The organism is Streptomyces sp. NPDC058665 (assembly GCF_042714995.1).
Classification (GTDB): domain Bacteria; phylum Actinomycetota; class Actinomycetes; order Streptomycetales; family Streptomycetaceae; genus Streptomyces.
This window is the reverse complement of sequence record NZ_JBHXRX010000035.1, coordinates 1-94,767: the sequence shown is the minus strand read 5'-3', so window position 1 is coordinate 94,767 and position 94,767 is coordinate 1. Positions and strand designations below refer to the sequence as shown.

The 94,767-nt window shown below is 70.9% G+C and carries 76 protein-coding genes and 2 pseudogenes; 50 read left to right on the top strand and 28 right to left on the bottom strand.

The features are described from left to right. Window positions 1-40: 40 nt before the first annotated feature. Together coaE and ACFWV8_RS23190 are read left to right on the top strand one after the other, a co-directional pair. A complete protein-coding gene (gene coaE / locus ACFWV8_RS23195) occupies window positions 41-562 on the top strand; it encodes a dephospho-CoA kinase (RefSeq protein WP_384205618.1) in 522 nt (173 codons plus the stop codon). 107 nt (window positions 563-669) lie between these two features. Further along, the gene (locus ACFWV8_RS23190) at window positions 670-1,035 is read left to right on the top strand and encodes a tetratricopeptide repeat protein (RefSeq protein WP_384205598.1); all 366 of its coding nucleotides are present in this window, start codon (window positions 670-672) and stop codon (window positions 1,033-1,035) included. Here the strand turns inward: ACFWV8_RS23190 and ACFWV8_RS23185 are convergent. Next, window positions 1,004-1,354, bottom strand: coding sequence for a DUF6343 family protein (locus ACFWV8_RS23185; protein ID WP_384205593.1), 351 nt, complete (start codon window positions 1,352-1,354; stop codon window positions 1,004-1,006). The genes ACFWV8_RS23190 and ACFWV8_RS23185 overlap by 32 nt on opposite strands. Window positions 1,355-1,545: 191 nt before the next feature. Between ACFWV8_RS23185 and ACFWV8_RS23180 the strand changes: the two genes are divergently transcribed. The 4 genes from ACFWV8_RS23180 (at window position 1,546) to ACFWV8_RS23165 (ending at window position 6,853) form a co-directional block, all read left to right on the top strand. Further along, a complete protein-coding gene (locus ACFWV8_RS23180) occupies window positions 1,546-2,004 on the top strand; it encodes a DoxX family protein (RefSeq protein WP_384205588.1) in 459 nt (152 codons plus the stop codon). Between the two features lie 155 nt (window positions 2,005-2,159). Further along, on the top strand, window positions 2,160-5,105 hold the full coding sequence (locus ACFWV8_RS23175) for a DEAD/DEAH box helicase (protein WP_384205583.1): 2,946 nt from the start codon (window positions 2,160-2,162) through the stop codon (window positions 5,103-5,105). Then, window positions 5,102-6,355, top strand: coding sequence for an SWIM zinc finger family protein (locus ACFWV8_RS23170; protein ID WP_384205577.1), 1,254 nt, complete (start codon window positions 5,102-5,104; stop codon window positions 6,353-6,355). The genes ACFWV8_RS23175 and ACFWV8_RS23170 overlap by 4 nt, the downstream gene beginning before the upstream one ends. Before the next feature lie 45 nt (window positions 6,356-6,400). Continuing rightward, on the top strand, window positions 6,401-6,853 hold the full coding sequence (locus ACFWV8_RS23165; RefSeq protein ID WP_384205572.1) for a hypothetical protein: 453 nt from the start codon (window positions 6,401-6,403) through the stop codon (window positions 6,851-6,853). A gap of 53 nt (window positions 6,854-6,906) precedes the next feature. Here the strand turns inward: ACFWV8_RS23165 and ACFWV8_RS23160 are convergent, their stop codons facing one another. The 6 genes from ACFWV8_RS23160 to ACFWV8_RS23135 all read right to left on the bottom strand — a co-directional run bounded on the left by ACFWV8_RS23160 (window position 6,907) and on the right by ACFWV8_RS23135 (window position 13,024). Further along, window positions 6,907-9,297 carry an ATP-binding protein gene (locus ACFWV8_RS23160; RefSeq protein ID WP_384205566.1) on the bottom strand — a complete coding sequence of 797 codons (2,391 nt, stop codon included), beginning with the start codon at window positions 9,295-9,297 and terminating at the stop codon, window positions 6,907-6,909. Continuing rightward, entirely contained in the window at window positions 9,298-9,927 is a 630-nt protein-coding gene (locus ACFWV8_RS23155) for a DUF6879 family protein (protein WP_384205561.1), read from the bottom strand. It lies immediately after the preceding gene. Then, window positions 9,920-10,189 (bottom strand): hypothetical protein, encoded by a 270-nt coding sequence (locus ACFWV8_RS23150; RefSeq protein ID WP_384205557.1) that lies wholly within the window; start codon window positions 10,187-10,189, stop codon window positions 9,920-9,922. Before ACFWV8_RS23150 ends, ACFWV8_RS23155 begins: the two co-directional genes overlap by 8 nt. A 207-nt stretch (window positions 10,190-10,396) precedes the next feature. Next, window positions 10,397-11,569, bottom strand: coding sequence for a S1 family peptidase (locus ACFWV8_RS23145; RefSeq protein WP_384205552.1), 1,173 nt, complete (start codon window positions 11,567-11,569; stop codon window positions 10,397-10,399). A gap of 374 nt (window positions 11,570-11,943) precedes the next feature. Further along, a complete protein-coding gene (locus tag ACFWV8_RS23140) occupies window positions 11,944-12,477 on the bottom strand; it encodes a hypothetical protein (protein ID WP_384205544.1) in 534 nt (177 codons plus the stop codon). A gap of 52 nt (window positions 12,478-12,529) precedes the next feature. Further along, on the bottom strand, window positions 12,530-13,024 hold the full coding sequence (locus ACFWV8_RS23135) for a DUF3574 domain-containing protein (RefSeq protein WP_384205612.1): 495 nt from the start codon (window positions 13,022-13,024) through the stop codon (window positions 12,530-12,532). Between the two features lie 172 nt (window positions 13,025-13,196). On the opposite strand from ACFWV8_RS23135, the gene ACFWV8_RS23130 reads away from it, so the two are divergent. Both ACFWV8_RS23130 and ACFWV8_RS23125 read left to right on the top strand, forming a co-directional pair. After that, complete coding sequence (locus ACFWV8_RS23130; protein ID WP_384205539.1) at window positions 13,197-14,570, top strand: amidohydrolase; 1,374 nt, start codon at window positions 13,197-13,199, stop codon at window positions 14,568-14,570. Window positions 14,571-14,670: 100 nt separating this feature from the next. Continuing rightward, window positions 14,671-15,327 (top strand): uridine kinase, encoded by a 657-nt coding sequence (locus ACFWV8_RS23125; protein WP_384205533.1) that lies wholly within the window; start codon window positions 14,671-14,673, stop codon window positions 15,325-15,327. Window positions 15,328-15,522: 195 nt separating this feature from the next. Here ACFWV8_RS23125 and ACFWV8_RS23120 read toward each other — a convergent pair whose 3' ends face one another. The 4 genes from ACFWV8_RS23120 to ACFWV8_RS23105 form a co-directional block, all read right to left on the bottom strand. Continuing rightward, window positions 15,523-16,458, bottom strand: coding sequence for a carbohydrate kinase family protein (locus ACFWV8_RS23120; protein WP_384205525.1), 936 nt, complete (start codon window positions 16,456-16,458; stop codon window positions 15,523-15,525). A 7-nt stretch (window positions 16,459-16,465) separates the two neighbouring features. Then, complete coding sequence (locus ACFWV8_RS23115; RefSeq protein WP_384205520.1) at window positions 16,466-17,374, bottom strand: pseudouridine-5'-phosphate glycosidase; 909 nt, start codon at window positions 17,372-17,374, stop codon at window positions 16,466-16,468. Window positions 17,375-17,472: 98 nt separating this feature from the next. Continuing rightward, window positions 17,473-18,015, bottom strand: coding sequence for a methylated-DNA--[protein]-cysteine S-methyltransferase (locus ACFWV8_RS23110; RefSeq protein ID WP_329389063.1), 543 nt, complete (start codon window positions 18,013-18,015; stop codon window positions 17,473-17,475). A 58-nt stretch (window positions 18,016-18,073) separates the two neighbouring features. Beyond that, the gene (locus tag ACFWV8_RS23105) at window positions 18,074-18,982 is read right to left on the bottom strand and encodes a glycerophosphodiester phosphodiesterase (RefSeq protein ID WP_384205512.1); all 909 of its coding nucleotides are present in this window, start codon (window positions 18,980-18,982) and stop codon (window positions 18,074-18,076) included. 235 nt (window positions 18,983-19,217) lie between these two features. Between ACFWV8_RS23105 and ACFWV8_RS23100 the strand changes: the two genes are divergently transcribed. The 5 genes from ACFWV8_RS23100 to ACFWV8_RS23080 all read left to right on the top strand — a co-directional run bounded on the left by ACFWV8_RS23100 (window position 19,218) and on the right by ACFWV8_RS23080 (window position 26,648). Further along, window positions 19,218-20,138: an MHYT domain-containing protein gene (locus tag ACFWV8_RS23100; protein ID WP_384205507.1), complete on the top strand. Its 921-nt coding sequence runs from the start codon at window positions 19,218-19,220 to the stop codon at window positions 20,136-20,138. A gap of 40 nt (window positions 20,139-20,178) precedes the next feature. Continuing rightward, window positions 20,179-22,302 carry an excinuclease ABC subunit UvrB gene (gene uvrB / locus ACFWV8_RS23095; protein WP_384205502.1) on the top strand — a complete coding sequence of 708 codons (2,124 nt, stop codon included), beginning with the start codon at window positions 20,179-20,181 and terminating at the stop codon, window positions 22,300-22,302. 196 nt (window positions 22,303-22,498) lie between these two features. Continuing rightward, window positions 22,499-23,065 (top strand): TerD family protein, encoded by a 567-nt coding sequence (locus ACFWV8_RS23090; protein WP_329392495.1) that lies wholly within the window; start codon window positions 22,499-22,501, stop codon window positions 23,063-23,065. A gap of 228 nt (window positions 23,066-23,293) precedes the next feature. Then, a complete protein-coding gene (locus ACFWV8_RS23085; protein WP_384205497.1) occupies window positions 23,294-25,324 on the top strand; it encodes a TerD family protein in 2,031 nt (676 codons plus the stop codon). A 301-nt stretch (window positions 25,325-25,625) separates the two neighbouring features. Continuing rightward, window positions 25,626-26,648 carry a TerC family protein gene (locus ACFWV8_RS23080; RefSeq protein WP_384205495.1) on the top strand — a complete coding sequence of 341 codons (1,023 nt, stop codon included), beginning with the start codon at window positions 25,626-25,628 and terminating at the stop codon, window positions 26,646-26,648. Between the two features lie 88 nt (window positions 26,649-26,736). Here the strand turns inward: ACFWV8_RS23080 and ACFWV8_RS23075 are convergent, their stop codons facing one another. Both ACFWV8_RS23075 and ACFWV8_RS23070 read right to left on the bottom strand, forming a co-directional pair. Beyond that, window positions 26,737-27,393: an MBL fold metallo-hydrolase gene (locus ACFWV8_RS23075; RefSeq protein ID WP_329389075.1), complete on the bottom strand. Its 657-nt coding sequence runs from the start codon at window positions 27,391-27,393 to the stop codon at window positions 26,737-26,739. A gap of 10 nt (window positions 27,394-27,403) precedes the next feature. Continuing rightward, window positions 27,404-28,090, bottom strand: coding sequence for a maleylpyruvate isomerase family mycothiol-dependent enzyme (locus tag ACFWV8_RS23070; RefSeq protein ID WP_384205490.1), 687 nt, complete (start codon window positions 28,088-28,090; stop codon window positions 27,404-27,406). 228 nt (window positions 28,091-28,318) lie between these two features. On the opposite strand from ACFWV8_RS23070, the gene uvrA reads away from it, so the two are divergent. The 4 genes from uvrA to ACFWV8_RS23050 all read left to right on the top strand — a co-directional run bounded on the left by uvrA (window position 28,319) and on the right by ACFWV8_RS23050 (window position 38,108). Then, on the top strand, window positions 28,319-31,285 hold the full coding sequence (gene uvrA / locus ACFWV8_RS23065) for an excinuclease ABC subunit UvrA (RefSeq protein WP_384205487.1): 2,967 nt from the start codon (window positions 28,319-28,321) through the stop codon (window positions 31,283-31,285). A 99-nt stretch (window positions 31,286-31,384) separates the two neighbouring features. Beyond that, complete coding sequence (locus ACFWV8_RS23060; protein ID WP_384205483.1) at window positions 31,385-31,636, top strand: acyl carrier protein; 252 nt, start codon at window positions 31,385-31,387, stop codon at window positions 31,634-31,636. Between the two features lie 31 nt (window positions 31,637-31,667). Beyond that, a complete protein-coding gene (locus ACFWV8_RS23055) occupies window positions 31,668-33,308 on the top strand; it encodes an amino acid adenylation domain-containing protein (RefSeq protein WP_384205479.1) in 1,641 nt (546 codons plus the stop codon). 96 nt (window positions 33,309-33,404) lie between these two features. After that, window positions 33,405-38,108, top strand: coding sequence for an amino acid adenylation domain-containing protein (locus ACFWV8_RS23050; protein WP_384205475.1), 4,704 nt, complete (start codon window positions 33,405-33,407; stop codon window positions 38,106-38,108). Here ACFWV8_RS23050 and ACFWV8_RS23045 read toward each other — a convergent pair. After that, window positions 38,056-38,511 (bottom strand): annotated as a pseudogene (locus ACFWV8_RS23045) (carbohydrate kinase); the annotation flags it as partial. The gene ACFWV8_RS23050 and the pseudogene ACFWV8_RS23045 overlap by 53 nt on opposite strands. 188 nt (window positions 38,512-38,699) lie before the next feature. Between ACFWV8_RS23045 and ACFWV8_RS23040 the strand changes: the two are divergent. The 15 genes and pseudogenes from ACFWV8_RS23040 to ACFWV8_RS22970 all read left to right on the top strand — a co-directional run bounded on the left by ACFWV8_RS23040 (window position 38,700) and on the right by ACFWV8_RS22970 (window position 56,287). Then, window positions 38,700-39,128, top strand: coding sequence for a Rieske (2Fe-2S) protein (locus ACFWV8_RS23040; protein ID WP_384205470.1), 429 nt, complete (start codon window positions 38,700-38,702; stop codon window positions 39,126-39,128). Between the two features lie 84 nt (window positions 39,129-39,212). Continuing rightward, window positions 39,213-41,306, top strand: coding sequence for an excinuclease ABC subunit UvrC (uvrC, locus tag ACFWV8_RS23035; protein WP_384205467.1), 2,094 nt, complete (start codon window positions 39,213-39,215; stop codon window positions 41,304-41,306). Next, the gene (gene rapZ, locus ACFWV8_RS23030) at window positions 41,299-42,321 is read left to right on the top strand and encodes an RNase adapter RapZ (RefSeq protein ID WP_384205464.1); all 1,023 of its coding nucleotides are present in this window, start codon (window positions 41,299-41,301) and stop codon (window positions 42,319-42,321) included. The genes uvrC and rapZ overlap by 8 nt, the downstream gene beginning before the upstream one ends. Further along, complete coding sequence (yvcK, locus tag ACFWV8_RS23025) at window positions 42,318-43,352, top strand: uridine diphosphate-N-acetylglucosamine-binding protein YvcK (protein ID WP_329389093.1); 1,035 nt, start codon at window positions 42,318-42,320, stop codon at window positions 43,350-43,352. The genes rapZ and yvcK overlap by 4 nt, the downstream gene beginning before the upstream one ends. Next, window positions 43,343-44,332 (top strand): DNA-binding protein WhiA, encoded by a 990-nt coding sequence (whiA, locus tag ACFWV8_RS23020; protein ID WP_329389095.1) that lies wholly within the window; start codon window positions 43,343-43,345, stop codon window positions 44,330-44,332. Before yvcK ends, whiA begins: the two co-directional genes overlap by 10 nt. A gap of 164 nt (window positions 44,333-44,496) precedes the next feature. Next, window positions 44,497-46,692, top strand: a pseudogene (locus tag ACFWV8_RS23015) (M14 family metallopeptidase); the annotation flags it as partial. A 347-nt stretch (window positions 46,693-47,039) separates the two neighbouring features. After that, window positions 47,040-48,044: a type I glyceraldehyde-3-phosphate dehydrogenase gene (gap, locus tag ACFWV8_RS23010; protein WP_329389099.1), complete on the top strand. Its 1,005-nt coding sequence runs from the start codon at window positions 47,040-47,042 to the stop codon at window positions 48,042-48,044. Between the two features lie 160 nt (window positions 48,045-48,204). Next, complete coding sequence (locus tag ACFWV8_RS23005) at window positions 48,205-49,416, top strand: phosphoglycerate kinase (RefSeq protein ID WP_384205458.1); 1,212 nt, start codon at window positions 48,205-48,207, stop codon at window positions 49,414-49,416. 7 nt (window positions 49,417-49,423) lie between these two features. Then, window positions 49,424-50,224, top strand: a complete 801-nt coding sequence (gene tpiA / locus ACFWV8_RS23000) for a triose-phosphate isomerase (RefSeq protein WP_384205455.1) — start codon at window positions 49,424-49,426, stop codon at window positions 50,222-50,224. 136 nt (window positions 50,225-50,360) lie between these two features. Next, complete coding sequence (secG, locus tag ACFWV8_RS22995; RefSeq protein ID WP_329389106.1) at window positions 50,361-50,597, top strand: preprotein translocase subunit SecG; 237 nt, start codon at window positions 50,361-50,363, stop codon at window positions 50,595-50,597. A gap of 180 nt (window positions 50,598-50,777) precedes the next feature. Further along, window positions 50,778-51,113: an RNA polymerase-binding protein RbpA gene (locus tag ACFWV8_RS22990; RefSeq protein WP_329389108.1), complete on the top strand. Its 336-nt coding sequence runs from the start codon at window positions 50,778-50,780 to the stop codon at window positions 51,111-51,113. A 150-nt stretch (window positions 51,114-51,263) separates the two neighbouring features. Then, a complete protein-coding gene (locus tag ACFWV8_RS22985) occupies window positions 51,264-52,505 on the top strand; it encodes an MFS transporter (protein WP_384205604.1) in 1,242 nt (413 codons plus the stop codon). 89 nt (window positions 52,506-52,594) lie between these two features. Next, a complete protein-coding gene (pgi, locus tag ACFWV8_RS22980) occupies window positions 52,595-54,274 on the top strand; it encodes a glucose-6-phosphate isomerase (RefSeq protein WP_384205449.1) in 1,680 nt (559 codons plus the stop codon). Between the two features lie 4 nt (window positions 54,275-54,278). Then, window positions 54,279-54,779 carry a PH domain-containing protein gene (locus ACFWV8_RS22975; RefSeq protein WP_384205446.1) on the top strand — a complete coding sequence of 167 codons (501 nt, stop codon included), beginning with the start codon at window positions 54,279-54,281 and terminating at the stop codon, window positions 54,777-54,779. Beyond that, window positions 54,776-56,287 carry a PH domain-containing protein gene (locus ACFWV8_RS22970; protein ID WP_384205443.1) on the top strand — a complete coding sequence of 504 codons (1,512 nt, stop codon included), beginning with the start codon at window positions 54,776-54,778 and terminating at the stop codon, window positions 56,285-56,287. The genes ACFWV8_RS22975 and ACFWV8_RS22970 overlap by 4 nt, the downstream gene beginning before the upstream one ends. Window positions 56,288-56,450: 163 nt before the next feature. Here ACFWV8_RS22970 and ACFWV8_RS22965 read toward each other — a convergent pair whose 3' ends face one another. From ACFWV8_RS22965 to tkt, 10 genes are all read right to left on the bottom strand, one after another. Further along, complete coding sequence (locus tag ACFWV8_RS22965) at window positions 56,451-58,337, bottom strand: hypothetical protein (RefSeq protein ID WP_384205441.1); 1,887 nt, start codon at window positions 58,335-58,337, stop codon at window positions 56,451-56,453. Further along, entirely contained in the window at window positions 58,334-62,314 is a 3,981-nt protein-coding gene (locus tag ACFWV8_RS22960; protein ID WP_384205438.1) for a DUF5682 family protein, read from the bottom strand. Before ACFWV8_RS22960 ends, ACFWV8_RS22965 begins: the two co-directional genes overlap by 4 nt. Then, window positions 62,275-63,453 carry an AAA family ATPase gene (locus ACFWV8_RS22955; RefSeq protein WP_384205435.1) on the bottom strand — a complete coding sequence of 393 codons (1,179 nt, stop codon included), beginning with the start codon at window positions 63,451-63,453 and terminating at the stop codon, window positions 62,275-62,277. The genes ACFWV8_RS22960 and ACFWV8_RS22955 overlap by 40 nt, the downstream gene beginning before the upstream one ends. A gap of 103 nt (window positions 63,454-63,556) precedes the next feature. Next, window positions 63,557-68,734 carry a DNA-binding protein gene (locus tag ACFWV8_RS22950; RefSeq protein ID WP_384205430.1) on the bottom strand — a complete coding sequence of 1,726 codons (5,178 nt, stop codon included), beginning with the start codon at window positions 68,732-68,734 and terminating at the stop codon, window positions 63,557-63,559. Continuing rightward, window positions 68,731-69,597 (bottom strand): DUF4132 domain-containing protein, encoded by an 867-nt coding sequence (locus tag ACFWV8_RS22945; RefSeq protein ID WP_384205427.1) that lies wholly within the window; start codon window positions 69,595-69,597, stop codon window positions 68,731-68,733. Before ACFWV8_RS22945 ends, ACFWV8_RS22950 begins: the two co-directional genes overlap by 4 nt. A gap of 198 nt (window positions 69,598-69,795) precedes the next feature. Then, the gene (gene pgl / locus ACFWV8_RS22940; protein ID WP_329389126.1) at window positions 69,796-70,578 is read right to left on the bottom strand and encodes a 6-phosphogluconolactonase; all 783 of its coding nucleotides are present in this window, start codon (window positions 70,576-70,578) and stop codon (window positions 69,796-69,798) included. Beyond that, window positions 70,575-71,591, bottom strand: coding sequence for a glucose-6-phosphate dehydrogenase assembly protein OpcA (gene opcA, locus ACFWV8_RS22935; protein WP_384205423.1), 1,017 nt, complete (start codon window positions 71,589-71,591; stop codon window positions 70,575-70,577). The genes pgl and opcA overlap by 4 nt, the downstream gene beginning before the upstream one ends. After that, the gene (gene zwf, locus ACFWV8_RS22930) at window positions 71,588-73,120 is read right to left on the bottom strand and encodes a glucose-6-phosphate dehydrogenase (protein WP_329389130.1); all 1,533 of its coding nucleotides are present in this window, start codon (window positions 73,118-73,120) and stop codon (window positions 71,588-71,590) included. Before zwf ends, opcA begins: the two co-directional genes overlap by 4 nt. A gap of 4 nt (window positions 73,121-73,124) precedes the next feature. Continuing rightward, window positions 73,125-74,243 carry a transaldolase gene (gene tal, locus ACFWV8_RS22925; protein ID WP_329389132.1) on the bottom strand — a complete coding sequence of 373 codons (1,119 nt, stop codon included), beginning with the start codon at window positions 74,241-74,243 and terminating at the stop codon, window positions 73,125-73,127. 35 nt (window positions 74,244-74,278) lie between these two features. After that, window positions 74,279-76,357, bottom strand: a complete 2,079-nt coding sequence (gene tkt / locus ACFWV8_RS22920) for a transketolase (RefSeq protein WP_384205416.1) — start codon at window positions 76,355-76,357, stop codon at window positions 74,279-74,281. 336 nt (window positions 76,358-76,693) lie between these two features. Here tkt and ACFWV8_RS22915 point away from each other — a divergent pair, with 336 nt between their 5' ends. From ACFWV8_RS22915 to ACFWV8_RS22905, 3 genes are all read left to right on the top strand, one after another. Beyond that, complete coding sequence (locus tag ACFWV8_RS22915) at window positions 76,694-77,641, top strand: heme o synthase (protein WP_384205411.1); 948 nt, start codon at window positions 76,694-76,696, stop codon at window positions 77,639-77,641. A gap of 29 nt (window positions 77,642-77,670) precedes the next feature. After that, complete coding sequence (locus tag ACFWV8_RS22910) at window positions 77,671-78,045, top strand: hypothetical protein (RefSeq protein ID WP_329389137.1); 375 nt, start codon at window positions 77,671-77,673, stop codon at window positions 78,043-78,045. Window positions 78,046-78,152: 107 nt separating this feature from the next. Continuing rightward, on the top strand, window positions 78,153-79,268 hold the full coding sequence (locus tag ACFWV8_RS22905) for an amidohydrolase family protein (protein WP_384205407.1): 1,116 nt from the start codon (window positions 78,153-78,155) through the stop codon (window positions 79,266-79,268). A gap of 43 nt (window positions 79,269-79,311) precedes the next feature. Here ACFWV8_RS22905 and ACFWV8_RS22900 read toward each other — a convergent pair whose 3' ends face one another. From ACFWV8_RS22900 to ACFWV8_RS22890, 3 genes are all read right to left on the bottom strand, one after another. Then, window positions 79,312-80,289, bottom strand: a complete 978-nt coding sequence (locus ACFWV8_RS22900; RefSeq protein WP_384205404.1) for a heme A synthase — start codon at window positions 80,287-80,289, stop codon at window positions 79,312-79,314. Between the two features lie 66 nt (window positions 80,290-80,355). Continuing rightward, window positions 80,356-81,141, bottom strand: a complete 786-nt coding sequence (locus tag ACFWV8_RS22895) for an ABC transporter permease (protein ID WP_384205401.1) — start codon at window positions 81,139-81,141, stop codon at window positions 80,356-80,358. Further along, a complete protein-coding gene (locus tag ACFWV8_RS22890) occupies window positions 81,138-82,073 on the bottom strand; it encodes an ABC transporter ATP-binding protein (protein WP_384205398.1) in 936 nt (311 codons plus the stop codon). Before ACFWV8_RS22890 ends, ACFWV8_RS22895 begins: the two co-directional genes overlap by 4 nt. Window positions 82,074-82,243: 170 nt before the next feature. Between ACFWV8_RS22890 and ACFWV8_RS22885 the strand changes: the two genes are divergently transcribed. The 8 genes from ACFWV8_RS22885 to ACFWV8_RS22850 all read left to right on the top strand — a co-directional run bounded on the left by ACFWV8_RS22885 (window position 82,244) and on the right by ACFWV8_RS22850 (window position 88,895). Then, window positions 82,244-83,056 carry a helix-turn-helix transcriptional regulator gene (locus ACFWV8_RS22885; RefSeq protein ID WP_384205395.1) on the top strand — a complete coding sequence of 271 codons (813 nt, stop codon included), beginning with the start codon at window positions 82,244-82,246 and terminating at the stop codon, window positions 83,054-83,056. Next, on the top strand, window positions 83,053-84,474 hold the full coding sequence (gene sufB, locus ACFWV8_RS22880) for a Fe-S cluster assembly protein SufB (protein WP_329389150.1): 1,422 nt from the start codon (window positions 83,053-83,055) through the stop codon (window positions 84,472-84,474). Before ACFWV8_RS22885 ends, sufB begins: the two co-directional genes overlap by 4 nt. A 71-nt stretch (window positions 84,475-84,545) precedes the next feature. After that, window positions 84,546-85,724 carry a Fe-S cluster assembly protein SufD gene (gene sufD, locus ACFWV8_RS22875; RefSeq protein ID WP_329389152.1) on the top strand — a complete coding sequence of 393 codons (1,179 nt, stop codon included), beginning with the start codon at window positions 84,546-84,548 and terminating at the stop codon, window positions 85,722-85,724. Next, on the top strand, window positions 85,724-86,041 hold the full coding sequence (locus tag ACFWV8_RS22870; protein WP_329389154.1) for a bifunctional 3-phenylpropionate/cinnamic acid dioxygenase ferredoxin subunit: 318 nt from the start codon (window positions 85,724-85,726) through the stop codon (window positions 86,039-86,041). The genes sufD and ACFWV8_RS22870 overlap by 1 nt, the downstream gene beginning before the upstream one ends. Before the next feature lie 7 nt (window positions 86,042-86,048). Then, window positions 86,049-86,813 carry a Fe-S cluster assembly ATPase SufC gene (gene sufC, locus ACFWV8_RS22865; RefSeq protein WP_329389156.1) on the top strand — a complete coding sequence of 255 codons (765 nt, stop codon included), beginning with the start codon at window positions 86,049-86,051 and terminating at the stop codon, window positions 86,811-86,813. Further along, window positions 86,810-88,084, top strand: coding sequence for a cysteine desulfurase (locus ACFWV8_RS22860; RefSeq protein WP_384205383.1), 1,275 nt, complete (start codon window positions 86,810-86,812; stop codon window positions 88,082-88,084). The genes sufC and ACFWV8_RS22860 overlap by 4 nt, the downstream gene beginning before the upstream one ends. Before the next feature lie 11 nt (window positions 88,085-88,095). Beyond that, window positions 88,096-88,560 carry a Fe-S cluster assembly sulfur transfer protein SufU gene (gene sufU, locus ACFWV8_RS22855; protein WP_384205380.1) on the top strand — a complete coding sequence of 155 codons (465 nt, stop codon included), beginning with the start codon at window positions 88,096-88,098 and terminating at the stop codon, window positions 88,558-88,560. Beyond that, window positions 88,557-88,895, top strand: coding sequence for a metal-sulfur cluster assembly factor (locus ACFWV8_RS22850; protein WP_189108654.1), 339 nt, complete (start codon window positions 88,557-88,559; stop codon window positions 88,893-88,895). Before sufU ends, ACFWV8_RS22850 begins: the two co-directional genes overlap by 4 nt. Before the next feature lie 73 nt (window positions 88,896-88,968). Here ACFWV8_RS22850 and ACFWV8_RS22845 read toward each other — a convergent pair whose 3' ends face one another. Next, window positions 88,969-90,126 (bottom strand): hypothetical protein, encoded by a 1,158-nt coding sequence (locus ACFWV8_RS22845; protein WP_384205376.1) that lies wholly within the window; start codon window positions 90,124-90,126, stop codon window positions 88,969-88,971. 125 nt (window positions 90,127-90,251) lie between these two features. On the opposite strand from ACFWV8_RS22845, the gene ACFWV8_RS22840 reads away from it, so the two are divergent. The 7 genes from ACFWV8_RS22840 to ACFWV8_RS22810 all read left to right on the top strand — a co-directional run bounded on the left by ACFWV8_RS22840 (window position 90,252) and on the right by ACFWV8_RS22810 (window position 94,616). Continuing rightward, complete coding sequence (locus tag ACFWV8_RS22840) at window positions 90,252-90,578, top strand: DMT family transporter (RefSeq protein WP_384205373.1); 327 nt, start codon at window positions 90,252-90,254, stop codon at window positions 90,576-90,578. Then, window positions 90,578-91,165 carry a TetR/AcrR family transcriptional regulator gene (locus ACFWV8_RS22835; RefSeq protein WP_384205371.1) on the top strand — a complete coding sequence of 196 codons (588 nt, stop codon included), beginning with the start codon at window positions 90,578-90,580 and terminating at the stop codon, window positions 91,163-91,165. Before ACFWV8_RS22840 ends, ACFWV8_RS22835 begins: the two co-directional genes overlap by 1 nt. Window positions 91,166-91,174: 9 nt before the next feature. Beyond that, the gene (locus ACFWV8_RS22830) at window positions 91,175-91,432 is read left to right on the top strand and encodes a hypothetical protein (RefSeq protein WP_329389185.1); all 258 of its coding nucleotides are present in this window, start codon (window positions 91,175-91,177) and stop codon (window positions 91,430-91,432) included. Window positions 91,433-91,542: 110 nt separating this feature from the next. Continuing rightward, complete coding sequence (dapD, locus tag ACFWV8_RS22825) at window positions 91,543-92,532, top strand: 2,3,4,5-tetrahydropyridine-2,6-dicarboxylate N-succinyltransferase (protein ID WP_384205367.1); 990 nt, start codon at window positions 91,543-91,545, stop codon at window positions 92,530-92,532. 71 nt (window positions 92,533-92,603) lie between these two features. Next, complete coding sequence (locus ACFWV8_RS22820) at window positions 92,604-93,281, top strand: DUF4232 domain-containing protein (protein ID WP_384205364.1); 678 nt, start codon at window positions 92,604-92,606, stop codon at window positions 93,279-93,281. Between the two features lie 13 nt (window positions 93,282-93,294). Next, window positions 93,295-93,816 carry an SMI1/KNR4 family protein gene (locus ACFWV8_RS22815; RefSeq protein WP_384205361.1) on the top strand — a complete coding sequence of 174 codons (522 nt, stop codon included), beginning with the start codon at window positions 93,295-93,297 and terminating at the stop codon, window positions 93,814-93,816. Between the two features lie 71 nt (window positions 93,817-93,887). Beyond that, complete coding sequence (locus ACFWV8_RS22810; RefSeq protein WP_384205358.1) at window positions 93,888-94,616, top strand: antibiotic biosynthesis monooxygenase; 729 nt, start codon at window positions 93,888-93,890, stop codon at window positions 94,614-94,616. Window positions 94,617-94,767: the final 151 nt, after the last annotated feature.

The window sequence follows — 94,767 nt, the reverse complement described above, 5'->3', positions numbered from 1 at the left end:
TTTGCTGTTGCGGTGGGGGGGGGGGGGGTGGCGGGAGAAACTGCCCCCCCGGGGGGTGGCCCCCCGGGGCCCGCCGGCCCCCCACGCCGTTGTCGAAGCCTTCGGGCCCGGTGTCCTCACCGCCGACGGGAGGCTCGACCGGCCGAAGCTCGGCTCGCTCGTCTTCTCCGACAGCGACAGGCTCGCCAACCTGAACGGCATCGTCCATCCCCTGGTCCGCGAGCGTTCGGCGGAGCTGGAGAGCGCGGCGGGGGAGGACGACATCGTCGTCCACGACGTGCCGCTCCTCGTCGAGAACGGGCTGACCGGGCTCTTCGACCTGGTCGTGGTCGTGGACGCGTCCCCCGGGACACAACTGGACCGGCTCGTACGGCTCCGGGGCATGGCCGAGTCCGACGCCAGGTCGCGGATGGCGGCGCAGGCCACCCGAGAGCAGCGCATCGCGGCCGCCGATCTGGTGGTCGACAACGACGGGCCGCTGGAGAAGCTGGAGCCGCGGGTCCGCGAGGTCTGGGAACGGCTGGTCGAGCAAGTTACCGCCGACGCCCCCAGCGACCGCTGACGGGCCTCGCCGGCGGGCCCATCGACCGGTCCTCGCCCACCGAACCGTTTTGGAATACCGGCAACCTGTGCGACCTTGAACGCGCGACCGAGGGGAAGGATTCGACCGTGCCCGATAGCCCGGAGACCCACGTCATCGACTACCGCGCGGCCGAGCAGCTGCTCGCCGCACGCGACCCGCGCGGCGCGGTCAAGCTGCTGGACTCGGTGATCGCGGCGCACCCCGAGAACACGGCGGCCCGGCTGCTGCGCGCCCGCGCGTTCTTCGCCGCCGCCCAACTGCGTCCCGCCGAGCTGGAGTTCGAGCTGGTCCTGGAGCGTGAGCCGGACAACGCCTTCGCGCACTTCGCGCTGGCCCGTACCTATGAGCGGGCGGGCCGACCCGAGCACGCGACGAAGCACTTCAGGCTCGCGGCGGCGCTCGACCCGAACCCGGAGTATCTCAAGGCGGCGCGTTTCGACTCCGACGACTGACGTCGCTCCTGTCGCCGTCCTTCCGCCACTTCCAGGGCCTCTCGTAAGAGGTGCCGCCGCGCCGCCGGCTGTGGTCTTCGAACGGCGGCACGTCGCGGCTCGGCTGGTAGCGGGACCCCTGGCGCATATGACGGACGACCAGCACGAGGTCGGTGGCGACGATCAGCAGCAGCACCCCACAGGCGGCCGACCAGCCGGGCAGACCGGCGATCGCGAAGACGACCGTGCCCAAAGTGAACCAGCACAGGCCCCAGACACTCAGCCACCACCGCATCCGCAGCGCGCTGCGCGCGGTGACGGGTTCATTTCCGGTGCGCATGGCATCGCACCTCCTGTTGACGACGTACCCGGTCCGCGCCCGCCCCGTCGGAAAGTCCGTCGATCCGACCGCCCGGAGAACGATGAGTTCCGGGCGCGGCGGGTGTCTGCCTCTGTGAAAACACACCACGTGTTCAACGGAGGAGACCCCCAATGTCCGAGGCTACGACCACTCCAGTGCCGGATGCATCCATGCAGCTCACGCCGCCTTCCGCAGCCCGGTCCGCTTCCACGGTCGCTGCCGCCGGCGAGCCCCGGGCCGGGCTCTCGCGCCGTACGGACATCGCGGTCCGTACGCTCCAGATCGTCCTCGCGCTGTTCCTGGCGATCCCGAGCGCCGGGCCCAAGATCATCGGCCACTCGGTGGCGGCGGAGTCGTTCGACGAGATCGGCTTCGGCGACTGGTTCATGTATCTGACCGGTGGCCTTGAGCTGGCCGGCGCCGTCGCGCTGGTCGTTCCGATCCTCTCGGGAGCGTCCGCGATCGCGCTCGTCGGCCTGATGATCGGCGCCTTCATCACTCAGGTCACCGTCTTCGACGGTCAGAACGCGCTGACGCCGGTGATCCTTCTCGTCCTCTTCGCGGTGGTCGCGTGGGTGCGGCGGCAGAAGACCGTGGAACTCGTCGCCCTGGTGCGCTGGCGGGTCTGATCCATGGCCTCCCGCCGTCGCGTCTGAAGACCGCATCCTCGCGCCTTGGAGGATGCGGCCTTCAGGCATGACGGGGGGACTGTCAGACCCCCCGCCTAGACTCGCCGTAACGAGATCACGCAGGTGTGCGACCTGGGCGGAAGGAGTTGGTGACGATGGCGCGACACGCGCTGGACGAGACGCTTTCGCCTGTCCGTGCCGCCGACACGGACGCCGCGTCCTCCGCGACTTCACCGGCCCGCTGCGCGGTGGTCTTCCTTCCGGCGGGCCTGCCCCGTGAGGGGCGTGTCGCGTTCTGGGCCCCGGAGGGGGAGCCGCCCGCCGAGGACGGCTTCACCACGGGGGAGCTCACGGTCGTGGTCCCGGCCGGCCACGAGGATCCCACCGACGGAATCGGCTCGGGCGGTCCGTTCGCGGGCGTGCGGACCCGTGTCGTACGCGCCCTGCTCATGCCCGTCGCCGACGCCGTGCCCCTGCTGGTCCGCGCCCGCTCCGACGCCTCGGCCCATCCCTCGGCCGCCTGCTGGGGCGCCGCCGCCCTGCACGCACTCCACCTGGCGGCCCGTGGCCGGCTGCTGCCCGGCCTCACGGCCTCCGACCACGACGCCTGGCGCGCCGGCCCGCTCGACGCGGACGACATCGCCCAGTTGCGGGCCATCGCCGCCGCCATGCCGTACGAGGCACACGCCGTCCCGCTCCCCGGTCCGCTCCCCCTGCGGCTTCCCGAGCCGGAAGCGCTGGTACGGGCCTTCCTCGACGCGGTCGCGGACGCCCTGCCCCGTACGCCCGCCGCCGCGTTCGCCGCGGGCGCGCCCTTCGCCGCGCGGGCCGCGCAGCATCTGCCCCGCGCCCGCTCCTGGGCGGCCGAAGCGGCGGCGGGTATGGACGCCGGGGTGCGCGTATCGCTGCGCCTCGACCTGTCCGCGTACGAGCTGTTCGACTCCTCGTCCCCGCGGGAGACCCCGCAGGAGTCCGGCACCGAGCGGCGCGCCGGGGCCGCCCTCGTCCAGATCCACAGCCTCGCCGACCCGACGCTTGTTATGGACGCGGCCCAGCTCTGGGCGGGTGACGGCGACGATCTCTTCGGACCGCGCGCCCGGATCGACGCCCTGCTCGCGCTGCGCCGCGCCGCGCGCGTCTGGCCGCCGCTCGCGAGACTGCTGGAGCACGATGTCCCCGCCGTGCTGCCGCTCTCCGAGGACGAGCTGTACGAACTGCTCGGTCCGGGCGCCGCGAGTCTCGCCGCCGCCGGAGTGGCCGTCCACTGGCCGCGTGAGCTGGCGCGTACGCTCTCGGCCGCCGCCGTCGTACGTTCCGCGCCCGGCTCGGCCACCGACGGCACGCCCTTCTTCGACAGCACCGAACTGCTCAAGTTCAACTGGCAGTTGGCGCTCGACGGCGATCCGCTCAGCGAGGCGGAGATGGACGCGCTCGCCGAATCGCACCGGCCGATCGTGCGGCTGCGCGACCAGTGGGTGGTGATCGACCCCGACCTCGTGAGGAAGGCGCGCAAGCGGGAGCTGGGCCTGCTCGACCCGGTCGACGCGCTGGCCGTCGCCCTCACCGGCTCGGCCGAGGTCGACGGCGAGACGGTCGACGCCGTCCCGACCGGCGCGCTGGCGGTCCTGCGCGACCGGCTCGTGGCCGGCTCGGCGGCCGTCCCGCAGCCCGCCGCCCTGGACGCCACCCTGCGCGACTACCAGCTGCGGGGTCTCGCCTGGCTCGACCTGATGACGTCACTCGGTCTCGGCGGCTGTCTCGCCGACGACATGGGCCTCGGCAAGACGATCACCGTCATCGCGCTCCATCTGCACCGCGCACGGCCGGTTCCCACGCTCGTCGTCTGCCCCGCCTCCCTCCTCGGCAACTGGCAGCGGGAGATCACCCGCTTCGCGCCCGGCGTCCCCGTCCACCGTTTCCACGGCTCCGGCCGCACGCTCGACGGTGTGACGGACGGGTTCGTCCTCACCACGTACGGCACGATGCGCGGCAGCGCGCCCGAACTGGCCTCCCACACCTGGGGGATGGTCGTCGCCGACGAGGCCCAGCACGTCAAGAACCCGTTCTCCTCCACGGCCAAGGCCCTGCGCACGATCCCGTCGCCCGCCCGCGTCGCCCTGACCGGCACCCCGGTGGAGAACAACCTCTCCGAGCTGTGGGCCCTCCTCGACTGGACGACCCCCGGGCTCCTCGGCCCGCTCAAGTCCTTCCGCGCCCGCCACGCGCGCGTCGTGGAGAACGTGGAACACGCGGGGTCGGCGGGCACCACCGCGAGCGACGAGGCGGTGGAACGGCTCTCCCGGCTGGTCCGCCCCTTCCTGCTGCGCCGCAAGAAGTCCGACCCCGGCATCGTGCCCGAGCTGCCGCCCAAGACGGAGAGTGACCATCCGGTGCCGCTCACCCGCGAACAGGCCTCCCTCTACGAGGCCGTCGTCCGCGAGACGATGGGCGCCATCGAGAGCTCCGAAGGCATCGCCCGGCGCGGCCTCGTCATGAAGCTGCTCACCGCGCTCAAACAGATCTGCAACCATCCGGCGCAGTATCTGAAGGAGGACCGGGCCAGGCTCACCGGCCGCTCCGGGAAGCTCGCCCTGCTCGACGAACTGCTCGACACGATCCTGACCGAGGACGGCTCGGTCCTGGTCTTCACGCAGTACGTGTCGATGGCGCGGCTCCTCTCCGCGCATCTCGCCTCCCGCGCGATCCCGTCCCAACTCCTGCACGGCGGCACGCCCGTGGCGGAGCGCGAGCGGATGGTGGACCGGTTCCAGTCCGGCGAGGTGCCCGTCTTCCTGCTGTCGCTCAAGGCCGCGGGCACCGGCCTCAACCTCACCCGGGCCGGCCATGTCGTGCACTACGACCGCTGGTGGAATCCGGCCGTCGAGGAGCAGGCCACCGACCGTGCGTACCGCATCGGCCAGACCCGGCCCGTGCAGGTGCACCGGCTGATCGCGGAGGGCACGGTGGAGGACCGGATCGCCGAGATGCTCGACGCCAAGCGCGCCCTGGCCGACGCCGTCCTGGGCTCGGGCGAAGGAGCCCTCACCGAGCTGACCGACCGTGAACTGGCCGATCTGGTCTCGCTCCGGGGGCCGTCATGACCGCGCCGCGCGTCCCCCGGCACGACGACCGCCGCCGTACGTTCCCCGCCCTGCCGCGACGGCCCCGCGCGGCGGGCGAGGACGACTTCGCCACCAGCTGGTGGGGCAACGCCTGGGTGGAGTCCATGACGGACTCCGCGCTCGACCCGGCCCGGCTGCGCCGCGGGCGCGCCTACGCGGACGGCGGGCACGTGGACGCGATCACGGTCACCCCGGGACGGGTGATGGCGTACGTGCACGGCTCCCGGCCGCGCCCGTACCGTACGGAGATCCGCCTGCGCACCCTCGGCGACGCCGACTGGGAAAGCCTCCTCGACACCGCCGCCGCCCGCCCGGACCATATCGCCGCCCTTCTCGACAAGGACATGCCGCAGGCGCTGGCCGCCACCGCGGACCTGCTGCCCACCGCAGGGGATCTGACCCCCGACTGCTCCTGCCCCGACGACGGATTCCCGTGCAAGCACGCGGCGGCGCTCTGCTACCAGACGGCACGGCTGCTCGACGAGGACCCGTTCGTGCTGTTCCTGATGCGCGGGCGGGGTGAGCACGAGATCCTCGCCGACCTGACCCGCCGCAACGCCACCCGCTCCGCCGCCGAACGCGGCACGGCCGCACCGCCCATGCCCACGGTCGACGCGGCAGCGGCGGTGAGCCCCCACCCGCTGGGGACCCTGCCACCGCCCTTCCCGCTGCCCCCCAACCCGGGCCGCCCGCCGGTCTATCCGCACACACCCGGCGCCCCCGACCCCCTGGCGCTCGACCTGCTCGCCACGGAGGCGGCGGCCCGCGCGCACACGTTCCTCGCGACCGGTATCGACCCCGTCGCGGGCCTCACCCCCTGGCAGGACGCCGTCCGCCTGGCCGCCGCCCACCCGGGTTCCGGCCTCACCGCCTCCACCCGCGCCCTCTACCGCGACCTCGCGTCGGGCACCGACCACACCCCCATGGACCTGTCACGCGCCGTCGCGGCCTGGCGCCAGGGCGGCCTCGCGGGCCTGGCCGTCCTGGAAGACCCCTGGGACCCACCCGCCGGCCCGTTCGACCGGGCCCGCCCCGCCCTGATCGCGGCCGACTTCTCCCACTTCCGCCCCTGGCGCAACCGTCTCTCCGAGCGCTCGCTCCAACTCCGCTTCGGCCGCGACGGCCTCTGGTACGGCTACGAATCGGACCCCGACCAGGAAGACTGGTGGCCCCGCGGCACCCCGGACACGGACCCGGTGGGCGCACTGACAGCCCTGCTCGGACGGTGACCGTTAGACTCTTCTCCGTTACGGCCGACGGACCGAGGGGGCGCGGTGGAAGCCGAGTTGGTGGCACTGGCGGCGGCGGGAGCGACCGCCCTGGTGCAACAGATGGCAACGGAGGGCTGGACGGCGGCACGCGACCGGGTGGTGGCGTTCTTCGCGGACCGGAGCTCGGTCACCCCCGACTCGGTCGAGGAGGACCTGGAAACCGGCCGCGCCGAACTGGTCGCGGCCTACCGCGACGAGGACGAAGCCCTGATGGCCGACGTCCAGTCCGAGTGGCGCACCCGCCTGCGCCGCGCACTGGCGGCGGACCCGTCGGCGGCTGCCGAACTCCGCGCCCTGCTGGACGAGTTGACCCCCGCCACACCCACGACATACCAGACGATCGACGTCCACAACACGATCACGGGCGCCACGGTGCACGGCCCGGTCATCCAGACGGGCGCGATCGGCAGGATCGATCTCGGCGACAGGGGCGCGCACGGACGAGGCGGGCTCTGACGGATCGCCGTAGTTCGCCGCTGCGCCCGTGCGGCTCAGTCCTCAGATGCCCGCTAGCCGAGCCGCCGCTCCACACGCTCGCGCATCTCACACGCCCGAGGGTCGTGGTACGGCTCCAGGAGCCGGGCGCAATCGGCCCACAGCCCGTGCGCGGCCTGCGGGTCCTGATCCCGCAGAACGCCGGCGAGGCCGTCGAGGGCCACGGCTTCGTTCCACGCGTCGTCGAGTTCGCGGTGAGCCACCGCCGCTCTGCGGTAGAAGCCGGCAGCCTCCTCCGTACGGTCGAGGCGGTGACAGACCCCTCCGGCCCCTTGCCAGGCGCGTGCTTCACGGCTCCGGTCACCGAGCCGCCGGTGCAGCGTCGCCGACCGGTGGTAGGCGGTGAGTGCGTCACCGTAGTGGCCAAGAGCCTGCTCGGCGTCGCCAAGAGCGAGCAGCCAATTGCTCTCCAGCACATGGCTGCGCAGATCCAGTGCGATCCGCACAGCCTCCTGGGCGTCGCGAAGAGCCTCCTCGGGCTCGCCACGGTCGAGGCGAATCGAACTCAGAAGCCAGAGGGCGTTGCCCACGCTGCGGGTGTTCCCGTGACGGCGGTGGGCTGACAGCGCCCGCTGGGCACCGTCGAACGCATCCATGAGCCGTCCGGCCTGGTAGTGCACGAGGGCGAGGTTGGCGACGGAGACACTCTGCCAATGGGCCTGCCCCAACTCCCCGAAGACACGTGCCGCTTCGACAAGTCGTGCTGCGGCGGAATCCAGCCGGCGCTGACGGAGGTGAACGAGACCGAGGGCGTTGAGAGAGGAGGCTTCGCCGTCCCGGTCGCCCAACTCCCGCCGGATGGACAGTGCTTCTTCATGGCAGCTGACACTCTCGGCGAGTCGGTTGATCTTGGTGTATCCGAAGCCGTGGTTCTCAAGAAGCATGGCTGTCGCCGGCTGCTCGTTCAACCGTCGGGCAGCGGTCAGGCCGATCTCCCCGACGGCCAGCCAGTCCGTGGTGAGTGACGAAGGCGCTTTGGCATTCCACAGCACTGCGGCGAGTTGCCACGCGTACCGGTCCAGCCCCGCTTTCTCCGATGCTCTGACGGCGGGCAGGAAATTGGCGTTCTCGCGCTCGGCCCAATCCACTGCCTGGTCGTAGTCCGTGAAGGTGAACGGTGTTACGCCGGCATCCGGCGGACCGAGTGGGAGCCGGTCCTCGGCCGGCATGATCCAACCCTGGGCGGCGTCCGCGGTGTGCAGATACCAGTCGAGCGTGCGCCGAAGCGCTGCGGAGCGCCCCTCCGGTGACTCCTCCCGCTGGGCTTCGTCCCCAGCGTAGGCCCGGAGCAGATCGTGGAACTCGAACCGGTCCGGTGCCTTCTGCATCAGCAGATGCGCGCCCGCCAGCACGTCGAGCAATTGCCGCGTCCGTCGGACACTGAGTCCAGTCAGGGCCGCTGCGGCACCGATGCCGAACTCGGGACCCGGGTACAGGCCCAGCAGGCGGAACACACGTGCCGCATCCGGAGGAAGAGCTTGATAGGACCAGGCGAACACCGCGCGTACGGCCTCGGCCTCTTCTTCGTCCCCTGTGCTCAAGGCGTCCCACAGCGCTGATTCATCACGCAGATCACTGATCAGTTCCTGGAGCCGCATATGGGGACGGTCAGCGGCCCTTTCGGCCGCGATCCGTAGTGCCAGCGGAAGATGAGCGCACATCCGGGCGAGCTCGATGAGCTCGTCTTCGGGGTCGGTACGGAAGTCGGCAGTGACCTCACGCAGCAGAGCGACGGCTTCCTGCTCGGGGAGTGTGCCAAGGGTCAAGCGATACGCGCCGTCACGCACGGAGAGTCCGGACAGACGCCCTCGGCTGGTGACAACGGTCAGGCAGTTGGCGTTGCCGGGCAGCAGCGGACGGACCTGCGCGACCGTGGCCGCGTTGTCCAGGACGATGAGTACTTTGCGGTCGGCCAGGACAGAGCGGTAGAGCGCGGCTGCCGCCTGCGTGCTGTCCGGTACCGCGGCCGCGGGAAGACCGAGTGCGATCAGTAACTGGGGAAGCACGTCCCGTGCGGTGAGTGGCTCTCCCGCGTCGTAGCCTCGTAGATTCACGTAGAGATGGCCGTCGGAATATTGGTCCCGCAGGCGGTGCGCCCAGCGCAGAGCGAGCGAAGTCTTGCCGGCCCCGGCCGTCCCGGCGATCACGAAAACGGGGACCACGGAACGATCCCGTTCTCCGTGCAGAGTCGCGTCGAGCCGCTCAAGTTCGGCGGTGCGGTTGACGAAGTGCCTTATGTTGCCAGGCAGTTGACGAGGAGTCGGATATCGGGCGGTGCGCTCTCCGTCGCCGTGGTCATGAAAATGCACACCCCCACTGACCTGGCCGGCCTGCACCACGTCACGGGCGGAGCCCGACAGGTCGGAGTGGGTCCCGCCCGGATTCTCTCCGCCGCCGCTGTTCACTTACTCCGTCTTCACGACAGGCGCGGGCAGGTGCGCCACTCGCCGATCGACGTAAGAGACGATGTCCTCGCCTTCCTCGTACAACCCCCGGATGAATGCTTCCCAGTTTCCGATGAGACCGGGCTCCTGGAATCGCACCGCGCCGTCGAGCACGCCCGACTCCGTGTAGAGAACCTCGTAGAGCACCTGGCCCCCAAGAGAGACGACCTCGGGCAGCTGCTCCGCGATCTCCAGCGATCGCACCTTCTCCGCACCGACAACCCGGACGGGCATGCCGCCCGCCCCCTGTACCCGCAGTGCGTGCAACTCCCAGTGAAGATAGGGCGTCAGCGGCTCCTCCACGACCCGCACCCGATGGAAGACGCTGCCTCGTTCCCTGTCTTCCCGGGCGATCCTCTCCCACATGTCGCCCTTCGCCTTGAGGAGTTGGAGCGCCTCTTGCCACTCGCCCCGCTGGAAGGCGTCCCAACTGGGAGAGTTCTGCTCCTTGAAGCGCTGGCGGCGTTCGAACTTCCAGCCGCTCCGGCCGGTGATTTCGTGGTCGCGCCGCCGAAAGTCCTGTTGGTAAGCGCCAGTCGCGAGGATGTCTCCTCGCGTGCGACTGAGTGTGAGGGCGCTGCGATCAGGCATCGGCGATATCGGCCTTCGCTGCCCGGAGGATGCTTCCCGGGATGACGACCAGCCTTTCGTCGTGGGCGATCGTGGCGTCGGCAGGGAGGGACGGTCCGTAGACATCCGTCAGGTCGCGTCCGATAACCGCGATGTCGCCATTGTCCAGCTCCCAGATGTCGGGGCAGCCGTCCTTGTTCTCGGTGACCCCCAGTTCCTGCGGTGACTTCCCCAGCCGCCGGAGAAAGAGAGCCGACGGATCGGCCTCCCACGCACGGGACATGCCTGCCTCCAGATCGGCGCCGTCAGACGTTCACGGCAGGCAAGCTTACGGATGGTGGCGACGCGGTGCCATGCCGCAACCGGTCATCGAGTCCGGCCCAGGGCGGCGCCCATGAGTGACGGATCGCCGTCGCGGCGGGGGAATGGGCATCCCCCGCCGCGACAGTTGTGCCTGATGGCCGTGGCCCGCGTGGGGCCGGGGCCGGGGTCAGGCGGTGTGGAGCGTCAGGCCGTAGGTGCTGAGGATTTCGTTGATCGGCTGGAACCAGGTCTCGCCGCCGCCGCTGCAGTTGCCCCAGCCGCCGGACGTCACGCCCTGGGCCTGGTCGCCGCTGAGGAACGAGCCGCCCGAGTCGCCGCCCTCCGCGCAGACGCTGGTCTTGGTCATCTGGTGTACGGCGCCCTGGGCGTAGTTGACCGTCTCGTTCTTGCCGAGGACGTTGCCGCAGTGCCAGTGCGTCGTGGAGCCGGAGCGGCAGATCGAGGCGCCGATGGGGGCCGCGTTCGAGCCGCGCACCAGCTGGTCCGAGATGGTGCCCCAGCCGAGGACGACGGGTACGGTCCACCAGCCGTTGGCGACGTTCACCCAGGCGTAGTCGTTGCCGGGGAAGGACGAGCCCTGGAAGTTGCCTATGGCGGAGTTGTCCCAGCCGCGCACGGACTGGCCGCGCGGGCCGCAGTGACCGGCGGTGACGAAGCCGCCGTGCACCGAGAAGCCGATGGAACAGCGGACGTTGCCCGTGTAGTACGGGTCACCGCCCACGGTGCCCGCGGCGAAAGTGGTGGGTGCCTGGGTCGTCTTGGCGACGGTCACCGGACCGGCCTTCTTGGCCTTGGCGACGAATCCGGCGACGGCCTTGTCGCCGCTCTCGGACGCCAGGACGTTCACCACGACCCGGTTGGTTTTCGGGTCGACGCGCCAGCTGCTGACCCCGGCCGGCGCGGAGAGCGCGTCGATGCGCTTCATGGTCGCGTCGAGGGCCTGCTCGCTGTGCTTCACGAGCTTGACCGTGGCGCCTGTCGCGCGCACGGCGGCGGCCTTGCTGTCGTCGGCGATGGCGACGGTGAGCTTGTTGTCGGCCGCGCTGAACCAGGAGCCGCCGTACGACGCTCCCGCCACCTTCTGCGCCTTGCCGTCGATGGCGGTCGCCGTCTTCTCGGCGGCGAGGCGCGCCACGGCCTGAGTCTTCGTCAGACCGAATTCTTCCTGCATGGCGGTGAGCAGGCCGGCGGACGCGGCGGGCTCCGCCTTCGATGCTGACATCGATGTCGAGGCCGAGTCGGGAGTGGCCGCCGACGCGGGCGCGAGCCCGGCCGCCGCCCAGGTGCCGACGAGGAGGAGTGCGGACAGACCGGTGCTTACAACTGTCTTGCGTCTCAAGGCATTCGCCCTTCGGTTGTTCCAGCGATCGTGGGGTTGGAACAGTGGGACAGCGGAACAGTGCAACAGCGGGCGAGTGAGAGCGCTCTCATTCGCCTCGGCCGGAGCGTATCCAAGGATCAAGAACAGGTCCATGCCAATGATGGAACGGAATCTGGGCAAGTCTCGATTCGCCTGGTCGGGAGGGCCCTGGCGGGTTGAAACGGAGTGTTCCGACGGGTGCCCGAACGGGCGCAAGTCCCCAACAGGCCCTTGAAAGCGGGCTTTTGCGGCGTTGCGGGAGTCGGGCGGTGAACGCCCTCTCAAGAATCTGAACCACTTGACACCTTCCCCAGCAGGTCATTTCGGCCACCCGCGTCCCTCGCGGGAGCGGGTCACAGCAACTCCGCCCACCGCACCAGCGTCGCGAAGTCCCGCTCCCGCAGGCCGCGTCGCGGGTGGATGCGCAGAAGGAGCGCCGGGCCGTCATGATGGGTCGATACGTACGTCGTGTCCAGGTCGGTGATCATGTCGTCGACCCACGCGAACGGTCTGCCGTCCGCCCATTCGACCAGCGTCCGGGTCTTCCAGTAGAGACCGTCCGGGTCCTTCGCGAAGAGCTCGGGCCACTCGATCACCGGCAGATCGCCCGGCAGCCCGACGGTCGGCGCGATCATGGTGTTGGCCTCGTGCATCCAGGTGGTGGCCCAGGCCAGTTCGAAGGGCAGCCCGGTGAGTATCCGGCCGTGCGCGGGGTTGAGGCGTACCCGAAGCCCGCGTCTGTGGCGCCGGGATCCCGGCGACTGACGGGAGAGCCAGTTCGACGGGCGCAGATGGTGGGTCGTGTACCCGCGCGGCCGGGTCAGCCGGGCGGCGTACGGGTTGAGGGGACCGTCGACGTCGAGGAGGAGCAGTGGGCGAACCGTCATGGAGGTGAAATGCCCGCTGGGAGCGGGGTTTACGGCTCTGCGGCCGTATCGTTCAGAAGTCGGCGAGCGTGCGCTCGTCCAGCCTCGCCACGGAGTCCTGGGCGTGAGTACGGACGTAGGCGGCTCGGATCCGCTCGATGCGGGCGTCGCGCGACGTCGCCTCCGACGCCGGGTACAGCAGGATCAGCTCGTACGAACGCTCGCGTTCGATCGTGCCGTTGGAGTCGCGCCACTGGCCCCGGCCCTCCTGGATCGTCAGCCCGGACGGAAACTCCGGAGTGACATGGCGGTCGATGAACGCCATGAACTGACGGTCGGTCACATCCGGTCCGCCGTCGGGTCGTTCGGTACCGAAGAAGAGCCGCGTCTCGACGTAGGCCGCGCCGCGGTCGGTCCCGGCCGAGGGCTGCCGGCCGTCGAGGCTCGCGTACGCCGCCGGGGCTCCGACGCCCAGTACGGCGGCCGAGGCCGCCGCGACGGCGAGCCATGTCCGCTGCCTCGGGGTGCGGGGGCTGGTGAGCCGGGATGTCTTCGGCGTGGTCGGCAGGTTCCGCACGGCGGGAGGTCGCTCTCTCTCGGAAGGTCCGCAGGGAGGGCCCTCACATGCGGATTCACACGCGCGATCAACCGCCACGTCACCCCGTCGAGACACCGGATCCGACCGGAAACCACCCGCATGAGTGCATGACCGCCCCCGTCGTACGAAGTACGTTGCTGCGATGACCACCGCTCCCGAGAGCCGCCCCGCCGATCTCGTCATCACCGGCTGCACCACGCTGACGCACGACGACACCCATGGGGCCGGTGGTATCGGCTTCGTCGAGAACAGCGCGATCGTCGTACGCGACGGCGTCATCGAGTCGATCACGGCACCGGAGGCCGTCGCCGCTCTGCCCGCCGTCGAACGCGTCGACGCGCGCGGGCAGCTCGCCATGCCCGGACTGATCAACTGCCATACGCACACACCGATGGTGGCCCTGCGCGGCGTCGCCGAGGACGTGCCGATCGACGAGTGGTTCAACGACTGGATCTGGCCCATCGAAGTCAATCTCACCGACCGCGACATCGAACTCGGCGCCCTGCTCGCCTGCGCCGAGATGATCCGCGGCGGGGTCACCACGTTCGCGGACCACTACTTCTCCATGGACGCGGTCGCCGCCGCCACCGAGGCGAGCGGGCTGCGGGCCAACCTCGGCTGGGGTTACTTCTCCAGCGAGGGGGGCGCCGGACGCGAGCGATCCCTCGACTTCGCGCTGCGGGCGCGGGGCGCCGCCGACGGACGGATCACCACGTCCCTGGCGCCGCACGCCCCGTACACGGTGAGCGACGACGATCTGGCCGCCACCGCCGAACTCGCCCGCGAGCACGGTCTGCTGGTGCACATCCACGCCTCGGAGAACAAGGACCAGACCGCCGCGAGCGTCGCCGCGCACGGCCACACGCCCATCGAGGCCCTGCGCCGTGCCGGGCTGCTCGACGTCGACCTGCTGGTGGCCCACGGCACCGGGCTCACCGACGACGATCTCGCCGTACTCGGGCGCGGCACCGGGCATATCGCGTTCGCCACCGCGCCCAAGGGCTATCTCAAGTTCGGCTGGGACATGACTCCGATGCGCGCGCTGGCCTCGATCGGCGTGCCCGTCGGCCTGGCGACGGACGGGGCGGCGTCGAACAACACTCTCGACATCTGGGAGAGCATGACGCTCACCGGGCTCACCCAGAAGTCGGCGGAGCGCGACCCCGCCTGGCTGACGGCGCGTCAGGCCCTTGACCACGCCACCACCCAGAGCGCTCAGGCCGTCGGTCTCGGCGACCGGATCGGGGTACTCGCTCCGGGACGGCGCGCCGATCTGATCCTGGTGGATCTGACGGGACCGCACACCCAGCCGGTCCATGACCACGCCGCGACCCTCGTCTTCAGCGCCCGCTCCGCCGATGTGCTGACCACGATCGTGGACGGGCGGATCCTGATGCGCGACCGCAGGCTGCTGACGCTCGACCTCCCGCAGATCGTCGGGGAACTGACCAGCTGGCTACCGGCGTTGACGGACCGTGGTCACGGCCGCCGCATCCAGGACTACGACCCGGCGTAGACGCGACGGGTCGGGCAGGGGGCGTGCCCCGCCCAGGTCCCGTACGCGCCTGTCGCATGTACGGCGTCGTACGGCTCCGCCCCTGGACCATGATGGTCGGGTGAGACTCGAAGCGATCACCTGGGAGCGGCTGACCGACGCCCTGGCCGAGCGTGCCATGGAGACCAAGGCCGACGACGGGAGCCCCTGGCTGAGAATCGCCGTGGACGGCGCTCCCGCCGCGCACCCCGGCGTACCGGCCGAAGCGCTCGCCGACGCCCTGCGGCTGCGGGGCCGCTCGGTGCTCGTCGTCGGGACCGGCGGCTTCCTGCGGCCCGCGTCGCTGCGGTACGAGTACGGGCGGCACGAGCCCGACTCGTACTACGACGGCTGGTTCGACACGGGCGCGCTGTGGCGGGAGGTGCTCGGGCCGGTGGAGGCGGGTGGGACGGGGCGGGTCCTGCTGGATCTCTGGGATCCCGCGACGGATCGCGCCACCCGCAGCCGGCGCGTCGAACTCCCGCCGGGCGGTGTGCTGTTGGTGCACGGGCCGCTGCTTCTCGGGCACTGGTTCCCGTTCGACCTCACGGTGCATCTGCGGCTGTCACCGGCCGCGCTCCGCCGCCGCACCGACGAGAGCGAACAGTGGACGCTGCCCGCCTTCGAGCGGTACGAACGGGAGGTCGCTCCGGCGGAGACCGCCGATGTCGTCGTACGCGCGGACGACCCGCGCCACCCTGCCTGGGCCCTCCGGCAAGATCGGAAAGACACACCCTAGGTCGTGTCTGACACATCCCGCCTGGCGTGCGACGTCCTGCACGCACGCCCGCCGCGTTGTCGGAGTCGCCCACGTACGCCCAGTACGAGAGCGATCCTCCGCCTTGCGGGCGCACGCACCGGCGAGTCATCAGCCGCTCCGCGGCGGGCGCGCGCCCCGCCCTGCGGGCGGACGGCGCTATTTGTCAGACACGCCCTAGGGCACCGGTGGACGGCCGCCCGTCAGCGTGACCGACAGGGCGCCTGCCCGGCAGCCCGCGGACGCTGCCGCCGCGGGATCCGCGCCCGTCAACAGGGCGGCGAGGAAGCCGCCGTTGAAGGCGTCGCCCGCGCCGGTGGAGTCGACCGCCCGCGCGGGGCGGGCCGGGACGCGGGACGTTACGGCTCCGTCCGATGCCACCAGCGCGCCACCGGGGCCCAGCGTCACCACGACCAGCGGGAAACGGCGGCTCAGTTCGGCAGCCGCCTTCTCGGCGTCCGGGACGCCGGTGAGCAGCCGGGCCTCGTCAGCGTTCGGCAGGAGCAGCCCGACACCGTCGGCCGCCGCCAGGAACACCTCGGGCCCGAGGCGCGCGATGAAACCCGCCGACGCCGGGTCCACGCTCACCGGCACGCCACGTGCCACCGCCGACCGCACTGCGGCGCGCACCACGTGGCGGCTCGTGGCGGCGAAGAAGAGATAGCCGGAGATGTGCAGCCTGCTCACCCCGTCGAGCAGCGCGTCCGACCAGTCGGCGGCGCAGAGGCGCAGGACGGCGCCGCTGTCGGTCAGGAAGGTGCGTTCGGCGGAGGCGTCGACCAGTGAGACGACGGTCGCGGTCGGTGCGTCGTCGTCGGCGACGAGCAGCGGCCGGACGCCGGCCGCCCGCAGCCGTTCCTCGTGCCACGCGGCGGCGTCCGTGCCGACCCGGCCGAGCAGCCGGACGTCGGCGCACCCCGTGGCCGCCGCCCAGCACGCCGCGTTGGCCCCCGCGCCGCCCGGCAGGGTGCGGATCTCGGCGGCGGTGTCCGTGCCGTGCGTGAGCGGCGTACGGTGCCGGGCCACCACGTCGGTGACGACGTCCCCGACGATCAGCAACGCCCCCGGCGTATCCGGCGCACCCGCGCCACCGGTCCTGGTCGCGCCGCTCACCGCACACTCACCGCGCCGCCGCGATCAGCGCGGCCAGCCGCACGTTGCCGCGTACGGCCGCCAGATTCGCCTCCAGGGACGCGCCGCCGGTACGACGCATCAGCTCACCCAGCAGGAACGGCGTGACCGCCTGCCCGCCGATGCCCTGCTCCCGGCAGTCCGACAAGGTCTCGGCGAGCACCCGGTCGTGCAAATCCGGATCGAGCTGTTCCGCCTCCGGTACGGGATTGGCGACGATCAGTGCGGCCTCCGGCCCGCCGAGCGCGTCCTGCGCCGCCATCACCGCCGCGACCTCCTCCGGAGTGCGGACCGTCCAGTCGACGGGCTCCCCGGACGACGTCAGGTAGAAGCCCGGGAAGCGCTCCGTGCCGTACCCGAGGATCCCGACGCCCAGGGTCTCCAGACGCTGCAAGGTCGCCGGTACGTCGAGGATCGACTTCACCCCCGCGCAGACCACCGTGATCCGGGTCTGCGCGAGCAGCCGCAGGTCCGCCGACTCGTCCTGCGCCCTGGTCCAGTCGCGGTGGACACCGCCCAGGCCGCCGGTCGCGAAGACCCGGATTCCGGCGCGGGCGGCGAGGAAAGCCGTCGCGGAGACGGTCGTCGCACCGCTCGCTCCCGTCGCGAGCGCGGGCGCCAGGTCGCGGTGGCCCAGCTTCCGGACGGACGGATCCCCGGCGACCCGCTCCAACTGGTCCTTGTCCAGGCCCACATGGGCCCGGCCGTCCAGCACGGCTACGGTGGCGGGGACGGCGCCGCCGGACCGTACCAGCGCTTCCAGCTCCTCGGCGACGGCCAGATTGCGTGGTCGCGGCAGACCGTGCGCGATGATCGTCGACTCCAGGGCGACGACGGGCCGGCGCGCGTCGAGAGCCTCCCGCACCTCGGGGGAGAGCAGCAGTGTCGTGTCAGGCATGTCCCATCCCTGGCACGGGACGGGGCCCCGCAAACGTCGGCCGAGCACCCGAGCACCCGGACACCCCAGCCCGAGCGCCGGCCTCGACCGCGGACGCGTCAGAACAACGGCGCGGGCAGCACACCTTCCAGCGCCAGCAGTCGCCGCTTGGTCTCCAGGCCGCCCCCGAAGCCTCCCAGCCCGCCGCCGCTCTCCACCACCCGGTGGCACGGCACCACGATCGGCAGCGGGTTGGACCCCATCGCGGCGCCGACCGCCTGGGCCGCGCCCGGACTGCCCACCCGGTCGGCCAGATCCCCGTACCCGACGACCGTGCCGTACGGAACGCCGGCCGCCAGCTCCCGCAGCACCTGCCGGTTGAAGCCGCCCGACAGCGACCAGTCGAGCGGCAGCTCGAACTCCCGGAGCGTGCCGTCGAAGAAGGCCGCCAGCTGACGTATCGGCTCGGCCAGCCGGCCCGCCGGATCCTCGACGGGCTCGGCGCCGAGCCGACCCTTCAGCTGCCGAAGTGCCGTCTCCCGCCGCCCGGTCGTGGCGTGGAAGACAACTGTCACAAGTCCTTCACCGGTGGCGGCCAGCAGCAGCGGGCCGATGTCGCTTCCGACGACGGCCCACTCCACCGACTGCGCGTTGCTGTTCATGTCCACCACGCTACGACCCGGCACTGACAACGGGCCCCGGCCTGCGGAGCGACACCGGTCAGCCCACCGCGCCCCGCACCACGTCGGGGTTGTTGGTGATGATGCCGTCCACGCCGAATCCGGCCACGCGCAGCGCGCCCGCGGCGTCGTTGACCGTCCACGTGCTGACCTGGAGCCGCTTGCCGTGCGCGCCCTTCAGCCGGTGCACGGCGGTCACGTACTCGGCGGTCAGCGTGGAGTGCGTCGGGTTGATCTGGTCGGTGAACTTCGCGTACGAGGGCAGGTCCGCGACCGCCGGCGTCCCGAGGAATCCGGTGGTCACGTCGGGCCGCCGCGCGTGCACTGCCTTCACGCTGTCCGCGCCGAAGCTCTGGATGACGAGCTTGTTCTTGACGTGCGAGCGGTCGAGCCAGCCCTCCGCGCGCAGGACGCGCAGGGTGTCCTTCTCGATGCCCGGGTACAGCTCGGGGGCCTTGATCTCCAGAAGGAGCTTCTGGCGGTTGTCCTCGACGGTGTCCAGATACCGCTTCAGCGTCGGCACCCGCTCGCCCGCCCAATCGGCGCCGAACCAGCTGCCCGCGTCCAGCCGCGCGATCTCCGCCGCGGTGAAGTCCTTCACATTCCACGGAGCCCGGTCGGGGAAGACCTGCTCGACGTCGGTGGTCCGCTTCAGGTCGGTGTCGTGCAGGACGACCAGCTCACCGTCCTTCGTACGCTGGACGTCGTTCTCCACCCAGTCGATGCCCAGTTCCTCGGCCTTGTCGACGGCGGCGAGCGTGTTCTCCGGGGCGTAGGCGGAGGCGCCGCGGTGCGCGATGACCAGCGGGTCGGCGCCCTGACGGGCGGACGCGGCGGAGCTCTCCGGGGCCGTGGCGCGTGGTGCGGCGGCCGACGTGGTTCCCGGCAGAATCAGCGCGGCGGCTCCCAGCAGCGCGACGGTCGCGGTCACAGAGGTGCGTGCGTACACGTGGACTCCTAGCGTCGATCCAGCACAGACGGGCCGAGAGTGACAGCCGGCGGCCAACACGCGACAGGCGAAGGTTGGCCACAACGTGAACGGAATGCGCCCGAGACAGGCCCCGAGACGGTCTCCAAGTCGACAAAAGGGTGACCTGATGTTTGCTTGCCGAGCCGCTGGTCATACCCTCGCCCCCGAACCAACGCTTCCGCAGACGGCTCATCAGGAGCGAAGGGCGTACCGCATGCAGGGCACCACCGACGGATTCAGCTACGGCCTGATCACCCCCGTGGCGGCCTTCCTCATGGCCTGCCTCGGCGGCGCTCTGGGCCTGCGCTGCGCCATCAGATCCCTGCACACCCCGGAACGGGGCCGGGAGGCCGGCTGGCTCGCGCTCGCCGCCATAGCGATCGGCTCGGGCGTCTGGACGATGCACTTCATCGCCATGACCGGCTTCAGCGTCGCGGAGACGCCCGTCACCTACGACCGGGCCACGACCTTCGCCAGCCTCGGCCTCGCGATCGTCATGGTCGGTGTCGGGCTCTTCATCGTGGGATACCGGGGCGCGACCACGATGGCACTGGTCACCGGCGGCACCGTCACCGGACTCGGCATCGCGAGCATGCACTACCTGGGCATGGCCGGGATGCGGCTGCGGGGCAGCCTCGAATACGACACGCTGACCGTCGGCGGCTCGGTCGTGATCGCCGTCGTGGCGGCCACCACGGCCCTCTGGGCCGCCGCGTCCGTGCACGGACTGCTGCTGAGCATGGCCGCCAGTCTGGCGATGGGCGTCGCCGTCACGGGGATGCACTACACGGGCATGGCGGCCGTCCACGTCCATCTGCGGACGTCCGGCGGCCCCGCCGAGGGAGCCGAAGGGGGCGAGCCCGCGGCCACGCTGCTCGGGCCCATGCTGGTGGGGCCCGGGGTCTTCCTGCTGCTGGCGGCCGTCGTCGTGATCTTCGACCCGCTGATGGTGATGGGCGGCCGGGAGGGGCGCACCCCGCCGCCCCGGGGCCGGGGCGGCCGAGGACCCCACGAGCGGCCCCTGCCCGGCGTACCGGCCCAGCGGACGCGACGGGAGCCCACGTACGGGGAAACCGCCGAGGAGACGGTGTCCAGGCGGTCCGGGGGCGGGTCGCGGGGCGTCCACGACTGGTGATCCACACCCGACTGTCAGTGGGGGGTCGTACCGTGGATGCATGCGGCCAGTTTCCAAGATCGAACGTACTTTGGCGCCTTTTGAGGTCATCAGCTCCTACGCACCCAGCGGCGACCAGCCGACGGCGATCGCGGACCTGGAGCGCCGCATCCGCGCGGGTGAGCAGGATGTGGTCCTGCTCGGTGCGACGGGCACCGGCAAGTCGGCCACCACGGCCTGGATGATCGAGAAGCTCCAGCGCCCCACCCTGGTGATGGCTCCGAACAAGACGCTGGCGGCCCAGCTGGCGAACGAGTTCCGCGAGCTCCTGCCCAACAACGCCGTCGAGTACTTCGTCTCGTACTACGACTACTACCAGCCCGAGGCGTACGTCCCCCAGTCGGACACCTACATCGAGAAGGACTCCTCGATCAACGACGAGGTCGAGCGGTTGCGCCATTCGGCGACGAACTCGCTGCTCACCCGCCGTGATGTCGTCGTGGTCGCGTCCGTCTCCTGCATCTACGGCCTGGGTACGCCCCAGGAGTACGTGGACCGGATGGTGCCGCTGAAGGTGGGCGAGGAGTACGACAGGGACGAGCTGCTGCGCCGCTTCGTCGACATCCAGTACACCCGCAACGACATGGCGTTCACACGCGGCACCTTCCGGGTCCGCGGCGACACCATCGAGATCTTCCCGGTCTACGAGGAACTGGCCGTCCGCATCGAGATGTTCGGCGACGAGATCGAGGCGCTCTCCACCCTCCACCCGCTCACCGGCGAGATCATCAGTGAGGACCGGGAGCTGTACGTCTTCCCGGCCAGCCACTACGTCGCGGGTCCCGAGCGCATGGAGAAGGCCGTCAACGGCATCGAGCGGGAGCTGGAGGAGCGCCTCGCCGACCTGGACAGGCAGGGCAAGCTCCTGGAGTCCCAGCGGCTGCGCATGCGCACCACGTACGACATCGAGATGATGCGCCAGATCGGCTCCTGCTCCGGTATCGAGAACTACTCGATGCACTTCGACGACCGCTCGCCGGGTACGGCGCCCAACACCCTCCTGGACTACTTCCCGGAGGACTTCCTGCTGGTCATCGACGAGTCGCACGTGACCGTGCCGCAGATCGGCGCCATGTACGAGGGCGACGCGTCCCGCAAGCGCACCCTGGTGGACCACGGCTTCCGGCTGCCGTCCGCGCTGGACAACCGTCCGCTGAAGTGGGAGGAATTCCAGGAGCGCGTCGGCCAGACCGTCTATCTGTCGGCGACCCCCGGCAAGTACGAGCTCTCACGCGGCGACGGTTTCGTGGAGCAGATCATCCGTCCCACCGGGCTGGTCGACCCGCAGGTCGTCGTCAAGCCGACCGAGGGCCAGATCGACGACCTGGTGCACGAGATCCGCACCCGCACCGAGAAGGACGAGCGCGTCCTGGTCACCACCCTCACCAAGAAGATGGCGGAGGACCTGACCGACTACTTCCTGGAGCTTGGCGTACAGGTCCGCTATCTGCACAGCGACGTCGACACACTGCGCCGTATCGAGCTGCTGCGCGAGCTGCGCGCGGGGGAGTACGACGTGCTCGTCGGCATCAACCTCCTGCGAGAGGGCCTCGACCTGCCCGAGGTGTCGCTGGTGGCGATCCTCGACGCCGACAAGCAGGGCTTCCTGCGGTCGGGCACGTCGCTGATCCAGACGATCGGCCGCGCGGCGCGCAACGTGTCGGGCCAGGTCCATATGTACGCGGACAAGATCACCCCGGCGATGGAGCAGGCCATCGACGAGACCAACCGCCGCCGCGAGAAGCAGATCGCGTACAACACAGAGCGCGGTCTCGACCCGCAGCCGCTGCGCAAGAAGATCAACGACATCGTCGCGACCATCGCGCGCGAGGAGGTCGACACCGAGCAACTGCTCGGTACGGGCTACCGCCAGGGCAAGGAGGGCAAGCAGGCCAAGGCCCCCGTGCCGACGCTCTCCGGCGGCCGGGCGGCCAAGGCCGGCAAGCAGGGCGCGGTGGTCACCGACCGGCCCGCGGCCGAACTGGCCGGAATCATCGAGGAGATGACCGACCGTATGCGCGCGGCTGCGGCCGATCTGCAGTTCGAGGTGGCCGCGCGGCTGCGTGACGAGGTGGGCGAACTCAAGAAGGAGCTGCGGCAGATGAGGGAAGTGGGGCTGGCCTGACGCCGCCGTATCGGGCGCCGTATGCGGTGTGTTGCAAGACCGACACAAAAACGGCCGAAGTCTCCTGCGCTGTCAGTGTGACTGCGTAGGGTACGGGACAACCGCACACATGGACGGTTGCGGGGGAACTTCCGAGAGGGGACAGCGCGTGGCGGACGTATCAAGGGGCAGTGCGCCGGGGGGCCCCGGGGTCAATCTGACCAAGGGACAGGCCATCAGCCTGGAGAAGAAGGGCGGCGGCACCCTGACCGCGGTGCGCATGGGGCTCGGCTGGCAGGCCGCCCCGCGTCGCGGCCTGTTCGGGTCACGCACCCGCGAGATCGACCTGGACGCCTCGGCGGTGCTCTTCGCCGACAAGCAGCCGGTCGACGTGGTCTTCTTCCGCCACCTCGTCAGCGACGACGGCTCGGTGAAGCACACCGGTGACAACCTCGTCGGCGGCGCCGGACAGGGCGGGGACGACGAGGCGATCCTCGTGGACCTGCAGCGCGTTCCGGTGCACATCGACCAGATCGTCTTCACGGTGAACTCGTTCACCGGCCAGACGTTCCAGGAGGTGCAGAACGCCTTCTGCCGCATCGTCGACGAGACCAACGGCGACGAGCTCGCCCGCTACACGCTCGACGGCGGCGGTCAGTACACCGCGCAGATCATGGCCAAGGTGCACCGCTCCGGCGCGGGCTGGCAGATGACCGCCCTGGGTAACCCGGCGAACGGCCGGACGTTCCAGGACCTGATGCCGGCGATCCTGCCGCACCTGTAGGCACGGCTCGCCAGCGCAAGCGCAGCTCCCGGAGGCCAGGCCGCCGGGAGCTGCACCGCTTGCCGAGCGGTCCCGGCGAGCGGCCCGACCGGCAGGCTCCACCGAGCAGTTCGCACACGGCACCAGGCAACACGGCCCGGCACCACGCAGAGCACCACAGTCCGAGCAGCACCACCGAACGACATCACTACGCGGCACCGAAGCGTGACCGACGAGGGGACAGAGGCGATGACGGCCGAGCTGGTCCGGGGGCAGAACCACCCCTTGCCCCACAGCCGACTGGAGATCCGGGTGACGGCCGCGGCACCGGTCCTGGCGTGCGCCACCCTCGGCGACGACCGGGGCACGGTCCTCGGCGTCGAGTGGATCGCCCACCCGGGCTCGCCCACACTTCCCGGCATCGAGGTGTCCCGGCAGGCCGCCGCCGGGCTGCGCTTCCATGTCGACCTGGAGGCCCTGCCCGACCGCGCGCATCTGGTGCACATACTGCTCGCGCTCCCCGAAGGGGGCGGCGGGCCGGCCAGGTTCGGCGCCACCGCGGCCCCGTTCGCCGCCGTCACCTCCACGGACGGCACCGAGATCGCCAGCTTCACCATCACCGACCTGGAGGCGGAGTCCGCCGTCGTCGCGCTGGAGCTCTACCGCCGCCAGGGAGCCTGGAAGGTCCGCGCCGTCGGCCAGGGGTACGCGGGCGGGCTCGCCGAGCTGTTCCGCGACCAGGGCCTGCCGGGGGCCCGCGAGTTCGCCGCCGGGATCCAGGAGGCGGTGGCCCGGCACATGGCCAGCGCGATCCAGGCACCCCTGACCGGCACGCAGGACGGTGTACGCGTCCGCTCCGACCGGTCGGCCACGGCCACCCAGCCCGGCCAGACCGCCGCGGGCTCCACCGGATCCGGCGCCGCAGCCACCAGCGCCGGCGCTGGTACCACCCCCGGCACCGGCGCCACGCCCCACCAACTGCCCGGCACCCCCGGGCCCACCGGCCCGGACAGCCAGGGCCAGCAGCCCGCCGCCGCCTCGCACGGCACCACGGGCGGGCGGGTCGACTACACGCACCCGCGCCGCCGCACCACGGCCCCGCCCACCCCGCCGCCCGCGGCTCCGCCGGCCCAGCCCGGCCAGGCGTCCCGCCCGGTGGCGGGCGACGCGACCGGTTGGTCCCTGGAAGAGCGCCTCTACAACCAGGTGTGGGGCATGTTCGAGGACCTGGCCCGCGCCACCGCCGCCTACCGCAGCGCCGTCGACTTCGCCGAGTCCCGGATGGACCAGGAGCTCGACCGGGTCCTGTCCGACCCGCGCAGCCGGATAGGCGGCACCGGCGACGCGGCCCGCGAGGCCGCCCGCGCCAAGCGTGACCAGCTCACCGGCCAGGCGCGCGAGGCGCTCGACCGGGACCTCGCCCAGCTGGCCGCCGAGACCGAGGTCGTCGAGCCCGCGCTGCCGCCGTCGTACGCCCGCTGGGACAACCCCGTCTGGCACGCCTACCGCGTCCCGATGGACAACCCGATGGCGCTGCGCCTCGGCGATCTCCATCTCCCCGAGCGCACTGACCTCCGCATCCCGATGCTGGTCAGGCTCCCGCTGGAGCGCGGTCTGTGGATCGACAGCGGCAGATCGGGCTCGGAGGGTGCCCTCATGCTGGACGAGGGGCAGCTGCGCAGGCTCGCCATGGACAACGCCGTCGGTCACGCCGCACGTCTCCTCGCGGCCTACCCGCCCGGCGAGTTCACCGTCCATGTGATCGACGCCGCCGGCTCGGCCGCCGCGTCCCTCGCCCCGCTGGTCGGCTCGGGAGTGCTGAACCAGCCGCCGGCGACCGGCGCCGGGGGCGTCTCCGCCGTCCTCGCGAGGCTCACCCAGCGGGTGGACCTGGTGCAGATGGCCATCAGGGGCGGCGCCGCCGACTCACTGCCGCCCGATCTCGACACCGCCGAACAACTGCTCATCGTCAACGACTTCCCGCACGGGTTCGACGACCGCGCGGTCACCCAGCTGCGCTATCTCGCCGACGAGGGCCCGGCCGTCGGTGTCCATCTGATGATGGTCGCCGACCGGGAGGACGCCAGCGCGTACGGGCCCGTGCTCGACCCTCTCTGGCGTTCGCTGCTGCGCATCACACCGGTCGCCGACGACCACCTCGCCGACCCCTGGGTCGGCCACGCGTGGACGTTCGAGCCGCTGGCCATGCCGCCGGGAAGCCAGATACTCCGACAGGTGCTCGAACAGGTCGCCGAGGCACGCCGCGCCTGGCGCCGCTGACGCGCCCGTACCGGTCCCCGAGCCCCGATCGCGAGGCCCCGGCACCGTACGGGCTCCCGCTCGCCGACGCGTCTCTGACCTGCACCCCCGCGCGAGCTTGACCATCGACTTTACCTTTTCTTGGGAGTTCCTGTACTCTCCATTGAACGGAGGGGAGTACTCCCGCACCGCGACGTACCCGTCAATACGGACCGCCATCGGTCCCGGGGCGTCGGCCCGCCGGCGCAGACGAGACGCACGGGTGGAAGAGACCTCCGGCAGCGACGACGCTGATCAGTAGCCGTACGACGCCGGAGGCGCAGTGGACGTTTCATGGATGACGTGGGCACTGACCATTTTTGGTCTGTGTGCCCTGATCGGGGTCGACTTCTTCATCGGGCGCAAGCCCCATGACGTGTCGATCAAGGAAGCCGGAATCTGGACGGTCGTCTGGATCGTTCTCGCCGCGCTGTTCGGCATCGGCCTGCTCGTGTTCGGCGAGAGTCAGGCATCGGGCGAGTTCTTCGCCGGATTCATCACCGAGAAGTCGCTCAGTGTCGACAATCTCTTCGTCTTCGTCCTGATCATGGCGAAGTTCTCGGTGCCCTCACACCTCCAGCAGCGGGTGCTGCTCTTCGGTGTGCTGATCGCGCTGGTCCTGCGCGCCATCTTCATCGCGGCGGGCGCCGCGATCATCGCGAGCTTCTCGTGGGTCTTCTACATCTTCGGCGCGTTCCTGATCTACACCGCCTGGAAGCTCATCCAGGAGGCGCGCTCGGACGACGAGGAGGAGGAGTTCGAGGAGAACCGCCTCCTGAAGTCCATCGAGAGCCGTTTCGGAGTGGCCGACAAGTACCACGGCACGAAGCTCTTCATCAGGAACAACGGCAAGCGGGTGCTGACCCCGCTGATGGTGGTCATGCTCGCCATCGGCACGACTGATGTGCTGTTCGCGCTGGACTCGATCCCCGCGATCTTCGGTCTGACCCAGGATCCGTACATCGTCTTCACCGCCAACGCCTTCGCGCTGATGGGTCTGCGACAGCTGTACTTCCTGATCGGCGGCCTGCTCAGGAAGCTGGTCCACCTCAGTTACGGGCTGTCGATCATCCTCGGGTTCATCGGCGTGAAGCTGGTGCTGCACGCGCTGCACGAGAACGGGGTGCATGTCCCCGAGATCTCCATCCCGTTCTCGCTCGCCGTCATCTGCGGTGTGCTGATCGTCACCACGATCACGAGCCTCATCGCCTCCAAGAAGCAGGCGGAGCGCGACGCGGCCGAGGGCGTCGGGAGCGGGAACAGCAAGGACAAGGACAGCGAGGGTAAGGCCGACATCGAGGCCTGACCGTACGGCGCGTGTGGACACCGCGCGCCGTACGCGGAGACAAGAACCGGGGCGAGTGGCATCAGCCGCTCGCCCCGGTTCTCTCTGTCTACCAGCCGCGCTCGCGCCAGGCCGGGAGCTGCGGGCGCTCCGCGCCGAGCGTGGTGTCGTCGCCGTGTCCCGGATAGACCCAGGTCTCGTCCGGCAACCGGTCGAAGAGCTTCGTCTCGACGTCGTTGATCAGACTGGCGAAGGCCTCCGGGTCCTGGTGCGTGTTGCCCACGCCGCCCGGGAAGAGGCAGTCGCCCGTGAAGAGATGCGGGTGGCCGTGCGGGTCGTCGTAGACCAGCGCGATCGAGCCCGGCGTATGTCCCACGAGATGGCGCGCGGTCAGCTCGATCAGTCCGACCCGGACCGTGTCGCCGTCGTCCACCAGCACCTCGGTCGGAACGGGAATCCCCTCGGCGTCGTACCGTCCGGCGAACGTCTCGGCGCCGGTGGCGGCCACGACCTCGGCCAGCGCCTGCCAGTGGTCGGCGTGCCGGTGCGTGGTCACGACCGACGCGATGCCGTCGTCACCGATCAGCGTCAGCAGCGTGTCCGCGTCGTTCGCGGCGTCGATCAGCAGCTGCTCCCCGGTGGCCCGGCAGCGCAGCAGATAGGCGTTGTTGTTCATCGCGCCGACCGCGACCTTGGAGATCATCAGGTCGGTCAACTCGTGCACATCGGCCGGTCCGTCGAGCTTCACGGCTCCGCTGTAGGTCATACCACTCAGCCTATAGCGGCGGCAGTACGGGCAGTGAGGAGTCCGAGGTCTTGAGCGCCGCACCGTCGCGGCGGCCGGCGAGCCAGCCCATCAGGTCGGCCGCCGGGCCGGTGACGGCCGCCGGGGTGCCGTCGGCGCGGCCGGTGCGCCAGGTGCGTCCGCCGGGCGAGGTGAGGGCGAGCGGGGGTACGTCGGGGTGCCCGGCGAAGCGCTCGGTGAGGAAGTCGGTCTCGCGGTCGGTGAAGTCGTCGGAGAGGTCTTCGAGCTCCCGGCCGATACCCAGGTCGACATGGTGGAGTTCGACCTCGACGAGCCTGCGGAAGGGGATCCGGGCGGCGATGTCCGTGACTCCGTTGCGGAGCGCGACCGTGCGTGCCCAGTCGGCGGGGACGGCCGCCACCCGACGGAGGTGCCCGGCCGTGGCGCGTACGTCGGCGACCTGGACGTCAAGGGGCCGGGATGCGTCGCGCTCGATGTCCCGGTCGCGGGTGACGGCGTCCGGGTACATGGGCCGGCCTTCGAGCACATTGACGAGTGCTTCGGCGTTCCGGGCGAGATGGGCCAGTACGTGACCCCGGCTCCAGCCCGGCAGCCGTGACGGCTCGGCCAGGGAGGAGTTGTCCAGCCGGGCGGCTGCGGTGAGGAGCCGCTCGGTCGCTTCATGTAGGGATTCCAGGTCGCGCACATGATCGAGCATGGGGCCGACCATAGCCCGGCCACTCCTTCGGGTGAAGGCGGTCGTAAGCTGCAGTAAATCGAATGCACGTGCTATAAGCTCCTGAGAGGCATCCTGACCAGGAGCCCTCGCGCCCCGGTGTCCCAGTGACCCGGGTCATTCCATTTGGCAGTCCATCGATTTGGCGACCCCCATTACTCTGGAACGGGGGCTCCGCCCCTGCTTCTCTCCAGAAAGGTGCGGACCGGCGTGGCCGACCGTCTCATCGTCCGTGGCGCTCGCGAACACAATCTCAAGAACGTCTCGCTCGACCTCCCGCGTGACTCCCTCATCGTCTTCACCGGGCTCTCCGGGTCGGGCAAGTCGTCCCTCGCGTTCGACACGATCTTCGCCGAGGGGCAGCGTCGTTATGTCGAGTCGCTGTCCTCCTACGCCCGGCAGTTCCTCGGGCAGATGGACAAGCCGGACGTCGACTTCATCGAAGGCCTTTCGCCGGCCGTCTCCATCGACCAGAAGTCGACCTCCCGCAACCCCAGGTCGACCGTCGGCACGATCACCGAGGTCTACGACTACCTCCGGCTGCTCTTCGCCCGTATCGGCAAGCCGCACTGTCCCGTCTGCGGCCGGCCGATCGCCCGCCAGTCGCCGCAGGCCATTGTCGACAAGGTCCTTGAGCTGCCCGAGGGCAGCCGGTTCCAGGTGCTGTCGCCGCTGATCAGGGAGCGCAAGGGCGAGTTCGTCGATCTGTTCTCGGACCTCCAGACCAAGGGGTACAGCCGGGCGCGTGTCGACGGGCAGACCATCCAGCTGAGCGAGCCGCCGAAGCTCAAGAAGCAGGAGAAGCACACCATCGAGGTGGTCGTCGACCGTCTCACGGTGAAGGGCAGCGCCAAGCGCCGGCTGACCGACTCGGTCGAGACCGCGCTCGGGCTCTCCGGCGGCATGGTCGTGCTCGACTTCGTCGACCTCCCGGAGGACGACCCCGAGCGCGAGCGGATGTACTCGGAGCATCTGTACTGCCCGTACGACGACCTGTCCTTCGAGGAGCTGGAGCCGCGCTCCTTCTCCTTCAACTCGCCCTTCGGTGCCTGCCCCGACTGCACGGGTATCGGCACCCGTATGGAGGTCGACCCGGAGCTGATCGTCCCCGACGAGGAGAAGTCGCTGGACGAGGGCGCGATCCACCCGTGGTCGCACGGCCACACCAAGGAATACTTCGGCCGGCTCATCGGCGGACTCGCCGAGTCCGTCGGCTTCCGTACGGACATCGCGTGGGCCGGACTGCCGCAGCGCGCCAAGAAGGCACTGCTGTACGGGCACAAGACCCAGGTCGAGGTGCGGTACAGGAACAGGTACGGCCGCGAGCGGGCGTACACGACCCCGTCCTTCGAAGGCGCGGTCTCCTTCGTCAAGAGGCGGCACTCGGAGGCGGAGAGCGACAGCAGCAGGGAGCGCTTCGAGGGCTACATGCGCGAGGTGCCCTGCCCGACATGTCACGGCACCCGTCTCAAGCCGCTCGTCCTCGCGGTCACGGTCATGGACAGGTCCATCGCCGACATCTCAGCGATGTCGATCAGCGAATGCGCCGACTTCCTCGGCAAGATGACGCTGAACGCCAGGGACAAGCAGATCGCCGAGCGGGTTCTCAAGGAGGTCAACGAACGGCTGAGGTTCCTGGTCGACGTCGGCCTGGACTATCTCTCGCTCAACCGCGCGGCCGGCACGCTCTCCGGCGGTGAGGCGCAGCGCATCCGGCTCGCCACCCAGATCGGCTCCGGTCTCGTGGGTGTCCTCTATGTGCTGGACGAGCCGTCCATCGGCCTCCACCAGCGCGACAACCACCGGCTGATCGAGACCCTCATCCGGCTGCGCGACATGGGCAACACCCTGATCGTCGTGGAACACGACGAGGACACCATCAAGGTGGCCGACTGGATCGTCGACATCGGCCCCGGCGCGGGTGAGCACGGCGGCAAGGTCGTCCACACCGGCACGCTGAAGGAGCTCCTGGACAACGAGGAGTCGATGACCGGGCAGTATCTGTCCGGCAAGAAGGCCATCCCGACGCCGGACGTGCGCAGGCCGGTCGACCCCAAGCGGCGGCTCACGGTCCACGGCGCGCGGGAGAACAACCTGCGGGACATCGACGTGTCGTTCCCGCTGGGCCTGTTCACCGCCGTCACGGGCGTCTCGGGATCCGGCAAGTCGACCCTGGTCAACGACATCCTCTATCTGCACCTGGCCCGTGAGCTGAACGGCGCCAAGTCGGTGCCGGGGCGCCACACCCGGGTCGACGGGGACGACCTGGTCGACAAGGTCGTGCATGTGGACCAGTCGCCCATCGGCCGTACGCCCCGCTCCAACCCGGCGACGTACACCGGGGTCTTCGACCATGTGCGCAAGCTCTTCGCCGAGACGATGGAGGCGAAGGTCCGCGGCTATCTCCCCGGGCGCTTCTCCTTCAACGTCAAGGGCGGGCGCTGTGAGAACTGCGCGGGCGACGGCACCATCAAAATCGAGATGAACTTCCTGCCGGACGTGTACGTCCCGTGCGAGGTGTGCCACGGAGCGCGCTACAACCGGGAGACCCTGGAGGTGCACTACAAGGGCAAGTCCATCGCCGAGGTGCTGGACATGCCGATCGAGGAGGGGCTCGACTTCTTCGAGGCCGTCCCGACGATCTCGCGTCATCTCAAGACGCTCAACGAGGTGGGGCTGGGCTATGTGCGGCTCGGCCAGTCCGCGCCGACCCTCTCGGGCGGCGAGGCGCAGCGCGTGAAGCTCGCCAGCGAACTCCAGAAGCGGTCCACGGGCCGCACGGTGTACGTGCTGGACGAGCCCACCACCGGGCTGCACTTCGACGACATCAGCAAGCTGATCAACGTGCTGTCGGGGCTGGTCGACAAGGGCAACACGGTCATCGTCATCGAGCACAACCTGGACGTCATCAAGACGGCGGACTGGGTCGTCGACATGGGGCCCGAGGGTGGCAACGGCGGCGGGCTCGTCGTCGCCGAGGGCACACCGGAGCAGGTGGCCGGGGTCTCGACCAGCCACACCGGAAAGTTCCTTCGGGAGATCCTCGACGTGGAGCGGATCAGCGACGCGGCCTCTTCGGGCCGGACGAAGTCACCGGCCCGCAAGACGGCGGCGAAGGTCGCGGTGAAGAAGACGGTCGCGGCCAAGAAGACGGCCGCGCGGTCCCGTAAGGCGTGACATCAGAAGGCCGAGGCGCCGCCGGAGGGCGCCTCGGCCGAACGTATGCACGAGATCTGGGTCAGAATGGGCACCTTCCATCAAACGGCAGGATGCGAGATGAAGGTGTCCGAGCAGCAGCGCCCTGAGAGCGCTTCCGTCGTCCGGATCATGGCAGAGGTCCTCGGGACCGATGAGTTGAAGTCCTCCGACAGCTTCTACGACTTCGGCGGCACGTCCCTCCAAGCGGTACGCATATGCACCCGCGTCAAGAGAGAGCTGGGTATCCGGGTCTCTCCCGACACGGTCTTCGACAGTGAAACGGTCGGGGACTTCCAGGCAGCCGTGATGGCCCGCGGCGAAGCCGTCTGACCGGGACGGGGACCGACTTCTCATGTCCCGCATGTCCAACACCACTCCCGCCCCTTCCACGCCTGAAGCGCGGCTGATCCACGAGGCCGTGGCACAGCAGGCCAGGCTCCGGCCGGATGCCACGGCACTCGTCTTCGGTCGCCGGCGCGTCAGTTACCGGACGCTCGACCTCGCGGCGGAGGCGTACGCCGCAGAGCTCGGCCGCCTCGGTGTGGGCCCCGGACGGCCGGTGCCCGTACTGCTGCCGCGCTCGCCCCAGTTGGTGGCCGTGCTCCTCGCCGTACTGAAACGCGGTGCCGCCTACGCGGCGCTGGATCACAAGCTCCCCGCCGACCGGCTGCGCACCGTGCTCGGCATGGTGGCCCCGCCCGTCGTCGTCGCCCCGTCGCCGGGCGCCCACGTGTTGCCCGCCGTGGACGACGACGACCGCACCGTATGGCGGCCACCCGCCGAAGAGCTGACCGAAGCGGCCGAACGGGCACCGGCCGCACGCCGCCCCTCGCACGCGCCGCACGCGCCGGACTCGGTGGACGCCTCGGACGCGGCGGACGACGGGGCCGCTCCCGCCACCGTGTTCTTCACCTCCGGCACCACCGGCACCCCCAAGGGCGTGCTCTCCCCGCACCGCGCGACCACCCGGCTGTTCGGTCCGGACAGCTTCGCCGACTTCGGCCCCGGCCGTGTGATGTCCCAGGCCGCACCTGTCTCCTGGGACGCGCTCACCCTCGAACTGTGGAGCATGCTGACCACCGGCGGCACGGTCGTGCTGGTCGACGGCGACTACTTCCTCCCCGACGACCTGGCCGAACTCGTCGAATCCACCGGCCTGGACACCATCTGGCTCACCGCCGCGCTCTTCAACCTCTTCGTGGACGAGGACCCCGACTGCTTCACCGGACTGCGCCAGGTCTTCACCGGCGGCGAGCGTCTCTCCGCCCCGCACATCCGGGCGTTCCTCGCCCGCCACCCGGGCATCACGCTGGTCAACGGCTACGGCCCGGTCGAATGCTGTGTCTTCGTCACCACCCACCGGATCCGACCGGCCGACTGCGAGGCCGAGTACGGTATTCCGCTCGGCACAGCGGTCCCCGGCACCGCGATCCATGTCCTCGACGGCGACCGTGAGGTGCCGCCCGGCACGCTTGGCGAGATCTGTGTCTCCGGGGACGGACTGGCCGACGGTTACCTCGGCAACGAGCGGGCCACGAGGGAGAGTTTCACCACGTTCGACCCCGGCACCGGCCCCAGAAGGATCTACCGCACCGGCGATCTCGGCCGGCTGGACGGTGAAGGAGTGCTCCACTTCCACGGCCGCGCCGATCGCCAGATCAAGATCTCGGGACACCGCGTCGAGCCCGCCGAGACGGAGGCCGCGGCCCTGCGCCTGCCGGGGATACGGGAGTGTGCCGTGGTCCCCGTCGCTGGTCGGAGCGGTGCGTACGAGCGTCTGGCGATGTTCTACACCGAGGAGCCGTACGGCGGGACGGACGCGAAGGGCGACGCCGATACCGCGGTCGACGGCTCGGACGCGGAGCCGGAGGCCGTACGGAAAGCGCTCGCCGCCGTACTGCCGCGTGCCCAGGTGCCGGACGAGGTCAGACGCATCGGTTCGTTCCCCCGGACGCCCAACGGCAAGATCGACATCGCCGCACTGTTGGACCCGCCGGGCTGAGGGACGCATGATCGGTGTCTGAATATCGCCGCACCGGCCTCGTCCGCCACCCCCCAGAGGTCCGTCCCAGTCGTTCGCACCACGAAGCGAGAAGCGATGGAACCGCGTACCTACCCGATGTCGTTCGAGCAGGAGTCGATCTGGCTCAACGACCAGTACCAACAGGGCACCTCGCGCTATCTGGAGTCGTGGGTCCACCGGCTGCGCGGAGCCCTCGACATCGTTGCCGTCGAAGCCGCGCTGACCGGCATCGTGGCCCGGCACGAGGCGCTGCGCAGCAGGCTGGTGCTGGTGGACGGTGCTCCCCGGCAGGTCGTCGTCCCGCCGATGCGGGTTCCGGTCGTCGTACGGCGGATCGCCGCGGACGAGTGCGGAACGGCTCTCAGGGACGCTGTCACGCGGCAGTTGGACCTCGCCGAACCGCCGCTGCTGAAGGCCACACTGCTGGTGATCGGCGACAGCGACGGCAACGAGAACGGCGACCACGACAACGACTCCGAGCAGGAATCGGTGCTCGCCGTCGCCATCCACCACGCCGTGATCGACGGCTGGTGCTTCAGTCTCCTAGACCAGGAGTTCGGCGAGCTCTACCGCGCCGAGGTCGAGCACCGGGCGCCCCGGCTGCCCGAACTGCCCGTCCAGTCGGGGCCGTACGCCGAGCGCCAGCGCGGCACCGGCGCCGAGGACCGCGCGCGGCTGGTCGAGCACTGGCGGGCCGAACTCGCCGGCGCGCCCGACGAGTCGTCGTTCCCCGCCGACCGCCCGCGCCCGCCCGTCCTCAGCCACCACGGCGGCCAGGTCGAGTTCGCCGTCGACGCCGCCACAGGAGGGCGGATACGCCGCCTCGCCGCGCGGCTGCGGACGACGCGTTTCGTGGTGCTGGCCGCCGCGCTGACCGCGCTGATCGGCCGCCACACCGGCCAGGACGATCTCGTCATCGGCACGCCCGTGTCGCGCCGCGACGAGCCGGAGACCGAGGATCTCATCGCCTGTCTCACCGATGTGCTGCCGCTGCGCGGACGGCCGCGCCACGACCGGTCGTTCACGGATCTGACCCAGGAGATGAAGCATCAGGTCCGCTCGGCCGTCCGGCACAAGGACGTGCCGTACAGCCATCTGGTGCGCGAGTTGGGTGTCGAGCGCACGCTCAGCCGCTTTCCGCTCTTCCAGGTGGTGTTCGCGGTCGACGACGCGCCCCCGTCGGCGCTGTCCCTGCCCGGCGTCCGGGCCGAACGCATCCAGGCGCACGGCGGGACCGCCAAGTACGACGTGTTCCTGCACCTGTTGCCCGACGGGGACGGGTACCGCGGGCTGTGGGAGTACTCCGCGGACCTCTTCGACCGGGCGACGGCCGAGCGGCTGGCGGCCCGGTTCGTCACGTTCCTCGCCGACGCCGTCGCCCGCCCCGACGCCGCGCTCCAGGACCTGGCGGTCATGCCGGCCGACGAGGAGCGGCGGGTGCTCACCGAGTGGGCCCACGGCGCGCCCCCGCCTTCCGAAGTGCCGCTCGTGCACGAGGCGTTCGCACGCTCGGCCCGGCGGACACCGGACGCCCCCGCCGTCGTCGCGCACGGGCGGACCCTGTCGTACGCGGAGGTGGACGCCGCCGCCGACCGGGTCGCCGCGCTGCTTGTCGAGCGGGGGGCCGTACGCCGCCCCGTCGGCGTCTGCCTGGGGCGGACGGTGGACCTGCCGGTGGCCGTCCTCGGGGTGCTGAAGGCGGGCGGCAGCTGTGTGCCGATCGACCCTGACCATCCGGCGGAGCGGATCGCGTTCACGGTGCGGGACAGCGGGATCGGGATCCTGCTCACCCGGCGCGGCTGCCGGCCGGCCGAACTGCCCGCCGGTGTGCGGGCGGTGCTCATCGACGAACTGCCGGATGTCCGGGAGCGGTTCGAAGGGGCCGCCCCCGTCGCCCCCATCGCTCCCGTCGTCCCGGTGGCGCCCGACGACCTCGTGTACGTGATCTACACCTCGGGTTCGACAGGCCTGCCCAAGGGCGTCGCCATGGAGCACGGCCCGCTCGCCAACCTGATCGAGTGGCAGCGCCGCAGGTCGGCGGCCGGACCGGGCACCGGTGAGGGGGCACGGACGCTTCAGTTCGCGCCCCTCGGCTTCGACGTCGCGTTCCAGGAGATCTTCTCGACCTGGGCGGCCGGAGGCGCGCTCGTCCTCGTGGACGAAGAGGCCCGGAGAGATCCGCACCAACTGCTCGGCCTGATCGCCTCGGAGCGGATCGAGCGGCTGTTCCTGCCGTTCGTCGCGTTGCAGCAACTGGCGGAGTACGCGTGCGCGACCGGCCGCCGCTGCGACTCTCTCAAGGAGGTCCTCACGGCGGGTGAACAGCTCCATGTCACGCCCGCTCTGCGGCAGTTCTTCGGCTCGCTCACCCCGGCCGCGCTGGAGAACCAGTACGGCCCCTCCGAGACCCACGTCGTGACCGCCGAGCGCCTCGGCCCCGACCCGGCCGGCTGGCCCGATCTGCCGAGCATCGGCCGCCCTGTCGACGGCGCGACGGTCGCGCTGCTCGACGAGCGGCTGCGGCCGGTGCCGGCGGGCGCCGTGGGGGAGATCTGCGTCGGGGGACCGGTGGTCGCGCGCGGCTATGTGGGGCGCCCCGAGCTGACCGCCGAGAGGTTCGTGCCCGGCGACATCCCCGGCACCGGCGCGAGCGGCGGCAGCCGGTTCTACCGCACGGGCGACCTGGCCCGGCTGCTGCCCGACGGCCGGATCCAGTACGTGGGCCGGGGCGACGGCCAGGTCAAGATCCGGGGCCACCGGGTGGAGACCGGCGAGGTCGAGGCGGCCGTACGCGCCCAGCCCGGCATCGCCGACGCGGCTGTCGTGGCCCAGGAGCTCGGCCCGGGAGCCGGGAAGCGGCTCCTCGCCTACTTCATCACCGGGGACCCGACGGCGCCCGGCCCGGAGGAGATACGCCGGGCGCTGCGTGCCCGGCTGCCCGAACCGCTGGTCCCGGCACGCTGCGTACCGGTCGACCGCTTCCCGCTCACGCCGAGCGGCAAGGTCGACCGCGTCGCGCTCGCCGAAGGGACCGGTTACGGCGAGGGCGACACCCCGGGGGCCGGCGCCGCGCCCCGTACCGCCACCCAGGAGCGGATCGCGCACCTGTGGTCGACGCTGCTCGGCCTCGGCCCCGTAGGCGTGCACGACGACTTCTTCGCGCTCGGCGGCGACTCCCTGCTGGCGACCCGGCTCGTCCTCGCGCTCCGGGAGGAACTGGCCGTACGGATACCGCTCCGCTCGGTCTTCACCTCACCGACCGTCGCGGGCCTCGCCGCGCTGGTGGACGACGCGGAGGAACGAGCGCGGGACGAGCTGTCCCCGGTCCCGGGCGCCTCCTCCGTAGGAGGGGAGGCCCTTCCCGGCCAAGGCCTTCCGGACCCGAGTCCTCACGACCCGAGTCCTCACGACCTCGGCGACGACATCCGGCTCGCCCCGGACATCGTCGCCGCGGCCGATGTCCGCACCGTCGTCCCCGACCCGGAACACATCCTTCTCACCGGGGCCACCGGCTTCCTCGGCGCCTTCCTGCTGAGGGAACTGCTGCGGACAACCGACGCCACCATCCACTGTCTGGTGCGCGGCGGCGATCAGCCGAGCGCCGAGAAACGACTGTGCTCGGTCATCGATTCGTACGGCCTCAGCGACCCGTCCAGCGAGCACCGCGTCTCGGTGATCGCCGGCGATCTGGCCCGGCCCCGGCTTGGCCTCCCCGCGGCCGACTTCGACCGGCTCGCCCGCAGTGTCGACGTCGTCTACCACGCCGGGGCCGCCGTCAATCTGGTCTTCTCCTACGAGCAGTTGAGAGCCGCCAACGTGCACGGCACGCAGGAGATCCTGCGGCTCGCCGCCCTGCACCGCACCGTGCCCGTCCATCACATCTCCACCGTCGGTGTGTACGGGGGCGGTGCGGCCGGCAGCGCGTACGGCGCCGCCGAGAGCCCCGTACACGGCATCCGGTCCATCCGCTCCGAGGACCCGACCGGACCGCTCGCCGCGCTCGAACACGGCTACACACAGAGCAAATGGGCGGCCGAACAGCTCGTGGAGGCCGCGCGTGACCGGGGGCTGCCCGTCTCCGTCTACCGGCCCACCCGGATCACCGGAGAATCGACCACCGGCGTCTGCCAGACGGGCGACTTCATGTGGCTGCTGCTGAAGGGCTGCGTCCAGGCGGGCGTCGCCCCGTCGGGCGTCGACACCGCCTTCGACCTCGTGCCGGTGGACTACGTCAGCGCCGCCGTGGTGGCGCTCTCCCGTCAACCCCGGTCGGCGGGACGGACGTTCCATCTCGCGGGGGAGCGCCCACTGCGCATGGACACCGCCGTCACGCGCCTGCGCGCGCTCGGCCACGCCGTCGAGGACGTCCCGCCCGCCGACTGGCTGGCCGCCACCGAGGCGGATCCCGGCAACGCGGCCTTCCCGCTGCTCGCGGCCATGGCCGCCGAGACGCGCGGAGGGGGATCGGAGGGGAGCGCGCTCTTCGATGCGCGGGACACCCGGCGTGCGCTGGCGGGCACCGGGATCGTCTGCCGCGACATCGACGAAGAGCTCTTCCGTACGTATGTCGACTACTTCACCCGCACGGGCTTCCTGCCGCCACCGGCCCCCTCCCGGGCGGCCCCTGCCGCCGCCGGTCCGGGTCCGCTCCCGCCCCCAGCTCCGGCCCCCTCTTCGGTACCGAGGCCGCAGCCGCAGCCGAAGCCCCGGTCGACCCCGTCCGCCCCTACGCCACCTCGTCCTCATAAGGAGGCTCCGCGCCGGTGCGGGAGCAGGTGACCGCGGCGGCCCGCGCGGCGAAGCCGAGGATGTCCCGCCACTGCCCCGCGTCGAGCGCGTCCACCGCCGCAGGGCCGCCCGGCACGCCTCCCAGCCACCGGGCGTCCTCCTCGGAGAGCTTCAGGAGCTACACGTACGGCAGCCACGGCGCGAACCGCGCGCGGTAGGCGTCGGCGTTCGGGACCAGCGGCGGCCGGATGTTGGGGTCGAGCAGGGTGAAGACCCCGCGGCCGGCCTCCCGGCGCAGCAGTGTCTCGTACGCGCTCGTGCCCGGTTCGAGCACGAGCGAGCAGGTGCCGAGCGCCAGCGCCCGTGCCGACGGCGGCAGTTGGGGCGGCAGCTCGAAGAGCCGGTCGGCGGTGCGCTGCGCGTAGAAGCCGTAGCCGGCCGCCCGGCCTTCGGCGGCCTGCTGCCGGACCAGGTCGATCAGTGCCTCTCCGGCGACGACGATCCCGCCGCCGAACGTAACCCATCGTCCTCACACGCGACAGCGTGTGCGTGGCCGACCGCACACGATGCCCGCGGCGGGCGCCCGAATCGCCCCGGGTAGGGTCGGGACCAGCGCCAGCCTTTCCGACCAGTGGAGACACCATGCCCGCCCGGCCCACCCCCCGTCGTACCGTCCTGAAGGGGGTCGCCGTCGCCGGTGCGGCCGGTTTCGGCGTGGCCGCCTGCTCCACCGAGTCGAAGCTCGGTCACGCGCAGGAGCCGACCCCGACCGCCCCGGTCGACCTCGGCGCCGCCGACGCGGTACCGGTCGGCGGCGCCAAGCTCTACCGGGAAGAGCGTCTGGTGGTGAGCTGTCCCGCCGAGGGCCAGTACAAGGCCTTCAGCGCGCAGTGCACCCACGCGGGCTGTGTGCTGGAGAAACTGGACGGCAACGAGGGCAACTGCCCCTGCCACGGAAGCCGGTTCGACGTCACGACGGGCAAGGCGTTGAAGGGCCCGGCGACGGTGCCGCTGCCCGAGGTGCCGATCAGCGCGAAGGACGGCAGGCTCGTCGCCGGACCGGACGCCTGAGCGCCCCTCTTCAAGCCGGACAACACCCCCACCGCCCCACCCGGCGCGGCCACACTGTCGGTGCCCGCAAGTAGGGTGGAAGACATGGCCGACCCCTCCAGCTACCGCCCCAAGCCGGGACAGATCCCCGACTCCCCGGGGGTCTACAGGTTCCGCGACGATCACCGCCGGGTGATCTATGTCGGGAAGGCCAAGAGCCTGCGTCCCCGGCTCTCCAGCTACTTCCAGGACCTGGCGAATCTTCATCCGCGCACCCGCACGATGGTCACCACGGCCGCGTCCGTCGAGTGGACGGTCGTCTCCACCGAGGTCGAGGCGCTCCAGCTCGAATACTCGTGGATCAAGGAGTACGACCCCCGGTTCAACGTCAAGTACCGCGACGACAAGAGCTATCCGTATCTCGCGGTCACGCTGAACGAGGAATTCCCCCGCGTACAGGTCATGCGCGGCGCCAAGAAGAAGGGCGTGCGCTACTTCGGTCCGTACGGCCACGCGTGGGCCATCCGCGAGACCGTCGACCTGATGCTCCGGGTCTTTCCCGTACGCACCTGCTCCGCCGGGGTGTTCAAGAACGCCGAGCGCACCGGACGGCCCTGTCTCCTCGGCTACATCGGCAAGTGCTCGGCGCCCTGCGTCGGCCGTGTCACCCCGGAGGAGCACCACGAACTGGCCGAGGAGTTCTGCGACTTCATGGCCGGCCGCACCGGCGCGTACATCCGCAGGCTGGAGCAGCGGATGGCCGTCGCCGCCGAAGACATGGAGTACGAGAAGGCGGGCCGGCTGCGCGACGACATAGGGGCGCTGCGCCGGGCGATGGAGAAGAACGCCGTCGTGCTCGCCGACGCCACCGACGCCGACCTGATCGCCGTCGCCGAGGACGAACTGGAAGCGGCCGTACAGATCTTCCACGTCCGCGGCGGACGCGTCCGCGGCCAGCGCGGCTGGGTGACCGACAAGGTCGAGGAGGTCGACACGGCGGGCCTGGTCGAGCACGCGCTCCAGCAGCTCTACGGGGAGGAGATCGGCGACTCGGTTCCCAAGGAGGTCCTTGTCCCGGCCCTGCCCGATGACCAGCGGGAGACCGACGCGCTCTCCCAGTGGCTGAGCGACCGCCGCGGCTCGCACGTCTCGCTGCGGATCCCGCAGCGCGGCGACAAGAAGGACCTGATGGCGACGGTGGGGCGCAACGCCCAGCAGTCGCTCGCCCTCCACAAGACGAAGCGGGCCAGCGATCTGACTACACGCTCGCGGGCCCTGGAGGAGATCGCGCAGGCACTCGGACTGGACAGTGTGCCGCTGCGTATCGAGTGCTTCGACATCTCGCACCTCCAGGGTGACGACGTCGTGGCGTCGATGGTCGTCTTCGAGGACGGCCTCGCCCGCAAGAGTGAGTACCGCCGCTTCCAGATCAAGGGCTTCGAGGGCCAGGACGACGTCCGTTCGATGCACGAGGTGATCGGCCGGCGCTTCAGGCGCTACCTCGTAGAGAAGGAGCGGACGGGGGAGTGGACGGCGGAGGAGGGCGCCGACGCCCAGGACCAGAACGGTGAGGATCCGAGCGGCCGGGACCGGGCCGCCCAGCAGCCGAGCGCCCCGGGCGAGGACGGGAACAACGGCCACGCCGGACCGTCGTCTCTCAAGGAGGACGACGGCAGGCCCAAGCGTTTCGCGTACCCGCCCCAGCTCGTCGTGGTCGACGGCGGACAGCCCCAGGTGGCCGCCGCCAAGCGGGCCATGGACGAGCTGGGCATCGACGACGTCGCCGTCTGCGGCCTCGCCAAGCGCCTCGAAGAGGTCTGGGTGCCCGACGACGACGATCCCGTGGTGCTGCCCCGCTCCAGCGAAGGGCTGTACCTTCTCCAGCGCGTACGTGACGAGGCCCACCGCTTCGCCATCACCTATCAGCGGGCCAAACGGGCCAAACGCATCCGCAGCAGCCCCCTGGACGACGTCCCCGGCCTCGGCGAGACCCGGAAGCAGGCACTCATCAAGCATTTCGGCTCGGTGAAGAAGCTCCGGCAGGCCACAATCGAGCAGATCTGTGAGGTGCCGGGGCTCGGCCGCAAGACGGCTGAGTCCGTGGCCGTGGCCCTCGCCCAGACGGCACCGGCCGCGCCCGCTGTCAACACGGCAACAGGAGAGATCATGGAAGACGACGGGGGCAGCACGCATGACTGAGCAAGACCGGGACGGAGTGGCAGACGTGAGTACGGGTGAGCCCGAGGAACGCGCGGAGGGGGCAGCACAGGAAACGGGCGGGAAGACCACGCGGGAGAACGCCGGAGAGCCCGTCGAAGGGACCGACGCGGCCGGGGAGCCCGTCCCCGAGCCCGCCATCCCCGAGCTGGTGATCATCTCCGGCATGTCGGGCGCGGGCCGCAGCACGGCCGCCAAGTGTCTTGAGGACCTCGGCTGGTTCGTCGTGGACAACCTGCCACCCGCTCTGATCCCCACCATGGTCGAGCTCGGCGCCCGCTCGCAGGGCAACGTCGCCCGGATCGCCGTGGTCGTCGACGTCCGGGGACGCCGCTTCTTCGACAACCTGCGCGAATCGCTCGCCGACCTCGACGCCAAGCAGGTCACCCGCAGGATCGTTTTCCTGGAGTCCTCCGACGAGGCCCTGGTCCGCCGCTTCGAGTCCGTACGCCGTCCGCACCCCCTCCAGGGCGACGGCCGGATCGTGGACGGCATCGAGGCCGAGCGGGACCTCCTGCGCGAGCTGCGCGGCGACGCCGACCTGGTGATCGACACCTCCAGCCTCAACGTCCACGAGCTGCGCGCCAAGATGGACGCCCAGTTCGCCGGCGACGAGGAGCCGGAGCTGCGGGCCACCGTCATGTCGTTCGGCTACAAGTACGGCCTGCCGGTCGACGCCGACCTCGTGGTCGACTGCCGCTTCCTGCCGAACCCGCACTGGGTTCCCGAGCTGCGCCCCTTCACCGGCCTCAACGAGGAGGTGTCCGGCTATGTCTTCAACCAGCCGGGCGCCAAGGAGTTCCTGGACCGCTACACGGAGCTGCTGGAGCTGATCGCCGGCGGCTACCGCCGTGAGGGCAAGCGCTATGTGACCGTCGCCGTCGGCTGCACCGGCGGCAAGCACCGCTCCGTCGCCATGTCGGAGAAGCTGGGCGCACGGCTGGCTGCCGAGGGAATCGAGACCGTTGTCGTCCACCGGGACCTGGGGCGCGAGTGACCGGACGTAACTTCCGGCTGCGGCGGCTGCGCAGGGACACACCCGCGCTGGCCGGCCGTGGCCGCGGCGCCCAGCCCAAGGTCGTCGCGCTCGGCGGCGGCATGGGGCTGTCCGCCTCCCTGACGGCGCTGCGCCGGATCACCGGCGATCTCACGGCGGTCGTCACGGTCGCCGACGACGGCGGTTCCAGCGGCCGGCTCCGGGAGGAGCTGGGCGTGCTGCCGCCCGGTGATCTGCGCAAGGCGCTGGCGGCGCTGTGCGGCGACGACGACTGGGGCCAGACCTGGGCCCGCGTCATCCAGCACCGCTTCCAGTCCAAGGGCGACCTGCACGAACACGCGGTCGGCAATCTGCTGATCGTCGCCCTGTGGGAACAGCTCGGCGACCATGTCCTGGCCCTGGACCTGGTCGGCAAGCTCCTCGGCGCCCACGGCAGGGTGCTGCCGATGTCCGCGGTGCCGCTGGAGTTGCAGGCGCTCGTACGGGGCCATGACCCGGACCACCCGGACGAGATCGACACCGTACGGGGCCAGGCGACGGTCGCCCTGACCCGCGGCGAGGTGCAGTCCGTGCATCTCGTGCCGAACGACCCGCCGGCGGTCCCCGAGGCCGTCGCCGCCGTCCTCGACGCGGACTGGGTGGTGCTCGGCCCCGGTTCCTGGTTCTCGTCCGTGATCCCCCATCTCCTCGTGCCCGAGCTGCTCGACGCGCTCGTGGAGACGAAGGCCCGCCGGGTGCTCTCGCTGAACCTCGCGCCGCAACCCGGTGAAACCGATGGCTTCTCACCGCAGCGTCATTTGGAGGTTTTGGGACGACACGCCCCTAAACTCGCCCTGGACGTGGTGCTGGCCGACGAGGCCGCCGTGCCCGACAGCGAATCACTCTCCGACGCCGCCATGCGGTTCGGTGCCGCGGTCGAGCTGGCCCCGGTGGCCCGGCCCGACGGACTTCCGAAGCATGACCCGGAACTGTTGGCCGCCGCGTACGACCGTATTTTCCGGATGCATGGAAGGATCGGCCCATGGCGATGACGGCAGCGGTGAAGGACGAGATCGCCCGGCTTCCCGTCACCCGTACGTGCTGCAGGAAGGCCGAAGTCTCGGCGATTCTCCGGTTCGCGGGTGGTCTCCATCTGGTGAGCGGACGCATTGTGATCGAGGCGGAGCTGGACACCAGCATCGCCGCGCGCCGGCTCCGCAAGGACATCCTGGAGATCTTCGGGCACAACTCCGAACTGGTGGTGATGGCCCCCGGCGGACTCCGCCGCGGCAGCCGCTACGTCGTACGGGTGATTACCGGCGGTGACCAGCTGGCCCGTCAGACGGGCCTGGTCGACGGCCGTGGCCGGCCGATCCGCGGACTGCCTCCCCAGGTGGTCTCCGGCGCGACCTGTGACGCCGAGGCGGCCTGGCGGGGCGCGTTCCTCGCGCACGGTTCGCTCACCGAGCCGGGGCGCTCATCCTCGCTGGAGGTGACCTGCCCCGGGCCTGAGGCGGCCCTCGCGCTCGTGGGCGCGGCCCGCAGGCTCCAGATCCCGTCCAAGGCGCGTGAGGTACGCGGCGTGGACCGGGTCGTCGTACGGGACGGGGACGCGATCGGGGCGCTGCTGACGCGGCTCGGGGCGCATGAGTCGGTGCTGGCGTGGGAGGAGCGGCGGATGCGCCGCGAGGTCCGCGCGACGGCCAACCGCCTGGCCAACTTCGACGACGCGAATCTGCGCCGCTCGGCCCGCGCGGCCGTGGCGGCCGGGGCCCGGGTGCAGCGGGCGCTGGAGATCCTGGGCGACGAGGTGCCCGAGCATCTGGCCGCCGCAGGTCGGCTGCGCATGGAGCACAAGCAGGCGTCGCTGGAGGAGTTGGGCGCGCTCGCCGATCCGGCGCTCACCAAGGACGCGGTGGCGGGACGGATCCGCAGGCTGCTGGCGATGGCGGACAAGAAGGCTCAGGACCTGGGCATTCCGGGGACGGAGTCGACGCTGTCGGAGGAGATGGCCGACGGCCTCGTCGGCTGAGAACGCCCCACGCCAACGCGCCGCCAACATGCCGCTGCCGGTACCCCGAAGGGACCGACAGCGGCATTTTGCATGGCCTTGATGCGCCCTTGACATGGTCATGCGGGTTGGCGAGCCTGTCGGCGTCCCGTCACACCTGTGGCGGACCACAGCAAGGGGGGCACATGAGACGCGGAGCGAGAGCGATCCTCGCGGCGGGCGCACTGTTGCTGAGCGGAATCACGGCGGCACCCGGCGCCCAGGCCGACACGGCCACCGAAAGGTCCCCGGCCGCGGCCGGGGACACCCTCAAGGTCTTCGACGCCGAGGTCACCGCCGGGCAGGTGCCGCTGCTCCTCGCGGCCGGCCAGGACGCCCATGAACTGGGCGAGTCGGTGCCGAAGGGCGGTACGGCCAAGGTCGAGCTGTTCCTCACCGACGACCAGGCGCGCGGGCTTGAGGCCCAGGGCGTCGATGTCACCGAGCGGAAGATCTCCGCGCAAACGGAATCCCGGCTGAAGGCGGCGGGGGACGGGGTGTACCGCCCGTACAGCGGTCCCGGCGGTCTCCAGGAGGAGATAACCGAGGCCGGCGCGGCCAACCCCGGCCTCACCAAGGTCGTCTCCATCGGCAAGACCATCCAGGGCAAGGACATCCTCGCCCTCAAGCTCACCAAGGGCGCGGACAGGACCAGGGACGGCGCCAAGCCCTCCGTGCTCTACATGTCCAACCAGCACGCGCGGGAGTGGATCACCCCCGAGATGACGCGGCGGCTGATGCACCACTATCTCGACAACTACGGCAAGGACCCGAGGATCACGAAGATCGTCGACTCCACCGAGCTGTGGTTCGTCCTCTCCGCCAACCCCGACGGCTACGACTGGACGCACGCCGCCGAAGCCAACCGTCTCTGGCGCAAGAACCTCCGCGACGTCAACGGCGACGGCGTCATCAGCCGCGGCGACGGCATCGACCTGAACCGTAACTTCACCTACAAGTGGGGCTACGACAACGAGGGTTCGTCCCCGCAGTCCACCAGCGAGACCTACCGGGGCGCCTCACCCGGCTCCGAGCCCGAGACCCAGGCGATCGACCGCCTCCAGAAGCGCATCGGGTTCGACTACGGCGTCAACTACCACTCCGCCGCCGAACTGCTCCTCTACGGCGTGGGCTGGCAGGTCGCCACCCCGACCCCCGACGACATCCTCTACCGGTCGCTCGCCGGCACCCCCGAGAACTCCGCGGTCCCCGGCTACTACCCGCAGGTCTCCTCCGAGCTCTACACCACCAACGGCGAGGCCGACGGACACGGCGCGAACGTCAACGGGATCATGATGTTCACCCCGGAGATGACCACCTGCGAGACGGTCTCCGACGGCATCCCGGACGACGCCTGGGAGGCGGACGACTGCCGGTCCGGCTTCAACTTCCCCGACGACGAGAAGCTGATCCAGGCGGAGTTCACCAAGAACATCCCCTTCGCGCTCTCCGTCGCCGAGACCGCCGCCCACCCCGACCGGCCGTCCTCATCGGTCGGACCGAGCGCCCCCGACTTCACCCCCGACACCTTCACCACCTCCTACGCGCGCGGCGGTGACCAGGAAGTCGCCGTCACCGCCCGCAAGTCGGTGCGTGACAAGGAGCTGAACTACCGGATCAACGGCGGCCGGACGCACGACGAGGACCTGCGGGCCTGGAAGGGCGGCGAGACCTACGGCGGCGATGACAACCTCCACTTCGACGAGTACCGCGCCGAGGTCGAGGACGCCGGTCCGGGCGACCGTGTCGAGGTCTGGTTCACCGGCCGTACCAAGAGCGGCAAGCGCACCACCAGCGACCGCTTCACCTACACGGTGGCCGAACGGCCCCGCGCCGACACCCTCGTGATCGCCGACGAAGGCGCGCCCGCGCAGTACGCGCGCGACTACGTCGACGCCCTCCGGGCCAACGGCCGTACCGCCGTTGTCTGGGACGTGGCCACGCAGGGCGCACCGCACCCCCTGGGCGTCCTCAGCCACTTCACCACCGCCGTCCACCACACCGGCGCGGGCACCTCGGACGGCGATACGCAGATCTCCGTACGCGACTTCCTCAACGAGGGCGGCAAGCTGATCGAGGCGGGCGAGCGGGCCGGCGGGAACACGCAGGTCGGGCGCACGCAGACGAACGACTTCAGCCAGTACTACCTCGGCGCGTACGGGCGTTCCGCCACGGCGGGCGCCACCGGCTTCACCGGGGCCGGCGCGCTCCTCGGGACGTCGGGACCGCTCGGCGCGGCACCCGGCAACCCGCTGGACCAGGCGGGCACCTACACCGTCACCTCCTCCGTACTCGCCCCGGACCTCTTCCCGCAGTTCACCAGCGCGGCGGCGGGGACCTACGACGTCGGCACCGGCGCCGCGGCGGTGACCACGAGGGACACCGTCCTGCTCGGCTTCGGGCTGGAGCAGGTCACGGACGCGGGGGCGCGTGCCGACGTGCTCGGCAAGGCGCTGCGGGCCCTGCGGGGCTGACCGCGCCCGCACCACCGGGGCCGCGTCAACCCGCGACGGCGTCCCGTACCCCCACCGGGCGGTACGGGACGCCGCTGGTTGGCAGGACCCTGGGCCCTGGCCCCCACGCGATGTCACCGAGGCGCGTGGGGGGAGGTAGGGTCATAAGAGGTCGGGGACATCCCATACGCACTCGCCGGCGTCGAAACCCGGCGTACCAACGAGGAGATCGGTTCGTGACGATCCGCGTAGGCATCAACGGCTTTGGCCGCATCGGCCGTAGCTACTTCCGCGCGCTGCTGGAGCAGGGTGCGGACATCGAGATCGTGGCTGTCAACGACCTGGGTGACACCGCGACCACCGCTCATCTGCTGAAGTACGACACGATCATGGGCCGCCTCAAGGCCGAGGTGAGCAACACCGCCGACACGATCACGGTCGACGGCAAGACGTTCAAGGTGCTCTCCGAGCGCAACCCGGCCGACATCCCCTGGGGTGAGCTGGGCGTCGACATCGTCATCGAGTCGACCGGCATCTTCACCAAGAAGGCCGACGCCGAGAAGCACATCGCGGGCGGCGCCAAGAAGGTCCTCATCTCGGCTCCGGCCAAGGACGAGGACATCACCATCGTGATGGGCGTCAACCAGGACAAGTACGACGCGGCCAACCACCACGTCATCTCCAACGCCTCCTGCACCACCAACTGTGTGGCGCCGATGGCCAAGGTCCTCCTGGAGAACTTCGGCATCGTCAAGGGCATGATGACGACGGTCCACGCGTACACCAACGACCAGCGCATCCTGGACTTCCCGCACAAGGACCTGCGCCGCGCGCGTGCCGCCGCCGAGAACATCATCCCGACCACGACGGGTGCCGCCAAGGCGACCGCGCTGGTCATCCCGGAGCTTGAGGGCAAGCTCGACGGCATCGCGATGCGCGTCCCGGTCCCGACGGGCTCCGTCACCGACCTGGTCGTCGAGCTGGAGCGCGAGGTGACCAAGGACGAGGTCAACGCCGCGTTCCAGAAGGCCGCCGAGGGTCAGCTGAAGGGCCTCCTGGAGTACACCGAGGACCCGATCGTCTCCTCGGACATCGTGAACTGGCCGGCCTCCTGCACCTTCGACTCCTCCCTGACCATGGTCCAGGGCAAGAGCGTGAAGGTCATCGGCTGGTACGACAACGAGTGGGGCTACTCCAACCGTCTGGTCGACCTGACCACCTTCATCGGCGGGCAGCTCTGACAGCGGTCCGGTAGGCAACTTCCGAATGTGTTCGACAGGGCTCGTGCGGCGCGACGTGGCGCTGACCGGGCCCTGTCGTCCGTGTGCTGTCCGTGCCGGCTCACCCGTGTGCTCGCGGACGTCGCGGGACGTGGAGCCGCTCTCAAGGAGTCACTGATACATGAAGACGATCGACGAACTTCTCGACGAAGGGGTCGCCGGCAAGCGCGTCTTCGTCCGGGCCGACCTCAATGTGCCGCTCGACGGCACCACCATCACGGACGACGGCCGGATCCGTGCCGTGCTGCCGACCGTCGCCAGACTCGCCGAGGCCGGCGCCCGCGTGATCGTGGCCTCGCACCTGGGCCGCCCGAAGGGCGCGCCCGACCCCGTCTTCTCGCTGGCCCCCGCCGCCGCGCGGCTCGGTGAACTCCTCGGCGCCGGCGTCGCGTTCGCGACCGACACCGTCGGCGACTCCGCGAAGTCCGTCGTCGGCGCCCTTGAGGACGGACAGGTCGCCGTCCTGGAGAACCTCCGCTTCAACGCCGGTGAGACGTCGAAGGACGACGCCGAGCGCGGCGCCTTCGCCGACCGGCTGGCCGAGCTCGCCGACCTCTACGTGGGCGACGGCTTCGGCGCCGTACACCGCAAGCACGCCTCGGTCTACGACCTGCCGGCCCGGCTGCCGCACGCGGCGGGCGGTCTGATCGCCACCGAGGTCGGCGTGCTCAAGAAGCTCACCGAGGACGTCGAGCGGCCGTACGCGGTCGTCCTCGGCGGCGCCAAGGTCTCCGACAAGCTCGGTGTCATCGACCACCTCCTGGAGAAGGCCGACCGCATCCTGATCGGCGGCGGCATGGCGTACACCTTCCTCAAGGCCCAGGGCCACGAGGTCGGCGCCTCGCTGCTCCAGGAGGACCAGATCCCGGCCGTCCAGGAGTATCTGAAGCGCGCCGACGAGCGGGGCGTGGAGTTCGTCCTGCCGGTCGACGTCCTGGTCGCGCCGGCCTTCCCCGACCTGAAGACGAAGGCGCCGGCGGACCCGGCGACCGTCCCGGTCGACGCCATCCCCTCGGACCGGATGGGTCTGGACAGCGGTCCGGAGACCAACCGGCTGTACGCGTCGAAGCTCGCCGACGCGACGACCGTCTTCTGGAACGGCCCCATGGGTGTCTTCGAGCACCCCGACTACGCCGAGGGCACCCGGGCCGTCGCCCAGGCCCTGATCGACTCCGACGCCTTCACGGTCGTCGGCGGCGGCGACTCGGCCGCCGCCGTCCGGATCCTCGGTTTCGACGAAAACGCATTCGGCCACATTTCGACCGGTGGCGGCGCCAGCCTCGAATACCTCGAGGGCAAGACGCTTCCCGGCCTCGCCGCACTGGAGGACTGACCTACTGATGGCAGCTGAAACCCCGACCGAGAAGACCGCCCGTACCCCGCTGATGGCGGGCAACTGGAAGATGAACCTCAACCACCTTGAGGCCATCGCGCATGTCCAGAAGCTCGCCTTCGCCCTGACCGACAAGGACCACGACGCGGTCGAGACGGCCGTCCTGGTGCCGTTCACGGACCTGCGGTCCGTGCAGACGCTGGTCGACGGCGACAAGCTCAAGATCAAGTACGGTGCCCAGGACATCTCCTCGCACGACTCCGGCGCGTACACCGGTGAGGTCTCCGGGCCGATGCTGGCCAAGCTGAAGTGCACGTACGTGGCCGTCGGTCACAGCGAGCGACGTCAGTACCACGCCGAGACCGACGAGATCTGCAACGCGAAGGTGCGGGCCGCCTTCAAGCACGGGCTGACCCCGATCCTCTGCGTCGGAGAGGGGCTGGACGTCCGCAAGGCCGGTGAGCAGGTCCCGCACACGCTCGCGCAGCTCGACGGCGGCCTCAAGGACGTCCCGGCCGACCAGGCCGAGTCCGTCGTGATCGCCTACGAGCCGGTGTGGGCCATCGGCACCGGTGAGGTCGCCACCCCCGAGGACGCGCAGGAGGTCTGCGGGGCGATCCGCGCGCGGCTCGCGGAGCTGTACTCGCAGGAGTTGGCCGACCAGGTCCGTATTCAGTACGGCGGCTCGGTGAAGGCCGGGAATGTCGCCGCGATCATGGCGCAGCCGGATGTGGACGGCGCCCTTGTCGGCGGTGCGGCGCTGGACGCCGAGGAGTTCGTCAAGATCGTCAGGTTCCGCGACCAGTAAGTATGCGAGGACGCGGATCCGTCGTACCCTGACGGGGGCCGACCGGCATTTCACAGGTGCCGCCGGCCCCCGTTGTCCTCGCAGTTCCGTCCAATCCCGATTCAATTCGAGAGAATTCCGGAAAGTAGGTCCAGCCGTGATTGTGGGGTTCTCGATCGCCCTGATCGTCTTCAGCCTGCTGCTTATGCTGCTGGTGCTGATGCACAAGGGGAAGGGCGGCGGTCTCTCCGACATGTTCGGTGGCGGCATGCAGTCGTCCGTCGGTGGTTCCTCGGTCGCCGAGCGTAACCTCGACCGCATCACCATCGTGGTCGGTATGGGATGGTTCGCCTGCATTGTCGTGCTTGGTCTGCTGATGAAGCTGGACAGCTGACCGGTCGTACAGTACGTCGCCGGGGGCGCGGCCTATCATGAGGCCCTGCGTCCCGGCGGTGGGGGTGTAACTCCACTTGCTGGACGCGCGTTGGGCCATACGTAGACTGGGGCGCTCGACAGCGGAGATGCCTCTCGACGCTTGATGCTTGCGGCACCATTCACGCAGGGAGTTACGACCGTGGCAAGTGGCAACGCGATCCGGGGAAGCCGGGTCGGAGCGGGGCCGATGGGTGAGGCCGAGCGTGGCGAGTCCGCGCCACGCGCGCGCATCTCCTTCTGGTGCTCCAACGGGCACGAGACGCAGCCGAGCTTCGCCAGTGACGCACAGATTCCGGACACGTGGGACTGCCCACGGTGCGGATTCCCGGCCGGCCAGGACCGGGACAATCCCCCGGATCCACCGCGCACAGAGCCGTACAAGACACACCTCGCCTATGTACGCGAGCGGCGCAGCGACGCGGACGGCGAGGCGATCCTCGCTGAAGCCCTCGCCAAACTGCGGGGCGAAATCTAGACATTGATCCGGCCGGACACCCAAAGGTGCCCGGCCGGAGCCGCATTCGCGGACGGCCGATTGTCAGTGGCATCCCTTACGGTCCGAACAGGAAGACCGAAAGGGAGAGTTGTGACCACGGACGAGTCGACCGATGGATCGGCGCCCGGAATGACGGCCGGGGCGACAGCCGATGCGCCGGCGGCCGGAGAAAAGCCGGCGCAGGCGCGAGTGCCCGCGTGGCGCGGGGGATTCGGGCGGCTCTGGAGCGCCGCCGTGGTCTCTCGGTTCGGTGACTCGCTGCGTACGGCCGCACTGCCGCTGCTCGCCGCCTCGTTGACCGACGACCCTCTTCTCATCGCCTCGGTGACCGCCTGCGGCTATGTGCCCTGGCTGCTCTTCGGACTGCTGGGCGGGGCCGTCGCCGACCGGGTGGATCAGCGGCGGGCGATGTGGGCCGTCGACCTGGCGCGTGGCGTGCTGATGGCGGGGTTCGCGCTCGCGGTCGCGCTGGACCACGGCACGATCGCGCTGTTGCTCGCCCTCGCCTTCCTGCTCACCACCCTCCAGACGCTCTTCGACAACGCCGCCACGGCCCTGCTGCCCGCCATCGTTCCCCGCGAGACGCTGGCCGGCGCCAACGCCCGCCTCATGACCGGCCAGCAGGTCGCGAGCGGCTTCCTGGCGGCGCCACTGGTCCCGGCGCTCCTGGTCATCGGCGCCTCAGCGCCGTTCGCGGCCAACGCCGCCACCTATGTCGTCGGCGCCCTGCTCATCGCCTCGCTGCGGACCGACGCACCGACGAAGGCGGCGAAGGCGGCCGGCGGCACCCTGCGCGCGGAGATGGCGGACGGCATGCGCGCGCTGTGGCGGGACAGCGCGCTGCGCGGCCTGTCCGTGGCGACCGCCCTGATGAACATCGGCATGGGCGCCCTGATCGCCACCCTCGTCCTGCACATCACGGGCTGGCTGGACGCGGGCAACAGCGGGTACGCGGCGGTCATCACGGCGTACGGCGTCGCCAGTGTGATCGGCGGACTGGTGGCACCACGGCTCGCGGTCCGGATCGGGCGGATACGCAGCGCCTTCGTCGCCGGGATCGTCCAGACCTGCGCGCTGGTCGTGCTGGGGACTGTTCGTGAACTGTGGGCGGCCATCGCCGCCATGGCGGTGTTCGGCGTCATGAGCATGGTGTGGAACGTCAACCAGACGACGCTGGTCCAGGAGCGGAGCCCGGCCGAGATGCTCGGCCGGATCAGCTCCGCCTTCCGCACGCTCGCCATCGGCGGCGCCCCGCTCGGCGCGCTGCTCGGCGGCCTGGTCGCGGCGGCCTGGAGCCTCAACACGCCCGCGCTGCTGGCGGCCGGGGCGTTCACACTCGCTGTCGCATCGCTCGGCGCTCTGATCAATTAGGTTGGGAGGGCAGCCAGGATCTCCAGCACACTCCTGGGCACCGCACTCACGCAGGCACTCACGTACGAGAAGAAGTGGGCTGAAGCAAGATGTCCGAGAACAAGGCAGAAGGCCGCGCAAAGCTGAACCGACTGCCCCAGTGGAGCGCGCTGGGCAAGCATCGTGAGCAGCTGGGGGAGACGAATCTGCGGGAGCTGTTCGCCAAGAACCCTGCGCGCGGCACCGGCTACACCCTCCAGGTCGGTGACCTCTACCTGGACTACTCCAAGCATCTGGTGACGGACGAGACGCTCACGCTGCTGCGTGACCTGGCGGAGGCCACCGGTGTCGCCGGGCTGCGGGACGCGATGTTCCGCGGCGAGAAGATCAACACCACCGAGGACCGGGCCGTGCTGCACACCGCGCTGCGCGCCCCGCGCGACGCGGTGATCGAGGTCGACGGCGAGAACGTGGTGCCGGGCGTGCACGCCGTCCTCGACAAGATGGCCGCCTTCTCCGAGAAGGTCAGGGCGGGCGAATGGCTCGGCCACACGGGCCGCCCCGTCCGTAACATCGTCAACATCGGTATCGGCGGCTCCGACCTCGGCCCCGCGATGGCCTACGAGGCGCTGAAGTCCTTCACCCACCGCGATCTGACGGTCCGTTTCGTGTCGAACGTCGACGGGGCCGACCTGCACGAGGCCGTGCGCGATCTGGACCCCGCCGAGACGCTGTTCGTCATCGCCTCCAAGACCTTCACCACCATCGAGACCATCACCAACGCCACCTCGGCCCGCGACTGGCTCCTGACCGGGCTCAAGACCGGCCAGGAGGCCGTGGCCAAGCACTTCGTGGCGCTGTCCACCAACGGTGAGAAGGTCGCCGAGTTCGGCATCGACACGACGAACATGTTCGAGTTCTGGGACTGGGTCGGCGGGCGGTACTCGTACGACTCCGCCATCGGTCTCTCGCTGATGATCGCGATCGGTCCCGTCCGCTTCCGCGAGATGCTCGACGGCTTCCACCTCGTGGACGAGCACTTCCGTACCGCGCCCGCCGAGTCCAACGCACCCCTGCTGCTCGGCCTGTTGGGGGTCTGGTACGGCGCGTTCTTCGACGCGCAGTCGCATGCCGTCCTGCCCTACAGCCACTATCTGTCCCGGTTCACCGCGTATCTCCAGCAGCTGGACATGGAGTCCAACGGCAAGTCCGTCGACCGCGACGGCGAGCCGGTCCAGTGGCAGACGGGACCCGTCGTCTGGGGCACCCCCGGCACCAACGGCCAGCACGCGTACTACCAGTTGATCCACCAGGGTACGAAGATCATCCCGGCCGACTTCATCGGCTTCGCCCAGCCCGTCGACGACCTGCCGCACCACCTGGTCGCCCAGCACGACCTGCTGATGGCCAACTTCTTCGCCCAGACCCAGGCGCTGGCCTTCGGCAAGACGCCCGACGAGGTCCGGGCCGAGGGTGTCCCCGCCGAACTCGTGCCGCACAAGACGTTCCGGGGCAACCACCCCACCACCACGATCCTCGCCGGGACCCTGACCCCCTCCGTACTCGGCCAGCTCATCGCGCTGTACGAGCACAAGGTCTTCGTCCAGGGCGCGGTGTGGAACATCGACTCGTTCGACCAGTGGGGCGTCGAACTCGGCAAGGTCCTCGCCAAGGAGATCGAGCCGGTCCTCACCCAGATCGACGGCGGTCGCGAAAGCACCCAGGACCGGCCGCTGGACGCATCGACGGCCGAGCTGGTCACAAAGTACCGGGCACTGCGGGGGCGTTGAGCCGATGACCGAGGGGGAGGAGCGGCGGCTCAGACCGCCGAACAACACGCTGAACGAGAGGGCGGTCGCCTGGTGGCGTGCGCAGTGGCTGCTGCTCACCCTGGCGCCGGTGGCCGTCCTCGGCGTGCTGGGCACGCTCATAGCCCCCGCGCGTGTCTGGCTGCTGGTCCCCGCCGCCGCCCTCGCGGTGCTGGGCCTCGCCTGCACGGTGTTCCTGCCGATGTGGTGGTTCCGGGTGCACCGCTGGGAGGTGACGGACGATGCGGTCTACGTCCGTACCGGCTACTTCTGGCAGGAGTGGCGGATCGCGCCGATGTCCCGGATCCAGACCGTGGACACCGTACGGGGCCCGCTGGAGCAGTTGTTCAAGCTCTCCACCGTCATCGTCACCACCGCCTCCTCCAAAGGAGCGGTACGGATCGAAGGACTCGGCCATGAACTCGCCGCAGAGCTGGCCGAGCAGCTGACGCACATCACCCAGGCCACGCCCGGGGACGCGACGTGAGCACGGTCGCGGTGCCGGCGCCGGGGGAGGGATGGCGCAAGCTCGACAAGCGCACCCTGCTCGTCACCGCCGCGGTCATGTCCGGCGTGGCCGGCGGAGCCGGAGTACCGGCCGCCATCGGACTCGCCGGCGGCATGGGGCCGGGGCGCGCGCTCGCCTGGGTGCTGCCCGCGGCCCTGCTGCTGATCGCCGCCGGTACCGGCGGCGACTACGTCCGCTGGCGCCGCACCCGCTACCGAATAGGCACCGACCGGGCCGAACTCCACACCGGACTGCTCCTGGTCAAACGCCGCTCACTGGGACGCGAACGGATCAGGAGCGTCGACCTCACGGCCAACCTCCTGCTGCGGATCCTCGGACTGGTGAAGGTCCGCATCGGTACGGGAGAGCACACCGGCGGCGAATCCACCCTGGAACTCGACCCGGTCACCCGCGCCGAGGGCGAGCGTCTCCGTACGGAACTGCTGGACCGCGCCCCGTCGGCCACCGCCGGGCACCCGGACGGGATGCTGGCCGTCCTCGACCCCCGCTGGATCGGCTACGCCCCTCTCTCCTTCGTCGCGCCCCTGCTCGGCGGCGCGGCGGCGGGAGGCGTGATGCAGGTCGGTGAGTGGTTCGGGGTCCAGCACGAGGTTCTGGCCTGGATCGCCGACCGGTTCCGGGACACCTCGATCGTGGTGACGGTCGTCGTGCTCGTGGCCGCCGCACTCCTGGCCGGCGTGGTCGGTTCGCTCGGCCTGTGGGTCGAGATGTGGTGGAACTACCGGCTGGAGCGGGAGCCCGGCGGCACGCTGCGGGTCCGGCGCGGCCTCTTCACCTCCCGGTCGGTCTCCATAGAGGAGCGCAGGCTGCGGGGCGTGGAGCTGGTCGAGCCGATCGGCGTACGGCTCGTCGGCGCGGCGCGGGTGGACGCCGTCGCGACGGGGCTCACCCAGGACGACGACGACAAGCACACCGACCTCAAGACGCTGCTTCCGGCGGCGCCGAGGGCGGTCGCCGACGAGGTGGCGGCGCACGTCCTGCGCGAGACGTCGTCCCCGACGAGCACGGCCGGGCTGACCCCGCACCCGCTTGCCGCGCGCGGGCGGCGGCTGCGCTGGGCGCTGGGGGCCGCGCTGCTGCCGGTGCTGGTCCTGGCGATCCTCGGCCTGCTCGTGAGCCAGGTGCTGCTGCCGATCGCGGCAGCGTGCGCGGTGGTGCTGGTGCCGATCGCGGTGGCGCTCGCGCTCGACGCGTACCGCAGTCTCGGGCACGGGCTCAGCGGGGGCTATCTGGTCGCGCGGTCGGGGACGGTGCGGCGGTCCACCGTCGCGCTCCAGCGGGGCGGTGTCGTGGGCTGGACGGTCAAGCAGTCGTACTTTCAGCGGCGGGCCGGGCTGGTGACGCTGACGGCGACGACGGCGGCGGGGGACGGGGCGTATCACGTCCGTGACGCGGCGGTGGGGGAGGGGTTGGGGTTCGCGGCGGAGGCGGTGCCGGGGTTGCTGGAGCCGTTCCTGGAGAAGTAGGGGGTGCGGGGCGGGGCGGGGCGGGAGATGGGGCCGCTGCGCGGCTGTTCCCCTACCCGCCCCTTCCCACAACCGGGGCTCCGCCCCGGGCCCCGTACGGCCTTCGGCCGTGCCCTCAAACGCCAGCGGGGCTGAAGGGCTCGCCGGGCAGGCTGAAGGCTTTCTACTGCCAGCTCGATCCGACCAACTCCCTTTCCGTGGCCGCCAGATGGAAGGCCGTGGCCAGCCAGGCCGACGCGTAGCTGTCCGGGGCGTCGTCGCCGAGGCGGCCGAAGGTGTCGCGGGTGCGGCGGTCCGCCTCGGAGGTGAGGGTCGTCGTCAGGCCGGCCGCCGTGTGGAAGCCGGTGGCGCGCAGTGCGGCGCCGTCCGCCCGTGAGCCGCCGTTACGGGCGGACTCGGCGACCGCCCGGCGACCACCCGAGACGGCGAGTTCGGTCAGACGGCGGACGCGCCACACGGGGGAGTCGGCCAGCACGTCCGGGCCGGTGCGCTCGGGCTCCGTCGGAGGGCAGACCTCCGGCGGAGGGAGGTGCGAGCCCTGGAGACGGTCGTATCCGAGGTCGGCGCGGTCCTGCCAGTCCGCCGGAAGACGCAGCGTCGCCTCCGTGCCCTGCACCGGGCCCACGGCCAGAGGCCGTAGCGTGGCGGCGCGCTCGGGGTCGATCCGGCCCAGTACGCGCACGCGCAGGCCGGGGCGGGAAGCGAGCCGTCGCAGATTCGCCGTATGGGCGAGATCCGGATGGGGGTGCGCCGCCATCAGACGGATCAGGGGTCCGGCAGGACGTTCGGCTTCGGGGCTCGGCAACTCGCGGGCGAGCACCTGGTCGCCCACGGCGCCCGTGATCACCAGGTCGCAGCCGACCGGTTCGCCGATCCGGGCGGTCAGTTCCTCGTCGGGGCCGGCGCCGCGGGCGGCGGCGAGCCGCTCGGACACGGTTTGGGCCGGCGGGCGGGCGAACAAGGGGGAGAGCGGCCCCGACGACCAGGGAAGACCGGCGAGCGGGCTGGACCGGACACCCTTGCCCGAACCGAGCCGGCCGTCCGGAGAGATCGTCGCGCCGGTGATCAGCAGGCCGCCTCGGGAGAGTTCGGCATGGTTGAGGACCGACGCGCCGACGCCGACGGGGGCCGTCGCCGCGCCCCGCGCGCGGGCCGATCCGCCGGGCTTCACATCCGCCACGGAGAACCAGCGGTGGTCGTCGTCGACGAGATGGGTGACCACGCCTCCGTACCCCGTCGCGCTGATGACGGGCTCCCGGCAGACGCCGTACACGCGCAGCGAGCCACTGGGCCGGTAGCCGCGCCGGGCCGTGCCGATCAGTTCGGGGTCGCCGTTGCCCGCCGCCAACAGGCGGGTGGTGAGCAGGAGTTCACGCAGGGCCGCGACCAGGTCGGCCAGCCGGTGACCGGCATGGCCCGTGCGGGCGTCGCGCAGGCCGCGCACCACGCGCAGGGCTGCGGCCTCGGCGCGGTGCAGTCCGGCCAGCCGGGCGGTGTGGGCCGCCCGCAGCAGTTCCGCCTGCGGGATCGCCCCGGCGGCGGGCAGGCCGGCCGCGAGCACGGCCGTGGCGGCGGACCACAGCCCGGCCGCCGCGTCGATCCGCGCGGGGCTGAGTGGAGCGACCGGCTCGGCAGGGGGCGCGGGGGTCACGGTGGTGACGGGGGTGGCCGGGACCGGGACCACGGGGGCCGGAGCCTCCGGGGCGGCCTCCGTCGCGGGCACGTCTTCAGGAGCTGCCACCGGGCACGCGCCGAGGACGGCCGCGCGGTGCAGACAGCGCGGTGACAGCAGGCACGTGCACCGCGCCTGACCGGCGTCCGTGACGGTGCCCGACGCGCCGGGGAGCAGCGTGACCACCGTGTCCTCGCCGCATCTCACCCGCACACCGCCGTCGTCGGGCGGGCCGGCGGCGGTCGCCGGTACGGCGCCGTACGACTCGATCGCCGCGTCGAGTTTCTTGCGCAGCCGGGACGTCAGGCTCTCCACCGCACCGGCCACCACCTCCGCGGTGACCGGTGGCAGCGAAACGGTCGGTTCGGACGATGTCATCGGTTCTCCCCGCGGAGACGGTCGCCCACCCAGCGGGCGAGGGCGAGAGGACTGAGGGCGGCGACCGGCATCCCCGCCGCCACCAACTGCTGTGCGACAGGAACCGAGTAGCGAGGGGCGCCGGTGTCGTCCAGGGCCGCGCAGCCCATGAGATGGACACCGGACGCGGCGAGTGAACGCACCTCGCCGAGCAGGCCCCCGAGTGAGTAGCCCTCCTCGAAGTCGCTGACGACCACGACGAGGGTGCGGCTCGGCACGGTCACGAGGGTGCGGGCGTGGGCGAGGCCCGCCGCGATGTGCGTACCGCCGCCGACACGCACCTCCAGCAGCAGCGACAGCGGATCGGTGACCCGGTCCGTCAGGTCGATCACCTCCGTGGAGAAGGTGAGGAAGTGGGTGGAGAGGGTGGGCACCCCGCCCAGGACGGCGGCCGTCAGCGCGGACCAGATGACCGACGCCTCCATCGAGCCGGACACGTCGACCACAAGGATCAGCCGCCAGTCCGCCTCCCGGCTCGCGCGTGTGCTGAACACCGGATGCTCCGGGACGACGACGGTCCGCCCGTCGTCCAGACGCCGGGTGTGCGCCAGGTTGGCGCGCAGCGTGCGGGGCAGATCCAGCTTGCCGCCGGGGCGGCGGGTGGGGCGGGGGTGTGCGAGCCCCGTCAGAGTGGGGCGCAGCCGGGTGGCCAGTTCCCGGGCGAGTTCGTCCACCAGGCGGCGTACGAGTGGCCGCAGCTGGGCGAGTTGCTGCTCGGGCATGCCGCCGGCCAGCGAGAGGACCGACTGGAGCAGTTCGACCGATGGCCGGACGGACGCCGGGTCCAGTTCGGCGATCACGTCCGTACGGCCCGCGTCCGCCGCTCTGGCGAGAACCTCCTCGCGGACGTCCGCGGCGAACAGGACGTCGAGTTCCTTCGCCCACTCGCGGGCGCTGGGGAAGGACCTGCCCTGGCCGCCCCCGTCGCCTGGTGCGCCCGGCAGGCCGTCCGTGATGCGGTCGGCGCCCTCGCCGCGTCCGCTGCCGTAGAGCTCGTCCAGCGCGTGCGCGTAACGGCGGGCGCTGTCGGGGAGCTGGTCGCTCTCACGGCCGAGCAGCAGCCGCCAGCGGTCGGCGGGTGTGAGGCGGCGGGAGCCGTCCGCGGGGCGGGTCCGGTGCTCCGGGCGGTGCGTGTCATCCGGTACCTCGTCGGCTCCCGGCCGCCGCGAGGGTGCCACCGGCTCGGGCAGCCCCAGGGCGGTCAGCGCCGCGAGCCCGGCGGTGTCCGCCGCCGTCCACAGCGCGACGAGCTCCGGTGGTGCGCTCAGCGTCAGGTCAGGGCGGTCGCCGAGGCGGTCCGCGACCGTACGGAGCAGCCGGCCCCGGTCGGCGGGGGTGAGCACGTCGAACCCACCGCGCAGCGCCGGAAGCCGGTCGAGAAACCCCTGGTCGGGGAGGGTGTCGACCCGGTCGAGAAGCGGCGTGAGAGCGGCCTCGGCGGACTGGAGCAGCGGCCCGGCGGCCGTCAGCAGACCGGTGAGCAGCCCGGAGAGGCGGTGCCGTCCGTCCGGATCGACGGCTCTGTCGACCCAGCTCGCGACCCGGTCGCCCAGAGCCTGTGGCGCGTCGAGGTCGAGCAGGACGCGCGTCGCCGTCGCGGCCCCGCGGATGACCGGAGATCCGGTCGTCGCGAGTGTGGTCAGCGCGTCGTCCATCCGCAGACCGAGGCGGTGCTCGCCCGCCCGCGTGGCGAGCGCGACCAGCGCGACGGCGTCCTGCGGGTCGTCGCTGCCTGCCAGACCGGGGAGCCCGCGCACGGCGGCCTCCAGCAGGACCACGGCGAGTTCGGACGCGTCGCGCCTGGTGGCGTCGGTGGTGCCGGGCAGATGTCCCTGGCGCAGTGCGTGCAACAGGTCCAGGGCGGCGAGGAGTTCGGGCAGGGTGGCCGACGACGGCAGTACGTCGGTGGCCTCCGCGAGGCGCTCGGTGACCAGCTCCGGGAGATCGCAACGGGCGGCGTCACGCAGTCCGGTGAGGGTGTGCGCGGCGGTGGGCCCGCCCTCCGCGTGCTGCGCGTGGGCGATCTCGCGCAGCTTTCCGGCGGCGGCGCCGGCGGCCGTGACACCACGGACACCGACCAGGTCGAGCCGGGCGGGGACGGAGGGCGTCCAGGACGCCTGCCACCGGGTACTGAGACCGGCGGAGTCGCCCGTACGGGCCACATCGCCCGGAGAGCAGTAGCCGACGTCGCACACCTCAAGGCGGTTCAGGAGGACCTCGCGGCGTCCGTCCAGCTCCGAGCGGAGCGGGTCCAGACGCACCTCGCGGGGCTCGGGGCTCTCCGGGCAGGGGAGCCGCAGCGCGGCGAGCTCGGCCTCGACGGCCGGGCCGAGCCCGGAACGCGGAGTGCCGGGCGCGACGCGGCCCCGTTCGGTGCCCACCAGGACGGTTTCGAGGGCCCGTGCCAGGGCCCGGCCCCGGCCGAGGGGTTCGCCCTGACCGAGAACGGCCGTGACCGCCTCCAGCAACTCGCCCCGCCCCGGGGCGGGCAGCGCCCGCAGCCGCGCGAGGTCGTCGGCGAGCCGCAACGCCTCGACGGCCTCGCCGGTCCCGGCGGTGTGCCCGGCGTCCCGCATCGCCCGGCACAACCCGGTGATGGCCCCGGCGGCGGCCTCCCGCACCCGCTCACCCACCCCACCGGCCACGAACACGGCCTGCTGCCAACGCGGATCCCGAATCCCGGCGGGATACCCGGAACGGGAGTCGAGCAGGCCGAAGGTATACGGCACAAGCGAGGTAACGACGCCACCCCCGCCGACGCCCACCCGGGAACTGCCGCCGTTTCCGGCGGCCCGGTCGGCCGCGGTCGACATGCTCGCCGGGGAGCTGCCGCCGTTTCGGTCGTCCCCGTCGGGGCGGCCGCTCCGAGCGGCTCCTGCCGCCCCGGCAGCCGCAGACACGCTCACCTCGGCGTTGCCGGTTGGGTGGTCGCCTCCGGCGGACAGGTCTGCCTCGGCGTTCTTCGCTGGGTGGCCGTCTCCGGCGGGCTGGGTGGCCTGGTAGGTCGCGGCGGGCGTGCTCGCCCGGGTGTTGCCGGTTGGGTGGTTGCTCCCGGCGGTTCCTGCCGCCCTGGAGGCCTGGTCGGCCGCGCTCGTCTCGGCGTTCTCGCCGGAACCGGCGGTCTTGGGCCGAAGCGGCCCCTTTACTGTGGCCGCCCCTACTGCCCCGGTCGGCCGGGGTGGGGTCAGTGCCGGGGCGTGGAAGGCGCCGATCAACGCCGCCACGCGGCGCGTTGTGCCCGCAGCCTCCGCGATCGTGCGGCGCATGTGGGACTCGCGGGCCAGGTCCGTTGGCGGTACTCCGCCCGCCGTCGCCGCGTCGTGGCGCAGCGCCCAGCCGACGCCGAGTGCCGCGCGGCGTACCGCCTCCGGTGGGCAGTCCGGTGCGCGGACCTCCACCGTTCTGTCCCACAGGTCGTCGCCGTCGCGGCCCGTGCCGGACGCGTCCAGCGCGGCGGCGAACGCCGTTCCTCGGCGGTCCGGGCCCGCGTCGGAATCCCTCGGCGTCCAGCCCGGGTCGGACAACGGCAGGTCGCAGCAGCGCACTTCGACGCCGTGGTCCCTCGCCCAGCGGATCGCCGCGAGTTCCGGGGAGAAGTCGGCGAACGGGTAGAAGCCCAGGCGTCCGTCCTCGTGGGCGCCGGCGAGCGCCACCGGTGCCACCGTGCCCGGGGCGGCGAGATGGGTCAGCCACGGCTGGAAGTCCGTCGGCAGCTCGACACAGACCACGTCGGCGCCCGAGGCGTCCAGCAGCGCCGGTATCGCGGCGGCCAGCGCGGGGCTGTGGTGCCGTACCCCGATCAGGTACGGCTCCACACAGTCCGCGAGCGCGCTCACCGCGTCCCGGGGATCACTGGCGGCACTGTCGTCCGCGGTGGTGTCCACCGCCTGCGCGCCGCTCAACGCAGGTTCTCCCTGAGGTCCCAGAGCCGGCGCCATATCTCCGCGCCGTCCTCGGCGCGGCGTCGAACCGGTCCGTCCCAGTAGCCCAACAGCCGCCCGTGATCGGTCTGATCGTCCTTCAGGACCACGCCGAGCAGATGTCCGGGGACCAGGTCGAGCAGCTCCCCACCGGGCAGATACGCCGCCGCCACCCCGAGCGACGCGGCGACCTGCACGGCTTCCGCCGTGGACATCACGGTGCCCGGCCGCTCGACGTCCCAGCCCTCGGCCGAGCGACCGCTGCGCAGATCGCGGAAGACGGTGACCAGTACGTCCAGGACGGCGTCGTCCACCCCGTACGCCGTACCCGCGCGCTCCACGGCCGCCGTGGCCTGCCGGCGTACGAGCGCGGACTCCGTGTCCGCGTCGGCGATGGGATGGATCGTCTCGAAGTTGAAGCGCCGCTTGAGCGCGGCGGACATCTCCGAGACGCCCCGGTCCCGGAGGTTGGCCGTCGCGATCACGCTGAAACCGGGGACGGCCGCGGCCTGCGCGTCGTCCGTGCCCGCGAGTTCGGGCACGCTCAGCCGACGGTCGGACAGGATCGAGACGAGCGCGTCCTGCACCTCCGGCAGACAGCGGGTGATCTCCTCGATCCGGGCGACCCGGCCGGTGCGCATCGCGGTGAGCACCGGGGAGGCGACCAGGGCCTGGGGGGTGGGGCCCTGGGCGAGCAGCAGCGCGTAGTTCCAGCCGTAGCGGAAGGCGTCCTCGGTGGTGCCCGCGGTGCCCTGCACGGTGAGGGCGCTGGTGCCGCTGACCGCGGCGGCCAGCAGTTCGGAGAGCATCGACTTCGCGGTGCCCGGCTCGCCGACGAGCAGCAGGCCGCGCTCACCGGCGAGGGTGACCACGCACCGCTCCACCAGGGCGCGTTCGCCGATGAACTTGGGGGCGACGGTCAGCCGCGCGGGCAGCCCGGCGTGGCTCCCCGTCAGCCGCAGTGCCTCGTCGCCGCTGCCGCAGATGAAGGTGACCACCGCGCGCGGGGTCAGCGCCCAGCCGGGCGGGCGCGGGCCGTCGTCGTACGCGGCGAGAAAGGCGAGTTCGGCGGCGTACCGTTCCTCGGCCGGCAGGGACTGCCGGGTCGCTGGGGCGGTCGCCCCGGTGTCCGTCCGGGTGTCTGTCCGGGTCGTCATGCAGAGTCCTCGTTCGGGTGAAGTGAAGTGAAGTAGTGCGATGGAACAGGGGAGTTGGAGTGAGTGGGGCGGGGTGGCTCGGCACCCCGCCCCGGCCGTACGGTCAGCCCCGGCCGCCCCGCCCGGCGCGCCGCGTCTTGAGCTCGTCGAAGCGAGGGACGTCGCCCTCCTTGATCCGCTGCCAGGCCCTGCGGTAGAGGTCGGCCACCGGCTCGGTGGGCGCGATCACGTCCAGCGGCGCGCCCTCCGCGCTGACCAGGTCGAACAGCGGCAGCTTCCACCTCTCCAGCGGACCCGCCGCCGACCCGGTGACCGTCCAGCCGCCCGGCAGGAAGAGCGAACGCCTGGCCCCGGTGCGGGTCCCGCCGACCACCAGGTCGGTGGCCGCCAGTTCCTCGCGCGCCGCCTCGATACGGGCGGCTCCGCCGCGCCGCCGCTTCCAGCCCGTCCACCGGACGACATTGGTGTCGCTCGGATCGGGCATCGCCAGCAGCATCAGATAGAGCGCGGCGGCGTCCTCACTGATGCCGCACTCCTTGGCCACCTCCACGACCAGGTCGGGGACGGAGCGGCCGGGATCCTGCGGATACCAGGTGCCGTCCTTGTCCCGCTCGCCGGCCACCGGGTCGCCCGGGTCGCCGAGGAGCGCCGCGAACCGCGGGTCGCGGGCCACGCGCAGACCCGCCTCGGCGGGGAACAGCTGCTGGACGTCGGCGCTCTGGCCGTACCCGTATCCGCCGAAGCCTCGGAGGACCGGCAGGTACGGGTCACCACCCGCCTCGTCCAGCAGCGCCACACGGATCGCGGGCTTCGGCTGGTCGTCGGACGTCGCCATGACCACCGCGCCGAAGCGTTCGTAGCCCGCGCCGGTCTCGGTGGGCGCCCCGGCCGCCTTACGGAAGGCGGACAGGTGCACATACCGGCCCACGCTGAGCATCAGCTCCGGGTTGGCCAGCCGCTCCCGCACCATGCTCAGTACGCCCGGAAGCAGCGCCCGGACCGGATGACCGGCCGGGAGCCTGTGGGCCAGCCACGCGGCCGTCGCGATCACGGTCGTCAGCGCGCCCGTGTCGAACACGGTGGTGTCCTTTCCGGCGGGAACGACATGGTCGCCCTCCACCTGCCAGGGCGCGTCGACCGCCAACTGCGGTTCACCGGACGGGTCGATGAGCGCCCGCAGCGTCCGCTCCGCCGTCCAGGACGACCGCACGGCCCGGACCGCCTCCGACATGAGCAGCAGCATCTCCTCGGAGACAGGGGTCCGCCGGCCCAGCGCGCTGTTCCAGACCTCGGCCGCCGCGGCGACGTCGGGCCCCTCCGTCCACAGCCGGGCGGGCTCCGCCGGCAGCAGTGCCGCCACGACGGCCCGCCGGACGCCGACGTCGACGTGGCGCAGTGTGTCCCTGGCCAGCGCGGCGTTCGGGGCCTTCAGCCCCAGGGTGCTGCGTACCTCCGTGGGCAGGAAGCCCTGCACGTACGTGTCCACCTGGGGCAGACCGGCCACCACCAGCGCCGCCATGGACGGCGTGACGCCGGTGAGCCGGGCGAACTCCTCGGCGGCGGCAGGGAACCACGGCGCGGGCCCGCGCTCGGCCAGTTCGGCGCGGAAGGCCCCGAACCAGTCGCCCTCTCGGCCGTGGCCGAAGCCGATCTCGCGGGGTGCCGACCGCACCGTATACGGAGGGGGAACCTCGAAGCGGCCCGTCGGATCGTGGAACAGCGCGGCGAACTCGCGACGGTGCCCGTTCCAGAACTCCGGACGGACGACGGCGATGAATGCGCCGTCGGCCAGCGACAGCACACCCGACCAGTTGCCTCCCCGTTGGCTGCCGTTCGCGTCGAGGAGCGCGCTCTCGTCGAGCTGGAGCCGGCAGACGCGCCAGCGGCCGGCGTCTTCCGCCGTGGTCAGACCGAGCGCGGTCAGCTCCGCCAGCAGCCCGACCAGCGTCTCGCGGTGCTCCACCGCCGTGGTCGACGAGGCGGCCCGGTAGGCGGACGCGGCGGCCGGGGAGTCGAGAAGCTTCTCCCACTCGGTGCTGTCCACCGGCAGCGGCGACCCGTCCAGATGGAGGGGTGCGGCCGTACCGGCGGCGGCCCCTGTCTCGTGCGCGGCGTCCGCTTCCACCCCCACCGGGCTCGCCAGCACCTCGCCCAGGACCTGGAGCTGACCGGCGAAGCTACGTGACTGGGACGAGTAGCCCACCGAGAACTGGCAGTCGTCCGCGAGTCCGTTGAGCGCTTCCCCGATCAGCTCGTTCTCCGGGCCGACCGCCTCGGCCTTCGGCGTGTGGACGACCGCCTTGCTGTCGAGCCGCTCGACGATCGCGTCCAGCGCGGCTTGCTGCTCGGCGGTGAACCGCACCACCCCGGCGATGCCCCGCACCAAGGCATCGTGGGTGACGGCGGGCAGCAACTGACGTACCAGAGAAGGCAGTTCGTCGGGGTGGTCCGTCCCCGTCCGCTCCTTCTCGGCTTTCCTGGCCTTCTCGGCCTGCGCGACCGCCGCCGCGAGCAGCGTCGCCGCCGTCTCGCGGTCGATCCCCCGCAGCGCCTCGGAGCCCCTCGGGTCCCTGACCCTGAGGCAGTGCCAGTAGTTCTCCGGCGGCAGCACCGCCGTGCCCGCCGCGAACGAACCCGGCTCGCCGTTCGTCCTGGCGAGCGAGGTGACCCCGCCCTCCGGGTCGACCAGACTGATCTCCGAGCCCGTGGCACTGACACACCGAGGCCGGTCGTCGCCGGGGAAGAGCAGGGGCCGGGCCGGCCAGCCGATGTCCGGGGACAGCGTGACGGCGTTCCCGGCCAGGTCCTCGCAGCGGCGCGACCCGTCGGGCAGTCGCACCACGCGCCAGCCCAACAGCCCGCCCACCGGATGCGCACCGGGACCGGTGTCGGCCGACGGGGCGGGCAGCAGTGTGCCTCCGAGCAGCTTGCTGCCCTCCGGCGCGTCGCGCTTCGCCTCGGCGAAGAAGTCGGGCCTGCCGATGTTGCCGGTCGTACCCGTCGCCGGGTCCAGTTCACGCAGGCGCAGGACGCCCTCGGCGTCCCTGACCCTCGTCCAGTACCGCGTCCCGTCCGTGGTCACCGACTGCTCCTCGGGCAGCGCGGTGTCCCCCGCGTACAGGACACCGCCGCCCGTGAGCCGTCCGCCGCCCGGCCTCGGCACGGTGTACGGGCCCAAGCCGTTGCTGAGCGCGTCGACCCGGACGCCGCGGACGCCGTTCGCGGAATCGACGAGCACCGGTCGGTCGGCGGCGGTGTGCCAGTACCCGTGCAGCAGCCCTCCGTCGGAAGCGGACCGCCAGTGCACGAGCAACTGCCCGTCGACGTAATGGAATCCGGGGTGTTCGTACCAGCGGACGTCCCGGTCGGGGATGCGCAGGTCATGTGTCAGTACGGCGCCTTCGGCGTCGAGCACCCGCGCCTGGGAGGTGCCCGCCACGATCAGATGGGGCCAGGCGTCGGCGACGACCAGCCGGTTCCGCTCCTCCTCCGGCATCAGCTCCGCCACGGCCGCCTCCCAGGCGGGCCAGCCCAGTTCGTCGAAGATCCCGCCGCGCAATGTCCGGACCAGCAGCGGGACCAGATCGGTGGCGGCGACGGCCCGCACCTCGTCCTCCGCGAGAGCCAGTGCCAGGCCGGGCAGCCGGCCCAGCCTGTTCAGGCTGTCGGGCACCAGGGGCAGCGTCGACGCGGCGGGCCGTCGGGCGACCGCGCTCATCCACTCCGTGAGCATCGGGCGCCCGCCGGGGGATTCGGCCACCACCCGGAAGCGCTCCGCCTCGTCGCCGAACCGGTCGAGCCCCGCCCGGAACGCGGGCCGGAACCGGGCATCGGCCTCCAGCGCGCGCAGATCGCGGCGGTCCGTACTCTGCCCGGCCCACTCCCGCACGTGCAGCCGCGGAGTCCACCCCTCAGCCTTCGGATCGGCGACCGGCAATCCCAAGGACAGCAGCAGGTCCAGCAGATCCACGTCGCCGTAAGGAACCGGCAGTTGGCCGGTCGCGCCGCCCATGCCCGTCGCGCCGCCGACGCCGCTCGCGCCAGCCGCGCCGGTCGCGGCCAACTCGGCGCCCAACTGCCCCGCCAGCCGCTCCACGAGCGCGTAGAACTCCGGCATGGCGGTGACCGTGCGGTGGGACGGGGTGCGGTACTCCATGAACCGCAGATACCAGCCCAGCGTGCCGTCGGCGGGCCGTTGCCCGGCAGGCAGCCCGTCGTCCCAGAGCCCCGTCGTCGCCCCGCACTCCTCCAGCAACTCCAGCCAGAACTCGGCGCAGTCCCCGTCCTCGGGCAGCAGGCTCAGCAGCGTCCCGCGCGTCGAGGGCTCCCGCAGGGACAGCGCGGCGAGAGCCGGGCGATGCGCGGTCCACCAGCCCGGCGCCGCCCGCCGGGTGGCCGGAAGGGCGAGCAGCTCGGTCAGATACGCGCCCTCCGCCACCGCCACGTCCGCCCCGGCGGCCTTCGCCAGCTTGCGCAGATCGGTGGACATCTGGACCGACGGCTGGATCCCGCCCGCGGTGCGCCGTACACACAGCTCACGGAACCGGCGGTACGCCTCCTCGGCCGGCATCCGGGCCGCCAGCTCCCGCGCGTACCCGGACAGCGCCTTCACCGGCAGCGCCCCGGCCAGCGCGAACTCCAGGAACACCGCGTCCAGCCGCTCCTCGTCCACGGCCAGCCCGTGCTGCCTGTCCGCGTCGCGTGCCCGCATGAACATCTGCCCCGCGTAGGTGGGATTCTCCGCCCCAAGAAAGACGCGCCCGGCCTGTTCGAGGAAGGTCGGCAGGAAATGCGGTACGGAGTCGGCCAGCCGTCCCGCGATCTGCTGGTACGCGGTCAGCGCCGCCTTCGGTTTGGTCTTCGCCTGCTTGGCCACACGCTCCAGCTCCGGCACGAGCCCGAGCGCCTGACGGCCGTCCCTCGGGTGGTGCACCAGCACCCACTCCGGGAAGCTCAGCGACTGCCGCATCCCAAGGCCGACCTCGGCCGGCTCGCCGTCCGCCTCCAGGCCGAGAAAGCCCGCGGCCATGTCCTCCGCCGCTCCCAGCTCCCCGGCGACCAGCCGCACCACGACCCGGTCGTCCAGCCCCGGATGCCGATAGGCCCGGGTGGTCAGGGGGACCGCGCGCGGTCCCGCGTCCGGGGTACCGGGCGGCAGCACCGCCCCTGCCCTCAGCAACTGTTCGGCCTCGGCCGCCGTCCGTCCCTCTGTTCCCGCTCCCACCACAGCCCCCGTCGTGTCCGTTCCCGCCCGCATCCGTGCCCCCGTGTCGTCACTCACGCGTCCTTGCCCTCCTTGACCGTGCGCCCCGCGTGCAGGGCGGCGGCCATGCGCATCCCCTCGGACCAGGCCACCGGTCCGACCTGCCGCAGCGGCAGCGTGCGCCCGTCCTGGCGGCTCCAGGACAGGTCACCGGTCTCCGAATCCCCGTACCAGTACGGCTCCCCGATCCACACCGACGCCTCGGTGACCGTCCCGGCCTCCCGTATCTGACAGGTGGCATAGCCGCCCGTCACCCGGTAACCGAGCGTCGTGGCCCGCGCCGCGAGCCCGAACCGTGAGTCGTAGCCCGCGCCCGCGAAATCCGAGACCGAGGTCGCCTTCTCGGCGAGGTCGGCCGGCTTGTGCCAAGTGGCCCGGTGGATCTGCTCCACACCCTGTGTCAGGCCCAACTCGGCGGCGAATTCCCGCAGATCGTCCAGCTCGGGCAGCAGCACGGGATGCGGCAGCGTCACCGTCGCCGGTGACAGCCGTATCGTCTCGCCGTCCGGATCGACCACTCGCAGCTCACCGGAGTCGGTGGCGTCCCGGAGGAACCCCACCTCGTCAGGGCTCTCGCCCATCACCACCAGATCCCGCAGCCCCGCCTGCCACGCCTCGTCGGGCCACACCCGGGCCAGCAGCCCGGTGGGAACGGGCAGGGACGACACCATCCAGCTGTCCACCCGCGCGACACAATCGGTCGCGTGCCGGTCCAGCCACTCGGCGAGCGCCCGCAGCCGGTCCACCTCCGGGTGCGTCCGCACGGCCTTGGGCAGCGTCTTCAACTGCCGCCCCGCGGCCCGCCCCGCTGTGGACCTCGCCGTCACCCGGCCTTCCACCAGGGCGACTTCATACCCCTCGCCCACCGGCAACCAGCCCATGGAACACGCACCTCTCCCCGTTCACGCACGATGAATCCCGCAGGGGAATGGACCCCGCACTGCGGTAGGAGAAGAACGCTACCGGGACCCACTGACAGCGACGGCCCGGCCGCCGGGGAGGCGAACCGGGCCGTCGGGCCGATGAGATGACGTTCAGTCAGGCGGACACCCGTGACATCAGGCGGAAGCCCCGCGGCATCAGGCGGACGCCTGCGGATACAGCGCGCGCGGCAGCTTCGACGCCGCAGGCTCGTCCAGCAGCCAGAGCGTCCGCGCGCGGCCGTACGCCCCCGCAGCCGGCGCCTGGATCTCGCCCGCGCCGGAGAGGGCGATCTCCGCCGCCTCCGCCTTGTCCTCGCCCGCCGCCAGCAGCCACACCTCGTGCGCCGCCCGGATCGCGGGCAGGGTCAGGGAGATCCGGAGCGGCGGCGGCTTCGGGGCGCCGCGCACCGCGACCACCGTGCGCTCGGTCTCCCGGACGCCCGGCAGCTCGGGGAAGAGCGAGGCCACGTGCGTGTCCGGGCCCACGCCGAGCATCAGCACGTCGAAGGACGGGACCCGGGCATGGTCCTCCGGCCGTGCGGCGGCGGCCAGTTCCGTCTCGTACGCGGCTGCCGCCGCCTCGATGTCGGAGCCGTACGGGCCGTCGGATGCCGGCATCGCGTGCACCCGTGAGGGGTCCAGCGGTACCGAGTCCAGCAGCGCGGCCCGCGCCTGGGTGATGTTGCGTTCCGGGTCGCCCTCCGGGAGGAAGCGTTCGTCGCCCCACCAGAGGTCGAGCCGGGTCCAGTCGACCGCGTCCCGGGCGGGCGCCTCGGACAGTGCGGCCAGCAGACCGTTGCCGTTGCGCCCGCCGGTCAGGACGATCGACGCGGAGCCGCGCGAGGCCTGGGCGTCCACGATCTTCGTGATCAGCCGGGCCGCCGCGGCACACGCCATCAGCTGCTTGTCCCGGTGGACGACGAGCTGCGGAACGCTCACTTCGACGTCGCCTTCTTGTCGGCCTGCGGCGCCGCCTTCTCCGCCGTGTGACCGGAGCCCGCACCCGAGCCGTGCGCCGCGTTCTTCGCCGGCTCCACCCGTTCCACGCCGAACCGCAGCGTCGCCGCGTACGTGTCGTCCGGGTCCAGCCTGCGCAGCTCCTCGGCGATCAGCTCCGAGGTCTCCCGCCGGTTGAGCGCCACCGCCCGGTCGGGCTGGCCCTCGATGGCGAGCGTCGCCAGCGAGCCGTCCGACCTGCGCAGCTCGATCGGCCCGCAGTCGGTCTCCATCCGGACGGCCGTGAGGCCGGGGCCCGGCGAGACCGAGCGCGTGACCGCGACGTGCAGCCTGTCGGCGAGCCACATCCCGAGCAGCTCGCAGCTCGCGTTCATCTCCTCGCCCTCCACATGGACCGCGGTGACCTTGCAGTCGACCTGGTCCAGCGCGGCGGCCAGCATCGAGCGCCACGGGGTGATCCGGCTCCACGCCAGATCCGTGTCGCCGGGGGTGTAGACGGCGGCGCGGGCCTTGAGCTCCTCGATCGGGTTCTCGGCGGTGTACGTGTCCGTCACCCGTCGCTGGGCGAGCGTGCCCAGCGGGTCCTTGCTGGGGTTGTCGGGCGCGTTGGCCGCCCACCAGACCACGACCGGGGCGTCGGGGAGCAGCAGCGGCAGAACGACCGACTGGGCGTGGTCGATGATCTCGCCGTACAGCCGCAGTACGACCGTCTCGCCCGTGCCGGCCTCCACGCCCAGCCGCACCTCGGCGTCGAGGCGCGCCTTGGACCGGTCGCGCGCCGAGCGGGAGACTCGCTTGACGACGACCAGCTTGCGCGACGGGTGCTCGCGGGACGCCTCGTTGGCGGCCTTGAGCGCGTCGTAGGCGTTCTCCTCGTCCGTGACGAGGACCAGGGTGAGGACCATCCCGACGGCCGGGGTGCCGATCGCCCGACGTCCGTCGACCAGCGCCTTGTTGATCTTGCTGGACGTGGTGTCCGTAAGGTCGATCTTCATGGCCGACGCCAGCTCCGTCCGTGTCGTGCGAGCATTTCGTCCGCCTCGACCGGACCCCAGGTCCCGGACTCGTACTGCGCGGGCTTGCCGTGCTTCTCCCAGTGCCGCTCGATCGGGTCGAGGATCTTCCAGGACAGCTCGACCTCCTCCGTGCGCGGGAAGAGGTTCGAGTCGCCGAGCAGCACGTCGAGCAGCAGCCGCTCGTACGCCTCGGGGCTGGACTCCGTGAAGGACTCGCCGTAGGCGAAGTCCATCGAGACGTCCCGCACCTCCATCGCCGTGCCTGGCACCTTGGACCCGAAGCGCATGGTCACGCCCTCGTCCGGCTGCACCCGGATGACCAGGGCGTTGTGCCCCAGCTCCTCGGTGGCCGTGTGGTCGAAGGGGGAGTGCGGGGCCCGCTGGAACACGACCGCGATCTCGGTGACACGGCGGCCCAGGCGCTTGCCCGTACGGAGGTAGAAGGGGACGCCCGCCCAGCGGCGGTTGTCGATCTCCACCTTCACCGCGGCGTAGGTGTCGGTGGTCGACTTGGGGTCGATGCCGTCTTCCTGGAGATAGCCGACGGCCTTCTCGCCGCCCTGCCAGCCCGCGGCGTACTGCCCGAACACCGTGTCCTTGCCGAGGTCGTGCGGCAGCCGCACGGCGCCGAGCACCTTGGTCTTCTCGGCGGCCAGCGCGTCCGCGTCGAAGGAGGCGGGCTCCTCCATCGCGGTGAGCGCGAGGAGCTGCAGGAGGTGGTTCTGGATGACGTCACGCGCGGCGCCGATGCCGTCGTAGTAACCGGCCCGGCCGCCGATGCCGATGTCCTCGGCCATCGTGATCTGGACATGGTCGACGTACGACCGGTTCCAGACGGGCTCGAAGAGGGTGTTCGCGAAGCGCAGGGCGAGGATGTTCTGAACGGTCTCCTTGCCCAGGTAGTGGTCGATCCGGAAGACCTCGTTGGACGGGAAGACCTCGTGCACGACCTTGTTGAGCTCCTGCGCGGAGGTCAGGTCGTGGCCGAACGGCTTCTCGATGACGGCGCGCCGCCAGGAGCCCTGCTTCTGGTCGGCCAGCCCGTGCTTCTTGAGCTGCTTGACGACCTTGGGGAAGAACTTCGGCGGTACGGAGAGGTAGAAGGCGAAGTTGCCGCCCGTGCCCTGCACCTTGTCGAGGTCCTCGATGGTGGACTTCAGGTTCTCGAAGGCCTGGTCGTCGTCGAAGTCGCCCTGGACGAAGCGCATCCCCTGGATGAGCTGCTGCCAGACCTCCTCCCGGAAGGGCGTACGGGCGTGCGCCTTGACCGCGTCGTGGACCTCCTGCGCGAAATCCTCGTCCTGCCATTCGCGACGGGCGTACCCGACCAGCGAGAATCCCGGCGGCAGCAGGCCCCGGTTGGCAAGGTCATAGACGGCCGGCATCAACTTTTTACGGGACAAATCACCCGTGACGCCAAAGATGACCAGGCCCGACGGCCCCGCGATACGCGGGAGCCGTCGGTCCGCGGCGTCACGAAGCGGATTCGCTCCGTGGGTTGCGGTCAAGGGTTCAGTCCTCCGAAGGGGCGAGGCGCTTGAGCTCCGCCTCGGTCGACTTGAGCAGGTCGGTCCAGGCCTTCTCGAACTTCTCGACGCCCTCGTCCTCCAGCACCTGGACGACATCGTCGTACGAGATGCCCAGCTTCTCGATGGCTTCGAGATCGGCACGCGCCTGGTCGTACGTACCCCTCACGGTGTCACCGGTGACCGCTCCGTGCTCGGCGACCGCGTCCAGCGTGGCCTCCGGCATGGTGTTCACGGTGTGCGGGGCGACCAGGTCGTCGACGTACATCGTGTCCCGGTACGCGGGGTCCTTGACGCCCGTCGAGGCCCACAGCGGACGCTGCTTGTTGGCCTGGAGGCGGTCCAGCGTCGCCCACCGGTCGGTGCCGAAGACGTCTTCGTACGCCTCGTAGGCCAGCCGGGCGTTGGCCACGGCGGCCTTGCCGCGCGCTGCCTTGGCCTCGTCCGTGCCCAGCGCGCCGAGCCGCTTGTCGATCTCGGTGTCCACGCGGGAGACGAAGAAGGACGCCACCGAGTAGATCTTCGAGAGGTCGAGGCCCGCGGCGTTCGCCTTCTCCAGACCCGACAGGTACGCGTCCATGACCTCGCGGTAGCGCGCGAGGGAGAAGATCAGCGTCACATTGACACTGATGCCCCGGGCAATCGTCTCGGTGATCGCCGGGAGCCCCGCGCGGGTGGCGGGGATCTTGATGAAGGTGTTCGGGCGGTCCACCAGCCAGGCCAGCTGCCTGGCCTCGGCCACGGTCGCCGCCGTGTTGTGCGCCAGCCGGGGGTCGACCTCGATGGAGACGCGGCCGTCCTGGCCCTGCGTCTCGTCGAAGACCGGGCGCAGGATGTCGGCGGCGTCGCGGACGTCCGCCGTCGTGATCATGCGGACGGCTTCCTCGACGGTCACCCCGCGCGTCGCGAGGTCGGTGACCTGAGCCTCGTAACCGTCTCCCTGGGAGATGGCCTTCTGGAAGATCGAGGGATTGGTCGTGACACCCACGACATGCTGCTGGTCCATCAGTTCGGCGAGATTGCCTGATGTGATGCGCTTGCGCGACAGGTCGTCGAGCCAGATCGCGACGCCTTCGTCGGAGAGGCGCTTGAGTGCGTCTGTCATAAGAGTTGCATCTCCTACTTAGTCGTATACCAACGTCAGCGCGTCACGGCTGCCAGAGATTCCCGGGCGGCGGACGCGACCGCGTCCGCGGTGAATCCGAACTCCCGGAAGAGGACCTTGCCGTCGGCCGAGGCACCGAAGTGCTCCAGCGAGATGACACGGCCGGCGTCGCCCACAAATCGGTGCCAGGTGAGCCCGATTCCAGCCTCGACCGCCACCCGCGCCTTTACGGACGGCGGCACGACACTGTCCCGGTAGGCCTGATCCTGCTCCTCGAACCACTCGACCGACGGCATCGACACCACACGGGTCGCGATGCCCTCCGACTGAAGCCGCTCGCGTGCCTCGACCGCCAGTTGGACCTCGGAGCCGGTACCGATGAGTACGACCTGGGGCTCGCCGCCCTCGGCCTCGAAGAGCACGTAACCACCCTTGGCCGCGCCCTCGTTGGCCTCGTACGTCGGCACACCCTGACGTGTCAGCGCCAGCCCGTGCGGCGCGCCCTTGGCGTGCCGCTTGAGGATCTCGCGCCAGGCGATCGCCGTCTCGTTGGCGTCCGCGGGACGCACGATGTTGAGGCCGGGGATGGCCCGCAGGACCGCCAGATGCTCGACGGGCTGGTGGGTGGGACCGTCCTCGCCGAGACCGATCGAGTCATGCGTCCACACATACGTGACGGGCACCTGCATCAGCGCCGCGAGCCGCACGGCCGGGCGCATGTAGTCGGAGAACACCAGGAAAGTGCCGCCGTAGATACGGGTGTTGCCGTGCAGCGCGATGCCGTTCATCGTCGAACCCATGGCGTGCTCACGGATGCCGTAGTGCACCGTGCGGCCGTAAGGGTCGGCCTCCGGCAGCGGGTTGCCCGCCGGGAGGAACGACGACGTCTTGTCGATCGTGGTGTTGTTGGAGCCAGCGAGGTCGGCCGAACCGCCCCACAGCTCCGGAATGACGGCGCCGAGCGCCTGGAGGACCTTGCCGGACGCGGCACGGGTGGCGACGCCCTTGCCGGACTCGAAGACCGGCAGCTTCTTCTCCCAGCCGTCGGGCAGCTCGCCCGCGCGGATCCGGTCGAACGTCGCGGCACGCTCGGGGTTGGCCGTACGCCACGCGGCGAACGTCTTCTCCCACTCGGCGCGCGTCTCGCGGCCCCGGTCGAGTGCCTGACGCGTGTGCGCCAGGACCTCGTCGGCCACCTCGAAGGTCTGCCCCGGGTCGAAGCCCAGCACCCGCTTGGTGGCGGCGACCTCCTCGTCGCCCAGCGCCGAGCCGTGCGCGGCCTCGGTGTTCTGCGCGTTCGGGGCGGGCCAGGCGATGATCGAGCGCGCGGCGATGAACGAGGGGCGCTCGGTCTCGGCCTGCGCCGCCTTCAGCGCACGTGCCAGACCCGCCGGGTCGAGGTCGCCGTTCGGCAGCTGCTCGACGCGCTGGACGTGCCAGCCGTACGCCTCGTACCGCTTCAGGGTGTCCTCGGAGACGGCGGTCTCGGTGTCACCCTCGATGGAGATGTGGTTGTCGTCCCAGAGCAGGACGAGGTTGCCGAGCTTCTGGTGGCCGGCCAGCGACGACGCCTCGCCGGAGACACCCTCCTGAAGGCAGCCGTCACCCGCGACGACCCAGATGGTGTGGTCGAAGGGCGAGGTGCCAGGGGCCGCGTCGGGGTCGTAGAGGCCGCGCTCGTAGCGGGCGGCCATGGCCATGCCCACGCCGTTGGCGACACCCTGGCCGAGCGGCCCGGTGGTGGTCTCGACGCCGACCGTGTGGCCGTGCTCCGGGTGGCCCGGGGTCTTCGACCCCCAGGTGCGGAACGCCTTCAGGTCGTCCAGCTCCAGGCCGTAGCCCGCGAGATACAGCTGGATGTAGAGAGTCAGCGACGAGTGGCCCGCGGAGAGTACGAACCGGTCGCGTCCGGTCCACTGCGCGTCTGCCGGGTCGTGCCGCATCAGCTTCTGGAAGAGCACATAGGCGGCGGGGGCCAGGCTCATCGCCGTACCGGGATGGCCGTTGCCGACCTTCTGTACGGCGTCCATGGCCAGGACGCGGACGGTATCGACCGCCTTGCGGTCCAGGTCGGTCCACTCTTCGAGATCTGTGGTGGTCGGCTTGGTGCTCACCCTGAGTCAGGGCTCCTCTCCACATGTCGAATCCCGGTGTCTGAGGGCGCACCGGTTCGGTGCCGAGCCTACCCTTGTGGCGCTTCGCGACCGTGCCCGTCCACTTCCGTGAAGAGGAGGCATCACCGGGGTGCCGGGAGGGTGTCGGGTACGCCTCCCGGGCGCGGCCGAGGGTCGGGGCCCGACTCCGCGCGCGGCGCTCCCAGCAGGCGTCAACACGAGCCCACCCCCGATAAGAACGGCATATGGGCAACGTCTAGAGTGGCGTGGTACGCGCAAGTCTTTACCGGGCCTTCACGCCCGAAACTTGCTGGGATTTCTCTGTCTGGGGTGTGCGTGACGGCCGTCGAGTCCCGACCCGCAGGGGTCGTCCTGACTCCGAGCCCGGGGGGCCATCGGCCGTTCGGGGCCCGCGTCAAAGCGTTCGTGGCGCTGACCAAACCACGGATCATCGAGCTGCTGCTCATCACCACCGTGCCGGTGATGTTCCTGGCCGAGCAGGGTGCGCCGGACTTCTGGCTGATGGTCGTCACCTGCGTCGGCGGCTACCTCTCCGCCGGCGGTGCCAACGCGCTGAACATGTACATCGACCGCGACATCGACGCGATGATGGACCGCACGTCGCAGCGCCCGCTGGTGACCGGCATGGTGTCGCCCCGCGAGAGCCTGGTCTTCGGGCTCTCCCTGGCCGTGATCTCGACGCTCTGGTTCGGCCTGCTGGTCAACTGGCTGTCGGCGGCGCTCGCGCTCGGCGCGCTCCTCTTCTACGTCGTCGTCTACACGATGATCCTCAAGCGGCGTACGTCCCAGAACATCGTCTGGGGCGGCATCGCCGGCTGTATGCCCGTCTTCATCGGCTGGTCGGCCGTCACGAACTCGCTGTCCTGGGCCGCCGTCATCCTCTTCCTGGTGATGTTCTTCTGGACGCCGCCGCACTACTGGCCGCTGTCGATGAAGGTGCGCGAGGACTACGCGCGCGTGGGCGTGCCGATGCTCCCCGTCGTCGCGTCGAACCGCGTGGTCGCCCGCCAGATCGTGCTCTACAGCTGGGTGATGGTGGTGGTGTCGCTGCTGCTGACCCCGCTGGGCTACACCGGCTGGTTCTACACGTCGGTGGCCCTGGTGGCCGGCGGCTGGTGGCTGTGGGAGGCGCACGCGCTCCAGTCACGGGCCAAGTCCGGTGAGACGGGCGCCAAGCTGAAGGAAATGCGGCTGTTCCACTGGTCGATCACCTATGTGTCGCTGCTCTTCGTGGCCGTCGCGGTGGACCCCTTCCTCCGCTGACACGACTACCCGTCGGTAGCATGTCGCCCATGGCAGAGACCGAGGTTGACGAGCAGACCGGTGACGGGGCGGCGCGCGCGAGCCGGCAGGCCGCGCGGGACGAGCGGCGCGCGGCCCGACTGGCCAAGCAGATCGGCGCGTTCGCGCGCCGGCACGGCGGCGCCGCGGAGGGACAGCTCGCGTATCTGGGCCAGGCGGGCACCCGCATCGTGCTCGTGGCGCGGGACGGCGACTGGGGCGATCTGGTCGCCCCCTCGCACGAGGTGGCGCTGAAGGCCGTCGAGAAGTCGGGGATCACGGTGCACGAGTCCTTCGACGGCGAGTTCGCCGCGAAGGTCCGCACGGGCCCGTACGAGTGGACCCGCATGGCGGGCATCCAACTCGGCGGCCCGTCCAACGCGTAGGGCTTCCTGGCCGAGGCGTGTCCGGTTTCGATCGGTGGGTCGGGCAACACCCCGAGCGCCGCCCGCCCGTTAGGACTGTAGGGATTCGGTCCAGGACGGGAAGCGCCATGATCGAGACAATGACTCTGGTGGACCAGAACTGCCACGGCGTGCTCCGTACGGAGCTGGGCCTCGGCACCTTCGAGGCCCAGCTCGGCAGGACCGCGGGGCCGCCCGCGCCGGGGACCACCTTCTTCGACACCCAGACCGGGTTCGCCGTACGGCGCTGGTGCCCGCCGCTCCTCGGTCTTGAGCCCCACACCTCGCCCGCCGGCTATCTCGCCCGGCGCCGGGAACTCGGCGTACTGGAAGCAGGGCGGCGGCTGTTGCGGGGCACCGGCGTCACCACGTATCTGGTCGACACCGGGCTGCCCGGCGATCTGACCGCCCCCGGGGAGATCGCGGCGGCCGGCGCCGCCGAGGCCCGCGAGATCGTCCGGCTCGAACTGCTCGCCCAGCAGGTCGCCGACACCTCGGGCACCGTCGGCTCGCTGCTCGCCAACCTCGCCCACGCCGTGCACGCGGCGGTCGGCACCGCCGTCGCCTTCGTGTCCGTGGCCGCCCTGCGCCACGGGTCCGCGTCGGCGGCCGAGCCGCCAGGCTCCGCCGAGGTACGGGCCGCCGCCGGGCGCTGGCTCGCCGGGCGGCGGGTGGGCGGCCGGCTCACCGACCCCGTACTGCTGCGGCATCTGCTGTGGACCGCCGTCGCCACCGGGCTGCCGCTCCAACTGCACGCGGGCGCCGACGAGGGGTGCCGGGGCAACTGCCCGGACGGCCGTGCGGCGCGGATCGCGGGCTTCGCGGCGGCCACGGCCGGGCTCGGCACCGACGTGGTGCTGCTGCACGGGCTGCCGTACCACCGGCAGGCCGCCCGTCTCGCCGCGGCCTTCCCGCATGTGTACGTGGATCTCGGCCCGGCCCTCGCGCACACCGGGGCCCGCGCTGCGGACGTGCTGGCCGAGGTGTTGGAACTGGCGCCGTTCGGGAAGCTGCTCTACTCCAGCGGCGCGCGCGGGCTGCCCGAACTGCACGTCGTGGGCGCGAGGGTCTTCCGCCAGGCGGTGGCGCGGGTGCTCGGCGGCTGGGCGGCGGACGGTTCGTGGGCGCTCGCCGACGCGCAGCGCGTCGCGGAGATGATCGCCTCGGGCAACGCCCGCCGGATCTACGGCCTCGACGAGACTTGACGGCCGTCAGAGCACGCAAGGGCGGCGGGCTGTGTCTTTCGGATCAGGCCGTGGACAGCGCCGGGTCGGCCGGATCCGCCTGCGCCGGGATCTCCGGTTCCGTCACGGGCCGCTCACGCAGGCTCAACGCGAGCCGCAGGACCGCGATCCAGGTCAGCGCGGAGCCCAGCATATGGACGCCGACCAGGATCTCGGGCACGTCGGTGAAGTACTGGACGTAGCCCACACCGCCCTGCGCGAGCAGCACGATCAGCAGGTCACGCGCCCGCGCGCGCGTGTCGGCAGGGGCGTCCACGACGCGCAGCACCAGCCACATCGCGATCGCCAGCGCGCAGACCACCCAGGCCGCCGCCGCGTGCACATGCGCCGCGTCGATCCAGTCGAACGGCATCCGGGGTACCTCGCTGCTGTCGCCCGCGTGCTTGCCGGAGCCGGTCACCGTCGTTCCGGCGGCGATCAGCAGGCCCGTCGCGACGACCAGTGCCCAGCCCAGCTTCCGTACCGGACGCGGCACCCGCGGCCGGGACGTCGCGTCGCCCTCGCGGGTGCGCTGCCAGACGATCACGGTGACGGTGAGCAGGGCGTTGGCGAGCAGGAAGTGCACCGCCACGGTCCAGGGGTTGAGCTCCATGTGGACCGTGATGCCGCCCATCACGGCGTTCAGCACCACGACCCAGAACATGCTCCAGGCGAGCCGGGAGAGACCGCGCCGCCGGGGCTTGACCGACCGGGCCGCGACGATCGCCCAGCCGACGGCCGCCGACAGGACGTACGTCAGCATGCGGTTGCCGAACTCGATCGCGCCGTGCAGACCCTGCTCGGACGTCGCGAACAGGCTGTCGTCCGTGCACTTGGGCCAGGTGTCGCAGCCGAGCCCGGAGCCCGTGAGCCGGACGGCGCCGCCGGTGACGATGATGACGACGGTCATCACGACGGCGGAGAGGGCGGCTCGCCGGAGCGTACGGGGGGACGGCGTCCAGCGCTGGGCGATGTAGTCGAGGGGGTTCCACACGGCCACCATCGTAGGCGGGCCCTTGTGAACGCAGTCACGAGGGGTCCCCGCGCGTCAGCGCTGGCGTCCGGGAAGCTACTCCCAGCGGAAGAGACGGGCCGCCGCCCCGAGCCCGAGCACCGCCCACACGGCCAGCACCCCGAAGTCGTCCCAGGGCATCCCCGCACCGTGCTGGAGCACATCACGCAGCCCCTCGGAGAGGGCCGAGATCGGCAGCAGACCGAGCAGGGTCTGTGCCACGTCCGGGAACTTCTCCAGCGGCACGATCACGCCGCCGCCCACCAGCAGCAGCACGAACACCAGATTCGCCGCGGCCAGCGTCGCCTCCGCCTTGAGCGTGCCCGCCATCAACAGCCCGAGCCCGGAGAAGGCGGCCGTACCGAGGACGAGCAGCAGCAGTACGGCGAGGGGGCTGCCCTCGGGCGACCAGCCGAGCGCGAACGCGATGACTGTCAGCAGCACGATCTGAAGGACCTCGGTGACCAGGACGGAGAGCGTCTTGGCGGTCATCAGGGCCCAACGCGGCAGGGGTGAGGCACCAAGCCGTTTCAGTACCCCGTAACGCCGTTCGAAGCCCGTCGCGATGGCCTGTCCGGTGAAAGCCGTCGACATCACGGCCAGCGCGAGGACACCGGGGGCGAGGAAGTCGACCGACGCCCCCGAGCCCGTGTCGATGATGTCGACCGCCGAGAACAGCACCAGCAGCAGACTCGGGATGATCACTGTCAGCAGCAACTGCTCGCCGTTGCGCAGCAGCATCCTCGTCTCGAAGACCGTCTGCGCGGCGATCATCCGCGGCAGCGGCGCCGCGCCCGGCGCGGGGGAGTACCTGCCGGCGCCCGTGTCCGTACCCGTGCTCATGGACGCAGCTCCTTGCCGGTCAGTTCGAGGAAGACGTCCTCCAGGGTGTGCCGCTCGACGGAGATCTTGTCCGGCATCACCCCGTGCTGCGCGCACCAGGTCGTCACCGTCGCGAGCAGTTGCGGATCGATGGTGCCGCCGATCCGGTAGGCGCCCGGCACCAGTTCGGCCGCGGCCGACCCGTCGGGCAGCGCCTTGAGCAGCGAGCCGAGGTCGAGCCCGGGGCGGCCGGTGAAGCGCAGGGTGTTCTCGGCGCCGCCCCGGCACAGCTCATCGACGGTGCCGTGCGCCACGACCTGCCCGGCGTCGACGATGGCGACGTCGTCGGCCAGTTCCTCGGCCTCGTCCATGAAGTGCGTGGTCAGCACCGTGGTCACCCCGTCGGCGCGCAGCTCGCGCACCAGCTCCCAGGTGGAGCGGCGGGCCTGCGGGTCGAGTCCCGCGGTCGGCTCGTCCAGGAACACCAGCTCGGGCCGGCCGACGACCGCCATGGCGAGCGAGAGCCGCTGCTGCTGGCCCCCGGAGAGCCGCCGGTAGGCCGTACGGCCGCAGCCGCCGAGCCCGAGCCGCTCGATCAGCTCAGTGACGTCCAGCGGGTTCGCGTGGAGGGCGGCCATATGGCGGAGCATCTCCTCCGCACGGGCGCCGGAGTACACGCCCCCGGACTGGAGCATCACGCCTATACGCGGGCGCAGCAGGGCCGCGTCCGTCACGGGATCGAGGCCGAGGACGCGTACCGTTCCCTCGTCCGGTCTGCGATAGCCCTCGCAGGTCTCGATCGTGGTGGTCTTGCCGGCTCCGTTGGGGCCGAGGACCGCGGACACCGTGCCCGCCCGGACGCTGAGATCCAGGCCGTTCACCGCGGTCCTGGCCCCGTACCGCTTGACCAGGCCCCGGACCTGGACCACCGGATCTCCGACGTCGCTGCGCATGCCGTGAGTCTAGGCAGCGGTCCAGGACGCCCCGGGTCCGGGGGCGGGCGGACCGCCGTCGGTCCCGGGGCCGCCCCTGAATTCTTAGGTCACCCTAAGTGACGCAGGGCACCACTCGTCGTACCGGACGGCTGTTGTCACTGTCGAGGGAATTACGCAACAATGGCGTTGTGAAATACGTCGGCGAGGCTCCGCAGGAGGAACTCGCGACCGGTGAGCGTTCCACACGCAACCGGGTCGCGCGCTCCATCCTGGACCACGGCCCCTCCACCGTCTCCGACCTCGCGGGGCGCCTGAAGCTCACCCAGGCCGCCGTCCGCCGCCATCTCGACGCACTGGTCGCCGACGACGTGGTGGAACCGCGCGACCAGCGCGTCTACGGCTCACGCGGGCGAGGCAGGCCCGCCAAGGTGTTCGCCCTCACCGACTGCGGCAGGGACGCCTTCGACCAGTCGTACGACAAGCTCGCCGCCGACGCCATCGAGTGGATCGCCCGTGGCGCGGGCGGCGGCGCCAAGGGTGAAGCGGCCGTCGCCGCCTTCGCGCGCGACCGGATCGCCACCCAGGCGGGGACGTACCGGCAGGCGGTCGAGTCCGCCGCGCCCGAGAAGCGGACCGAGGCGCTCGCCAGGGCGCTGAGCACCGACGGGTATGCTGCCGCGGCCCGCAGCGCACCGAACCAGCAGGGTGAGCAGCTCTGCCAGCACCACTGCCCGGTGGCCCATGTGGCCGAGAAGTATCCGCAGCTGTGCGAGGCGGAGACGGAGTTCTTCTCCGAACTGCTCGGGACCCATGTGCAGCGGCTGGCGACCATCGCCCACGGTGACGGGGTGTGCACGACGTTCATCCCGCACAGCGGCGGGCACGGCGCGCCACCCGGTCCCCCGGGGACCGGCGCCACCCCACAGACCGATCCACCGCAGATCAGCCAGCAGACCGATCACCACGCATCCGAAAGCACGGCCGGGAGGAACCCCGCATGACGCTCCCCACGGAGACCGCCCATCCTGAGCTCGAAGGACTGGGCAAGTACGAATACGGCTGGGCCGACTCCGACAAGGCCGGCGCCGCCGCCAAGCGCGGTCTCTCCGAAGACGTCGTCCGCGACATCTCCGCGAAGAAGAACGAGCCGGAGTGGATGCTGAAGCTCCGTCTCAAGGGACTGAAGCTGTTCGGCAAGAAGCCGATGCCGAGTTGGGGCTCCGACCTGTCGGGCATCGACTTCGACAACATCAAGTACTTCGTCCGGTCGACGGAGAAGCAGGCGGAGTCCTGGGAGGACCTGCCCGAGGACATCAAGAACACGTACGACAAGCTCGGCATCCCCGAGGCGGAGAAGCAGCGTCTCGTCGCCGGTGTCGCGGCCCAGTACGAGTCCGAGGTCGTCTACCACCAGATCCGTGAGGACCTGGAGGAGCAGGGCGTCATCTTCAAGGACACCGACACCGCCCTCAGGGAGAACCCGGAGCTCTTCCAGGAGTACTTCGGCACGGTCATCCCGGTCGGCGACAACAAGTTCGCCTCGCTGAACTCGGCCGTGTGGTCCGGCGGTTCGTTCATCTACGTGCCGAAGGGCGTGCACGTCGAGATCCCGCTCCAGGCCTACTTCCGTATCAACACCGAGAACATGGGCCAGTTCGAGCGGACGCTGATCATCGTCGACGAGGACGCCTACGTCCACTACGTCGAGGGCTGCACCGCGCCGATCTATTCCTCGGACTCGCTGCACAGCGCCGTGGTCGAGATCATCGTGAAGAAGGGTGGCCGCTGCCGTTACACGACCATCCAGAACTGGTCGAACAACGTCTACAACCTCGTCACCAAGCGTGCCGTGGCCTACGAGGGCGCGACCATGGAATGGGTCGACGGCAACATCGGCTCCAAGGTCACCATGAAGTACCCGGCCGTCTATCTGATGGGCGAGCACGCCAAGGGCGAGACCCTGTCCATCGCCTTCGCGGGCGAGGGCCAGCACCAGGACGCCGGCGCCAAGATGGTCCACATGGCTCCGAACACCTCGTCGAACATCGTCTCCAAGTCGGTGGCGCGAGGCGGCGGCCGTACCTCCTACCGAGGACTCATCGAGATCGGTGAGGGCGCCCCCGGATCGAAGTCCAACGTGCTCTGTGACGCGCTGCTCGTGGACACGGTCTCGCGTTCCGACACCTATCCGTATGTGGACGTCCGCGAGGACGACGTGTCGATGGGCCACGAGGCGACGGTCTCCAAGGTCTCCGAGGACCAGCTCTTCTACCTGATGAGCCGAGGTATGACGGAGTTCGAGGCCATGGCGATGATCGTCCGCGGCTTCGTGGAGCCGATCGCCAAGGAACTGCCCATGGAGTACGCGCTGGAGCTCAACCGGCTGATCGAGCTCCAGATGGAAGGCTCCGTCGGCTGACGCCGCCGCGCGCGGCAGTCAGCAGCAGCGACCGATTCCCCAAGAGGCAGAGAGAGAGCACGACGACAGCCATGGCTGAGGCTTTGAACATTCCGGTGGGTTCCACCACCACCGGGTCGATCGCGGTGGCCGCCGAGTCGACCGTCGCCACGCGCATGAGCGCGCCGCCGTCCTACGACGTCGCGGACTTCCCCGTTCCGCACGGCCGCGAGGAGGAGTGGCGGTTCACGCCGCTGGAGCGGCTGCGCGGTCTCCAGGACGGTACGGCCGTCGCCGACGGCCTCATCCGTACGGAGGTGTACACCCCCGCCGGTGTCACCCAGGAGACCGTCGGCCGCGACGACCCGCGCGTGGGCAAGGCAGGCATCCCGGCGGACCGGGTGGCGGCGCAGGCGTACACCTCGTTCGAGAAGGCGTCGGTCGTCTCCGTTCCCAAGGAGACCGTGCTCACCGAGCCCATCCGGATCACCGTGCACGGCCAGGGCGGCACCGCCTTCGTGCACCAGGTGGTCGAGCTGGGCGCCTTCGCCGAGGCGGTCGTGGTCATCGACCACACCGGCGACGCGGTGGTCGCCTCGAATGTCGACTTCCTCATCGGTGACGGAGCCAAGCTGACCGTCGTGTCCGTGCAGGACTGGGACGCCAAGGCCGTCCATGTCGCCCAGCACAACGCGCTGGTCGGCAGGGACGCCTCGTTCAAGTCGATCGTGGTGACCTTCGGCGGCGACGTCGTACGGCTCCACCCGCGCGTGCAGTACGGGGGCCCCGGCGGCGAGGCCGAGCTCTTCGGTCTCTACTTCACCGACAAGGGCCAGCACCAGGAGCACCGGCTCCTGGTCGACCACAACGCCCCGCACTGCAAGTCCAACGCCGTCTACAAGGGCGCGCTCCAGGGCGACGACGCGCACGCCGTCTGGATCGGTGACGTGCTGATCCGCGCGCTCGCCGAGGGCACGGACACCTACGAGATGAACCGGAACCTGGTCCTCACGGACGGCGCCCGGGTCGACTCCGTACCGAACCTGGAGATCGAGACCGGCGAGATCGCCGGCGCCGGTCACGCGTCGGCCACCGGCCGGTTCGACGACGAGCAGCTCTTCTACCTGATGTCGCGCGGCATCCCCGAGGTCGACGCCCGCCGCCTCGTCATCCGCGGCTTCTTCGCCGAGCTGGTCCAGCAGATCGAACTGCCGGACGTCGAGGAGCGCCTGCTCGCCAAGATCGAGGCGGAGCTGGAGGCATCGGTCTGATGACCTTCGTCCGAGTCTGTGGACTGACCGAGCTGGAGGACGGCACCCCCAAGCGGGTCGAACTCGACGGCATACCGGTCTCCGTCATCCGTACCGAGGGCGAGGTGTTCGCGATCAACGACATCTGCTCGCACGCGAACGTCTCCCTCTCGGAGGGCGAGGTCGAGGACTGCTCGATCGAGTGCTGGCTGCACGGCTCCAGCTTCGACCTGCGTACCGGCAAGCCGAACGGCCTTCCCGCGACGCGCCCCGTCCCCGTATACCCCGTACAGATCCAAGGGGACGATGTGCTCGTCTCCGTCACCCAGGAGTCCTGAGTCACCCATGGCAACCCTTGAAATCAACGACCTGCACGTCTCCGTCGACGCGGAGGGCGGTGCCCGCGAGATCCTCAAGGGCGTCGACCTGACCGTCAAGCAGGGCGAGACGCACGCCATCATGGGCCCCAACGGCTCCGGCAAGTCGACCCTCGCATACTCCATCGCGGGCCACCCCAAGTACACGATCACCGGTGGCACCGTGACGCTGGACGGCGAGGACGTCCTGGAGATGACGGTCGACGAGCGCGCCCGCGCCGGACTCTTCCTCGCGATGCAGTATCCGGTCGAGGTCCCCGGCGTCTCGGTCTCCAACTTCCTGCGCACCTCCGCCACCGCCATGCGCGGTGAGGCACCCAAGCTGCGGACCTGGGTGAAGGAGGTCAAGACCGCGATGGAACAGCTCCAGATGGACCAGGCGTTCGCCGAGCGCAACGTCAACGAAGGCTTCTCCGGCGGCGAGAAGAAGCGCCACGAGATCCTTCAGCTCGAACTGCTCAAGCCCAAGGTCGCGATCCTCGACGAGACGGACTCCGGTCTGGACGTCGACGCGCTGCGGGTCGTCTCCGAGGGCGTCAACCGCGTCCGGGAGAGCGGAGAGGTCGGCACACTGCTGATCACGCACTACACGCGGATCCTCCGCTACATCAAGCCCGACTTCGTGCATGTCTTCGCCCAGGGCCGTATCGCCGAGTCCGGCGGCGCGGAGCTGGCCGACAAGCTGGAGAACGAGGGCTACGAGGCGTACGTGAAGGGTGGCGTATCCGCGTGACACAGCCGTCAGGCCTCCTCACCGGGCCGGGCCGACTGCTCGACGAGGCGGTCCGTAAGGACTTCCCCCTGCTGGACCGGCTGGTCCACGACGGGAAGAAGATCGTGTATCTGGACAACGCGGCGACATCGCAGAAGCCGCGCCAGGTGCTCGATGCCCTCAACGAGTACTACGAGCGGCACAACGCCAACGTGCACCGCGGCGTCCATGTGCTCGCCGAGGAGGCCACGGCCCTGTACGAAGGCGCTCGCGACAAGGTCGCCGCCTTCATCAACGCGCCGAGCCGCGACGAGGTGATCTTCACCAAGAACGCCTCCGAGTCGCTCAACCTCGTGGCGAACATGCTGGGCTGGGCCGACGAGCCCTACCGCGTGGACCACGAGACCGAGATCGTCATCACGGAGATGGAGCACCACTCCAACATCGTGCCGTGGCAGCTGCTCTCGCAGCGCACCGGAGCGAAGCTGAAGTGGTTCGGTCTCACCGACGACGGCCGGCTCGACCTGTCGAACATCAACGAGATCATCACCGAGAAGACGAAGATCGTCTCCTTCGTGCTGATCTCGAACATCCTGGGCACGGTCAACCCCGTCGAGGCGATCGTCCGCCGTGCGCAGGAGGTCGGCGCGCTGGTGCTGATCGACGCCTCGCAGGCGGCCCCGCACGTCACGGTCGACGTGCAGGCGCTGCAGGCCGACTTCGTGGCCTTCACCGGCCACAAGATGTGCGGCCCGACCGGGATCGGCGTCCTGTGGGGCCGCCAGGAGCTGCTGGAGGACCTTCCGCCCTTCCTCGGCGGCGGCGAGATGATCGAGACCGTGTCGATGCACTCCTCGACGTACGCCCCGGCCCCGCACAAGTTCGAGGCGGGTACGCCCCCGGTCGCCCAGGCCGTCGGCCTCGGCGCGGCCGTGGACTATCTGTCCGCGATCGGCATGGACAAGATCGCCGCGCACGAGCACGCCATCACCGAGTACGCGGTGAAACGGCTGCTCGAAGTCCCCGACCTGCGGATCATCGGCCCGAGCACGGCCGAGGAGCGCGGCGCCACGATCTCCTTCACACTCGGAGACATCCACCCCCACGACGTGGGACAGGTGCTCGACGAGCAGGGCATCGCGGTCCGGGTCGGTCACCACTGCGCACGGCCGGTCTGCCTGCGGTACGGAATTCCGGCGACCACGCGGGCGTCGTTCTATCTGTACTCCACGCAGTCCGAGGTCGATGTCCTGGTCGACGGGCTGGAGCACGTCCGTAATTTCTTCGGATGAGGGACTGACCGGTGAAGCTGGATTCCATGTACCAGGAAGTCATCCTGGATCACTACAAGCACCCCCACGGGCGCGGTCTTCGCGACGGCGACGCGGAGGTGCACCACGTCAACCCGACGTGCGGTGACGAGATCACGCTCCGCGTGAAGTACGACGGCTCACGCGTCGAAGACGTGTCGTACGAGGGCCAGGGCTGCTCCATCAGCCAGGCCAGCGCGTCCGTCCTGAACGAGCTGCTGGTCGGCAGGGAACTGGCCGACGCGAAGAAGATCCAGAGCACGTTCCTGGAGCTGATGCAGTCCAAGGGCCGGCTCGAACCGGACGACGCGATGGAGGAGGTGCTGGAGGACGCCGTGGCGTTCGCCGGTGTCTCCAAGTACCCCGCCCGTGTGAAGTGCGCGCTGCTGAGCTGGATGGCGTGGAAGGACGCGACGGCCCAGGCACTGGGCGACCCCGCGCATAAGGAGACGGCATGAGCGAGAACGAGACCGTGATGATGAAGCCGGCCTCCGAGGAGGAGGTCCGCGAGGCGCTGTACGACGTCGTCGACCCCGAGCTGGGGATCGACGTCGTCAATCTGGGCCTCATCTACGGCGTCCACATCGACGAGTCGAATGTCGCCACCCTCGACATGACGCTGACGTCGGCGGCCTGTCCGCTGACCGACGTGATCGAGGACCAGGCGAAGTCGGCGACCGAGGGCATCGTCAGCGAGCTGAAGATCAACTGGGTCTGGATGCCGCCGTGGGGTCCCGACAAGATCACGGACGACGGCCGCGAGCAGCTGCGCGCGCTGGGCTTCAACGTCTGAGGCACGGACTCACGCGTATACGTGTCGGGCCCCACGATCCTGGTGATCGTGGGGCCCGAGGTGTGTACGGGGCTCAGGGGGAGCCCGGTCCCGTCGGCGGTGCGGCCGGTGCTGCCTGTGCGGCGGCTATCAGCGCCGGGGCCAGGTTCTCCTTACGGATGCGCTGGTCGACATAGAGAAGATTCAGCACCAGCTGCGGGAAGGTCGTCGAGAAGATCTGGCTGACCAGCTGGCCCACCAGCGCCAGGACCAGATAGCCGCTCACGGCGACGAAGATCTCACCGAAGCTCGGCTCGTAGCTGATCTCCGCCGACCCGAACACGCCGGGGACCACCCCCACCGTGTTGAACAGCTGCTGGAGCACCAGGCCCGCGACCGACGCGATCGCGAAGGCCAGCAGCGAGATGCCGCAGATCCGCCACCAGGCGCCGCGCACCAGCTCGGCCGAGCGCCGCAGCGCGTCGACCGGCCCCCGCGACTCGATCACCACAGCGGCCGGGGCGAGGCTGAACAGCACCCACAGCCAGATCGCCAGGGGCCCGAGCAGCAGACCGCCCACGAAGCCCAGCGGGATCAGCAGGCCGGCCGGGTCCCAGCCGCCCGTGGCGACGACCGTGGCCATGGTGGAGACCAGACCGGTCAGGAACAGCACGACCGGGACCAGCATGATCAGTCCGCTGAGGAAGACCGTCCCGATCACGGCGGGCACCCGGGACAGCGCGCGCAGCAGGACCGTGGAGACCTTGACCGGCCTGCCGAGCACCGCCTCCTGGACGATCACCGGGCAGCACGTCTGCATGGTCGCGGTGGCCAGCAGCAGCGCGGCGACCACCACGATCCACAGGCCGACGAAGGCGAGGACCAGTGGCCGCAGGTGGTCCCAGTCCGGGGCCGAACCGGCCGGTGTGTCGACGACGACGTCCAGATGATCGCCGACGGCGCCGTACGCGACGGCCAGCGCCCCGCCGGTCACCAGGAACGCGGCGCCGTACACGGCCACCGCGATGCCGAGAAGCTGCGCCCAGTAGCGGCCCAGCGTCGTGAACGCCCCGCCGAGTATCTCGCCGAGATCGAGCGGGCTCAGCGGTATCACCCCCGGCTTCGGCCCGCGCGGGCGCGCCCAGCCGCCCCAGCCGGGCGGGGGCCCGCCTCCGTACGGAGGCGGCCCCCCGCCGTACGGCCCGTGCCCGCCCGGCGGTCTGCCGCCGCCCCGCCCCGCGTCCTGCGTCACCGCTCTGCTCCGATGTCTAGGTCCTGTCCGGCCTCCGGCCGGGACACCGTAGCCGCCGGTGCGGGGGCCGGGAATCCGCCGGCCTTGTGTACGGGTGTACGCAACTCATGCGTACACTCGTACACATGGGGCCTGGATACGGATTGCTCGCCATCGCCATCGCGGCGGAGGTGGCCGGCACGACTGCGATGAAGTACAGCGAGGGCTTCACCAGGCTCTGGCCCTCGCTGGGGGCCGTGATCGGTTACGTGCTGGCGTTCGCCATGCTCGCCCAGACCCTCAAGACGCTCTCCGTCGGCACCGCGTACGCGATCTGGGCCGGCGTCGGGACCGCCGCCGTCGCCGCCATCGGCATGATCTTCCTGAGCGAGGCGGCCACTCCGGCCAAGCTCGCGGGCATCGTGCTCGTCATCGCCGGTGTCGTCCTCCTCAACCTGGGCGGGGCCCACTGATGGCTCGGCGTTACGACCCCGAGCGGCGCCAGCGCATCATCGACGCGGCGATCCGGGTGGCCGGGCGCGCCGGGATCGCGGGGCTGAGCCACCGCACCGTAGCCGCCGAGGCCGATGTGCCGCTCGGCTCCACGACGTACCACTTCGCCTCCCTGGACGAACTGCTGGTCGCCGCGCTGCGACAGGCCAACGAGGGCTTCGCCGCCGTCCTCAGGGAGAGCGGCGCCCTCGCCGACCCGGGGTGCGACATCGCGGACGAGCTGGCCCGGGTCACCGGGCAGTGGCTCGCGGCGGACCGCACCGGCGTGGAGCTGGAGTACGAGCTCTATCTCGCCGCCCTGCGCCGCCCCGCGCTGCGGCCGGTGGCCGCCGAGTGGTGCGACGCGATCACACAGAGCCTGGCCGACAGGGTCGACCCCGTCACGGCCCGCGCGCTGGTCGCCATGCTCGACGGGATCTGCCTTCAAGCACTGCTCACCGGACGGGAGTACGACGCCGGCTACACCCGCGAGATGCTGGACCGGATTCTCGCCGGGGCGTCGGCGGCCGGTGACATGGCCTCCGCGGAGCACGGCGCGCTCCCGTAGATTGACCGGATGAGCATTCCGCCCGCCAAGTCCGCGCCGGAGCGCGCGCCGGATCCCGGCACAGAGCCCGCGGCTGTCATAGGCCCCGAGATCACCTACGCCGAGTGCCGCCAGTGCGGCACGCTCATCGCCGGGCTCGACGGCCGCTACAGCTGCGGGGTCTGCGGCTGGGTGAACCACCACTCCGAGGGACACCGCCTGCTGCCGCGCCCCGAGGACGACAAGGGCCGCGCCGCGGGCGACAGGGACGACAACCGCCTCGGCTGAAGGTCCTGGGCGGAACCGGCGCGGGCCCGGCGCCGCTGCCGTGGCGCACCGTGTGCCCGTACGCCGAGACCAGTTGGCCTCGGCGTACGGGCGCCCGTTAGGTTTCGCTCATGACCGACACGACTGCTACTCGCACCACCGGCGCCGTCGCCGCCGGGCTCGCCACTCTTACCGAGGACGGGACCGTCCTCGACACCTGGTACCCCGCCCCCGTGCTCAGCGACGACCCGGGCCCCGCCGGGACCGAGCGGCTGGACGCCGGCCGTGCGGCCGAACTGCTCGGCGACGCCGCCCGCAAGGCCGTCGGACCCGATACGCGCCGCGGGGTCGAGGTCGTCGCCGTCCGTACGGTCATCGCCTCGCTCGACGACAAGCCCCTCGACGCGCACGACGTGTACCTCCGTCTGCACCTGCTCAGCCACCGCCTGGTCAAGCCGCACGGCCAGAGCCTCGACGGCATCTTCGGTCTGCTCGCCAACGTCGCCTGGACCTCGCTCGGCCCGGTCGCCGTCGACGCGCTGGAGACGGTGCGGCTGAACGCGCGCGCGGAGGGCCTGCACCTCCAGGTCACCTCGGTCGACAAGTTCCCGCGTATGACGGACTACGTCGCCCCCAAGGGCGTACGTATCGGCGACGCCGACCGCGTCCGGCTCGGCGCGCACCTCGCCGAGGGCACCACCGTGATGCACGAGGGCTTCGTCAACTTCAACGCGGGCACTCTCGGCGTCTCCATGGTCGAGGGCCGGATCTCGGCAGGCGTCGTCGTCGGCGACGGCTCGGACATCGGCGGCGGTGCCTCCACCATGGGCACCCTCTCCGGCGGTGGCTCTGAGCGCATCGTGATCGGCGAGCGCTGTCTCATCGGCGCCGAGGCGGGTGTCGGCATCCCGCTCGGCGACGAGTGCGTGGTCGAGGCGGGTCTCTACATCACCGCCGGTACGCGCGTGACGCTGCCCGACGGCGAGATCGTCAAGGCCCGTGGGCTGTCCGGCGCGTCGAACATCCTCTTCCGTCGCAACTCGATCACCGGAAAGGTCGAGGCACGCCCGAACAACGCGGTCTGGGGCGGCCTGAACGACGTTCTGCACAGCAACAACTGACGGTGCGCCGGGCGCGTACGACAGCCGCGTACGCGCCCGTGTGCGGCACACACCACGGGGGACGGGATCCGATGACGAGGCGACACCGCGCGGCCGGGATGCTGGCCGGGGCGTTCGTCCTGCTGCTGACGACGGCGGGCTGTTCGGAAGTGATCAACGAGATCGAGGCGGAGAAGGGCGGCGGCACCGCCCCGTCCAGACCGGGGCCGCCCCCGTCCTCGTCCGCCGGGGCGCGGCCCTCCGTCGAGCCCTACCCGCCGCTCGCCGAGTCCGCCCCGGCATCGCCGTCCGCCGGGGTGAGCATGCCCGGTTGCCCGCCGTCGGGCCTTGATGTCGTGATCGGCGGCGAGGACGCCGCCATGGGCCACCGCGTGGTCACCGTCCAGCTCTGGAACTGCGGCGACAAGCCCTATCGCGTCAAGGGCTACCCGGGCGTCGAACTCCTCGACGAGGCCCGTGAGCCCGTCGACGTCAAGGTCACCCATGAGAGTGATTACACCTACACCGGCAGGCGCGACGACCGCCCCCGGCAGCTGACCCTGGCACCGGACGGCACAGCGAGCGTGGTGCTGCACTGGAACAACCGCGTCACCTCCATCGACGGCGCCCCCACTCCGGGCGCCCACATCCTCGTCACCCCCGCCGCCGGCGAGAAGCCCGTCTCCCTGCCGCTCCCCGTCGATCTCGGTACGGACGGCACCCTGGACGTGACCTCGTGGGCGGCGGACGAACCTGTCAGTGGTCGGTGATCCAATGGGACGTATGGACACCGAACGTGCCGACCCCTCCGACCTCGACGTGCTGCGCGCGGCCTTCCCGCCCGAGCTCCGCAGACCCCCGCTGGGCTGGAACGGCGTCCACGACTTCGAGCGGGAGCAGGGCATCGTGCTCCCGGAGCCGTACCGCACGCTCGTCGCCGAGATATGCGACGGCAGCGGTGAGGGTCCCGCCGACGTCGACGGGCTGATACCGCTGAAGTCCCTTCCCGCGGACTGGGGTTCGGGCGGCGCCCAGCGCGCGCCCGCGAAGGCTTTCCCGCTCACCGAGGCATGGGTGTGGGAGGACGACCCCCGGCCGTACGAGGAGATAGAGCCGCTGATCGACGAGGTCAGCAACGACGGCAGCATCGTGCTGGGCACGGATGGCTGCGGGCTGTACTGGCACCTCGTCGTCACCGGCGCGCAGCGCGGCCGAATATGGGCCGTCAGCGACGTGGGCGCCGCGCCTTTCGGCAAGGAGCCCGGCTTCGCCGAGTGGGTGGCGCACTGGGCGGAGTCGTGTTGACCTCAACCGCGCTTGACATTCGAGCATGGTGAGTGACGCCGCACCACGGGGTTCGGCGAGGAGGGATCACCATGTCCGTGCGGGTCACCACCGTTCCCCGGATCACCCGTCCAGGTGTGGGCGTCGTCAAGGTCAGTACCTGGCGAGTCGGTACGCCCGAGCGGCAGCGCGCGGCCGTGGACGCCATCAGTGAGGCATGGCGGCGCTGGGACTGGCCGGACGGCGGTCTCCTGTCGTACAGCGTCATGGCCGGCGAGGACGGCGAGACGCTGCTGCACTACTCGCAGTGGCGCGACGAGGCCGCCTACCAGGACTTCGTCCGCGCGGGGCGGGACGCGCGCAACGCGGAGATCGACGCGGCCGTGCCGGGGATCGAGCGGATGGGGCTCGGTTCGTACGAGCTGTACCGCAGCGGGGAGGCGGCCGAGGGCGATACCCGGGTGCCGGGCTGTGTCGTGATCGTCGACGTTGAGTTCGACGGGCCCGACCGCGTGCGGCAGCGGGAGTGGACGAACGCCGTCTTCGCGGCCCTTGACAACGATCCGTACGACCGGACGGGTGCGATCTCCGCGCACTTCCATGTCGGCACGGACGGGACGCGGGTGCTCAACTACGCCGAGTGGGAGAGCGCCGAGGACCATATCGCGGCGCTCAACTCGCCGGGCGAGGGCATCGGTTCGGACACGGAGCAGTGGGAGAAGGTACAGAACTTCCCCGGCCGTGTGGGCGGCACGGTGAACAGGTACACGCCCGCGATCAGCCTCAGCGCCGGCCCGGACGCGGGCCCGGACGCCGTCTAAGGCTCCGGCACCGGCTGAGGAAGCGGGGGGTGGGGGCCGTCGTGGGGGGCGCGGCCCCCCACCCCCACCGACGCGGCGTGGGACCGCTCGGCGCGGGGGGGGGGGGCCGGGGGGGGCCCGGGGGGGGCCCACCACCCCGGGCGGGGGTACA

Excerpts from the sequence above, each read along its gene's own strand:
- ACFWV8_RS23185 (WP_384205593.1), bottom strand. The coding sequence starts at position 1,354 with ATGCGCACCGGAAATGAACCCGTCACCGCGCGCAGCGCGCTGCGGATG.
- ACFWV8_RS23180 (WP_384205588.1), top strand. The coding sequence starts at position 1,546 with ATGCAGCTCACGCCGCCTTCCGCAGCCCGGTCCGCTTCCACGGTCGCT.
- ACFWV8_RS23175 (WP_384205583.1), top strand. The coding sequence starts at position 2,160 with ATGGCGCGACACGCGCTGGACGAGACGCTTTCGCCTGTCCGTGCCGCC.
- ACFWV8_RS23170 (WP_384205577.1), top strand. The coding sequence starts at position 5,102 with ATGACCGCGCCGCGCGTCCCCCGGCACGACGACCGCCGCCGTACGTTC.
- ACFWV8_RS23155 (WP_384205561.1), bottom strand. The coding sequence starts at position 9,927 with ATGCCTGATCGCAGCGCCCTCACACTCAGTCGCACGCGAGGAGACATC.
- ACFWV8_RS23150 (WP_384205557.1), bottom strand. The coding sequence starts at position 10,189 with ATGTCCCGTGCGTGGGAGGCCGATCCGTCGGCTCTCTTTCTCCGGCGG.
- ACFWV8_RS23140 (WP_384205544.1), bottom strand. The coding sequence starts at position 12,477 with ATGACGGTTCGCCCACTGCTCCTCCTCGACGTCGACGGTCCCCTCAAC.
- ACFWV8_RS23130 (WP_384205539.1), top strand. The coding sequence starts at position 13,197 with ATGACCACCGCTCCCGAGAGCCGCCCCGCCGATCTCGTCATCACCGGC.
- ACFWV8_RS23115 (WP_384205520.1), bottom strand. The coding sequence starts at position 17,374 with ATGCCTGACACGACACTGCTGCTCTCCCCCGAGGTGCGGGAGGCTCTC.
- ACFWV8_RS23110 (WP_329389063.1), bottom strand. The coding sequence starts at position 18,015 with ATGAACAGCAACGCGCAGTCGGTGGAGTGGGCCGTCGTCGGAAGCGAC.
- ACFWV8_RS23100 (WP_384205507.1), top strand. The coding sequence starts at position 19,218 with ATGCAGGGCACCACCGACGGATTCAGCTACGGCCTGATCACCCCCGTG.
- uvrB (WP_384205502.1), top strand. The coding sequence starts at position 20,179 with ATGCGGCCAGTTTCCAAGATCGAACGTACTTTGGCGCCTTTTGAGGTC.
- ACFWV8_RS23085 (WP_384205497.1), top strand. The coding sequence starts at position 23,294 with ATGACGGCCGAGCTGGTCCGGGGGCAGAACCACCCCTTGCCCCACAGC.
- ACFWV8_RS23075 (WP_329389075.1), bottom strand. The coding sequence starts at position 27,393 with ATGACCTACAGCGGAGCCGTGAAGCTCGACGGACCGGCCGATGTGCAC.
- ACFWV8_RS23070 (WP_384205490.1), bottom strand. The coding sequence starts at position 28,090 with ATGCTCGATCATGTGCGCGACCTGGAATCCCTACATGAAGCGACCGAG.
- ACFWV8_RS23060 (WP_384205483.1), top strand. The coding sequence starts at position 31,385 with ATGAAGGTGTCCGAGCAGCAGCGCCCTGAGAGCGCTTCCGTCGTCCGG.
- ACFWV8_RS23055 (WP_384205479.1), top strand. The coding sequence starts at position 31,668 with ATGTCCAACACCACTCCCGCCCCTTCCACGCCTGAAGCGCGGCTGATC.
- ACFWV8_RS23050 (WP_384205475.1), top strand. The coding sequence starts at position 33,405 with ATGGAACCGCGTACCTACCCGATGTCGTTCGAGCAGGAGTCGATCTGG.
- ACFWV8_RS23040 (WP_384205470.1), top strand. The coding sequence starts at position 38,700 with ATGCCCGCCCGGCCCACCCCCCGTCGTACCGTCCTGAAGGGGGTCGCC.
- uvrC (WP_384205467.1), top strand. The coding sequence starts at position 39,213 with ATGGCCGACCCCTCCAGCTACCGCCCCAAGCCGGGACAGATCCCCGAC.
- rapZ (WP_384205464.1), top strand. The coding sequence starts at position 41,299 with ATGACTGAGCAAGACCGGGACGGAGTGGCAGACGTGAGTACGGGTGAG.
- whiA (WP_329389095.1), top strand. The coding sequence starts at position 43,343 with ATGGCGATGACGGCAGCGGTGAAGGACGAGATCGCCCGGCTTCCCGTC.
- ACFWV8_RS23005 (WP_384205458.1), top strand. The coding sequence starts at position 48,205 with ATGAAGACGATCGACGAACTTCTCGACGAAGGGGTCGCCGGCAAGCGC.
- tpiA (WP_384205455.1), top strand. The coding sequence starts at position 49,424 with ATGGCAGCTGAAACCCCGACCGAGAAGACCGCCCGTACCCCGCTGATG.
- ACFWV8_RS22985 (WP_384205604.1), top strand. The coding sequence starts at position 51,264 with ATGACGGCCGGGGCGACAGCCGATGCGCCGGCGGCCGGAGAAAAGCCG.
- pgi (WP_384205449.1), top strand. The coding sequence starts at position 52,595 with ATGTCCGAGAACAAGGCAGAAGGCCGCGCAAAGCTGAACCGACTGCCC.
- ACFWV8_RS22975 (WP_384205446.1), top strand. The coding sequence starts at position 54,279 with ATGACCGAGGGGGAGGAGCGGCGGCTCAGACCGCCGAACAACACGCTG.
- ACFWV8_RS22965 (WP_384205441.1), bottom strand. The coding sequence starts at position 58,337 with ATGACATCGTCCGAACCGACCGTTTCGCTGCCACCGGTCACCGCGGAG.
- ACFWV8_RS22960 (WP_384205438.1), bottom strand. The coding sequence starts at position 62,314 with ATGGCGCCGGCTCTGGGACCTCAGGGAGAACCTGCGTTGAGCGGCGCG.
- ACFWV8_RS22955 (WP_384205435.1), bottom strand. The coding sequence starts at position 63,453 with ATGACGACCCGGACAGACACCCGGACGGACACCGGGGCGACCGCCCCA.
- ACFWV8_RS22945 (WP_384205427.1), bottom strand. The coding sequence starts at position 69,597 with ATGGGCTGGTTGCCGGTGGGCGAGGGGTATGAAGTCGCCCTGGTGGAA.
- opcA (WP_384205423.1), bottom strand. The coding sequence starts at position 71,591 with ATGAAGATCGACCTTACGGACACCACGTCCAGCAAGATCAACAAGGCG.
- tal (WP_329389132.1), bottom strand. The coding sequence starts at position 74,243 with ATGACAGACGCACTCAAGCGCCTCTCCGACGAAGGCGTCGCGATCTGG.
- ACFWV8_RS22910 (WP_329389137.1), top strand. The coding sequence starts at position 77,671 with ATGGCAGAGACCGAGGTTGACGAGCAGACCGGTGACGGGGCGGCGCGC.
- ACFWV8_RS22905 (WP_384205407.1), top strand. The coding sequence starts at position 78,153 with ATGATCGAGACAATGACTCTGGTGGACCAGAACTGCCACGGCGTGCTC.
- ACFWV8_RS22900 (WP_384205404.1), bottom strand. The coding sequence starts at position 80,289 with ATGGTGGCCGTGTGGAACCCCCTCGACTACATCGCCCAGCGCTGGACG.
- ACFWV8_RS22895 (WP_384205401.1), bottom strand. The coding sequence starts at position 81,141 with ATGAGCACGGGTACGGACACGGGCGCCGGCAGGTACTCCCCCGCGCCG.
- ACFWV8_RS22890 (WP_384205398.1), bottom strand. The coding sequence starts at position 82,073 with ATGCGCAGCGACGTCGGAGATCCGGTGGTCCAGGTCCGGGGCCTGGTC.
- sufB (WP_329389150.1), top strand. The coding sequence starts at position 83,053 with ATGACGCTCCCCACGGAGACCGCCCATCCTGAGCTCGAAGGACTGGGC.
- sufD (WP_329389152.1), top strand. The coding sequence starts at position 84,546 with ATGGCTGAGGCTTTGAACATTCCGGTGGGTTCCACCACCACCGGGTCG.
- ACFWV8_RS22870 (WP_329389154.1), top strand. The coding sequence starts at position 85,724 with ATGACCTTCGTCCGAGTCTGTGGACTGACCGAGCTGGAGGACGGCACC.
- sufC (WP_329389156.1), top strand. The coding sequence starts at position 86,049 with ATGGCAACCCTTGAAATCAACGACCTGCACGTCTCCGTCGACGCGGAG.
- ACFWV8_RS22850 (WP_189108654.1), top strand. The coding sequence starts at position 88,557 with ATGAGCGAGAACGAGACCGTGATGATGAAGCCGGCCTCCGAGGAGGAG.
- ACFWV8_RS22840 (WP_384205373.1), top strand. The coding sequence starts at position 90,252 with ATGGGGCCTGGATACGGATTGCTCGCCATCGCCATCGCGGCGGAGGTG.
- ACFWV8_RS22835 (WP_384205371.1), top strand. The coding sequence starts at position 90,578 with ATGGCTCGGCGTTACGACCCCGAGCGGCGCCAGCGCATCATCGACGCG.
- ACFWV8_RS22830 (WP_329389185.1), top strand. The coding sequence starts at position 91,175 with ATGAGCATTCCGCCCGCCAAGTCCGCGCCGGAGCGCGCGCCGGATCCC.
- dapD (WP_384205367.1), top strand. The coding sequence starts at position 91,543 with ATGACCGACACGACTGCTACTCGCACCACCGGCGCCGTCGCCGCCGGG.
- ACFWV8_RS22820 (WP_384205364.1), top strand. The coding sequence starts at position 92,604 with ATGACGAGGCGACACCGCGCGGCCGGGATGCTGGCCGGGGCGTTCGTC.
- ACFWV8_RS22815 (WP_384205361.1), top strand. The coding sequence starts at position 93,295 with ATGGACACCGAACGTGCCGACCCCTCCGACCTCGACGTGCTGCGCGCG.
- ACFWV8_RS22810 (WP_384205358.1), top strand. The coding sequence starts at position 93,888 with ATGTCCGTGCGGGTCACCACCGTTCCCCGGATCACCCGTCCAGGTGTG.